Source organism: Ruegeria sp. CDSC081 (assembly GCF_059610485.1).
In genome coordinates, this window is record NZ_JBXWNS010000002.1 from 115343 (window position 1) to 230685 (window position 115343).

General features: G+C 54.8%; 115 protein-coding genes, 4 tRNA genes and 1 pseudogene (2 of these 120 running past the window's edge). 40 read left to right on the top strand and 80 right to left on the bottom strand.

Annotated features, from left to right (window positions below; translation table 11 throughout):
- From AC2FH9_RS03515 to AC2FH9_RS03530, 4 genes are all read right to left on the bottom strand, one after another.
- Nucleotides 1-1090 carry the 5' portion of a hypothetical protein gene (locus tag AC2FH9_RS03515; protein ID WP_496870798.1) on the bottom strand. 257 nt of this gene lie to the left of the window's left edge, so 1090 of the gene's 1347 nt are visible here — the first part of the coding sequence; the start codon lies at nt 1088-1090; its stop codon lies beyond the left edge, outside the window.
- 97 nt (nt 1091-1187) lie between these two features.
- Nucleotides 1188-2600, bottom strand: coding sequence for an FAD-binding oxidoreductase (locus AC2FH9_RS03520; protein ID WP_496870800.1), 1413 nt, complete (start codon nt 2598-2600; stop codon nt 1188-1190).
- Nucleotides 2601-2627: 27 nt separating this feature from the next.
- Nucleotides 2628-4421, bottom strand: a complete 1794-nt coding sequence (gene ggt, locus AC2FH9_RS03525) for a gamma-glutamyltransferase (protein ID WP_496870802.1) — start codon at nt 4419-4421, stop codon at nt 2628-2630.
- A 51-nt stretch (nt 4422-4472) separates the two neighbouring features.
- Nucleotides 4473-5459, bottom strand: a complete 987-nt coding sequence (locus tag AC2FH9_RS03530) for a 2-hydroxyacid dehydrogenase (RefSeq protein WP_281973630.1) — start codon at nt 5457-5459, stop codon at nt 4473-4475.
- Nucleotides 5460-5650: 191 nt separating this feature from the next.
- Here AC2FH9_RS03530 and AC2FH9_RS03535 point away from each other — a divergent pair, with 191 nt between their 5' ends.
- The 3 genes from AC2FH9_RS03535 to AC2FH9_RS03545 all read left to right on the top strand — a co-directional run bounded on the left by AC2FH9_RS03535 (nt 5651) and on the right by AC2FH9_RS03545 (nt 6630).
- Nucleotides 5651-6118, top strand: a complete 468-nt coding sequence (locus AC2FH9_RS03535) for an SH3 domain-containing protein (RefSeq protein WP_282022367.1) — start codon at nt 5651-5653, stop codon at nt 6116-6118.
- 118 nt (nt 6119-6236) lie between these two features.
- Entirely contained in the window at nt 6237-6455 is a 219-nt protein-coding gene (locus AC2FH9_RS03540; protein WP_496749225.1) for a hypothetical protein, read from the top strand.
- Nucleotides 6456-6555: 100 nt separating this feature from the next.
- Nucleotides 6556-6630, top strand: a tRNA-Gln gene (locus AC2FH9_RS03545).
- 374 nt (nt 6631-7004) lie between these two features.
- Here AC2FH9_RS03545 and AC2FH9_RS03550 read toward each other — a convergent pair.
- The 3 genes from AC2FH9_RS03550 to AC2FH9_RS03560 all read right to left on the bottom strand — a co-directional run bounded on the left by AC2FH9_RS03550 (nt 7005) and on the right by AC2FH9_RS03560 (nt 8663).
- A complete protein-coding gene (locus AC2FH9_RS03550; protein ID WP_496679451.1) occupies nt 7005-7196 on the bottom strand; it encodes a DUF1194 domain-containing protein in 192 nt (63 codons plus the stop codon).
- A 107-nt stretch (nt 7197-7303) separates the two neighbouring features.
- Nucleotides 7304-8074, bottom strand: coding sequence for a hypothetical protein (locus tag AC2FH9_RS03555; protein ID WP_496679443.1), 771 nt, complete (start codon nt 8072-8074; stop codon nt 7304-7306).
- A gap of 73 nt (nt 8075-8147) precedes the next feature.
- Entirely contained in the window at nt 8148-8663 is a 516-nt protein-coding gene (locus tag AC2FH9_RS03560; protein WP_142638993.1) for a DUF805 domain-containing protein, read from the bottom strand.
- Between the two features lie 568 nt (nt 8664-9231).
- Between AC2FH9_RS03560 and AC2FH9_RS03565 the strand changes: the two genes are divergently transcribed.
- The gene (locus AC2FH9_RS03565; protein WP_142638995.1) at nt 9232-9531 is read left to right on the top strand and encodes a hypothetical protein; all 300 of its coding nucleotides are present in this window, start codon (nt 9232-9234) and stop codon (nt 9529-9531) included.
- A gap of 124 nt (nt 9532-9655) precedes the next feature.
- The gene (locus AC2FH9_RS03570; protein ID WP_496870806.1) at nt 9656-11200 is read left to right on the top strand and encodes a ShlB/FhaC/HecB family hemolysin secretion/activation protein; all 1545 of its coding nucleotides are present in this window, start codon (nt 9656-9658) and stop codon (nt 11198-11200) included.
- A 1348-nt stretch (nt 11201-12548) separates the two neighbouring features.
- Here AC2FH9_RS03570 and AC2FH9_RS03575 read toward each other — a convergent pair.
- From AC2FH9_RS03575 to AC2FH9_RS03595, 5 genes are all read right to left on the bottom strand, one after another.
- Nucleotides 12549-12686, bottom strand: coding sequence for a hypothetical protein (locus AC2FH9_RS03575; protein WP_496692253.1), 138 nt, complete (start codon nt 12684-12686; stop codon nt 12549-12551).
- A 450-nt stretch (nt 12687-13136) separates the two neighbouring features.
- Nucleotides 13137-13952: a hypothetical protein gene (locus AC2FH9_RS03580; protein WP_496870808.1), complete on the bottom strand. Its 816-nt coding sequence runs from the start codon at nt 13950-13952 to the stop codon at nt 13137-13139.
- Between the two features lie 131 nt (nt 13953-14083).
- A complete protein-coding gene (locus AC2FH9_RS03585; RefSeq protein WP_496870809.1) occupies nt 14084-16984 on the bottom strand; it encodes a UvrD-helicase domain-containing protein in 2901 nt (966 codons plus the stop codon).
- Between the two features lie 63 nt (nt 16985-17047).
- On the bottom strand, nt 17048-18361 hold the full coding sequence (locus AC2FH9_RS03590) for a type II toxin-antitoxin system HipA family toxin (RefSeq protein ID WP_496870811.1): 1314 nt from the start codon (nt 18359-18361) through the stop codon (nt 17048-17050).
- Nucleotides 18361-18666: a helix-turn-helix domain-containing protein gene (locus AC2FH9_RS03595; RefSeq protein ID WP_496870813.1), complete on the bottom strand. Its 306-nt coding sequence runs from the start codon at nt 18664-18666 to the stop codon at nt 18361-18363. The genes AC2FH9_RS03590 and AC2FH9_RS03595 overlap by 1 nt, the downstream gene beginning before the upstream one ends.
- Before the next feature lie 190 nt (nt 18667-18856).
- On the opposite strand from AC2FH9_RS03595, the gene AC2FH9_RS03600 reads away from it, so the two are divergent.
- Both AC2FH9_RS03600 and AC2FH9_RS03605 read left to right on the top strand, forming a co-directional pair.
- Nucleotides 18857-20914 (top strand): hypothetical protein, encoded by a 2058-nt coding sequence (locus tag AC2FH9_RS03600; RefSeq protein WP_496870815.1) that lies wholly within the window; start codon nt 18857-18859, stop codon nt 20912-20914.
- Nucleotides 20915-20939: 25 nt separating this feature from the next.
- Nucleotides 20940-23219: a GmrSD restriction endonuclease domain-containing protein gene (locus tag AC2FH9_RS03605; protein ID WP_496870818.1), complete on the top strand. Its 2280-nt coding sequence runs from the start codon at nt 20940-20942 to the stop codon at nt 23217-23219.
- Nucleotides 23220-23266: 47 nt separating this feature from the next.
- Here the strand turns inward: AC2FH9_RS03605 and AC2FH9_RS03610 are convergent, their stop codons facing one another.
- The 8 genes from AC2FH9_RS03610 to AC2FH9_RS03645 all read right to left on the bottom strand — a co-directional run bounded on the left by AC2FH9_RS03610 (nt 23267) and on the right by AC2FH9_RS03645 (nt 31899).
- Nucleotides 23267-24232 carry a hypothetical protein gene (locus tag AC2FH9_RS03610; RefSeq protein ID WP_496870819.1) on the bottom strand — a complete coding sequence of 322 codons (966 nt, stop codon included), beginning with the start codon at nt 24230-24232 and terminating at the stop codon, nt 23267-23269.
- A gap of 33 nt (nt 24233-24265) precedes the next feature.
- Nucleotides 24266-24835, bottom strand: a complete 570-nt coding sequence (locus AC2FH9_RS03615) for a recombinase family protein (RefSeq protein WP_496870821.1) — start codon at nt 24833-24835, stop codon at nt 24266-24268.
- Between the two features lie 168 nt (nt 24836-25003).
- Entirely contained in the window at nt 25004-25396 is a 393-nt protein-coding gene (locus AC2FH9_RS03620) for a hypothetical protein (protein WP_496870823.1), read from the bottom strand.
- A gap of 361 nt (nt 25397-25757) precedes the next feature.
- Nucleotides 25758-29000 carry a hypothetical protein gene (locus AC2FH9_RS03625; RefSeq protein WP_496870825.1) on the bottom strand — a complete coding sequence of 1081 codons (3243 nt, stop codon included), beginning with the start codon at nt 28998-29000 and terminating at the stop codon, nt 25758-25760.
- Nucleotides 29000-29818, bottom strand: coding sequence for a hypothetical protein (locus tag AC2FH9_RS03630; protein WP_496870827.1), 819 nt, complete (start codon nt 29816-29818; stop codon nt 29000-29002). The genes AC2FH9_RS03625 and AC2FH9_RS03630 overlap by 1 nt, the downstream gene beginning before the upstream one ends.
- Nucleotides 29815-30954 (bottom strand): tyrosine-type recombinase/integrase, encoded by a 1140-nt coding sequence (locus tag AC2FH9_RS03635; protein ID WP_496870829.1) that lies wholly within the window; start codon nt 30952-30954, stop codon nt 29815-29817. The genes AC2FH9_RS03630 and AC2FH9_RS03635 overlap by 4 nt, the downstream gene beginning before the upstream one ends.
- Nucleotides 30935-31264: a helix-turn-helix transcriptional regulator gene (locus AC2FH9_RS03640; RefSeq protein WP_496870831.1), complete on the bottom strand. Its 330-nt coding sequence runs from the start codon at nt 31262-31264 to the stop codon at nt 30935-30937. The genes AC2FH9_RS03635 and AC2FH9_RS03640 overlap by 20 nt, the downstream gene beginning before the upstream one ends.
- Nucleotides 31261-31899 carry a hypothetical protein gene (locus AC2FH9_RS03645; RefSeq protein WP_496870833.1) on the bottom strand — a complete coding sequence of 213 codons (639 nt, stop codon included), beginning with the start codon at nt 31897-31899 and terminating at the stop codon, nt 31261-31263. Before AC2FH9_RS03645 ends, AC2FH9_RS03640 begins: the two co-directional genes overlap by 4 nt.
- A gap of 42 nt (nt 31900-31941) precedes the next feature.
- Here AC2FH9_RS03645 and AC2FH9_RS03650 point away from each other — a divergent pair, with 42 nt between their 5' ends.
- Nucleotides 31942-32883: a hypothetical protein gene (locus AC2FH9_RS03650; RefSeq protein ID WP_496870835.1), complete on the top strand. Its 942-nt coding sequence runs from the start codon at nt 31942-31944 to the stop codon at nt 32881-32883.
- A 91-nt stretch (nt 32884-32974) separates the two neighbouring features.
- On the opposite strand, the gene AC2FH9_RS03655 is transcribed toward AC2FH9_RS03650, so the two are convergent.
- Genes AC2FH9_RS03655 through AC2FH9_RS03670 form a run of 4 tightly spaced genes read right to left on the bottom strand, consistent with a single transcriptional unit; the run spans nt 32975 to nt 40946 of the window.
- Entirely contained in the window at nt 32975-35638 is a 2664-nt protein-coding gene (locus tag AC2FH9_RS03655) for a TnsA endonuclease N-terminal domain-containing protein (protein WP_496870837.1), read from the bottom strand.
- Nucleotides 35631-37565: a site-specific DNA-methyltransferase gene (locus AC2FH9_RS03660; RefSeq protein ID WP_496870839.1), complete on the bottom strand. Its 1935-nt coding sequence runs from the start codon at nt 37563-37565 to the stop codon at nt 35631-35633. Before AC2FH9_RS03660 ends, AC2FH9_RS03655 begins: the two co-directional genes overlap by 8 nt.
- 14 nt (nt 37566-37579) lie before the next feature.
- Nucleotides 37580-40468: an ATP-dependent helicase gene (locus tag AC2FH9_RS03665; protein WP_496870841.1), complete on the bottom strand. Its 2889-nt coding sequence runs from the start codon at nt 40466-40468 to the stop codon at nt 37580-37582.
- Between the two features lie 34 nt (nt 40469-40502).
- Complete coding sequence (locus AC2FH9_RS03670; RefSeq protein ID WP_496870843.1) at nt 40503-40946, bottom strand: helix-turn-helix domain-containing protein; 444 nt, start codon at nt 40944-40946, stop codon at nt 40503-40505.
- A 99-nt stretch (nt 40947-41045) separates the two neighbouring features.
- Between AC2FH9_RS03670 and AC2FH9_RS03675 the strand changes: the two genes are divergently transcribed.
- From AC2FH9_RS03675 to AC2FH9_RS03685, 3 genes are all read left to right on the top strand, one after another.
- Entirely contained in the window at nt 41046-41291 is a 246-nt protein-coding gene (locus AC2FH9_RS03675; protein WP_496870845.1) for a hypothetical protein, read from the top strand.
- A gap of 13 nt (nt 41292-41304) precedes the next feature.
- Nucleotides 41305-41568, top strand: coding sequence for a hypothetical protein (locus tag AC2FH9_RS03680; RefSeq protein ID WP_496870847.1), 264 nt, complete (start codon nt 41305-41307; stop codon nt 41566-41568).
- 96 nt (nt 41569-41664) lie between these two features.
- The gene (locus AC2FH9_RS03685; protein WP_496870849.1) at nt 41665-42006 is read left to right on the top strand and encodes a hypothetical protein; all 342 of its coding nucleotides are present in this window, start codon (nt 41665-41667) and stop codon (nt 42004-42006) included.
- Nucleotides 42007-42403: 397 nt separating this feature from the next.
- On the opposite strand, the gene AC2FH9_RS03690 is transcribed toward AC2FH9_RS03685, so the two are convergent.
- Nucleotides 42404-42583 carry a hypothetical protein gene (locus AC2FH9_RS03690; RefSeq protein WP_496870851.1) on the bottom strand — a complete coding sequence of 60 codons (180 nt, stop codon included), beginning with the start codon at nt 42581-42583 and terminating at the stop codon, nt 42404-42406.
- A 242-nt stretch (nt 42584-42825) separates the two neighbouring features.
- On the opposite strand from AC2FH9_RS03690, the gene AC2FH9_RS03695 reads away from it, so the two are divergent.
- Entirely contained in the window at nt 42826-43248 is a 423-nt protein-coding gene (locus tag AC2FH9_RS03695; RefSeq protein WP_496870854.1) for a hypothetical protein, read from the top strand.
- Nucleotides 43249-43272: 24 nt separating this feature from the next.
- Here AC2FH9_RS03695 and AC2FH9_RS03700 read toward each other — a convergent pair.
- From AC2FH9_RS03700 to AC2FH9_RS03775, 16 genes are all read right to left on the bottom strand, one after another.
- A tRNA-Phe gene (locus tag AC2FH9_RS03700) sits at nt 43273-43347 on the bottom strand.
- 79 nt (nt 43348-43426) lie between these two features.
- Nucleotides 43427-43609: a DNA gyrase inhibitor YacG gene (locus AC2FH9_RS03705; protein WP_281995647.1), complete on the bottom strand. Its 183-nt coding sequence runs from the start codon at nt 43607-43609 to the stop codon at nt 43427-43429.
- On the bottom strand, nt 43606-44628 hold the full coding sequence (locus AC2FH9_RS03710; RefSeq protein WP_496870856.1) for a ribonuclease E/G: 1023 nt from the start codon (nt 44626-44628) through the stop codon (nt 43606-43608). Before AC2FH9_RS03710 ends, AC2FH9_RS03705 begins: the two co-directional genes overlap by 4 nt.
- Nucleotides 44625-45203: a Maf family protein gene (locus tag AC2FH9_RS03715; protein WP_496870858.1), complete on the bottom strand. Its 579-nt coding sequence runs from the start codon at nt 45201-45203 to the stop codon at nt 44625-44627. Before AC2FH9_RS03715 ends, AC2FH9_RS03710 begins: the two co-directional genes overlap by 4 nt.
- 10 nt (nt 45204-45213) lie before the next feature.
- Nucleotides 45214-45432, bottom strand: a complete 219-nt coding sequence (infA, locus tag AC2FH9_RS03720; protein WP_005978431.1) for a translation initiation factor IF-1 — start codon at nt 45430-45432, stop codon at nt 45214-45216.
- Between the two features lie 91 nt (nt 45433-45523).
- Nucleotides 45524-46399: a carbon-nitrogen hydrolase family protein gene (locus AC2FH9_RS03725; RefSeq protein ID WP_496870859.1), complete on the bottom strand. Its 876-nt coding sequence runs from the start codon at nt 46397-46399 to the stop codon at nt 45524-45526.
- A 367-nt stretch (nt 46400-46766) separates the two neighbouring features.
- On the bottom strand, nt 46767-47366 hold the full coding sequence (locus tag AC2FH9_RS03730) for a GNAT family N-acetyltransferase (protein WP_496696808.1): 600 nt from the start codon (nt 47364-47366) through the stop codon (nt 46767-46769).
- Entirely contained in the window at nt 47359-47757 is a 399-nt protein-coding gene (locus AC2FH9_RS03735) for a ketosteroid isomerase-related protein (protein WP_496692238.1), read from the bottom strand. The genes AC2FH9_RS03730 and AC2FH9_RS03735 overlap by 8 nt, the downstream gene beginning before the upstream one ends.
- Nucleotides 47758-47759: 2 nt before the next feature.
- Complete coding sequence (locus tag AC2FH9_RS03740; protein ID WP_142639018.1) at nt 47760-48212, bottom strand: arsenate-mycothiol transferase ArsC; 453 nt, start codon at nt 48210-48212, stop codon at nt 47760-47762.
- A 3-nt stretch (nt 48213-48215) separates the two neighbouring features.
- Nucleotides 48216-48695, bottom strand: a complete 480-nt coding sequence (locus tag AC2FH9_RS03745) for a UPF0262 family protein (RefSeq protein WP_496793044.1) — start codon at nt 48693-48695, stop codon at nt 48216-48218.
- Between the two features lie 86 nt (nt 48696-48781).
- The gene (locus tag AC2FH9_RS03750) at nt 48782-49579 is read right to left on the bottom strand and encodes a hypothetical protein (protein ID WP_496749237.1); all 798 of its coding nucleotides are present in this window, start codon (nt 49577-49579) and stop codon (nt 48782-48784) included.
- Between the two features lie 120 nt (nt 49580-49699).
- Complete coding sequence (hisD, locus tag AC2FH9_RS03755) at nt 49700-51001, bottom strand: histidinol dehydrogenase (RefSeq protein WP_496870862.1); 1302 nt, start codon at nt 50999-51001, stop codon at nt 49700-49702.
- 60 nt (nt 51002-51061) lie between these two features.
- Nucleotides 51062-51583, bottom strand: a complete 522-nt coding sequence (locus AC2FH9_RS03760) for a GNAT family N-acetyltransferase (protein ID WP_496692235.1) — start codon at nt 51581-51583, stop codon at nt 51062-51064.
- Nucleotides 51573-52049 (bottom strand): DUF2948 family protein, encoded by a 477-nt coding sequence (locus AC2FH9_RS03765; protein WP_281973613.1) that lies wholly within the window; start codon nt 52047-52049, stop codon nt 51573-51575. Before AC2FH9_RS03765 ends, AC2FH9_RS03760 begins: the two co-directional genes overlap by 11 nt.
- Nucleotides 52046-53314 carry a UDP-N-acetylglucosamine 1-carboxyvinyltransferase gene (murA, locus tag AC2FH9_RS03770; RefSeq protein ID WP_281973612.1) on the bottom strand — a complete coding sequence of 423 codons (1269 nt, stop codon included), beginning with the start codon at nt 53312-53314 and terminating at the stop codon, nt 52046-52048. The genes AC2FH9_RS03765 and murA overlap by 4 nt, the downstream gene beginning before the upstream one ends.
- 6 nt (nt 53315-53320) lie before the next feature.
- Nucleotides 53321-53476, bottom strand: coding sequence for a hypothetical protein (locus AC2FH9_RS03775; RefSeq protein WP_496696796.1), 156 nt, complete (start codon nt 53474-53476; stop codon nt 53321-53323).
- 83 nt (nt 53477-53559) lie between these two features.
- On the opposite strand from AC2FH9_RS03775, the gene AC2FH9_RS03780 reads away from it, so the two are divergent.
- Together AC2FH9_RS03780 and AC2FH9_RS03785 are read left to right on the top strand one after the other, a co-directional pair.
- Nucleotides 53560-53634, top strand: a tRNA-Thr gene (locus AC2FH9_RS03780).
- A 646-nt stretch (nt 53635-54280) separates the two neighbouring features.
- The gene (locus AC2FH9_RS03785) at nt 54281-55249 is read left to right on the top strand and encodes an NAD(P)-dependent oxidoreductase (protein ID WP_496702225.1); all 969 of its coding nucleotides are present in this window, start codon (nt 54281-54283) and stop codon (nt 55247-55249) included.
- 302 nt (nt 55250-55551) lie between these two features.
- On the opposite strand, the gene AC2FH9_RS03790 is transcribed toward AC2FH9_RS03785, so the two are convergent.
- The 7 genes from AC2FH9_RS03790 to AC2FH9_RS03820 all read right to left on the bottom strand — a co-directional run bounded on the left by AC2FH9_RS03790 (nt 55552) and on the right by AC2FH9_RS03820 (nt 63974).
- A complete protein-coding gene (locus AC2FH9_RS03790) occupies nt 55552-57288 on the bottom strand; it encodes a Mur ligase family protein (RefSeq protein ID WP_496870865.1) in 1737 nt (578 codons plus the stop codon).
- Nucleotides 57289-57302: 14 nt separating this feature from the next.
- Nucleotides 57303-60098, bottom strand: a complete 2796-nt coding sequence (gene cphA / locus AC2FH9_RS03795; protein WP_496749241.1) for a cyanophycin synthetase — start codon at nt 60096-60098, stop codon at nt 57303-57305.
- Between the two features lie 22 nt (nt 60099-60120).
- A complete protein-coding gene (locus tag AC2FH9_RS03800) occupies nt 60121-61008 on the bottom strand; it encodes a cyanophycinase (RefSeq protein WP_142637921.1) in 888 nt (295 codons plus the stop codon).
- Between the two features lie 55 nt (nt 61009-61063).
- Nucleotides 61064-62230, bottom strand: coding sequence for a beta-aspartyl-peptidase (gene iadA, locus AC2FH9_RS03805; protein WP_496749242.1), 1167 nt, complete (start codon nt 62228-62230; stop codon nt 61064-61066).
- A gap of 286 nt (nt 62231-62516) precedes the next feature.
- On the bottom strand, nt 62517-62831 hold the full coding sequence (locus AC2FH9_RS03810) for a DUF1244 domain-containing protein (RefSeq protein WP_142637917.1): 315 nt from the start codon (nt 62829-62831) through the stop codon (nt 62517-62519).
- Nucleotides 62832-62919: 88 nt separating this feature from the next.
- On the bottom strand, nt 62920-63159 hold the full coding sequence (locus tag AC2FH9_RS03815) for a DUF6868 family protein (protein WP_496689976.1): 240 nt from the start codon (nt 63157-63159) through the stop codon (nt 62920-62922).
- A gap of 77 nt (nt 63160-63236) precedes the next feature.
- Entirely contained in the window at nt 63237-63974 is a 738-nt protein-coding gene (locus AC2FH9_RS03820) for an N-formylglutamate amidohydrolase (RefSeq protein WP_496749243.1), read from the bottom strand.
- Nucleotides 63975-64107: 133 nt separating this feature from the next.
- On the opposite strand from AC2FH9_RS03820, the gene pyk reads away from it, so the two are divergent.
- Nucleotides 64108-65553: a pyruvate kinase gene (pyk, locus tag AC2FH9_RS03825; protein ID WP_142637911.1), complete on the top strand. Its 1446-nt coding sequence runs from the start codon at nt 64108-64110 to the stop codon at nt 65551-65553.
- On the opposite strand, the gene AC2FH9_RS03830 is transcribed toward pyk, so the two are convergent.
- Entirely contained in the window at nt 65554-66027 is a 474-nt protein-coding gene (locus AC2FH9_RS03830) for an Lrp/AsnC family transcriptional regulator (RefSeq protein WP_142637909.1), read from the bottom strand. It lies immediately after the preceding gene.
- Nucleotides 66028-66215: 188 nt separating this feature from the next.
- On the opposite strand from AC2FH9_RS03830, the gene AC2FH9_RS03835 reads away from it, so the two are divergent.
- The 4 genes from AC2FH9_RS03835 (at nt 66216) to rplT (ending at nt 68976) form a co-directional block, all read left to right on the top strand.
- Entirely contained in the window at nt 66216-66653 is a 438-nt protein-coding gene (locus AC2FH9_RS03835; protein ID WP_142637907.1) for a universal stress protein, read from the top strand.
- Nucleotides 66654-66666: 13 nt separating this feature from the next.
- Nucleotides 66667-68214, top strand: coding sequence for an alanine/glycine:cation symporter family protein (locus AC2FH9_RS03840; RefSeq protein WP_271950089.1), 1548 nt, complete (start codon nt 66667-66669; stop codon nt 68212-68214).
- A gap of 181 nt (nt 68215-68395) precedes the next feature.
- The gene (rpmI, locus tag AC2FH9_RS03845) at nt 68396-68596 is read left to right on the top strand and encodes a 50S ribosomal protein L35 (RefSeq protein ID WP_010443552.1); all 201 of its coding nucleotides are present in this window, start codon (nt 68396-68398) and stop codon (nt 68594-68596) included.
- A 14-nt stretch (nt 68597-68610) separates the two neighbouring features.
- Nucleotides 68611-68976 (top strand): 50S ribosomal protein L20, encoded by a 366-nt coding sequence (gene rplT / locus AC2FH9_RS03850; RefSeq protein ID WP_142637903.1) that lies wholly within the window; start codon nt 68611-68613, stop codon nt 68974-68976.
- A 131-nt stretch (nt 68977-69107) separates the two neighbouring features.
- Here rplT and AC2FH9_RS03855 read toward each other — a convergent pair whose 3' ends face one another.
- The 4 genes from AC2FH9_RS03855 to dgcN form a co-directional block, all read right to left on the bottom strand.
- Nucleotides 69108-69854 carry a methyltransferase domain-containing protein gene (locus tag AC2FH9_RS03855; RefSeq protein WP_281973127.1) on the bottom strand — a complete coding sequence of 249 codons (747 nt, stop codon included), beginning with the start codon at nt 69852-69854 and terminating at the stop codon, nt 69108-69110.
- 503 nt (nt 69855-70357) lie between these two features.
- Nucleotides 70358-71218: a D-amino-acid transaminase gene (locus tag AC2FH9_RS03860; protein WP_142637899.1), complete on the bottom strand. Its 861-nt coding sequence runs from the start codon at nt 71216-71218 to the stop codon at nt 70358-70360.
- Between the two features lie 10 nt (nt 71219-71228).
- Nucleotides 71229-72194 (bottom strand): N-acetyl-D-Glu racemase DgcA, encoded by a 966-nt coding sequence (dgcA, locus tag AC2FH9_RS03865; RefSeq protein ID WP_496749245.1) that lies wholly within the window; start codon nt 72192-72194, stop codon nt 71229-71231.
- 71 nt (nt 72195-72265) lie between these two features.
- The gene (gene dgcN, locus AC2FH9_RS03870; RefSeq protein ID WP_496749246.1) at nt 72266-73267 is read right to left on the bottom strand and encodes an N-acetyltransferase DgcN; all 1002 of its coding nucleotides are present in this window, start codon (nt 73265-73267) and stop codon (nt 72266-72268) included.
- 295 nt (nt 73268-73562) lie between these two features.
- On the opposite strand from dgcN, the gene AC2FH9_RS03875 reads away from it, so the two are divergent.
- Nucleotides 73563-74525, top strand: coding sequence for an L-malyl-CoA/beta-methylmalyl-CoA lyase (locus AC2FH9_RS03875; protein WP_496749247.1), 963 nt, complete (start codon nt 73563-73565; stop codon nt 74523-74525).
- A gap of 33 nt (nt 74526-74558) precedes the next feature.
- Here AC2FH9_RS03875 and AC2FH9_RS03880 read toward each other — a convergent pair whose 3' ends face one another.
- Together AC2FH9_RS03880 and AC2FH9_RS03885 are read right to left on the bottom strand one after the other, a co-directional pair.
- Nucleotides 74559-75137 (bottom strand): PA14 domain-containing protein, encoded by a 579-nt coding sequence (locus AC2FH9_RS03880; protein WP_271950077.1) that lies wholly within the window; start codon nt 75135-75137, stop codon nt 74559-74561.
- A 117-nt stretch (nt 75138-75254) separates the two neighbouring features.
- Nucleotides 75255-75707: an Lrp/AsnC family transcriptional regulator gene (locus AC2FH9_RS03885; RefSeq protein ID WP_281973130.1), complete on the bottom strand. Its 453-nt coding sequence runs from the start codon at nt 75705-75707 to the stop codon at nt 75255-75257.
- A 73-nt stretch (nt 75708-75780) separates the two neighbouring features.
- On the opposite strand from AC2FH9_RS03885, the gene AC2FH9_RS03890 reads away from it, so the two are divergent.
- Nucleotides 75781-76377 carry a LysE family translocator gene (locus AC2FH9_RS03890; RefSeq protein ID WP_496696771.1) on the top strand — a complete coding sequence of 199 codons (597 nt, stop codon included), beginning with the start codon at nt 75781-75783 and terminating at the stop codon, nt 76375-76377.
- A gap of 146 nt (nt 76378-76523) precedes the next feature.
- Nucleotides 76524-77486 carry an acetyl-CoA carboxylase carboxyltransferase subunit alpha gene (locus tag AC2FH9_RS03895; RefSeq protein WP_142637885.1) on the top strand — a complete coding sequence of 321 codons (963 nt, stop codon included), beginning with the start codon at nt 76524-76526 and terminating at the stop codon, nt 77484-77486.
- Nucleotides 77487-77489: 3 nt separating this feature from the next.
- Here the strand turns inward: AC2FH9_RS03895 and AC2FH9_RS03900 are convergent, their stop codons facing one another.
- From AC2FH9_RS03900 to AC2FH9_RS03910, 3 genes are all read right to left on the bottom strand, one after another.
- A complete protein-coding gene (locus AC2FH9_RS03900) occupies nt 77490-78620 on the bottom strand; it encodes a lytic murein transglycosylase (protein ID WP_496749249.1) in 1131 nt (376 codons plus the stop codon).
- Between the two features lie 111 nt (nt 78621-78731).
- Complete coding sequence (locus AC2FH9_RS03905) at nt 78732-79379, bottom strand: GntR family transcriptional regulator (RefSeq protein ID WP_271950069.1); 648 nt, start codon at nt 79377-79379, stop codon at nt 78732-78734.
- Between the two features lie 30 nt (nt 79380-79409).
- Nucleotides 79410-80105 carry a M48 family metallopeptidase gene (locus tag AC2FH9_RS03910; protein ID WP_496693976.1) on the bottom strand — a complete coding sequence of 232 codons (696 nt, stop codon included), beginning with the start codon at nt 80103-80105 and terminating at the stop codon, nt 79410-79412.
- Between the two features lie 100 nt (nt 80106-80205).
- On the opposite strand from AC2FH9_RS03910, the gene AC2FH9_RS03915 reads away from it, so the two are divergent.
- Together AC2FH9_RS03915 and AC2FH9_RS03920 are read left to right on the top strand one after the other, a co-directional pair.
- Nucleotides 80206-80532 carry a TIGR02300 family protein gene (locus tag AC2FH9_RS03915; protein WP_496693020.1) on the top strand — a complete coding sequence of 109 codons (327 nt, stop codon included), beginning with the start codon at nt 80206-80208 and terminating at the stop codon, nt 80530-80532.
- A 141-nt stretch (nt 80533-80673) separates the two neighbouring features.
- Nucleotides 80674-80749: transfer RNA gene (locus tag AC2FH9_RS03920), tRNA-Ala, on the top strand.
- A 4-nt stretch (nt 80750-80753) separates the two neighbouring features.
- Here the strand turns inward: AC2FH9_RS03920 and AC2FH9_RS03925 are convergent.
- The 14 genes from AC2FH9_RS03925 to ehuR all read right to left on the bottom strand — a co-directional run bounded on the left by AC2FH9_RS03925 (nt 80754) and on the right by ehuR (nt 94729).
- Entirely contained in the window at nt 80754-81131 is a 378-nt protein-coding gene (locus AC2FH9_RS03925) for a hypothetical protein (RefSeq protein WP_496870872.1), read from the bottom strand.
- Between the two features lie 184 nt (nt 81132-81315).
- Nucleotides 81316-82689 (bottom strand): aspartate aminotransferase family protein, encoded by a 1374-nt coding sequence (locus AC2FH9_RS03930; RefSeq protein WP_496749251.1) that lies wholly within the window; start codon nt 82687-82689, stop codon nt 81316-81318.
- Nucleotides 82690-82700: 11 nt separating this feature from the next.
- Nucleotides 82701-84176 carry an NAD-dependent succinate-semialdehyde dehydrogenase gene (locus AC2FH9_RS03935; protein WP_496749252.1) on the bottom strand — a complete coding sequence of 492 codons (1476 nt, stop codon included), beginning with the start codon at nt 84174-84176 and terminating at the stop codon, nt 82701-82703.
- Between the two features lie 112 nt (nt 84177-84288).
- Entirely contained in the window at nt 84289-84771 is a 483-nt protein-coding gene (locus AC2FH9_RS03940; RefSeq protein WP_142637871.1) for an Lrp/AsnC family transcriptional regulator, read from the bottom strand.
- 23 nt (nt 84772-84794) lie between these two features.
- Nucleotides 84795-85787: a N(2)-acetyl-L-2,4-diaminobutanoate deacetylase DoeB gene (gene doeB, locus AC2FH9_RS03945; protein WP_496870875.1), complete on the bottom strand. Its 993-nt coding sequence runs from the start codon at nt 85785-85787 to the stop codon at nt 84795-84797.
- Nucleotides 85788-85790: 3 nt separating this feature from the next.
- On the bottom strand, nt 85791-86978 hold the full coding sequence (doeA, locus tag AC2FH9_RS03950; protein WP_496789215.1) for an ectoine hydrolase DoeA: 1188 nt from the start codon (nt 86976-86978) through the stop codon (nt 85791-85793).
- Between the two features lie 15 nt (nt 86979-86993).
- Entirely contained in the window at nt 86994-87986 is a 993-nt protein-coding gene (gene eutC / locus AC2FH9_RS03955; RefSeq protein WP_496870877.1) for an ectoine utilization protein EutC, read from the bottom strand.
- Between the two features lies 1 nt (nt 87987).
- Entirely contained in the window at nt 87988-88977 is a 990-nt protein-coding gene (gene eutB, locus AC2FH9_RS03960; RefSeq protein ID WP_496870879.1) for a hydroxyectoine utilization dehydratase EutB, read from the bottom strand.
- A gap of 20 nt (nt 88978-88997) precedes the next feature.
- A complete protein-coding gene (eutA, locus tag AC2FH9_RS03965; protein ID WP_496870882.1) occupies nt 88998-89762 on the bottom strand; it encodes an ectoine utilization protein EutA in 765 nt (254 codons plus the stop codon).
- Between the two features lie 8 nt (nt 89763-89770).
- Complete coding sequence (locus AC2FH9_RS03970; protein ID WP_496693013.1) at nt 89771-90208, bottom strand: universal stress protein; 438 nt, start codon at nt 90206-90208, stop codon at nt 89771-89773.
- A 12-nt stretch (nt 90209-90220) separates the two neighbouring features.
- The gene (locus tag AC2FH9_RS03975; protein ID WP_282027707.1) at nt 90221-91507 is read right to left on the bottom strand and encodes a TRAP transporter large permease; all 1287 of its coding nucleotides are present in this window, start codon (nt 91505-91507) and stop codon (nt 90221-90223) included.
- Between the two features lie 2 nt (nt 91508-91509).
- Nucleotides 91510-92082, bottom strand: coding sequence for a TRAP transporter small permease (locus AC2FH9_RS03980; protein ID WP_282022053.1), 573 nt, complete (start codon nt 92080-92082; stop codon nt 91510-91512).
- Between the two features lie 137 nt (nt 92083-92219).
- On the bottom strand, nt 92220-93311 hold the full coding sequence (gene dctP, locus AC2FH9_RS03985) for a TRAP transporter substrate-binding protein DctP (RefSeq protein ID WP_496870884.1): 1092 nt from the start codon (nt 93309-93311) through the stop codon (nt 92220-92222).
- Between the two features lie 23 nt (nt 93312-93334).
- Nucleotides 93335-94729, bottom strand: a complete 1395-nt coding sequence (ehuR, locus tag AC2FH9_RS03990) for a MocR-like ectoine utilization transcription factor EhuR (protein WP_496749258.1) — start codon at nt 94727-94729, stop codon at nt 93335-93337.
- Nucleotides 94730-94872: 143 nt separating this feature from the next.
- On the opposite strand from ehuR, the pseudogene AC2FH9_RS03995 reads away from it, so the two are divergent.
- Nucleotides 94873-95129: pseudogene (locus AC2FH9_RS03995) on the top strand (site-specific integrase); the annotation flags it as partial.
- A gap of 160 nt (nt 95130-95289) precedes the next feature.
- Nucleotides 95290-96237: a DMT family transporter gene (locus AC2FH9_RS04000; protein WP_496870887.1), complete on the top strand. Its 948-nt coding sequence runs from the start codon at nt 95290-95292 to the stop codon at nt 96235-96237.
- Nucleotides 96238-96340: 103 nt separating this feature from the next.
- Here the strand turns inward: AC2FH9_RS04000 and AC2FH9_RS04005 are convergent, their stop codons facing one another.
- Nucleotides 96341-96736: a hypothetical protein gene (locus AC2FH9_RS04005; protein ID WP_496870889.1), complete on the bottom strand. Its 396-nt coding sequence runs from the start codon at nt 96734-96736 to the stop codon at nt 96341-96343.
- Between the two features lie 367 nt (nt 96737-97103).
- Here AC2FH9_RS04005 and AC2FH9_RS04010 point away from each other — a divergent pair, with 367 nt between their 5' ends.
- The 4 genes from AC2FH9_RS04010 to AC2FH9_RS04025 are packed head-to-tail and all read left to right on the top strand — an operon-like array spanning nt 97104 to nt 100296.
- On the top strand, nt 97104-98315 hold the full coding sequence (locus AC2FH9_RS04010) for a caspase family protein (RefSeq protein ID WP_496701222.1): 1212 nt from the start codon (nt 97104-97106) through the stop codon (nt 98313-98315).
- Nucleotides 98309-99151, top strand: coding sequence for a M15 family metallopeptidase (locus AC2FH9_RS04015; protein WP_496702270.1), 843 nt, complete (start codon nt 98309-98311; stop codon nt 99149-99151). The genes AC2FH9_RS04010 and AC2FH9_RS04015 overlap by 7 nt, the downstream gene beginning before the upstream one ends.
- Before the next feature lie 46 nt (nt 99152-99197).
- Nucleotides 99198-99587 (top strand): hypothetical protein, encoded by a 390-nt coding sequence (locus AC2FH9_RS04020; protein ID WP_496693006.1) that lies wholly within the window; start codon nt 99198-99200, stop codon nt 99585-99587.
- The gene (locus tag AC2FH9_RS04025) at nt 99571-100296 is read left to right on the top strand and encodes a hypothetical protein (protein ID WP_496701225.1); all 726 of its coding nucleotides are present in this window, start codon (nt 99571-99573) and stop codon (nt 100294-100296) included. The genes AC2FH9_RS04020 and AC2FH9_RS04025 overlap by 17 nt, the downstream gene beginning before the upstream one ends.
- A gap of 712 nt (nt 100297-101008) precedes the next feature.
- On the opposite strand, the gene AC2FH9_RS04030 is transcribed toward AC2FH9_RS04025, so the two are convergent.
- Complete coding sequence (locus tag AC2FH9_RS04030) at nt 101009-101344, bottom strand: hypothetical protein (protein ID WP_496749264.1); 336 nt, start codon at nt 101342-101344, stop codon at nt 101009-101011.
- A gap of 87 nt (nt 101345-101431) precedes the next feature.
- Between AC2FH9_RS04030 and AC2FH9_RS04035 the strand changes: the two genes are divergently transcribed.
- The 4 genes from AC2FH9_RS04035 (at nt 101432) to AC2FH9_RS04050 (ending at nt 103530) form a co-directional block, all read left to right on the top strand.
- Entirely contained in the window at nt 101432-101863 is a 432-nt protein-coding gene (locus AC2FH9_RS04035) for a c-type cytochrome (protein ID WP_496749265.1), read from the top strand.
- Nucleotides 101864-101873: 10 nt separating this feature from the next.
- A complete protein-coding gene (locus AC2FH9_RS04040) occupies nt 101874-102215 on the top strand; it encodes a copper resistance CopC family protein (RefSeq protein WP_496749266.1) in 342 nt (113 codons plus the stop codon).
- Nucleotides 102212-103084 (top strand): CopD family protein, encoded by an 873-nt coding sequence (locus AC2FH9_RS04045; protein ID WP_496749267.1) that lies wholly within the window; start codon nt 102212-102214, stop codon nt 103082-103084. The genes AC2FH9_RS04040 and AC2FH9_RS04045 overlap by 4 nt, the downstream gene beginning before the upstream one ends.
- 77 nt (nt 103085-103161) lie before the next feature.
- Nucleotides 103162-103530, top strand: coding sequence for a c-type cytochrome (locus AC2FH9_RS04050; protein WP_496749268.1), 369 nt, complete (start codon nt 103162-103164; stop codon nt 103528-103530).
- Between the two features lie 79 nt (nt 103531-103609).
- On the opposite strand, the gene AC2FH9_RS04055 is transcribed toward AC2FH9_RS04050, so the two are convergent.
- Nucleotides 103610-104701: an NAD(P)/FAD-dependent oxidoreductase gene (locus tag AC2FH9_RS04055; RefSeq protein ID WP_496749269.1), complete on the bottom strand. Its 1092-nt coding sequence runs from the start codon at nt 104699-104701 to the stop codon at nt 103610-103612.
- An 87-nt stretch (nt 104702-104788) separates the two neighbouring features.
- On the opposite strand from AC2FH9_RS04055, the gene AC2FH9_RS04060 reads away from it, so the two are divergent.
- Nucleotides 104789-105148 carry a winged helix-turn-helix transcriptional regulator gene (locus AC2FH9_RS04060; protein ID WP_142637835.1) on the top strand — a complete coding sequence of 120 codons (360 nt, stop codon included), beginning with the start codon at nt 104789-104791 and terminating at the stop codon, nt 105146-105148.
- A gap of 53 nt (nt 105149-105201) precedes the next feature.
- Here the strand turns inward: AC2FH9_RS04060 and AC2FH9_RS04065 are convergent, their stop codons facing one another.
- The 5 genes from AC2FH9_RS04065 to AC2FH9_RS04085 form a co-directional block, all read right to left on the bottom strand.
- Nucleotides 105202-106512 (bottom strand): TRAP transporter large permease, encoded by a 1311-nt coding sequence (locus AC2FH9_RS04065; RefSeq protein ID WP_496702282.1) that lies wholly within the window; start codon nt 106510-106512, stop codon nt 105202-105204.
- Nucleotides 106509-107048, bottom strand: a complete 540-nt coding sequence (locus AC2FH9_RS04070; protein WP_142637832.1) for a TRAP transporter small permease subunit — start codon at nt 107046-107048, stop codon at nt 106509-106511. The genes AC2FH9_RS04065 and AC2FH9_RS04070 overlap by 4 nt, the downstream gene beginning before the upstream one ends.
- A 65-nt stretch (nt 107049-107113) precedes the next feature.
- Nucleotides 107114-108178 (bottom strand): TRAP transporter substrate-binding protein DctP, encoded by a 1065-nt coding sequence (gene dctP / locus AC2FH9_RS04075; protein ID WP_496749271.1) that lies wholly within the window; start codon nt 108176-108178, stop codon nt 107114-107116.
- 198 nt (nt 108179-108376) lie between these two features.
- On the bottom strand, nt 108377-109915 hold the full coding sequence (locus tag AC2FH9_RS04080; RefSeq protein ID WP_496870893.1) for an aldehyde dehydrogenase (NADP(+)): 1539 nt from the start codon (nt 109913-109915) through the stop codon (nt 108377-108379).
- Nucleotides 109916-109924: 9 nt separating this feature from the next.
- Nucleotides 109925-110887: a dihydrodipicolinate synthase family protein gene (locus AC2FH9_RS04085; RefSeq protein ID WP_496749273.1), complete on the bottom strand. Its 963-nt coding sequence runs from the start codon at nt 110885-110887 to the stop codon at nt 109925-109927.
- A gap of 258 nt (nt 110888-111145) precedes the next feature.
- Between AC2FH9_RS04085 and AC2FH9_RS04090 the strand changes: the two genes are divergently transcribed.
- The 5 genes from AC2FH9_RS04090 to AC2FH9_RS04110 all read left to right on the top strand — a co-directional run.
- A complete protein-coding gene (locus AC2FH9_RS04090) occupies nt 111146-111847 on the top strand; it encodes a GntR family transcriptional regulator (protein WP_496692997.1) in 702 nt (233 codons plus the stop codon).
- Nucleotides 111848-112006: 159 nt separating this feature from the next.
- Entirely contained in the window at nt 112007-112612 is a 606-nt protein-coding gene (locus tag AC2FH9_RS04095; RefSeq protein WP_496749274.1) for a helix-turn-helix domain-containing protein, read from the top strand.
- 133 nt (nt 112613-112745) lie between these two features.
- Nucleotides 112746-114329 (top strand): ABC transporter substrate-binding protein, encoded by a 1584-nt coding sequence (locus tag AC2FH9_RS04100; protein WP_496749275.1) that lies wholly within the window; start codon nt 112746-112748, stop codon nt 114327-114329.
- A gap of 57 nt (nt 114330-114386) precedes the next feature.
- Complete coding sequence (locus AC2FH9_RS04105; RefSeq protein ID WP_142637818.1) at nt 114387-115328, top strand: ABC transporter permease; 942 nt, start codon at nt 114387-114389, stop codon at nt 115326-115328.
- Nucleotides 115325-115343: the beginning of an ABC transporter permease gene (locus AC2FH9_RS04110; protein WP_496701234.1), read on the top strand. It continues 839 nt past the right edge of the window; the window shows 19 of its 858 coding nt (coding positions 1-19); the start codon lies at nt 115325-115327; the stop codon falls past the right edge of the window. The genes AC2FH9_RS04105 and AC2FH9_RS04110 overlap by 4 nt, the downstream gene beginning before the upstream one ends.

Sequence of the window (115343 nt, forward strand, 5' to 3'; positions counted from 1 at the left end):
CATCCGCATCTGCGTTTTCAATTTCCAGACCAGCCAACCCTTTGCGATACCCGATCTGGATCAAATCATCCGGGGATTGGATATTGTTTGCCGTCAGATCGAAAGCATCAGATGGCAACCCGTGTTGTGCCGCCATTGTATTGGCAAGCAAGGCCAACCCGTTGATGTTTTCGATCCGCAACTGAGCAATCTCGCTGCGCAGCCGGGTGAACTCGGCCCGGACTTCGGCCATTTGCAAGGCGCGCTCAATGCCGCCATCCGGTTCGGTAACCGCCTCGTTTCCTACACCAGGCACCGGCCGGCTAAGCAACGCGTTCATCCCATCATAGTCAAGCTGGCTGAGGAATATGCGCACATCCTGCTCCGGGGCATCCGTGTACATCTCAACACGTATTTCCTCACCCAGACCCAGGGTGCCCGTATAGATCTGGAACCCAACCGGCTCTGTCAGGTCCGTCACTTTGGCAGTGATCATCGACCAGACTTTACGGACATCGAGATGGATCGGGCTGTACTCAGCTTCGACGAACTGAAAATAGGCAACGCCCCCGATCACACCGAACGGAGCATAGTTGCTGGCACCGAAATCCATCGAGTCGATCGATCTTGCGATATTGCCCGCAAGTGAATCCGCGGAAGCCTCCTGCCGCAGTTTGATCTCAATCCAGTAAGTGTGACCAGCCTTTTCATAAACCCAGCTTGCCTTATCCAGTTTTTTGGCCTGTATTTCAGCTTTTTGAACGGCCACCTTACTGGCAAGCGGGCGCGCAGCCTCGCTGACTGATTTCAAGCCCCCCCCTTCACGCGCATCGAGCGTGAAGTCACTGTCCATTATTGCCCGACGCGAAAGCTCTGAATCCGGGACCGGCATATAGGGCTTGCCCCCTGCGCGCCAACGCTTCTGGCGGTCGCGCTCTGCCGCTTCGGCATCCAGTTCTTCATGATAAAGGGCGAACCGCGTTTTGAGCGTTTCCACATAGCCGTTTGCCGACAGCGTACCTTCGTGTTTCTTATCCTGCTGGTAGTAATCCAGCCCGGCGACAACCAATCCAACAATCAGCGCAAACCCGATCAGCCGCAACGCGTCCATCAAATTACCTCAATATTCATTCACTGCTTATTTCGCGCAGAATCTTTGAAAATTGAGGCATCCTTGTGGCCTAGATACGGAATAATCCGCGCGGTTTTTACCCGTCCCGAGCCGGAAATATTTTTCCAGGGTTCATGATATTGTCGGGATCAAGCGCCTTTTTCACCGCCTCCATAAAGGTCAGCGCTGCCCCTAGCTCCTTGGCCAGGTATGACCGCTTTCCTTGCCCGATCCCATGTTCCCCGGTACAGGTTCCCTCCATCTCGATCGCAAGGTCATTCAACCACCCAACAAACCCGTCCGCTTTGGCCACTTCGTCGGCGTTTTCCATGTCGATCAACAGCAAGGTGTGAAAATTACCGTCCCCTACATGCCCGACAATCGGCGCCAAAAGCCCAAGTTCCTTGGTCTTGTTCCGGGTCGCAGTCACGCATTCTGCCAGTCGCGAGATCGGTACGCAAACATCGGTTGATATGCCCCGCGCACCGGTGCGCAACTGCAAGCTGGCCCAATACATATCATGGCGTGCCTGCCAGAGTTTGTTGCGTTCTTCGGTTGTCGAAGTGGCCGCGAAATCTGTGCCGCCGAACTCTTCGGCGATCTGGCCAAATGTCTCAGCCTGCTCGACCGCACCACCAGTTGATCCATGAAACTCCAACAGCAAAAGCGGGGTTTCCGGTAAGGCCAGTCCCGAATAGGCGTTTGCGGCCTTCACCGACACCTCGTCCAACAACTCGATCCGGGCCACGGGAACGCCGTACTGGATCGTCATCATTACAGCCTGACATGCCGCGTCGACAGAAGGAAAAACACAACGCGCCGAGGTGATCGCTTCGGGGATGCCTTGCAGTCGCAGAGTGAGTTCTGTGATGATGCCCAGCGTGCCCTCTGCGCCCACCATCAGGCGGGTCAAGTCATACCCGGCCGACGACTTTCTGGCCCGCTGCCCGGTTCGGATGATTTGACCGTCCGGCATCACGGCCTCAAGGCTAAGGATATTGTCCTTCATCGTGCCATAGCGCACCGCATTGGTTCCCGAAGCACGGGTCGCCGCCATACCGCCCAGCGAGGCGTTCGCACCGGGATCAATCGGAAAGAACAGACCCTGATCACGCAGATGAGTATTCAGCTCCTCTCGCGTTACACCTGGTTGCACGACACAATCCAAATCATCGGAATGAACGGCCAGTACCTTGTTCATCTGAGACAGATCGACCGAAATGCCACCGGCTGGCGCGTTCACATGCCCTTCCAGTGAGGTTCCGGTGCCAAAGGCAATCACAGGGACCTTATGCGTGGCGCAGGCCTTGACGATTTCCGAGACTTCCTGGGTCGAATGCGGAAACACCACCGCATCAGGGGGCTGGTTTTCGATCCATGTGGTCGTATGCCCGTGCTGCTCGCGGATCGCCTGACCCGTTTGCAAACGGTCGCCGAATTGCTGTTTCAGAATGCCGACGACCGTTTCAATCCCCGCCTCGTTTCGCCGAAGCGACTTTGCCTGCACCATGCTTTCCCTTTCTGACTGGCCGCTAGACTATTCGCCCAGCGCAATGCCCTCACGTCGCGGATCGGCACCGCCTGTCAGCATGTCCCCGATCTCGATGGCATGAAGACCTGATGTCAGATCACGCGCGTTGACCTCATAGCCAAGTTCGGTCAACGCATCCGAAAGCCCTTCGGCCCCGGTGCCCTGTTCCACGTCGAACGTGCCGAAACGATTGACCAGATGCGGCAGTGCCAAGGCCTGTTGTACATCCATATCCCAATCTGCCCAGGCGATGATCGACTTGGCAACATAGCCGATAATCCGGCTTCCGCCCGGCGATCCGATGGCCAGAACCGGTGCACCGTCCTGCATCACAATGGTCGGACTCATAGATGAGCGCGGACGCTTGCCCGGTTCCAGACGGTTGGCAATCGGAACGCCATCGCTGTGGGTTTTGAACGAGAAATCGGTCAGCTCATTGTTCAGCAAGAACCCGTTGGTCATCAGCCGCGATCCAAAGCCGTTTTCGATCGTCGTGGTCATGGACAGCACATTGCCATACTGGTCCACGATCGAAATATGCGAGGTCGACGGGAGTTCCAGCGAGATATCATCCGCCCAGTTCGAGGCGTGGTCAAATTCGGGATTCCCCGGACCGGCGTCGATCAATGCGGCCTCACCGCTCAGCAACGCGCCCCGTTCGGACAAATAGGCAGGATCGACCAGCCCCTGTGTCGGCATCGGGACAAAATCATGGTCAGCCATATAGCGCCCACGGTCGGCAAAAGCCAAACGCGAAGCATCCCCGATCAGCCGCCAGGATCTGATATCTTCGGGGCCTGACGCTGCCAGATCATAGGCGTTCAACATGCCCAGAATCTGCCCGACCGTCAGCGCCCCTGAGGATGGCGGGCCCATTCCGCAGACTTCATAAACGCGGTAGGTGGCGCAGACGGGGTCACGTTCGATGACCTGATAAAGCGCCAGATCTGTACCAGACAGCACGCCCGGATTCCCAGGCGCGTTGCGAACCGCGCTGACGATCCCGGCGGCAATCTCTCCTCCGTAGAATCCAGCTGATCCTTCCGCAGCCATGATGCGCAGCGTTTCCGCATAGGCCGGGTTCGTCAACCGCTGCCCCTGTGCAAGCGGCTGTCCATTCGGCAGGAAATACGCGGCTGTCTCGGGAAATCGCGACAGGCGTTCCGCGTCACTCTCAACAAGGCTGGCCAATCGAGGGGAAACCAAAAAACCCTCATCAGCCAAATTAATGCCGTCAGAAAACAGGCCGGGCCACGGGCTGCGGCCCCAGCGGCGATGCGCCTCTTCCAACAAAGCCGGGGTGCCGGGTGTGCCGACGGAAAGTCCCCCGACAACCGCATCAAAGAATTTCAGCGGTTCGCCATTCTCGTCCTGAAACAGACGATGGGTGGCCTCAAGCGGGGCGGATTCACGTCCGTCCAGTGTTGTCAGCTTGCCAGAGGCCGCATCATACCAGACCAGAAATGCACCACCACCAAGGCCTGAGGATTGCGGCTCGACCAAACCAAGTACAACCTGCACGGCAACCATCGCATCAGCCGCCGAACCGCCTGCCCGCAGCACCTTGGCCCCGGCCTCAACCGCCAGAGGGTTGGCCGCGGCCACCATCCAGTTCTGCGACGTCACGGGTTCACCGGCCAATTTCGCTTCGAGTGAGGCTATGACTTCTGCGGTCAGGCCCTGAACCTGCCCGTCAGTACCACCCTCGGGTGCAACCGCATCCGCAGCTTCCTGAGAGGCCAACGGCCCGGCAAAGGTCATGGTTGCCAAAAGCAATCCCGAAATCAGACTTCGTTTCATAGTATCCTCCTGAAAAATTGACTTTGTATCGTCCGGCCACCAAGCCGTGTACTATAACATGGACGGAACAACCTGGTCCGGTGGTCGGTGGCCGTCTTCGAATGTCTTGATATTTATGATAACTTTTTCGCCCATTTCGATCCGCCCCTCAAGCGTGGCAGATCCCATATGCGGCAACAGAACCACGTTCGGCAACTGCCGTAGGCGAGGGTTCACCTTCGTTCCGTGTTCATAAACGTCAAGACCTGCACCTGCGATATCGCCTGACCGGATTTGGCGGGTTAGCGCGTTTTCATCGACCACTTCGCCACGTGACGTATTGACGAGCACTGCACTCGGCTTCATCAGCTTTAGCCGCCGGGCATTCATCAGGTGAAAAGTCGAAGGCGTAGACGGGCAGTTGACCGAGATCACATCCATCCGTGCGACCATCTGATCAAGGCTTTCCCAATAGGTCGCCTCAAGCTCTTGCTCTGTCTCCGGTCTCAACCTACGACGGTTGTGGTAATGTATCTGCATTCCGAAGGCACTGGCACGACGGGCGACCGCCTGACCAATCCGGCCCATCCCCAAAATGCCAAGACGCCGCCCACCGATCCGCCCACCCAGCAACGCGTTGGGTGACCATCCTTGCCAGTCCCCTTTTTGCATGACGGACAGCCCCTCGGGGATGCGGCGGGTCACGGCCAATATCAGCGCCATGGTCATATCCGCAGTATCGTCGGTCAGCACACCGGGCGTATTCGACACAAGGATGCCGCGCTGACGGGCGGTTGCGACATCGATATTGTCAACCCCTGCCCCATAGTTGGCGATCAGTCGCAGCCTTTCACCCGCCCGCCCCAGCAATCCGCCATCAATCGAGTCTGTAACCGTTGGTACAAGTACATCCGCTTCTTGTACGGCCGCTACAAGCTCTTCTCGGGTCATGGGTGCGTCGTCCGCACGCAACCGGACATCGAACAGCTCGCTCAATCGAGTTTCAACAGCCTCGGGCAACCGTCGCGTAACGACAACACTCAGACGTTCTCTAGGCACCTGTGTACTCCCACTGCTTTGCAAACTTTCGCGCGTCATGGCATCGTGGCGCAGGATAAGGCGGGGCACAAGAACCCCTGGGCATTGATCCAACCTTTTTTCGAAGCAAAATTAACAGGCATAAGAGCAGACTGTCAGTGAGTGTTCTCCTACCAGTAAATCGCCGGATTCTGGCGCTTTTTTCAGTAATTATGCTTGTGCTTGGTCCCTTGGTGGCCAGCGCACAGGATAAGCGCGGCCAAGTCACGAATCTGCCTTTGCCACGGTATGTTTCCATGAAAGCGGCCGAGGGAAACGTGCGCAGAGGACCATCCCTTTCGCATCGAATCGACTGGGTGTTCAAACGGCGTGGGATGCCTTTGCAGGTGACGGCGGAATATGGCAACTGGAGAAAGGTTCAGGACCGCGATGGCGCAGGGGGTTGGGTCCATTACGCCTTGTTGTCTGGCGTGCGCACAGTACTGATCGAATCCGACTTGCTGCCGGTCTATTCCAACCCGGACCCAAACTCGCAGGTCAGTGCGCGGTTTGAAACCGGCGTTGTCGCGCGGCTTGGAACCTGCACGATCGAGTGGTGTCGCATCTCTGCAGGTGGCTATCGTGGCTGGGCCCTAAAATCCAACCTTTGGGGCGTCGACCCCTCAGAGATTCGCGAGTAGCGCTGATCTCAGAGCAACCGGCAATGAAGTTCCCGATCCGCCACTCTCGAACTTGCTTATTCTTGTTATCTGCTTCGGCATTGGGCCGCCCTACGTAAGCAGGAGGCGCAACAAAGGGGTGCAGCGCCAGAAAGACCACATTCGCGACTGCCACTCGCCCTCGTTAAACCAATCGAAAACCTGCTTCCTGTCCGCCTGCCAGACGAATCCTCGCCCGGCCCAGCCGTTCAACATCTATCCGCAGAGTCATGCTTCATTGGCGGAAGAGCCAATTCACAGCCGTTGCCGTCAAACCATGTTCAACACCTTCGGGCAGGAAGAGGTGCTGCTAACATGACCCGTGAAAGATGCTCTGAATTTTTTTTATAACTGGCCTAATTTTTTGCCTGAAAGCTCTTGAACCCTACCAACAACAATCGTAGATAGCGCCTCACCGTTGGGGTGTAGCCAAGTGGTAAGGCAGCAGTTTTTGGTACTGTGTATCGTAGGTTCGAATCCTACCACCCCAGCCATGATATTCTCTTATTGCTAATTAACCATAAGCGTGCAAATTTCGCTCGGTTCGTGCAAATCGATGCCAATAAGTTTGTCTACTCACACCGTGTCGAAGATTCACCGTCATCTGTGCGTTTCTATTAGAAGCAGGGAATACTAGTTTTCCTTAGAATGTTGCTGCTGGCTTTTTGTATCGAGCCTCGGGTGGTTGATGCAAAGGCCGCTTCTAGGGTTCGCTCCAGATTTGTTGGTTCCGTTCCCAGATCTTCTCGCCAATCAGGCAGTCATAGTCTGAGGGTGAGGTGTATTGCGCCTTCATAACCTCTCCTGTTGCTGGCGCTGACGCAATTTCCAGTACCAATTTTCGTCGTACGGCCTCCGCAAAGCCCTGCTAGTCAAGCACCGGGATTACGAATGAACCAGGTCCGCCTGTCACACAGTTCTGGTAGTAGACGTCAAGATCGTCGAAGTGCCACTGACTCCCCATACCTTCTTGGGTCATCAGCGGTAACCCATTTATAATAATCGACTTCGACAATACTGCCTCACGGGCCCGCAAAACCGGGCGGAAGTTGCGAAACATCAGCCGCGACAGCTGGTGAGGTCCAAACAAGGCCCGAAGCAAGTACAATCGCGGAAACCAAACCTTTCGACTGGCGCACTATTTGGGAAGCTGGTTGGTGGGTGGCATCAATTGCACTGATCATACCTGTAGTCCCCGTACTCCAGCCAGTTTGCCGAGCCTTCGCTAAAAATCAGAAATTCGGACCTGTCTTCCCCAAGCAGGGCGACGACAAATCCGGCCGGTGGCTCGGAGTTTCCGAAGTAACTGTAGGCCGTCATGGCTCTGATTAACTCGCCGTTGACCGTTACTCGTGCGTCCCACTCCCCCTCCGGGTTTTCCAAAATCATGGGTTCGATCACGCGTTCTATCGCTCCGCCTCCACAATAGACGATGCCTTCGGGTGCTTCGTAGGAGGCTCCCTGGCTGGCATCCGAAGCACATTCAGAACGAAGGGACCGAATTGCCGCGCTGGAACCTTTTAAGTCGAAGATTCCATAGCTGACATCTTGATCAATCATCGACAAATTAACCGATGCATTGGCCGCAAGCTGGTCCAATACAAAACCATAGTCCTGCTGACTATTGAAACTGATCTCGACGGGATAATTGTCAACGATCTGCAACACAGCGTTTTCAGCGCCAACCTGAAATGCCCCAACCTCGGTGGTGCCGTTCTTCAAAAAACGAATGGAAAGCCCTTGCTTCTCCGCAATGTCCTGGCTGTCCTCATATCCAGCTGGAGCAAAGCGAATACTGTTACACTGAAGCTCCAGCGTCATGTTTCCGGTCTGAATAAATGCATTGGGATTAGGCCCGGAACTGAACGACCACTCCGCCGATGCTGTGGTCGCCATTGCCATCATTAGCGTTCCAATGGAAATCGGTCTGAAACTCATTTTCTCTCTCCATGGTGTTGCGGTTTGCACTTTCATTCAGCAGAGATTCCGACCTGTTGCCCCCACAGCGAGGTCAGGAAGCAGGTGCGCCGTATTCGTTTGCGCCTTCTTGGGAAGGTCGTGTCAGCCACCAGATCATCAGAATGGAAAGAACGAATTGCAGAATTGAGACAACGACAATACCGGTCAAGCCCAGGACTGCCGCGGGTCCTCGCAATGCATCGGGGTTTTCGGTCCCTTGCTCCAATACCGAAAAGAACGCCACCCCACCCAGCATAACAAAAAGCGTTGTAATGCTGAGCGCCATCGGCAGCAGCAAGTACCAACCAGGTCGTCCTGTATCATGCAGCCTCCGCCAACCGGCGGCCAGCATAGGTATGAGAACGGCCAGTTGAAAAACAGAGGACAGAACCCGAGATCCTTGGCCTGTTTCGGGGTTTGTCCCGAACAGGATCGAATCCAACCCGGCAAAAACGGCACTTACGAGAACCACAAACAAGAAGAACCACCAGTATTCTGAGCGTATAGCCCGCCCGGAGAACTGGAAGTATTTCGAGAAACACGTTTTAACTGCTTCACCGAATCCCATCTTTCATTCCTTTCTCAGTTTCTGTGCGGCCTCAAAACATTTCGCCGCTCAGGAGAACACACTCTCCCCTCTGGGGACTCCCACTTACCTTTTTGTTTGAAAGCAGAAGCCTATCGTACGAGAGCGTAAAGAAGTTTACGCGCGGAAAAAGTATTGATTTATGAAAAAATATATTCGAACATACGAATTCGACACAACTTTTTTTACCTCCGTTGTTGTCGCTGTCGCCCGATCTACCGGGCCCTTCCGACTGCTGGAGTGAGTGCCGGCGGTCGGAAGGCACTTCACAATAATCCGGCTTGGGAGAACACGATGCTCAGACTTAACGTACTCGCCCTCTCTCCCAAGTTCGCTCTAGCTTTTACCAGTGACGTCATACGGCCATCACACGTTGTTGGCGGCCTCGGTAGTCAACGTAATGTCGTTCTGCCCCACAAGCCCCCCGCGGCAAGTTTTTGGGAAAGGTAGTCAAAGGATCGAGGTGTGTTCTGTTGGCTGCACAGACGCAAAAGCTTCAAACATGCGCATCCAATTTCACAAATTTCAAAGGAACCAGAGGGAGAAGAAAATGACTAACAAGAAGGTGATGATTGCAGGCGCGACATGTTTCGCATTGCTTGCAGCCTGCGACGACACGAGTACGTCCAGCGCGTCCGCCGAGCTCACGCCCGCTCAGCAGGCATGTTTACGGGATGTAGCCAACACGACAAACAATTCGCAAGTCGTGGTGCTCTCATCCGCGTTTAGCGAGGCGGGAACACAGGTCACTGTAGGCGTTGGTGAGGATCGCGCTCCGTGGAATTGCATTGCCTACAGTGATGGCGCGACAGCTGGTATCGAGTTCCTTGGCGACGAAGGCGCATTGTAGTCTGTTCGCTGTGTATCTCGAAAGCACCAGTCGTGATCAAATTTGAATAACGGCAAGCTTAGACATTCAAACCTCGTAATAGGATTGGGTTTTAACATGCTCAATCATGCTAAGGTTGTAGAAAATGCCCGTAACCAACTCGGTTGTAATTGCGATCATTTGCACTTTTGTGGCCATTGTTTCAGTTCCAAAATACAGCATTGCACAAACTTGGGACATAGCATCACAGCACTCTGTCAGCGGCGTAACTGTGTATGATTCAGATGAGCTGTTAACTTTTGCCGGTCAGTTGGCCTTTGATCGGTCAGGGCGCATCACAGCGGTAGAGGTCGCATCAACGATCACGCAGATCTACCGAGAAGACGGCTATTTTTTGGCTGAGGCCTGGCCTGGCCCCGATGGGCAGAGCATTGTTGTTGATGAAGGGCGTATTCAAACCATCGAAATTGAAGGTGTAGATACGCGCACGTTCCAAACCTTGGAAAAGATCTTTCGCCCCCTCACCACCGCATATCCAATAACTCTCAAACAATTTGAGCGGGCGGTTATGTTGGCCGAGGACATACCTGATTTGGAATTGTCGACCGAACTTGATTATCCGGATCAGGCAGGTGCCAGGCTGAGAGTATTGGGAGAGCCTCTGCGCAAACAAGCCGGGAGTGCGACACTCGACAACCCTCCGCGTGAGTTTGGAGAAGCGCTCAGCTTCTATGTCGTACAAGAGTTTTATTCGACGCTGACCGTCGGGGATTTACTGCGCTTTGAGGGATCAGGCAATTACAATTGGGACAAAGACGACGAACACTCTTTGTGGGGCGCTGTTACCTATCGCACGCCGCTGAACAGCAATGGTCTCTACGGTGAGATTTTCTACGGAAACATTAACGCAAAACGTGACCTCTCGGGGGATTTTGCGAGAACAGATATTGACGGCGAGAACTTCACCGTCGCGATGGGTTATCCCGTGATCCGCGATGTGGCCCGTTATGGATATTTTCTGCTGGATTATCGCCTTTCAAAAGCGGACTCAGTCAGTGGCGGCGTTCCATTGTCCAGTGACGCGAGCGTTGTTGGTCTTACGTATCTTTACGGACAAAACTATCCAAAAGGACAAGCTCTGGAAGCGGGGCTAACCTTATCTTTTGGTGACAATGACAATGACACGACAGACGCGAATTTTGACGACGGAGACTCTTCGTTCTGGCATCTGCGGGGCGGCATCGGATACGAAAGCCCACTTACGAGCTTGTCACCCAACACAGCTTGGCGCACCGAGATCTGGGGCCAGTTCACAACCGACCGGTTGCCCTCGGTCGAGGAGTACTTCCTTGGTGATCGCTATGCATTGCGCGGGTATCGGTTCGACGAAGTAGACGGTGATTCCGGGATTTCCGCGATTTTCGAAGTATCTCACTCCTACTTTCCAAGTTCCCAAAGCATTCATCGCTTAACGCCTTTTGTCTTTTTCGACGTGGGTTACATCTCGAACAATGACCCAGCGAGTTTTGAAGTTGATAATGCTACACTGGCATCGACAGGTCTGGGTTTGGACATTGAGTTTAAGCAAAACCTATTCCTGTCCGGATATGTCGGTGTCCCTTTGAGAGACGGCCCTTTGACCGACTCAGGCGATCCTGGCGCGTATCTTGCTCTGACAACAAGTTGGTGAGGATGTTATGAAACGGAACCGCATTGTTTTACTTACCGCAGCTTGTTTGGTCGCAGAGCTGGCCGCTACGCAGGTCGTCGCGCAGGGAAATCATTTCGGGTGGTGCCGTGGCGTAGGGAATCCGCACCAGTCGAGCCAAGGATGTGGGCAGGCCGGTGGGCAAGGGGCAGGCAATCAAATTACAGGCCCAACGCAGCCGGTGGCAAATCAGTTGCCGCCTAAAGGAACGCAGCAAACGCCCACATCAGTTACTGTTCCAGTCCTTGCGCCGGGCGCGGTCCCGAACGCAATTCCCGGTCAGGTTCCTATTGCGACACCAATAGCGGTTCCAGGTCAGGTTCCCACACCGGTCCTAGCGCCGACCCTAGTTCCGCCTTTGACACCAAACGCGACACCAAGCCGGGTTCCGACAGCTGTTCCAAATCAGGTTCCCTCATTGGCTACCGGTCCTACCGCGGTGCCGCCGCAAGTTCCGACTGCAACTCCCAATCAAGTTCCGATAGCTATCCCTGGCCAGGTTCCGCCTCAAGTTACTGGCCCGACGGCTGTGCCGCCCCTTGTGCCAACAGCGACACCCAACCAAATACCAGTCGCAGTGCCAGGCCGTGTTCCGCAACCCAGCGGCACTACAGCGACGCCACCGCTTGTCCCAACCGCAACCCCCAATCAGGTTCCCACCGCGGTTCCTGGCCAGGTTCCACAGTTGACACCAAAACCTACGGCAACTCACGTGGCCGTCCCAGGACATCCGAAGCCACAAGGCGTCGTGACAATCATGCGCCCAAAGCCGAGGCCGACAACCGGTACTGTTCAGCAACCTGGCACAACACAAGTGACCCACCATTTAACCCACCAAAGTAATTCAAAGAAACACGATCACGTCGCAGCAACACCTGGACGGCATGACCCGCACGACCTGCCGAGGTTCCGCAGCGCGGCGGCCAAGGAAAACTGGGAATGCGTTGCCAGCGGATTTGGACAGCGCCGGTATGACGCTGGGCGGGGCGTGTTACTGAACAACGGAGCATTGCGGCACCTCGGGAACGTGGACGCAATGGCTCGTGATGTACCAGCACGGCACCCGAAGCATTCCGGATGCATTATCTCGGTCAAACGAAAGCAGCGCTGAAGCTCGCTGGGTAGGTTTTGCTCGGGTAATGAGATTAATCGACCAATAGTTCGTCAATTGTCATCTGGATAATTGGATTTCGTATTGCCTTTAATCCCTGGCGCTTACGTTGGCTGATGTAGCCCAACAATGCTCCGTACCCAAAATTACTTCAAATAGGCCAACAATCTAAAGTGCCGCACTTCCACGAAAAGCCTCCGACCATCTGGGCCGGTCAAATTAGGCAAGCGAAACTTTGAACGGTAACTTTGCAAAGTCAGCTTTCTGCGTAAAGCCGCCGTTAGCAACGACAGTTGCTGCAATCGCGGCGAATGTCGACTCAGTGGCCACCTGCTCAATGCCCGCTTCGGTTTGCATGAAGATCGCGGCTGGGAATATTTCTACAAATAGCCGCGTCGCGCCATGCTGTGGGCTCAGAAGTCACTTTGATTTTTTCCGGGAAATCGTGCCAAATTGTCCGAAAGCCGCCGCGCTGCTAAATCAGTTCTTTGTATTCGTACTTTTCACCAAGCGGTTGTCTCGGCACACAGCTTCGGGCAATGCAAAACACACTGATGGATGCAATGGTAGATACACAAAGCAGATATCAGATCAAAGCCTTGATATTGAATAATTTATCTTAGCTAAATGGTGCCCGGGGGCGGGGTCCACCTAACCCTTTAGATCAATGGCTTAACGGAAAGTGGGACACTGAAAATGGCAGTATTTTGTCGTTGATTGTCCCACGCAAGTCTCACTTGGAATACAAGCCTACTCTGCTTTGTTTACAGCAACTCCACGCAATTCGAAACGCATGCTGCATTACCCTCACGAACCACCATTCGTCAAATACTCAGCGGCCTCCCGAATGAGGTGACTGTTTGGTTCGGAAGTCATAGTTCCATGCCCCAAGGCTCCGTGGTCACGGTCTAACAGACGTTGATGAATATCATACAACATGTGCCGCCTTAGGTAACGCATCCTTTTTTCATCATATGCGCAGAGGAAGCGATGAAGGGTAGCTTCAGCAACCATATAAGCCTCATCGTCTATTTGCTCATCAACCATCTTACGGACAAACGCGGCTGGATAGACTTCCAGAAACTCGGCGACCTCTGGGTAAAGAGAGAGGTCATCGAAACGGGCGATGTTATCGATTTCGTTAAAGAAATGGAACTGTACCAGCGGTGAGTTATAAGGAACAAATCCGTCCGCTTTGACCTTGAACGAAGTGCAGAAAATCCGACGTGCAACGTACATTATATCGTCTTGGGTATCATAGTCCGCGATTAATTTTTCACGTGTGCCATCGCGATAAAGCTCAGTGAAAAATTGAACCGATTGTATTTCACTTTGTATTTCGTCAACGAACTCATTTCCTTGTGCCAAATCACAACGCAAAGCATTCTGATAGTCGTTCAACGCATCATAGTGGCGCAATCGTTTCACCAGTATGCGCCCCCTGTTAAGATAGGGGACAGGGTTAGGACATGCTTCGATAGATTGGGTGTAGAACTGCTGGGCTTCGATGAAATTATCACGATGTGCAGCAGCTACGCCTAATTCAAACAGGCGTTTACCTTCCTCAAAGTCACCACCCGTTGAGGGAGAAGGCGTATTTTTTCTTAAAAATCTCTTGAACAAAATATTTCCTAAACTGGCAGGTTACGCCACTGGTCTCTGTGTATGCATTTGGCATAGAAACTTTAGAAGTCTACTTTTCCCCCAAAAACTAACGGAGAAAGAAACCTAATCTTGGCGGGAGGTCAACCACGTCAGGGTGCCTTCATCTTTCCCTTGCAACGAGGGTAACTCACACACCCTAAGAACCTGCCAAAGCGCCCCCGCCTTTCGACCAGCCAACCATTATCGCATGTTGGGCAACTCGGATACTCAGCACCACACCCACATGCCTTCAGCCCTGATTTGCCTTGCACCACGGGCATACCGTTGCCGCACCCCGAACAGGCATTCAGTGAAAACCCACACAGGTCTGCGTGTTCGCATTTATACCATGTGCGTCCATCCTTGGTTGGAACTGCAACGAGGTGACCGCCACATTCCCCGCAGGTATGGTTGGCTTGATCTTGCTCAACATCGCCGACGACCCCGTATTCAGGATCGTCCAACAACTCCGTTACAAATTCCGACTGCTTCGACGCGGCGCTCATCAATGTCACTGAATGACGCGCACGGGTGAGTGCGACATACATTACACGGCGTTCCTCGGCGTTCTCGAAAGGTTCGGCTTCAGGTGATACCAAGCTCAGGAGTGGATCGTCCACGATTTCCGACGGAAACCCTGTGCGACCCCGATAGAGATTCACAAGGATCACATGATCCGCCTCTTGCCCTTTGGATGAGTGGATTGTCTTGAACGCGATGTCGAGGCTTGGGAAGCCGCGTCGCAACTGTCGGAGATCGGACGGTTCGTTATACCTGTTACGTCCAAGGAGAAGCACCGATGACCTTTTACCCTCCGTCGCTGCGATATCGTGCAGTGACCGCAGCACCAGCCTCAGTTTCTCATCGGCATTATCACGCAACGTTGAAACCACCCTCAATGCTGGGACCTCAGTCGTGCCAGCGGGAATAACCGTCTTGTTCAACTGTGCAGGGTTCTGAAGAACGAACTTCTTGGCTGCATATGCAATCTGGTCCACCGACCGAAAAGTTCTGCCAAGATCGACGACACGATGGACATCAGACCGCCCATCAAAAACACCACCAAATTCCTGACCGAAACCGCGCATCAGATTGATGTCTGACCCCGCAAAGCGGTAGATGGATTGCCAGTCGTCACCGACCGCGAAAAGCCTTGCATCATCGTGCTGTGCCTTCAAAGCCTTGACCAAGCGCCCACGGCTGCGGGATATGTCCTGAAACTCATCCACCAATATGTGCTTGAATGGACTGTTATAGGTGCCACGTTCCACATAATCGGATGCCCGCAGGATCATGTCTTCGAAATCGATACGGCCATCCAAACGCTTCTGATACTCGGCGTAAAGCGGTGCAAAGATGGACAAGAACGCATTGGCCCGTTTGCCCAGTTTCATCTTCCCTGCTTTGTCAGCACATTCGGCCAACTGGTATCCGCCACCCTTGTAATGGCGTAGGAATGTCCCGATGAGTTGCACAAAGCTGTCAGCTTGCTTCATCTCGATCACGATATCGAACAGCGCCTCACGGGAACGGGGTTTGAGTTCCTCAAATGGTGCGATCTGTTCAGCCAACGATTCCAACAGACGACCCTCTTCCCGATCATAGCTGAAGGTCTCAATCAGTTGGGTATCATGCTTGGAGTGGACGCCGCGTTTCCATTCCATTCCCGTCAGATATTCTTCGCGGTCCACAAAGGGGGCCGTGGTTAGGTGGTATGTGCCATCTGCGGCTTTGGTCCGTCGCACACCAAAATGTTCGATGTAGATGCCGCTCTTCTTGAGGCGGAAGTCAGGGCAATAGTCACGATACCCACCCTCTGAAACTTTGTGTTCGTAGTCGGGTTCATATTCATATTCGACCCCGTTTTCGAACAGCCAGTTTGCGATCATCAACTCTTCGAAACTCTTAACCTGTTCGCCCTGAAGCGTCCGAAGGTCCAGCTTTTCGACATAGGTGTAATAGTTATGCTTTTTCTTGAAATCCCACTCACTCTTGCCTTCAAGACGGGCGTAGGAAAACCAACCGATGATTGACTTTGATACCTCAGCCACGCTGTGAACCAGCGCCCGCAGGATGTCTTTGATGAGTGCGAGAAAGGCTTTGTCATCGGTGGCGTGTGCCGCCAGTGCAGGTTTGCTACCTTCGACAACCCCAATGATGTCGTAGGCCAATGAGTGGAATGTGCGGGCTTCGAGAGGCTCACCACACCGTTCCTCAATCCGTTCTGACATCTCCTTTGCGGCTTCTCTTGCGAATGCCAGCAATAGGATTTCTTCTGGTTGTCGGATGCCCGATTTGATCAGGTAGCCAGCCTTAGCCGTGATGACGCTGGTCTTACCCGATCCTGCGCCTGCCAAAACCAGTGTGGCGTCTTCATCGGCGATGATCGATGTGCGCTGTTCGGGGGTCAGAGGATTGCTTTCGAAGGTATCAAAGAACGTTTGCCATTTGGGCAGTTGTTGATGTTCAAACTTCCTGATGGCGTCGTCGCGCATCGAACCTGCGTTTTGCAAAAACCCTTGGATTGTCCGAATTTGATTGAAAATCTCCTCGCCAACCGCCTCCTCGGAAAGTTTCGAAAGGAGTTGCTTATCCAGAACCCGTGCCTGTACGAGGGTGGGTGACACAATACATGCCGACGGATATCGCGTCGGCTGGAATAGCTCGGTTATGACGCGCAGAACTTCGTGAATGGCCAAACGTTCAGCATTGAACTTCGCAATGTTGTGGGCAGTCCAACCCGTCTTGACGCGGTCGCTGAATGATCGGGCGTCTTTGTGATTGGCACCCCGAAGCAAGACCTGAGTGCCCTTATCAACAGTTATTTTCAACGTGCTTCCGACAAACCCTCTCGTAACCAACGGAGGTGCTGAAAGGTCGGCGACTTGGATGTTTTGCTTACGCCTCGCATGGATGCTCACCACACCGTTTTCGTAATCAATGCTGCGGGCGTGGGTGCCAAACGGGTTCAACAGAAAACCTATCAATGGCTTGGGTTCAATACGCTTCAATCTCAAATCTCGTTTCTTATCATTCGGTTACGAACGTGCCGTGAATTTTGGTCAGGGTCATCCCTATTCCCTTAGACGCCCAGCGATCCGCAGTGCATTTTGTTCGACCAGCACTGCCACATGTTCGACCATGCCCCGCTCTGCACCTTGGTGCGCACAGACAGCCTCTACAGCTTCCACACGCTTTGCTACCATCGCATCGACAAGTTCCTGCACCCGCAATCGAATGCCCCGTGGGCTGAACCCTGCGGCGTCGGCGATCCGTTCCCAGTGCCGCCGTGCCATGTCAGCAGGCTGGCGTTTGCGCCCTCCCAGCTTCTGGGCATGGTATTGATTCACATGATCCCAATGCAGCACGGTCGATACGTCATAGAGCGGTGCCATCGTCGGCCCGCCGCTGAGAAGCATCGAGTAGTTTTTTGCATGTGCATCGGTGTTGGCGACAAGGATGTTAAAAATTACCTGATCTTGCAGCGTGAGCGCGTCCTGTGCAGGCAGATGTTGCGCGGTCATGAGAAGCCGATTGAGGTCTAAACCTGCCACGGTGCCCTGCTCATATTTCTGGCTTGGGAAGATACCGTTGGCCTGCGCGAAATCCTCTTGATGAAGGCGTCGTAGTGACCCGTCTTTACGTGTCGTCCGATCATACCGTGCAATTGTCAGTGCGGCCCTATCTCCAACGTCCATGATGCTGACATCTGCAACCGCCATTCCAATAAGTTTCGCCAATGTCAGGCAGTAGGCTTCGTTCTCAACGATGCCAGGAAGGTTTGGGTTGTCGGGTTTGATGATGATGGTCGATGGTGCACCTGACATCGGGATCGCAAGTTGATCGCCCTTTTCTGGCAACCCCAACTTAGGCGCACCTGCGGCATCCAACACTGCGAGTGCGGTCTTCTTTTGCCCCCCAGCAAGGGATAACCTGACACCATCCTCCCCTGCGAGGAACGGACGCTGGCCAAGGTCTTTGAAGTGCGCTGTCAGGGCGTCCTGTGGGTCCTCTGTGTCATAGTTGTCAGTGATGGGCCGATACGACCAAGCAGCCTTGTCACTGGGGTCACCGATTGAAATGGCACCTGCGGTGTCTCCGCCAATCTCCTTGAGAATTGCGAGTGCATCGGTCGATGACAGACCCAATGCCCTTGAGAGGGTCAGCAGCTGCTGTTCTTCAGGAAGAAGGTTCGCAAGCCATGGCGTTATGACATGATCTGGGTAAATTTCCTCGGTCAACGGAAGTGTCACGGACAGTGGGAAACTGCTCTTGGTGGCCAGCCATCGTTTGTTATAAACGAACGACAGCTTGCCATCGTTGTGAACATCAATTTGTCCAACACTGAAAGCTTCGTAGTATGTGGCCACCTGTTCAACGATAGTCATTAGTCATCATCCAGATCATAACCTTCGGTAGTCTTTGATGGGTTTCCCTCACGGCCTTGAATTGCAATTAGATCAGAAAGTTGCAGCCGCAGTGCCTTGGCTAATCCGACGAGGGTTGAGAGCTTCACATCCCTCGTTCCACGTTCGATGTGCGAAAGAGTAGGAACTGTCGCCCCTGATAGGCGTGACAGATCGTCCAGCGTTAGGTTCTGCGCCCTACGTTGGTGCCTGATCTGTTCGCCAATTTTCTGTGCCCATCGCGTTGTTTCTGGGTTGAGGCTCATAGCATAATCCTTATCATACATGATAAATTACGACAATTTCCGTCAAGAGTCATGCTTTTTTATCATCTGCGGTAAAAACCTACAGATCATCATGGAAAGGATGGATGTTTATCACTAACGATAAACGTGTCAGAATAAATCGAATGGCTTCCACTGCTACCAAAACCAACAGCACGAAGGCCCACAAGAGATTTTCGAAAGGGGCAATTAGATGAAGAGTAGCCTGCGCGGTCGCGTTAAGAACGTCGTCTTGTCCAAAGCAAATGGCCTTCTCCCTCTGTTTGAGGCGGTAGTCAATTCGATCCAAGCAATCGAAGATCGTTTCAAGACTGGGGTCGACATAAGTAATCGTGGCGAAATCAACATCTTCATCCGCCGCGAAGACAGCCAGAAGCAAATGGATTTAAGCCCAGGACGCCGCCCAGAACGCCCGATTACCTCCTTCGAAATCTTAGACAATGGTATTGGATTCAATGATGATAATTGGGGGTCCTTCCAAGAATTAGATTTTACCCGCAAGACAAAGCGTGGATGTAGAGGAGTGGGTCGCCTGACATGGCTGAAAGCGTTCTCTAAAGTTCGAATAGAGAGTTGGTATGATGATGTTGGCACGACCAAAGGACGTTGGTTTCAGTTCACTGCTGAGAACGAAGACGAACTCATCGACTTGCCAGAAGATACTCCCATCGGGCAAATCGGTTCAAAAGTAATCTTATCGAACTTCCAGACGCAATACGCCCAGTCTGTCGAGAAAACCGCAGAGGCTATTGCACCCAAGTTGTTAGAGCATCTGTTGTGGTATTATGTCCGATCAGCAGGAGTGCCCAAAGTTATCGTGCACGACGACGACATTGAAAACCCTCTGGAACTAAACAAAATTTTCGAAATTGAAATGCTCTCTGACTCAAAGGACGACGACCTTGAGATCAATGGCGTGAAATTCAATGTGACCCATGTCAAACTACGAGCAAAGGCATCGCGGAAACATGTCATCGCCTACTGCGCAGCCCAGAGACTTGTGAAAGAAGAACCTCTCGATATCGCAGGGCTTAGCAATAGTATTTCAGACCAGAACGGTCCTTTCCGATACGCAGGATATGTTGTGGGTGAATACTTAGACCAACGGGTCCATCCTGAACGCACAGATATCGAAATGGATGAGGAAAACACAGGGCTGTTCGCTTCGTCAGAAGTGTCTCGATCCGACCTGAGGGACGGTCTAAGGCCATTAATTGAAGCATATCTTGGAGATGCATTGGAGGAAAACCTATCTGAGGGGCGTAAAAGGCTGGACACCTACGTTAGCCAGATTGCCCCTCAGTATCTTCCCATCGTCAAAAACCTACCAAAGGGGTCGATATCGGTCGATCCTGCGGTGACGGACGCACACCTCGACAAGTTACTCCACGGTAAAAAATATGAAGTTGAACAGGCGCTTCTTAAGAAGGGAGAAAAACTGCTCAAGCCTGATCTTTCTGACAATCACGCGGAATACAGTGAACGCGTCAGCGAATACATGACCGAACTGGATCAGGTGAAACAGTCGGACCTCGCCGCCTATGTTGCACATCGACGAGTTGTCATTGACCTGCTTCGCAATGCCATGAAAATACAAGAAGACGGAAAGTATGCTCGTGAAGAGGTTCTACACTCACTCATCATGCCGTTAGGAACGACAAGCGAGGACCTTGAAAGTCTGCGGGGCAGCAATCTTTGGTTGCTTGATGAACGGCTTGCATTTCACCAGCATTATCTTGGATCAGACAAGTCTTTAGCATCGATACCAGTCACGGGTGCAGGCGGTGGTAAAGAACCTGACTTGATGGGTTTGAACGTTTATGAGAACCCGCATGCCTTCTCAGATACAGACGGTGGCAATCATGCCGCGATTACAATCGTTGAGATCAAAAGACCGATGTTGGGTGGACATCGTGATGGTGAAGAATCTGATCCTATTGCTCAAGCCTACGGCTACCTGAGGCGGATCAGAGAGGGTGGCGTCTTGAGTAATACTAATCGCCATGTGCTGAAAGCACACAGTCTCCCAGCACATGTTTACGTAATTGCCGATCTGACCAAATCTTTGAGGCTCCTATGCGAAGACAAAGGTCTACGCGAAACACCTGATGGACTGAGCTACTTTGGGTTTAATCCAAACCCATCAATCCAAGCATATACGGAAGTGATCGATTTTCAGGGGCTGCTTTCACATGCAACAGAACGCAATTCGGCTTTCTTCCACCAACTGGGCCTTCCGTCCTCCCGTTAATTCATTTTTTTAGGTATTTGTATCCATGTCCCAAACGACCCAACGATTTTCCAGTGAAACGCCGCCAATCCATCACCTGATCCAAGAAATCGATATGGGCACTTTGGGCCTTCCAGACCTTCAACGCCCGTTCGTATGGAAACGGTCCCGCATCCGTGACCTGTTCGATTCACTCTACAAAGGCTTCCCCGCTGGATACTTTCTGTTCTGGAACACGCAAAAACAGGTCGATAGTCATTCGATTGGCAGCGGCACTGAAAGTCGTGCAAACCAGAAGATGATCGTTGATGGGCAACAACGCCTGACCAGCCTCTATGCTGTGATGAAAGGCAAGCCGATCCTCAACGAGGCCAACGAAGATCAGTTGATCAAGATTGCCTTCAACCCGCTGACCGAGGAGTTCTCGGTCGCGAACGCTTCATCAGACAACAACCCTGAGTTCATATCGAACATCTCCGATATCTGGGCTTCGGGAAAGGGAACGTTCAGTTTCATCAACGATTTCATAAATCAGCTTGCTGCGACCCAAGACCTAGATGAAGCGCAACGTTCGATGATTGCAGATAACATCCAGCAACTTGAGAACATCCGCAATTACCAGTTCTCGGTTCTCGTTCTTTCTGCTGAACTTGATGTTGATACTGTTGCCGAGATTTTTCAACGGATCAACGCTGGTGGAATCCCACTCAACTCCGCTGACTTCATCCTCACGCTGATGTCCGTTTACTGGGTCGAAGGTCGCCATCAACTTGAAGACTTCTCCCGTCAGGCAAAAATACCGTCAGCGGATCATGGCGCATCAGCCTACAACGTCTTCCACGCCCCTGCACCAGATCAGATGCTACGGGTAGCGGTCGGCTTGGGCCTGAAGCGTGGTGTGTTGCAGAACGCATATCAAGTGCTTCGTGGACGCGATCCTGTTGAGAAGAAGGTAAAAGAAGACCTGCGAGAAGCCCGTTTCACCGACCTACAAAATGCGCAGGCGAAGGTCCTTAACCTTACCGACTGGCATGAATATATCACCTGTATCAAAGCCGCTGGGTTTAGGTCGAAGTCGATGCTCACATCAGCAAACAACTTCCTCTACGGCTACCTCATCTATCTGGTCGGCAAGCATGAGTTTGGTGTTGAACGACGGACGCTACGCAATGTGATGAGCCGATGGTTCTTCATGAGTGCGCTCACAGGGCGATACACGGGTAGTCCAGAAACGGTCTTGGAAGCGGACCTACGACGCTTTCAGCAGGTAGAACAAACACCCGATGCCTTCGTGCAATTACTGGACACAGTGATTTCGAACCAACTGACCGACGACTACTGGCGTGTGACGTTGCCCGAACAACTGGATAGCTCAAGTGCTTACAGTCCATATCTCTTCGGTTACCACGCCGCGTTGAACCTCCTTGGAGCGACCGCGCTGTTTTCGACTGTTAGGATCAGTGACCTGCTCGACCCAGCCGTATCGGGGACAAAATCGCCTGTGGAACGGCACCATCTTTTTCCAAAGGCATACCTGCGCAGCGTCGGCTTCAGCGGCACCTACCGCCTGAATCAGATTGCCAACTACGCCTTTGTTGAATGGGCGGACAACATTGCCATATCGGACAATGCTCCCAACGATTACTTCCCAGACCTGTTCGACGAGTTGACTGACCAAGAGAAGGCCAATGCTTCTTACTGGCATGCCCTTCCAGATAAGTGGCACAACCTCGATTACCTCGACTTCATCGCTCAGAGACGAAAGCTGATCGCTGACGTTATCCGTGATGGGTTCAAGGTTTTGACTGGCGATGTAGTGCCACACACGGGCGCAAAGGCAGCCCCGTCTGTTGCCGAATTGCTGGCCGATATGGAAACCCTACGCATAGAGTTTAAGTCCACCGCACGTGTGCCGTTGTCGTCGGACGTGCCAGAGAAGGTTATTAACGAAAGTGTCATCAAAACAGTGGCCGCGTTTATGAACTCTGAAGGTGGCACACTCGGCGTCGGGATATCTGACGATGGTGATCTGTTGGGCATTCAACCCGATCTCGATTTCAAGAAACAAGACTTGGATGGATACCAGAACTGGTTGTCTACCCTCTTCATGAACGCCATCGGCCAAGCCGTTGTCGCCAAAGGTGTCAACATCCGCTTCGAAACGGTCGAAGACTGCGTGGTTTGTTTGGTCGATGTCAGCAAATCGTCGTCACCCGTTTATGCCGACACGATCAAGGGCAAAGAAACATTCTACATCCGCGTTGGAAATACGACCCGCATTCTGACAGGTGCAGAGATGGTCAAATACACCAAAGAACATTTCTGACGATTGCGCGGCGGCTCGACATGGCCGATCCAAACAACTGATACTCGCTATTCAGCCATCATCTTGTCAAAAGCATACGTGCAACTTCCGCATAGCTCTCCGTCATATTCTTCAATGGGGATATGTTCATGGCATCGACGACAGGTATTATCGACGGTCACACCACAAGCGAAGCAAATACCATTGGTGTCTTCATCGATGAAGGTGTCCAGATAAGCACCCTCACCGCATTCAGGGCAATCGCCAATCGGTGACTCTTGCCCTTCCTTTGCAGCGATGTATGCGTCAACTTCGTAGCTGGTCTGCACGATCATGGTCATTACTGCTCCATGATCGATATCTTCGTTGCATTGAACACACCGCCCCTCAACATCCGAATGATGAGTGTTTGTGGGGTTATCCTGTGCGATCAAAGAAGACTGGCAGTTTGGACACGACATTCGATCCAATGCCGAAACTTCTGCTGGCCACACTACTGGTGTCCAAGTCTCGGCACATTCAAGTTGCAACTTCTCGAATATTGCGCGTTCGGCGACCATCACGTCCCATACGGTGGGCAGATGGTGCTGGGGATCCTCGTCTAGTATTTTGAAGAAATCCACAATCATCGGGAACGACGACGCGATGGCCTCACGTAGGGCTGCCACTGGTTCCGCCAAATGGTAATGTTCAAGGTTATTTCTGTATTGCTGCAACTTGCTAATATCAACTTTGGGCCAAGGCAGATTAAAGTCCTTGAACCGTTTCTTGAGTGTGCCAAGGTCAACAGTCGTGTATCCGTCTACGACATGATCGACTCCACCAGAACTGTTCGGGATCGGCTTGAAACGCGCACCCACGATAGTCATGGCTTCAGCAGCGGGAGCGGTGGATACGAGGCATTCCTTGGCAAGTAACAGCAGTCCTGCGTAATAGTTGCGGGCCGCGCTCATCATTCGATCATCATCATCGGTCTTGAAATCTTCAATCCCCAATCTGATAGATGTTATGGCATTGTCAAAAATCTCAGACATTTACTATTGATCCCAGACGAATAAGGTCAACGTCTATGACGCCGCGCTCATCAATCGATAAACTGATGACCGTGCAATGCCTAGAGACTCGCCAATTTTAGTTGGAGACAAACCTTCGTCATGCAATCGGCGAATATCGTTCGGGTCAATGCTTGGCGGTCGGCCTTTGAATGGACTGTCATCACCCTTTGCCAACGCAGCATCGATCCCTTCGCGCTGGCGTTCCGCACGAATACTGGCCTCGAACTCGCCAAACGCACCCAACATCGTAAAAAATAATTTTCCCGTGGGTGTCGTCGTATCGATGGGCTGCTCCAGAACCTTCAACCCCACGCCCTTCTGGTCCAAGGTCTCGGCGATCTGTAAGAGGTCACGAGTTGAACGTGCTAACCTATCCAGACGAGTACAGACGACGGTATCCCCTTTACGGATGCCACGTGCCAGCAGGTCTTCCAATGCGGCGCGGCCTTCGCGTTTCCGTCCCGATGCTTTTTCAAGATAGAGATGTTCCTTCGCGACACCAGCATTGGTCAAGGCACTGATCTGGATGTCCAGTGACTGTGATCGTGAACTGACTCGTCCGTATCCTATAAGCTCTCCCAAAAGCGTCCTCCCGTCCGATTTGACTATCCGATTAACACCTACCGTCCGATAAGTGATTCGATAAGTCTAAAAGGACATTTTTGGCTCAATATTGGGCGTAGTGTCAGATTATACTCACTTCGGACACACCAGGTTGTAAGGCTCCACCACGCATCCGCCGTTTCCACATCACCAGACCTCAACACGCTCCAGCCCAATGATCTTTTGTGTCCAACCCGTCAGTTCCTGCGCAACAACGATCATCAACGATAACAAGCCGACGCCTTGCCAACGCCCAAACACACGGGACTGAGCAAGTTCGGCCACATCTTCATTCATCACAAAAACTGTTGAGGCCAACCAGTCACGATCATTGTCATCTGACCAGATATCTATCAACAAGGCACCATCGGGGGCATTCTTGAGTGGTGCATCTAAATAGACTGGCACGTGTGCGAGAAGGTCTCGACCATCTTCAACACGGTGGTATCGCGCTGTAACGGCAATACGGTTGCCTTGATCCAACGACAACACTTCGAATAGTTCTGGGTCAGGGTATTGATACGGGGCATATATCTTCATCGGTCTTCTCCATTCATTGACATGGATATTTATCGTCAGACATTGCTGCCCTGATCACGTTTCCAAACAGGAAGGCATTTTATGCGGGGGTGGTGGGTGTCACGTCAAAACTGCCAGATCATGTGATTGCTCTTAAATATACTTAGTAGGGCCACACAAACTGGCAGGAATTTTCCAAAGGCAGTCATCAGCTTGTTCGGCACCCGCAGGGTGTCGAGAAGTGTTTTGATCTGAATAGACCGTTTGGGGCGTCGGCCCAAATGTTTGGTGATGCGATTGAAACGGGTGGTGGCGCAGCCACCATCGTTTCTGAGTGTTACCGTCCATAAAGACATGGCGCGGTGTATGACACCAAATTAGATCAACCAACCTCCTGACGACGCCACGGCCACGTTTGATCATAGGCCCCATCGATCAATGCATCAGAGGGGAACACATCTCGGCCCTCAACATTGACATCATCAAGAATGCCCGCAGCATCGGCCTGTTGATCAATCAGCCTATCGAAGCAAACGTCGACGTTGTGCATCTGGTCATCTTCATGATCGCGTTCGTGAACACGGATACTCTGTCGAACCTGACTCTTACGTTTGTCCCGACGACGTGGGGCGTCCTCAATCTGCTCTATCTGGAATGCAAAATCATGCCACGGCCCGTTCGTCATATGCGTCCACAACGCCGATGGCACGTAAACGATGTGACGTTTGCCAGTGTAGCGATACCCAAGGTTGCGACCCACAGTTTGATTGAATTGATCCACATGATGCAATCGAATGGCCGACCTGATGTTGAAGATCATGTTGATCGCCTGCAACTCCGCATACTCTGTCGGGCTAATCGAATTGATCAGTTGAAGGATGTTCTCTTCGGCCAGATGGTTCACCCCCTTGGCGGACACATGTGGAGTAGATCGGTCAAGATCGGCACATTTATTGGCGATGACGAAAAGGTCCAGATCGGCTTCGTGTTCTCGGACTTGGGTCGCGACCTGACTATTCCCTTTTGCTGATAGATTACCGACAACATGCAATTCGACGACACCATTGGGATGGATGCCATCTGATAAGTCGAGAACAACCGTGCGCGGCTGATCGTGTTCCGAAATCTGGAACACCTCAACAGGCAACGCCTCGGTCGTTAACATTGCAGTGTGGTGTGCAAGTCCCCGCCACCAAGCCCTTTTCTGATACGCAAAGTTCATTCGATGGGTGGGTGCATACATCTCCCAAGTTTGGCCATCGTGGGATTGGCCGTATGCTTCCAACGCACCAACGCCGACGCAGTTTTCAGACGAGAAACCATTGCGTCGGATCGCAAGTGCCTCATCAAAGGCCACTTTGCCAACCGTTCGATTGCAATAGTCTTCCCAATGATCATACGCATCTCCGAGGTGGATGTGCTTGTCGTCCCAAACAGACGCTCGGTCTGCGAACAACGCTTCGCACCACTCAACTTCGCTTCGGTCATGCAGACGGATCAGATGCTTGAGTGCGATTTCGTCTTGCACGGCCACGATCAGCTTTGTCGCTTCTTCCAACTTCCATAGTTGATCAAGATCAGTGTGGAAAAAGTTGGGATGCGACAAGAACCGTGAAAGGCCACCCTCGGTCCACTGATGCAATACGTCATGGACCATAAACAACACGACGACACATCCCGCAGGGGCGGTTCGTAACGGTTCCAACATCTCCTGATGTAGATGCACCATCTGCTGCCACACCTTCGGCTGCTGGACTTGGATCGTGCCAAGGACCGAACTGTAACTGCCCTTCGCAGCGATATCGGCGACGATCTTATGGCCCTGCCAGTCTTCGCCAAAGATGGCTTCCAGCGCAGCACCGTAAAGTCGGTCAAAAGACTTGAACACAAGACCGATAGCGGTATTGGGTCGGTGCATCCGATTGAACTGGGCGCATTTGTCCTCCGCCTGTTCATATCCTGACGTTGCCACAGCAGACACAGCCGCTTTGATCAGATCAATCTCATAGCTGGACGCACTCTCCCGTGCTTTAATAAGGGTATTCTTGGTCTGCGTCACAAGGTCTGGAAGCACCTGCATCATCGCAGTCGTCTTACCAAACCCAGCAGGCCCCTTGACCATGACCACAGCATTGTCAGCGGTTGCACGTCGCAGTTCGCGTTCAAATTCATTCCGCGCTGTCAGAACATCCGACACACTCAAATCCGCACTCAAAATAGGAACAGCAATCACATCATCGGTGTCATCACTGGCAACATCGGGATTGAGCTTACGCCATTCTCGCCGCCATCTTTGGACATGAAACTTCAGTGGCAAACCGATATTCGGAATCTGTGTGAGCTTCCTCCCACCACCAAAGATCGGGACGCTCATGTCCGCAAAGACTACTCCACCAGGGTTCTTGTCATTTGCGTCGCCAAACATTTTCAACACAACGCCGTGTCCCGATGTCTCGAAGTGACTGACGCAGGGATATCCATCAGACCCAACAATCTTTCGGAATTGCTGGTCAGCGCGATCCAAACAAAACGCCTGTTCGTCTTCATTCACCCAAGAAGAAATGAATCCACTGCGTGATTGTTTTGATCGCCTCTCTGCCTCCCTAACATCTTGTGCTTGGCTGACATTTATTTCATCGAACATGAACGTGTTCGCCCCTCTTGGGGCCTGCAACAAAACCTCTTCATACAACACTGACTGATTGATTTGACGACCGTCGGGGACCCCGAACAGATGACTACGCCCGTCTTTGACAAGCCTCATGCCGTTGGGCAGTCGTCTAAATTGCTCAGGTTGACGCATTCCCTTATCAGGTTCCAATTCGCCCAATGGCAGAAGTTCTCCGAATGCCTGAACCAACCTGTCATGGGCCACCGCATATGTAGGGCGAAAATGATCACGAAGTCCTGGATGTGATGCACAGAAGGTCGAGGTATCGAAGGCAAAATGGAAGTGAAGGCTTTTGTCACCAGAGTAGACGACGCACAGCCCCCTGAAATCCGCGAACCGTTTTGCCCACCTGATGATCTCCTGAATCTTTTGACTGTGCCTTTCATTTCCAGAACGCCGCAACCAGTCGAACTGTTCTTCAAGAACCATCACACGCTTGGACTCATCCCAGTCTTTCGGTGGGTCAAATTCGATAGTTAAGACGGTGGTTGCACCGAAGACACATCGTTCAGATGGCATCTGGAAATCATCCTCATCCGCGTTCCAAAAGCGCATCGCGTTGGTGAAATAAGTCTGTCGCCGAGGTGGTTGATACAATCCAGTCAGATCATCTTTGAAGTCTTCCAACATCATCAGTGTTGGCGACTGACTGCGCCGTTCGATATGGATGTTGTCGGAGACGCAGATGTAACTGGGCCGTAGCAGCAACTCAGTTGGGTCCACCGTGACCCCTGATAGCTGGTCTGCGATGGGGGACTGATCTGGGTTAACAGGAGCAAGAAGTGAACGACCGTCCGCATCCATGATCAAGTTGGGTGCAATCAGTTTTGACCAAAACGCATTGCGGGGGGTCGTGACCGCTTTCTTCAACTGCGCCAAAGCCTTCTTTGAAAGCTTCGGGGCATAGAATTGATCCAACAATGCAATCTGATGTTCTTGTTGTTTGGGTGTCATCAACCTGCTTCCACGTTTGACACATCAGTGCATCCAACCTCAGTATTTACCGCAGGTGGCAGACATGGCGGACAGTGGGGGTGATCCAAACGACCAAGGCGCTGTTTGTCAGAGCGTGACGACAACTTATCCATCAGCATTACACGTGTATTTGGGTCAGGACGACGAGCCGCCTCTGGCCATGTCGCTTCTTCCGCAGCATCGGCTTTGACTTGATCGATGTAGTCCTGATGTTCGATCAGTTCTTCCAAACGCGCACCCAATTCCTTGGGCAGACCTGTCAACAAACGGCGGCCCCAATGTGCGTATCCATCCATCAGAATTTTATCGCTGATCGTTTCTTCCCAAGGCCCTTCATAGTCGAGGATATCAACCCATCCGCCATCCTGACGGACTTCAACACTTTCAAATTCCGTGGGGCAAATCGGCCCATTGGCAAAATACCAAGTCCGCGCCTTTGCCATGCCACCGCCCGACGCAATCAGTTCTTTCATTGCGTATGAAGCAATATTCGACTTAGCCCAACGCATCCACTTGGTTACACGGCTGCGGTCGAGATCAATCGTAATTCGGACTTTATACTTATTGGGAAACATCGGCACCTGATCGCGTGGTCCGAGTCGTATTTTGCGGCCTTTCAAAAAGTCTGGTGTCGCAAACTTCGCCTTACATAAGCCGTGACCAACGCCCGTTTTATCCGTTGTCAAATTGACCGCGTTAACAGATCGGGAGACAGTCACAGGCATTTCACCCTTTGTCAGCCCTTCGGACATAATCGCTTTCATATAGCTGATGGATGTAAAGTGATACAATTTCATAGTGTGGTCTCCTTCTGATCGGTGTTGATGTCTCCTTCGCCCTTTGACGCTTTGGATACTTTGTTGAGTGCGCTGGCAGCGCGGGTCTTTTGTTCGGCGCTTTGAGTGTAGCGGGTCACTTCTTTGGAGGTTCTGTGACCAGTGATCGCCATGATCTCCTGCTCGGTGCAGCCATTCTCGGCCAACACAGCAGATGCCGTTTTACGCAGACCATGAACCGACAAACCTTCAAGCCCTGCATCTCTGCACCACTTGCGAAAGCGGTTGCCAAACCCATCGCCAGTAAACGGACGACCAAACTCGGTCAGGATGAACGTGTCCTGCCCCGTTGGTGACGCATCAATGATGCTGCGTAATTCAGGAATGATCGGAACCCAGAGGGAAACCCTCTTGCCAGGACGATTGCGGTTCTTATGCTGAATAAACTCAAGCCCCTCGCGCCCATGATGGGATTTGATATGGGCAGGACCGAGGCGCACAAGATCACCGCGCCGTTGACCCGTGTAGAGCGCCAATGCCATGGTAAGGCGGGCCATGCTGCCAATCGGGTGGTAATCTTCGAACGCCTTCACGTCCTCCGCAGCCCACGCCTTGAAGCCCTCGACTGACCCAGGAAGCAACGATACTTCCTTGATCGGGTTCACATCATGATAGCCATATTCGACCGCATAATTGTAAACTTGGCGCAGGGCCTTCACCATCCCATTGGCGGCTTCTGGTCGGTCTGCCATGGCATCGCGGCGGTGCATGATGTGACGCGGCTCAAGCAAGGCAAAAGGCTTGTCCCCATCGTCTTCATTCTGACAAAACCGATCGAGGATTTGCTGACGAACACGGCGAGTGCGGGGTGCCAAAGCTTGGTAGGCTGAAGACTGATAGTATTTCCCGATCAAATCGCGGATCGACCCAGTTTTCACCGTGCTAAGAACAGGCTTCCCACGTTCTTTGGGATCGTGTCCAGACATGGCCATCTGATAATCGGCAATGAACTCGGCTGAGCCAATTGGACCACGCAGGCGGAATTTTTTCCCGCCATGACGATAATACAGTCGAACATTGCCGCGACGATCACGGTCTTGGGTGACATAAGGCAAACGAATGGTCATCTCGGTCTCCTCAATTCCATGGGTTGTCATCAGGGGTCGCAGCCAGTGTCTCGAACGCAGCATCAAGTGCGTTGAGGTCCCAGATGCGACGCGAGAATGCTTTGAGTGGCTTGGGGATTTTCCCTTGGGCCACCAACCGATCCAACGTTGTGGGGCTGATGCCGATGTAGCTGGCCGCTTCAACCCGTGTCAGGCCACGCTTCGGTGTGGGTGCCTTGTGCGCCCGCTCACGAATGTTCCCCAATTTCTCAAGGGCTTCGGCGGCGGCAACGAGGCTTGTTGCAGCTTTCGTAAGGACCATTTCCGAGGTGGTGTTGTCACTTGGATTTGCCATTTTCATACCAATCCCTCCTGACGCAAAGCTGGCGTGGGAAGAATGTTGACGAGGAACATCATTCGGTCAGAAATGCGTTCCATCGCACGAGGAAATCGTTCCCTGAGGTCCTGAACATTGAGGTCAAAATAGTCGATTTTGCGTCCCGTGTGCCCAATGACCGTGTGGTTGAAGAAGACAGGTGCGTCATCGTCAGGCAAAACGATGTGTGCAAACAAAGGCTCCGCCCCACTCAACGAAAGCTCGGACGCCCAATCAATGGCGTATTCGGCTTTGGTCGCGGACCAAGGCATCACAAGGTTGTGGTGGCTGAGTAGCCGCACAGCGACCAAGCTGAGCCGACTTGATTGCGGCCAAAGCTGAACCAGTAAAATACGCCCGCCGCATTGCAGCTTCTTGGCGGTTTCATCATCTGTGGTGTCGATCTCTTTGTCTGCTGATGCGACGATCATCGCATCAACCTTTGCCATCTGCGGCGATAGAATTGCATCTTTGGCGATGGCTGCTCGGATAACCTCCGTGATTTCAATTGTGTTGCAAGTATCTGTATCCAATGACGTTCTCCTTTGTTGTCTGAACGTCTTGAGGTATAAGGGGGTGAGCAAAACCAGACATCGGGGGATAAATCCCTTGAAACTCACCCAATACTTTCGGAGAACGCAAAAATCGCAGATCAGCCAGATATGTTTGAAGTCAATCGGCTGGGTAATGCCATCGATCAGGACGTGGACCTGTATGAGGAAAAGCATCTTGCACGAAACGTTCCCGAACAGTTTTCGGTAGTTTGCGACCGCATCAGGCTGAAGGAAATTGAGCCGAATATTAGGCATCGGCATCGAGCCGAAAAGCCAGTCAAAGCCTATGGCGATATGCTGCAACACCTGAGTGATGAGCCGATAGGTCGCGACGACGAACTAGCTATTGAGGAAGAAATCGATGAGGTTTTGATCAGGTTCCTAGCACTGCAAAAGACGGTCGATATGAGCGTCCCTGCAAAGAGGGTTTTCTCCACTTTGTCGGGGTTGGAACGGTCACTGCGAAGTGCAGTCAAGAATCTTGATGACCCAGACAGAGACGCGGCTGTTGCTGAAACCTCGGAAGGGCACCCTGAAGATCGTGCGCCAAGTGCGCCAGACATCTGGTTGTCAAAGAGCCTTGCAGCGAAGGTGACCGCAACAAGACAATATCTTATCGAGACACATCGCGAGGTTTTGGAACTGAAGCGGTTCTTTGACTACAAAAGCGGTTTGGTTAAGTCTGGCAGGCCATCAAAATACTCAATGGTCTTTTCGGTCCACGCCCTTGCAGAAATTTTTGAAGCCCGAAATACCAAAGGTTTAGCCGCCCAAGTCAGCCAAGTCGTTGATGGCGGACGACCAGAACAAAGAGGACAGAACCACAACACCTATAGGTATGAGGGTGCTTTCCTCTCGTTCGTTACAAGTTTTTACATGAAAGTCGTTCCTGAACAGATCAACCAAGGCAATGAAGGCTTTCCTGATCAGGTCCGTAAATTTGCACGTCTCAGGTCAGAAGACTCGAATGCATACAAACTCCTGTATGCAGATGACGCAAGCCATGTGCAGGTCCTTGAGTTTATGAAACGCGCTGATGCGTTGAAGTGACTACCGTCGCTTGGATGGAAACTGAATAACCTCAGAGGGCCAAGCTGAACTATATTGTTGGCTTAGGTAAACCAGCGCACACGAGCCAGCACTAAGTGTTCAACTGCGCATCTGGAACATAGGCGTCCCATCCATCTTTACCCAAGAACCCATCAAACTGTTCAGGTGTCACCAGTGCATACTCAAACTGGTTACCCTCAGCCAATTTCTCCGCAGCTTCTTTCTTGGCAAGGACGACTGGATCATCCTTCTTCCAGTTGGATTTCACCTCAATGATGTGGGCCTTCCCATCATCTCGATAGACCAAGAAGTCAGGGTGGTAGTTGCAGACTGTGTGGGATTCAGGGTGGATATAATACACTTGGAATCCTGATTGGCCGTGCACCAACATTCCCGTGAAATAGATGTTGGTCGTTCTGTCATCCCCCAGAACTCTTTGGAAGAAGTCTACCTCAGGATTGCTGTCGAAGCAGTAGGTGTCGAGGTGGAATGACTTCGAACGTTTCCCATCAAACTCAGGATAGTCACGCCGTGCGATCAGATGTTCTTGTGCTTTGAAGGTGAAGGTCGGCAAACGATTGGATTGATCGTTGTAACCACGGATTAGCTCAACTTCCTCTTCTACGGAGTTCTGGAATTTTTCGACTTCGAAGAAGGCATGGAACAGATGGGGGACCAGCACAGCGTAGATGAAATCGTTGGCCTTGTTCACGACCGTCAGGATGTCATCAAACGGCACGTTCGTGCTTGCCAGTGCATCTTCGACATCGAAGGCGCTGATCTGATCGCCTGAGAAGTAGCGGGCAAGCTCACCGACCAGCGTGATCTTCGAGTAAGTCTTGTGTGACTGTCGATCAGTGATGTCTTCCACAGAGGATGGCTTGTCCTTCAGATGGGTCCGCGTCTGAAGCGTGATCTTGAACTGCTCCATAGCGGCATCGGACACATCAAGGGTCAGCGTGTCAGGCTGTTCCTTCTTCACCGTTCGATACAACTCACGGTGACGTTTCATCTTGATAATCACGGGCGGTGGCACGGCGGTGACCTCGACAGTCACGGACGTATCATTCTTCTTCGGCCCTAACTCTTCGGTCGTGACGCGGAAGTTCTGCTGCAACTCATCGTCCAAGATCGCCTGGTTCTCTGCGGAGAGGTAGATGTGGCCCGTCTCTTGGTTTGGACCGATTGATCGCAAACAACGCATCGTGGACTGAAGCACGAAGATGCGGGACTTGGGCTTACGATACAAGGCGACGCCGAACAAAGACCGACAGTTCCAGCCTTCACCACCTTTGCCGACCAGCAAAATGAACTGCTTGTTGGAATCTTCGGTGTCGAGGCGATTGAACTCCCGAATGTCCTCATTGGTCGTCAGGCTGGTATCACCAACATTTCTCAGGATTTTATCCGTGGAAACGCCTAGCTCTGACAGCACCCGTTCAATTGCTGGCTGAAGGTCGTTCTTGAGTTCATCGATGGTAGAAGCGAACAAAGCCAGCTTCGGCAACATCCCTTCGTGACGGGTCTGGCCTTGGTTTTCCCAGAAGTGGGTGATGACTTCCCTGATGAAATCATCCGACTTGATGTTGCCCGTATATGTGCGGAACTCTGGTTGCTTGAGGTATTTGTTGTCGATTGCCGCTTTTAGGCCGTAGGCGTAGACCACTTCAGGCATGATACGGTCTTTGACGTATGGTGTGCCCGTGTAGTTGTAACAGCCCACAACGCTGCTCTTACGGTGTTCCAGTGCCTTCGCAAGTTCGTCAATAGTAGTGCGCAGGGCTGAGGCTTGCTTGGCCTGTCCAAGGTCCTTCTCAAGGGACGGTCCCATGGAGTGGTGCGCCTCGTCCACGTAGATGCCCAGTCGGGGCAACCTGGCTATCCGTTGGAACCTCGCATTCACAGCAAGGTCTGCGTCGGTCTCAGGGGCGTCCTCGCCCAACATGTCGTAGAGTTCGCCATAGACCTCTGACAGGGTTCCCTTCTTCTCTGCAAAAAGCTGCTCAGTTGCGGTCGGCTTGGCCGACTTACGCTTGAGAATGATTTTCTGAGTGTTCGAGATGATGATGTTGAACGACGATCCGTCCTGCGCACCGATGGTCGATGCAGTGTCATCAAGGAAGTGGAACTTCAGGTTGGTCCGTAGGAAGTTCGCGTATTCTGGTGGCACCACTTGGGACAGGTCGAAGGTCTGGATTTCACGCAACGACTGAAGGACCGTCTTGTCAGGTGCGAACACCAAGGCGTTGCGGCAATACTTGTCATCCTTGCCGAACTTGTTGGCCAGCAGGAACTCGTAAAAGATGCAGGTAGCCATCAGGATCGTTTTCCCAAGGCCCATGGTCAGCGCGAAGATGTAATTGGGGTAGTCACGGGACCGTTCGCTCATCTTTGCAAACAACGCCTCGTATTGATCCTCACCGATGATCTCTTCGAAGCCGAGCAGCATACCCTGACCCTGCTTGGACCCATCAGCCTTCACCAAGCCATCAAAAATGCCTTCGCCTTTGGCCCATTCTTTGAACAACTGGTGGACATGACGGTTCTCGCCGAACTCCTTGAGGAACACATACATCTCGAAGGCTTCGAACTGGGGGCGGCGCAGGTAGGCATCGGCCCGCAGGTCGGGATCGTTGAAATCCAACAGGTGCTTGGACAGCTTGCGATACTTAGTCCTGATCTTGCCCTTGTTGGTCTGCACAAAGTGATACAGGGCATTGAAGAACGCGAAGTCCTGATTGATCTTCTTAGCCATGTTCGATTTCGCCTTCCCATGACTCGGACAGAAGATCAGTGATCTTCACACGAATGGTAGAAGCGTCATCGGGGATTTTGTAGCGGCCAGTGACCAATTCGTTCTTGTCAGGTGCATCGATAAGCTCTGGGCTGAGGACTGCACCGTCATAGTTCCAATCCACCTTGATCGTCTCGACCAGTTGCCGCCAATCCTCGACCGCATCGGTGTCCATAGAGAGCTTCTGAAGCAGGTTGAGGGGGTAGAAGCCTGCAATCTCAAGATGACCGTCTTTGATGACAAGCTTGGCGTCTGACTGGCGTTTGAAGTGCAGGTTCGCCTTGTCACGGATCAGGTCCACAACTTCGACTTCGATGTTGAACGGCTTGGCGGCTTTGACGAGTTCTGGGCCGATGTCAGGTTCATGTCCCATGCAGACCAGCATGATCCGTTCCACGATCTTTGAGGGGGCTTCGGCCTGACGCCGCTCATAGGCTTTAAAGTCCATCCCGTTGATGACCTCGTTGAGGTCAGCACGGGTGGCAATTCGGTTCACGGGCATGATCTTGACGAGGTGCTGGTCCCGCTGACCATCGAACACACTGCTGGTGGGCAGCGGTTGGAGTTCAAGAGCCTCCTTTACGAGTTCTTTGGCCTCGATTGGATTGCGGAAGATATCGTAATTGTTGACGTTAAATAGCTCAAAGCCAGTATACCGCTTGCCGATCTTTTCTTGGTTGTCATCAGAAAGAAGGTCATCTGTGCTTGCCTCAATCTGGTGACGCAAGCCGTTCAGCCGCTTTACAGTTGTTTCAATTGCTCCAAGATTGATATCCGCGCCAATGAAGCGACGACCAAGCCTCATTGCTACGGCTTGAGTTGTCCCCGAACCCATAAAACTGTCAAAAACAAGAGTGTCCTGTTTGGTGAACAAAAGCATCAATCTTTCGAGTAGCTCTTCTGGCTTTTGTGTTGGGTAGCCGACACGTTCCGACGATACAGCAGCAAGTCCCGCCATATCAGTCCATAGCGTTTGGATCGGTACTCCTTTTCCGTCATCCAAGTACAATTTCTTTTGAGGAACATTTCCAGGCTTCGTTTGCACAACAAGGCCATCCTCTATCAGCTTTTCCATCTTGTCTTTTGAGTAACGCCAGTACCGCGTGACACCCATGACTTCATATTGCGGGTTCCCTTTTGTGTCCGCTCCAGGTGCAGTCATGCTGACCAATCGATAAACGCGGCCATCGGCTTCCTTGTACTTGTAGAAGTTGGAGATGTAGTCTTCAGAATAATCTGTATACTGCATCTCGAACGGGTATTGGCCGCCGCCGCCGAACAACAAAATCGTATCAACGTTTTCACCGAGGTTTTTACTACCTTGACCAGTGTTTCCCTTCACCGTTCCAGCACGTTTCCATTTTATCTCATTGATGAAATTTTCTGGACCAAATATCTCCTCACAAATGCATCGAAGGTGATGGCTCTGATGGTAGTCGCAATGAAGTGCAACCACGCCATCATTCGATAAAAGCGCCCTGATAAGCGTTAGGCGTTCAAACATAAACTGTAGATATTGGTCACTTTGCCAAATATCACCGTATTGCTTTTCTTCAAATGTGCTTCGACTGTTACTGGCGGTTTTACCACGCAGTTCAACGCTCTTTTTGTAGTCAGCTTTGCTATCAAAAGGAGGGTCAATGTAAACAAACCCTATTCCTCCGCGAAAATCCCTAAGGAGGTGAGACATAACTTGGAGATTGTCACCCCAATAGAGACGATTCCACCAACCATCAGTAGGGTCACCGTAGGTCTCTTTCCTTTGTGCAGGGTAATATTGTGTTGATGAAAACGGACGCTTTCCAGCCCACCTCAACGACGGAAAACCACGGATTGGCTGTTGATCAAGGTCGAATGTTTCAAACGCTTCTTGTTCTTTGCTGGCCATCTAATTCAATTCCTTCAAGCCTTACAAAACGTCATGTCACAGAACGCCTGAAAGTCACAATTCTTGCAGAGCCGTTCTGGCCGCTCTGATATGCCATAATTCTTTTCAACAATGTTGTGGATGACTGCATCGACCTTGGCAATCGTGCCTTCGACATCCGTCGTCTCTCTGGGATAGGTGATTGTCGGCTTTCCGTTCTCTTCACCCGTGTAATACAGCGTCATTCGACTGACCTGAACGCCTCGCTTCTCTTCCAGCAAATGTGCATAGATTTGAAGCTGACGCCGATACCGTGCAAGCCGATCCGCCTCATCAATGATGTCGGGCTTCTTCTCTGACTTAAAGTCGATGATCTCATAGGACCCGTCGTCGGCCTGGACGAGGTCAACTGTGCCAGTCAGGATGTAGTCGTCCTTCAGCAGTGACAACTCGACCTCAGCATCCCGCAGACGGTGGAAGTGTTCCTTCTCACGGTCCACATAGCTTGTAACGTGCCGCTTTGCGATCCTCAGCACGGGTTCGGCCAGATACACCCGTTCCTTCTTCGTCAGGTTGGCGTAGTTCAGATCGAACCAACTGTTGATCTGATCGGTTGTGACCTTGCTCTCCTCGCCCCGCAGAACGGCCTTGTGAACGTCTTCTATAGTTTGGTGGACCAATGTGCCGAAAAGGACCGCGTTGGTCCTGACGGGCGAAAATTCGAGGTCCTTGAACAGGCGGTATTGCTGTGGGCAACCTTCGAACACCAGCACGTCGGATGTGAAGGAGTAGCTTTGCTTGATGTCCACCTCTTTGACATCAGCCAGGTCGATGGTGTTGGCATCGAAAGTCAGGTCACGCCAAGATTTCAGGTCATCGTAGACGGGCCGAAAGTAAGCGGACGGGACATGACGCTGCCCACGTCCCTTGGGTGTGTTCTCCTGGCAGGTCAGCACCAACATGTTTTGCGCACGTGAAAAGGCCGTGTAGAACAGCCGCCAGAAGTCAAAGGTCTTGATCCGATCCAAAGGTTCGAACGGTTCACGGCCACTGAACTCTTGCTCAAGCATGACCTCCATGTCGGAGTATTGTTTGCGTGGCACGGCATCGAGTGACCCGACGATGACAATCGGGAACTCAAGGCCCTTGGACTGATGGATCGTCATGAATGACACGCAGCCTGACGGGGCGTATTCACTGTCGTCTTCGTATTCTTCGATGCCGCCATCCCAAAGGAACCGCATGAAATAGTTGAACAGCATCAACAGGTCACGTTCCAGACGATCTGGGCGGATGACGATGACGTTGTAGAGGTATTCGAACTTGTTGAGCAGGCGTGAGAACTTGGACAGGTTCCGTGCGGGGCGACTATCCCGAACGCCAGCATGGGCGATGCCTTCATCCAAAAACCCACTGAAGGTGGGGAACTGCATAAGGTCGTAGAACAACCCAGAAAAGGCGTAGTTGGTGTTGTCTGTGAGGCCGAGGTGGCTTTTGGCCATACCCGCCGCCCAAGCCGTGATCTGTGGGTCTGTGCCGCTCTTCAGGTGGGCGATGAAGTCACCAAGGCATTCATCGTAGTAGGTCCATACCTGAAGCGTCATTCCCTCACGTGTTTGCCGAACTGATCCGTATTGTGGGAACATGAACAGGATGGCACCAATCATCAGTTTGATCTCGGCCCGCTCAAAGAACATGTTGGATCGGGGTGCGTAGATCGGGATGCCTGCGGCTTCCAGATCATTGGCAAATGCAACGACCTTATGGTTGCGCACTGATCGAAACAGAAAGGCGACTTGGTTCCAGTCCTTAATGATGCCACTGGCACGTTGTTTCTTCAGGAATGCAATGGTGTCGTCGGCCCAGTTTTCCCCACCATCATCGCCTGACACCTTGAAAACCGTCGGATGCGCAGATGGCTTTGGATTTGCGGCTTCAATCGTTTTGTCAAAGCGGAACGATGTCCCGTCTGCATCCCATTCCGTCGTCTCCATCCACCGATTGTAGAAGTCGATGATGGGTGGTTCAGATCGGTAGTTCTGGGTGAGCTTCACCTGTTGGCATTCGCCATTGTTGAAGCGGCTGGGGAACTCAAGGATGTTGCGGATTGACGCCCCACGGAAGCGATACAACGCTTGGTCATCATCGCCGACGACGCAGATGTTGCGATGCTTCTCTGCCAGCTTCAGGATGATCTTTTCTTGGATTGTGTTGGTGTCTTGGTATTCATCGATCATCAGATAATCGAAGCGACCTTGGATTTCTTCGGCAACTTCGGGGTTGTTCAGTAGGCCCAGCATTTCAACTTGGATGGTAGAGAAGTCGAGATAGTTGAACTCACCCAACAGCCTTTGATAGGTGAGGTAGGCTTCTCCCGATGCAGACATTTCAGGGAGTGAACTGGCTGCCAAGTCTTGCCCAGAAATACCCTCTTCGCTGATCTTGTTCAGCCAAGCAGTCAAAGTTCCCGCAAATCGCCAGGACGACTGTGGTCCCTTCAGCCCAAGTGCGTCCTCGATGCCTTCAATATCCCGAAACTCACCGATCTGCTGGAAGACGAAATACTGCTGATCAAATTGATCCAGAACCGTGTAATTCTTCTGAATGCGTGTATAGGCTCTGAACTCTTCCAACATTTTCAGAAAGATGGAGTGCAGCGTCCCCACTGTAAGGTCCAAGGGATTGCCGATGTTTTGGATGCCACCAAGCTTCGCGGTGATCCTCGTCACAAGTTCTTTGGCCGCTTTCTCAGTAAACGTCGATATCAGAACACGTTCGGGTGCCACATTTCCTGAACGCAGGATGTTGGCGACCCGTTCTACAAGGCAAAATGTCTTGCCTGAGCCAGGACCTGCAACGACAAGCAGTGGTCCATCAGTAGTTTCAATGACTTTAGATTGCTGAGTATTCGGAGCGACCTTCATGAAGCCCACCTAACTGAAGGATTGCACCGCAAACTCATGAAGATTGACCCAAGATACCACCGACCATGGCATCGTAGCGTGAGGGATCGAACGCACTGCCAGTAGTTTCAAGCACCCGCGTCGTCTCAAGCCGTAGGACCTCCACCACCGCCGTGCGCACGGCTTCAGGCTTAGGCCGATGCCCGATGTGCTGGATCATCCGTTCGATGTGTTCGACGACGATGCCAAGACGGTCGAAGTCCGTTTGGGTCGGTGCTACCACGATGCGGCCCTCGAACATCGCGGAGATCGAAAGGCCATAGGCCGCAGCGATGTCCACCAGCCGTTGCGCATCAACCTTGGTTTCGTTGTTCTCCCAACGCCAAAGGCTGGTCTTGGGAACGCCAAGCAGCTTTGCACCTTCACCGAGGGAAAGGTCCTTGGATTCACGGGCGTCTTGCAGGATTTCACCGAATGATTTCGCAGAAGCATTTTTCATCCTTTTGGTATTCCACAACGTGGAACGGGAGGGAAGTAAAACGATCTAATGACACTCTTAATAATTGCGAATCGTTCCATTTAATGGAATATGGTATGCATGACATTGACACAATATCTTCAAACCAATCGCCTGAGCCTGAGTGACCTCGCAAAACAATGCGGAACGAGTGCCAGCACGATTCTTCGCGTTAAGGACGGAACGGTAGCACCATCAAAGCGCGTCGCACGTGCGCTGTGGGACGCCACAGGTGGTCAGGTGTCGCCCAACGACCTCTATGGCCTTCATCACGCCGACGGGCACTGCACCTGCCATGGCTTGCTGCGCCCACAATCCATTGAATAAGGAGAACACCGATATGAGTAATTTGGTGACAGTCGGTATCGTCATCGCAGCAGGTGTTGCGGGCATCATTCTCCTCAGCGGTGAAGGATTGGAACGCAACCTACGTTCCTGCCTTGAAGATCACAGCCTTCGCATCTCAAGCCAAGATCACGTCTACATGACGGAAGCCCTTGGTGAGGAGATTTGGCGAAGCTACCCAGATGGAACGGCCACACGGTTTGTGCGGTATCGGGTCCAAGGATCGTCAGAAGTGAAAACCGCGACATGCAGGTGGTGACACAATGTTGATGAGCAGTTGGCGTGAATGCCATTGCTTGGTTCACGCAGAACCACCGCCCCATGACAACAATATTTCCAATCGAAAGGACCCAATATGAAAAGAACTATTCCGACTCTCGCTTCCTTGATAGCAATCACCGCCTGTGCCGAGGTTACCACAACACCAGACCCCATCACCCAAGCAGTATCGGGGCGGGCACTTGTCTCAGGGGATACACGACTGACAGCGGGTGCCAACGGCGCACTGATCGGCGTGTTGGCTGGTGGTGATACATTGTCTGGCTCATGGCGTATCAACAACGGAAAATGGTGCCGCACATTGACGCTTCCCGCACGGTTCAGCGGCTCCGAAGTGTGTCAGGATGCTGCGCTGACAGACGGGCAACTGGTGATCGTGGGGTCCAACGGTAACCCGACCGTCTATACCATCGAATAACGGTGACTGTTGCCCACATTTTTGCAACACTTTCACCCAGACTCTCCGCTGATTTCAGCATCTGAAAAACAGGACATCTTCGAACGGCTCTGCCTTCGCAACGCTAAAAGGCGTGAACGGGGCATCCGTTTGGTGAATGTTCCAGAGGTCTACACCAACAAGGTCAGGGAAATGGCCACACGGCGCTACGTTGCGTTGCTGGACCCGATCATGGCCGTAGCCTTCGTAGAGGCCACATGGCCACATCATGCTACTGCAAGACGTGAACTGGCAGCGCGGTTACATCAACGTGCCGTTAGCAGGCTTGGCATACCTGACCCGCGAATGAAAAAACCGCACCCCAATGAACTGTTGAAGCGGTTTGCATCCAGCACAAGCATCGTTCACATGACCGCGTTCAATGCGCAGGTTGCACGTCAGACTGATCCACATCCAGAAATTCGCCCTCATTGATGAAGAACGCCAGACAATGGCTAATGAACTCTCCAGTCGGCATATCATTCTCGACCGCCATGACTCTGGCCTGATGATACAAATCATCGTCAATGTTCCTGATGGTTTTGCGTGTGCCGCTCATGCTGCATCCTCCCATCGTATTTAGGCGAACTGGCAGACAATGGGGCTAGGAAACGTATCCTCAATGACCACCTTTCTTGATGACATCAATTCAAACTTCGGCGTCGATGTCGGTTGGCCGAATTAATACCAGAGCAACTGGCTGGTTTTTCCCCCGAAGCGTCATTTCGACCGTCCACCTAGAACAAGGGTGTGCTCCCGCAATGAGAGCAAAACCTAATCCAGATGGAAGGAACGATAATTATGAACGCACATGCATCCACTTTCGGCAAACAACAGGACACCCCAGAAGTTCCAGCCGTGATCTTTCAAATACTCGGCAATATGTATGATACGAAAAATCAACTAACCCTTGAGCCGAAGGAGACTTATGAATCCCTGCTTGGCTCTGAATTTCATCAAAAGCTAAGCGATGCCGCTGATCGCAAAGACCATTTTGCTATGATGGAAATGCGGATGATCATCGAGACAGCCTTGGCCAACGCGGGCTACGGGTTCTGTCCTTTCGAAACAGATGCTGCTGTTAGCGTCTTGTTTGAACCCGATAAGTTCGTTGCCCTTTACAATGTGCTTGCGGCTGACGAAGCCGTGGAAGGTGACGAGGGGCTGTCCCACTTTGGAACGTCACGATGTGAAGTGGGACAATCGCAATTCTTAAGCGACTGATTTTACAGTATATTTTCAGATAAATGGTGCCCGGGGGCGGAATCGAACCACCGACACGAGGATTTTCAATCCACTGCTCTACCCCTGAGCTACCCGGGCACGGATACGGCTTTTGCCGTTGGGTGGAGGCGTTCTATGACTTGCTACTGGCAGTGTCCAGAGGCTTTTTTACATTTTTTCAATGTGGGCGCGGCATCTCAGTTTCAGTTGAAGAAACATCCTGTTCAACGTCTTCTTCACGCTGCGAAGGAACCGCGTAAGACCCGTTCAGCCACTTGGCCAAATCAATGTCTGCACAGCGTTTCGAACAAAAAGGACGGAATTGAGACACCGTTGGTTCGTGACAGATCGGACAGCTCATTTCAGCACCTCCGCAAGGGAAATCCGGCCGCGTTTGCGTTGCAACTCATAGTGACCCAACGGGGTCCATCCTGCCAGAATCGTCTCGATCGGATCAGACTTGAATGCAGATCGCAAAGCGGCTTCGAAACCGCGCCGGTCTTTCTTGGGCATTGGAGCGAGGTCGAGCGTGATCTGCCCCCCCAACCCACGGACACGCAATGCACGTGGCAGTGCTTTTGCGCAGGCGAAATTGGCCTTGGTTCCGGCGGCCATCGAGGTGTCTGAACCCGTGTTTACATCTACGGCCACCAGGGCGCGGGTGGGCTGGATAAAGATGTGTCCGCCCCCGGCCAATGGTTCTGATATTCCGCCCGCCTGATCCAATGCATCCAGGACACCATGCGCCTCAAAGGCGCCGGGCTCGGTGACGACCTCGGCCGGGTCGGTCCAGTCGCGCCAGGCCAAAACATGCGGCCCATCACCTGCGAGCAGAACCTCAGGCTCGGTACCAGGATCGTTCATCACAGCATCGGCATGAGCCAGCATGACGCCGATATCTTCAGCAATCTCTTCGGCGTTCTCGCCCTGACAGCAGGACCGCAGGATCAACCCGTGTTCGCTGCCCGCCATCGCCTCATGTGCAATTTCCAGCAAGCGGTCGCGTTCATCCTCATCCCGGATACTGCGCGAGATATTCAGGCCAGGCGCATCCGGTGTGACAATCGCAAAGCGGCTTTTAAACAGCACGCGATCCGTCACCGGCAGCGCCTTTCCGGGTTCGACAAAACCGGTCACCTGGACCAGCTTGAGCTCTCCGGGGGCCAATCCTCTGACCTGTCGCAAAAAGGCCTGGCCGTCCGGCGTGGCCAGAAACATCCCACCCTGCCCCTTGACCGGGCGATCCGCCCGCGCCCGGTAGATGGTACCGGGTGCCGGGGCTTCGGAAGCAATCAGGAAATCGTCAAGCTTTCCGTCCACCATCAACGCCGCTGCCTCGCGGTTGTTGATGTGGTCTAAAACGATGGTACGCCCCTTCATAGTGCCTCGCGATACAAAGGATAGCCGATGCCCTGCAGCAAAGCGGCAGTCTCGGATAATGGTAGTCCCACGATGCCGGTAAATGAGCCGGAAATCCATGGGATGAACGCCCCTGCAGGCCCCTGGATTGCATATGCACCGGCTTTGCCTTGCCAGTCACCGGTTGCCAGATAGGCATTGATCTCAACATCCGACAGGCGCTTGACCTTGACCTGAGACACCACATCGCGTTGCGATATGCGGTCGCCGCGCCGAACCGCAACCGAGGTAATCACCCGGTGCCGCCGTCCAGACAGAGCGTGCAGAAACTCGGCCGCCTGACCTGCATCTTCAGGCTTTCCCAAGATGCGCCGACCCAGCGCGACCGTGGTGTCCGCACAAAGTGTGAAATCATCGCTTTCGGCGGGAACAGCTTGCACTTTGGCGCGTGTGATCCGGTGGCAATAAGGCACCGGCAACTCACCCTTCAAAGGCGTTTCGTCAATGTCAGGGGCACGGATCGCGTCGGGCTGTACGCCAAGCTGCGCCAGCAGGTCCAGCCGCCTTGGGCTGCCCGATCCAAGAATAAACGCCATGTGTCGGGCGTTACTTAAAGCGATAGTTGATCCGACCTTTGGTCAGATCGTAGGGGGTCATCTCGACTTGAACTTTGTCGCCAGCCAGAACACGGATGCGGTTCTTGCGCATCTTGCCTGCCGTATGTGCGATGATCTCATGGCCGTTTTCCAGCTCGACCCGAAACGTCGCATTAGGCAGGAGTTCCTTCACGACACCGGGAAATTCGAGCGTATCTTCCTTGGCCATGTTGTCTCCATAATTACGTTGCACCCGCAGAATCTACGGGGATGTGCGCCTAAATGAGCCTATTTGGGGCTTATTTCAAGGGCGTATTCACCTAAAGAGAGGATATTGTGACTGTTTCGACTCGACCGCACTGCTCGTCCCAATGGGCGCGGTTCAACACATGGCCATCCCGGCGCACATTGGCGATCGTTGTCAGGTCGACGTCGGCATAGGTCCAGCCAGGTTGGTTCAGCGCACCCTCTGCTAACACTCCGGTCGCGGGAAAACCCTTGTCAGGTGGACCAAAAATACCACCCGTTCCTGTATTCATATCCACCGCATCGGACCATTCGTTTTTGCCCACCAGAGACGCCATGACCGTAACACATTGGTTTTCCAGCGCACGCGACATAGCCCCGATGCGGACACGCCAGTACCCTGCCAACGCCTCGGTGCATGAGGGAACCAGGATTATATCCGCCTCACTTAGGGCTCTGCCCAGCAAGGGGAATTCACTGTCATAGCAGATCAGGATTCCGATTTTTCCAAGTGGGGTATCAAACAATTTTAGTGGTCCGCCCGGCGCGATATCCCAGTCTTCGCGTTCAAAGCGGGTCATGATCTGTTTGTCCTGATGGTCAAACGTCCCGTTCGGAGCGTAGAGCACAGCCCGGTTTACCGGACGGCCTGACCCGTCAATCACCGGAGCGGATGCGCCCAGGATGTAGATCTCATGCTCTTGAGCCAAACGCGAATGCAGGGCCTGCACGTCCCCCATCCGATCTGAAACAGCACGGATCGAACGCTCTAGATCACCCGCCACTTCGGCCCCGTCCAAAGTCGACAATTCCATCGCGCCATACTCGGGGAAAACGAGAAGATCTGCCCCCTGCCCTGCCGCATCCGAGACCCAGCGGGCCAGCTTATCTTCATACTGCGCCCAGTTTTCGAGCCAGTCGAGGTTATAGGCGGCGGTGGCAGCTTTCATGGAGTAACTTTCATTGCGCTGGTTTGGCGAACACTAGTTGAGGGCGCCCTGAAAAGTACAGGAACATATGCGCATATACCGGCCCTGCAAGGGATTGTGAGTTGGCATCTCAAGCCTGAAATGGCTAAATAAGATTAGGAGAGTTGCGATGCAAAACCGGGAAAGTTTCGAAAAGTTCTATTACACAAAGGTTGGCATGGGAGAAGCCTGCGGTTGCGCCGAACGGATTATCGACGTGTACGAATTCAACCGAACGGGTGGAGCGCTATCAAAATCAACTCCGAGACAGCAAAGGCGGAAACGCCGGTCAATCAGGGCTTGGGCCGTAAAATACGGCCTTCTTGGGCGCAAACGTCAGCCATAAAATCTAAGCCGTGATATCCCTGATCCAAAACTGCAACGGCTTCAGCGTCTCGCCTTCTTCACCGATATCCCTCCACGAAAACTGCGCAACAGCGCCGGGCAACGGCTCATACTTCCGCGCGCTCCAAAAAGCATCCAGCGGGCGGTAGGTATCAGGCCGCATCGGGTGATCGGTCGTGCGTTGCACACCGCAAAAGGCGCATTTGGTGAAGCCAAAGTTGCGCGCATGGGCTTCGCGCAGGTCAAAGAACCTATGCCCCACGCTCTGCCCGCGATAGTTGGGCAGCAAGACGGATTCGGCGCAGTAGAAGATCTGGGACAAGTCCAGCCCAGAGCCATCGAAGGCCGCCGCGAAATCGGCGGCATGGTCGACTAGCGGGGCGCCGGTCGATGCGCCGATCAGACGATCCCCGTCAAAGGCACCAACAACGATGGATCTGTCGCTGTCACGGTAGGATTGCAGGTATTTCCGCTCGTATTCCAGATCGCCGTCATAAAGATACGGCCATGCCCGAAACACCTCGATCCGCAAGCGAGCGACGTCATCCAGAGCCGCCTCAAGCGCCGCCCCGGTCAAGGCGCGAACGCCTGTAACCTCAGCCATTCGAGACCTGCTTGGTCCAGTCGGCCAGGTTGTAAAAGGTGGTGACCCGCGTGATCTTGCCATCCTTCAGGTCAAAGAACGATCCGGCTGGTAGGCGGTAGGTCTGCCCGTGTGCTTTGGGCAGGCCTTCATCCGTCTCAAGATAGGTGCCGTTCACGATGAATTCAGCGGCGGCACGGGTACCGCCCTCGGCCGCGAACACAACGATATCGGTGAGGTTCTCGCGATAGCAGCGGTTCATGTGGTCACAAAAAGCTGCGAATTTCTCTTTGCCCACTCGTATCTGCCCTTCGTTCACATGATGGGCCACGTCGTCGGACAAACAGGCCAGCATGCCGGTTACGTCCCCGGCGTTGAAGGCTTCGAAATAGGTTTTGACGGTTTCGTTCATGGTCACTCCGTTGGTTCACCCCAGCGGTCCTTCAGATGCTGAATGATCTGATCGCGGGTCTGTCGGTAGTGATGTAACTTTTCCTCGCGGCTTTCGCCCAGCCCGGTAGGGTCCATTATTGGCCAATAATCGACATCCAGATGAAAAACCCGCGTCAAATCCAGCGCACGGCGCTGGCTGGCCGGCGACAGCGCTACAATCAGATCGAACGAGCTGAGGTCGTCGCCCCATTCCTGCATTTCATCAAACGACCGGGACCGGTGACGTGAAAGCTCGACGTCGATTTCATGACAGACCGAAATGCAAAAGCCATCGATCTCAAGATCGTTGTGCACCCCGGCGGATTGCACATAGGTGCCGGTGCCATAAAACTTCTTCATGATGCCTTCGGCCATCGGAGATCGGACCGAATTGTGGTCGCAACAGAACAAGATGGACTGCGGCAGAGACGTCACCCGTCACCCCCCGAAATGCAATACGCAGATCAACGTAAACAGGCGACGGGCTGTGTCTGAATCAACTTCGGCCTTGCCTTCCAGACGTTCCTGCAACACCCGACTGCCTTCGTTGTGGATACCGCGCCGGGCCATGTCGATGGTTTCTATCTGGCTGGGCGGCAAAGTCTTTACGGCGTCGAAATAGCTTTCACAGATCTGGAAGTAGTCCTTGACCACCTGCCTGAATGGTCCAAGGGACAGATGGAACTCGGCCGCTTTTTCTTCGGCTTCGGTGGCAATGTCGAAGACCAAACGCTTGTCACGGATCGAGAGTTGCACATGATACGGCCCTTCCGGAACCACACGATCATCGCGTTTGGGCAGCGCGAAAGCGTTTTCCTCAAGCAGATCATAGATTGCCACTTTGCGCTCCTGCTCGATCTCGGGTGTCGGCGGGGGCAAGTTTCTATCATCCAGTTCGATGTGCGAAATTCGGGTCATGGTCGTTTGGTCCGTTCAGGTCGGGACAGACTTATCCCAATGGAAATAAATGGGCAACGCAGTGACGGGCCGTCCGACGAAAATCGTCAAAGCGGGTGTTCGGACGGATCTATTCCGTGTTTGCGCAACAGCGTATCGACCAGTGAACCAGAGTTGATTTGGCGGCCAAGAAAGATCTTTCGGAACCAGGATCCAAAAAAATGGACAGACATCTGTTGGTCCCACTTCAGAAAATCCAATTTGGAAAGGTCAGGATCATTCCAAAGGCCGCGATATCGCAATGGGATAGGATAGAGGACCGACCTGTGCACAGCCATCTTATGCTCTGGTGTGCCATAAAGAAAATGAAACAGCATGGGCGGACCAAAGCTGAAAATTGGCAGGCTCCAATAGGTCGACCCGTTGAACATCTGGCGGTAGGTTTCCTTTTGCTCTTGTGTCCACCATGGTGGCACCAGATCGCTGTCAAAAGCATATTTGCACATGGCCTGCAGCCCCGGACTGTCGCAGGGCAACGCAAGTACACCGTTCATGATCCGTTGTTTCTTGAGGTTCGCATTCGGAAAAAGATACCCGTTCTTTGTCTCGAGTGGCCGGACCGCATAAGCATCCGCATCGGCCCAGATATAGTCGGTTTTTTGCATCAACTGCAGACGGAAAAGATCTGCATGAACGGCTACGGATCGGGTTATCGGATCGCGGTAGATCTCGGGAGTATCATAAATTTCGCGGGCATCGCGCGGCTCGATATAATCCGGAATGTCTTCAAGATCGCCATAGTGATAGACGATTGGCTTTTGGTCGACATCGGCGAAGGACTTCAGGCACAGATGTTCCAAAAAGCTAAAGCGCTTACCGATCCAGAGGGTCGCCACACGTTCCAAATCAACCTCCTTTAGATCCGGTCGCACATAAAGAGCGCCGCAATTTGCCCCTTGACTTCAAGCCCTATCGGAGAAAATCGGATGAGGTAATTGCAGGTGTGACCCTCTGACCATAGGTGATCAACCGTTCAATCGCTTCAACCGTGCGGTCACGGACAGGCCGTGCGCCTCGAGGCTTTCCGACTGCGCAAGTTGCTCTGCCGCTGGCCCGATTGCCCGCAGGGCTTCGGGTGTCATCTGGCTGAGAGTCGTGCGTTTCAGGAAATCCATCACACTCAGACCGGAAGAAAAACGCGCCGACCGAGAAGTGGGTAGGACGTGATTAGGCCCACCAACATAATCCCCGATTGCCTCGGGTGTGTATTGACCAAGAAAGATTGCACCTGCGTGAATTGTCTTTTCGCTCAGAGCGACGGGATCTGCGACGCATAGCTCAAGGTGTTCCGGGGCAATTCGGTTCGACAGAGAGGCTGCCTCATCCAGACTGCCCACAGTGATCACCGCACCAAAATCGCGCCAACTGGCCCCGGCTATGGCCCGGCGTTGCAGGGTTTCAAGACGTTTTTCCACGGCTTGCGCCACGGCCCGTCCAAAATCGGCGCTATCCGTGATCAGAATGGATTGAGCACTTTCGTCATGTTCTGCCTGGCTGAGCAGGTCCAGCGCGATCCAATCCGGATCGTTATCCTTGTCGGCAATGACCAGAATCTCGGACGGGCCCGCAATCATGTCGATGCCGACCTTGCCAAAGACACGGCGCTTGGCCGCGGCGACAAAGGCGTTTCCGGGGCCTGTGATCTTGTCCACCGCTGCAATGGTATCTGTTCCATAGGCCAGTGCCGCAATCGCCTGCGCCCCGCCGATGCGATAGACCGTAGTCACGCCTGACAGGCGCGCGGCCAAAAGGACCAGAGGGTTCGCCTGACCGTCTGGGGTGGGCACGGCGATTGCCAGACGCTCGACCCCTGCAACATTGGCCGGGATCGCGTTCATCAGAACCGACGACGGATACGAGGCCAGCCCTCCCGGCACATACAGCCCCGCCGCAGACACTGCGGACCAGCGCCAGCCAAGGGTCGCCCCGGCCTCATCCGTCCATTGGTGATCGGCGGGCATCTGTTTCTCGTGATAGGCCCGGATGCGTTCGGCTGCCAGTTCGAGCGCCTGACGATCCGCGTCCGAGACCTGCGCAATGGCGGCGTCGATTTCCTCTGCCGAAAAGGCCAGCGTATCCGGTGTCAGCTCTAACCGGTCGAATTTGGCCGTCAGTTCGATTACCGCCTCATCCCCACGGACCCGCACATCGTCAATGATCTGCGCGACGATGGCATCCACATCCGGGCTGTCTTCGCGCTTGGCCGACAGCAGGGTCTGAAAAGCCGCGTCAAATTCGGGCGACGTGGTGTCTAGAAAAACGGGCATGATCTGGCACTCCGTGGCGTTTCACCGGGTCATATCGCCGGGATGGGCTGTCCTCAACCCTCAGTCCACCGGGTGCAGCGATTTGCGCATCTCAAAACAGGATATGCTTTTGCGCGCCGCGCAGCCGCCAGTCGGTTTCCAGCCATGCCGGATATAAAACGCCTGGGCCGTCCGTGTCCCCTCAAGCTGTGCCTCGGTGCAACCGGCAGCGGCCAGTTCCTGTTCCAGCCGGGCCAACAACGCGCTTCCCACCCCAAGACCGGTATGAGCCGGGTCGATATAGAGCAGCGTGATCTCGCCGCCCTCACGCAATCCGCCGACAGCCGCAACCTGACCTGCGCGCTCGGCCAGCCAAATCTGCGCTCCGGCCTTGATCCAACCCCGAATGGTCTCCGGGTCTTTATTGGCGGTCCATTCCGCAACGGCCTGCGGATCATCGCCATGATCCGCCTCGCACAGCTGCGTGATCGAACGGATCAGAACCCGGCTTAGATCAAAGACATCAAACACGGTCGCGCGGCGCAACATCAGACCAGCGGGTGGTTCTGAGAAGGCCTGCGCGATACCGCGCTTATTCTGCATGATGCGGCGCTTGCCCCGAAGGCGCCTGATAGGGGCGGGTTACATCCTTGAGCGTGACGTCTATTGCCTCGACCGATAGACGGATCGCGCCATCTCCGGCCAATGTAAGCAAAATCTGACCCGCGCCGTCTTCGCCGGGTTCAAAATCGACCGAAAGCAAGGACATCACCAAATCCTTCTCGCTACGGTCGATACCCTGGCTGGCCACGGTTAGAACGGAAGCGAACACCAGCACAGACTGCACCCTTTCGAATGGACGGCCCCGGCGCGTGGCCGCATCCTTGTCCTCCCAGCGGAAACGGTTCAGCAACAGGCCAAAGCGGCGCTGCGACGGATGCCAGGTCATTTCGGATACGGGGAACACCGCATCCTGTGTCAAAGTCGAGATCACCTGAAGGTCATCCCCATCCTCTGCACCCAGATTCAGTGGAGCCTCACGCCCATCGTGGAAACTTGCGTCTGTCATTGGTCTTTGATCCGTTCAATTTTGGCGCCCACGCCTTCCAACTTGCGCACAACATGCTCATACCCACGATCCAGATGATAGACCCTGCTGACAGTTGTTTCACCTTCAGCAGCCAGCCCCGCCAGTATCAGCGAGACCGAAGCGCGCAGATCTGTCGCCATAACCGGTGCGCCCTTCAGACGTTCGACACCAGTCACGGTTGCCGTGCCACCGTGCACTTCGATATTCGCGCCCATCCGCACCAATTCGGGGGCGTGCATGAAACGGTTCTCGAAAATGCGTTCTTCGAGCACCGAGGTACCTTCGGCCGTGCACATCAGCGCCATCATCTGGGCCTGCAGGTCGGTCGGAAAACCCGGGAACGGCTCGGTCACGACATCCACGGCTTTGACGCGCCCGTTCTTGCGGGCGACCAAAAGACCGTTTGCTGTTTCCGAGACATTCACGCCCGCCGCATCCAGTTTCCCGGCAAATGATTCCACCAGAGACATCCGCCCGCCCAACAGTTCGACTTCTCCACCACAGATCGCCGGCGCCAGCATATAGGTGCCCAGCTCGATCCGGTCAGTCACAACCTGATGGGTGGCACCATGTAACCGGTCTACGCCCTGAATTTCGATGGTCGGCGTGCCTTCACCAGAAATCTGGGCACCCATCTTCCGCAGACACTCGACCAAATCGACGATTTCAGGTTCGCGCGCCGCGTTCTTCAGAACCGTTGTGCCTTTGGCCAGCGTGGCCGCCATGACAATGTTCTCGGTCGCGCCCACGGATGCAAATCGCATCTCATGCACGGCACCTTTCAACCCGCCCACAGCTTTGGCATGCAGATACCCGTCCTTAAGCTCAATCTCAGCCCCTAGCGCCTCGAGCCCTTCGACGTGCAGATCCATCGGACGCGCGCCGATTGCACAGCCTCCGGGCAGCGAGACGACCGCCTGCCCAAACCGCGCCAGCAAAGGACCCAGCACAAGGTTTGACGCGCGCATCTTTCGCACGATGTCATAGTCCGCCGTCTGACTGGTTAGGTCGTGGCTGGACATTGCGATCACCTGACCATCCTGCAATGACGACACCTCGGCCCCCAAGGACTGCAGCAAAGCCGTCATCGTCTTGATGTCGCTCAGCCGAGGCGCATTGGTCAGCGTCAGCGGTTCTTCGCTGAGCAAGGTCGCCGGCATCAGCGTCAGACACGCGTTTTTTGCCCCTGCAATCGGTATCTGACCTTTAAGCGGCCCGTTGCCTGTCACCAGAATCGAATCCATCTGCTCTTATCCCTCGTCTTTGTCGGCTTTGCCGTTCTGGGTTGCCCGCGCCTTAGCCTGCGCCTTACGCCGCGCCATATTCGCTTTGAGCGCCGCTTTCAGCCGCTCTTCGCGCACATCGCCGGATCTGCCGTGTTTTTTAGGTGTATTTTTATCTGCCATAACCTTTCTCTACAGGAGGCGAAAAAAACCGTCCAGACACCCTTGCGCCGCGTTTCGTTTGAGTCTAATCACCCGCCCACAGCGCTGCTGTAGCTCAGAGGTAGAGCACTCCCTTGGTAAGGGAGAGGTCGAGAGTTCAATTCTCTCCAGCAGCACCATCTCATCTTTGCACCTCTGGTTTTCTTTGAAGCTCCGAAACGGGCGGGCAAATGACGTTGAGATATGCCTTGTTTCGACAATATCGCACTGGCTCCGCCGAAGCTGACCTACGTAGCCGACCATGTACAGCTAGGCTGCCGCAAGTTTTGTCCTGACCATCTCTCGCATATCCCTAATCCGGGGCAAACTGTCCACGCAGCCAAGCTTTGAACAGGTCGACATCGATATGCGAAACGTTCAAATGCCGGGCCGCTGCCTCGAAGTTGCTTAACCAACTAAGGGTATTGGATTTGATCTAATCTAGCGACAAATAATTTTTGTGGTAGATAGCCTGTTTTATCATTTTCACTTGCGGCTCAGGTCGCGATACAAGTTTTTGAATTGTCTCAAATCCGAACAGGAAATCTGGACTTGGTCAAACCAGACGTCTCATCGACGAAAGTCAGGATTGCCGCATTCGTGGCCAATCCGGCGCTTGGCTTCGACTTCGTGGCAAACGCGGCCGGTCCTGGCGTTATTGCAGGTTCCAACGTCGTTCATCAGACAAAGGGGTCGGTGGCACCTTGTTCTCGGGAATCGCTTATCAGCTGCTCATCTAGCGGAACTGTTTGTTTGGATTTTTCGTACACTCGGAAGGAATAGAAGATGAAAGTAGGGTTCATTGGACTTGGTAATGTCGGCGGAAAGCTTTCAGGCAGCCTGTTGCGGAACGGAATCGACCTGACGGTTCTTGATCTAAACCGCGACCTGATGGAAGCGGCGGCGGCCAAGGGTGCCAAGTTGGCAGAAAATGCCGCAGCATTGATGCGTGATTGCGATGTCGTCATCACCTGCCTACCCTCGCCTGCCGCATCGGACGCTGTCATGCAGGAGATGCTGCCAGAGGTGAAAGAAGGCAAGATCTGGCTGGAGATGTCTACCACTGACCAAGCCGAAGCCGAACGCCTTGGCGGTATCGTCATCGCCGCCGGTGGTGCCGCAGTCGATTGCCCGGTATCTGGCGGTTGCCACCGCGCCGACACTGGAAATATCTCGATCTTTGCGGGCTGTGACCGCTCAACGTTCGAGCGAGTTCTGCCGTTACTGAAGACAATGGGACGCCGTATCCTGCATACCGGTGAGCTTGGCAGCGCCTCGATGCTCAAGGTACTTACCAATTATCTGGCCACCGTCCATCTGGTCGCCAATGCCGAAGCGTTGGTGACGGCGAAGGCTGCAGGTATGGACCTGAACACAGCCTACGAGGCGATCAAAATTTCGTCCGGTAACAGCTTTTCCCATGTTACCGAAAGCCAGGTAATCCTGAACGGTTCGCGCGATATCTCATTCACCATGGATCTGGTGAAAAAAGATGTGGGCCTGTTCCAGAGTATTGCCGAACGAAACAATGTGCCGCTGGAAGTCTCTCCCTTGATTTGCCAGATTTTTGACGACGGCATTGCACGCTATGGCGATCGCGAGCTATCGCCCAACATTATCCGTCGGTTAGAGGACGCCACCGGTCTTTCCATCCTTGCCCCCGGCTTCCCTGCGGAAATGGCGGATGACGAACCAGAAGAGCCTGGATACGAGGTGATCCCGCAGGGTTCGTCGCACGTCTCAGCCGGCAGCTAGAGCCCGTTTCGGCAGCCACGAGCAAGTTGAGGGCAGGTATCATACCTGCCCCAACGGCCAATGATCAGGGGCTCAATGCCCTTTGAACGGCGTCGCACCAGCTAACTCGGCCTCGAATTGCGGGACTGTATGATGCAATGCGCAGAGCAAAAAATCCGAGGATGAGGCGGATATACGATAGGGACGAAGGTCCGACAGGGCCGTATTGACACTGGGTGAGTGCGTCGGATGTGGACTGCCGACCGCCCAAAAACTCATTTCCTAACACGCCCTCTCTGTGATCCCGACACGCGCCTCTGTTCTTACCCGTCGAGCATAGCGAGAACAGCGTCACGATCGGACAGAACCAGCAACAAAGCGATATCATCCGGTTGTAGCTTTTCGAGTATCATTGATGCGGCTTGTTTGGGCGAAGCGGCTCTGAGTATTTGTTCTGCACCATACCCATGTTCCAACGCTGTCCTTTCGATCAGATCAGAAACTTCCCCCGACTCGCGGCCTCTTAGATACCCTACCAGCTCGGTTGCGACGACCACGTCGGGTTGGAAATTCAGCGCTGTCGCGGTTACGTCCCGGATATCCTGATCCGATCTGTCCCCCGCATGGCTGAGCATGATGAAACGCCGTTTTGCTGGCAAGCTCGACAGCGCATCGCAAACGGCGGAAATCGAATGCGGGTTATGTGCAAAATCCACAAAGACCCGTGCGCCGTTGTATCGGAACTCGTTGCAACGGCCTGGATTATCCTTAGCGTCTGGTTTGAACCCGGCCAACCCATCCCGAGCCGCCTGAACGGGCAAGTCCAGCGCCAAAGCCAGGCACAAGGCCGCCAGCGCGTTCAGGATATTGTATTTCGCAGCGCCGCCCATGGTCAGGGGGACATCGGAAACTGCGATCACCACCTGTTCCGCTGTGCCGTCGAAAAACACGATATCACCCTGCCGCACATAGGCGCAGCACCTGTCTGCATCGCGCGCCCGGCGGATCAGGTCGTTCTGCGCGTCCAGCGAAAACCACCAGATATTCGCCGAGGTATTCTCCGCCTCGGCACGGACAAAGCCGTCATCGGCATTCAGGGCCAGCACGCCCCCCTCGGCCAATGTTCGATGTACGGCGAATTTGGCCTGGGCCAGTTCCGGCACCGTGTTGACCCCATATTGGCCCAGATGGTCGTTGGCTACATTGGTGACAGCCGCCGCCGTGGCGGCGCGGGTCGGCAGACCCCGGCGCAGGATGCCCCCACGGGCGACTTCAAGACAAGCAACCTCCAGCCTTTTATCACGCAGCAACATCCGCCCGCCGCCGGGACCCGAGTAATCGCCACGGTCCAGTATATCATCGCCCACGCGGACAAACTCGGTCGAGGTTAGCCCAGCGACCTTGCCCGAAGCGCGTGCGATAGCCTCAAGCAGCCGGGTCGTGGTGGTCTTGCCGTTGGTTCCGGTGATGAACGCGACCGGGACATCATGCAGCGCAGACCAGTCCACCTCACCCGGGGTGGGCAGCCCATCAACAGGCCAAGTCTGACTGCCTGTACCATGCCCGATCGACACCTCGTCATCATCGCAAAGGATATCCACGCCATGCGCCTCAGCCGCGGCGATCAAGGCGATCAGAGCAGGATTGGCTTCCATTTCCATGACGCCTTTGACATCCGCAACCATCTGATCGAAATCTCCGGGCTCGGATGCCAGCAGTTCTGCAGCACAGAAATGCCAGGCGGTTTGCGCTGCGAATATCCCGGAATAGAGCTGATCCATCGGTGCCGAGATCGCCAGATTGACGCCGCCCGTAAAGGTACGGTGGATCAGACCCTGCCCCTGCCAGCCCAGTGCGTCCAGAACCCGGCGCGCATGCTTCTCCCACAAGTCGGTGATCTGCGTCGCGTCGATATCAGTGAAGAAAACATCCATCACCGCGCCGGGTCGGTTCCATAGCAGGCCCGGCCCGGTCAGACGCCGGGCGTCATCCACCTGAATATGGTCAACGGTCGCGCTTTCTATTGTCAGCGCGGTCTCAAGCTCTTCGATCCGGTCCATTCCGGTGCCTCCGCTCAATCCGCGTCTTCGCTGATTTCACGGGCCAGACGCACGCCACGCTCATCCCGGATCAGGTTCTGGTCGCCTTCGAACATATCTTCGAACGAGGTTTCGGTGGGGGCTGCCACAGGTGCGACCTCGGGTTCTTCGCCATCAGAATTGAAATAGATGATCTGTTTCCAGCAGCGCGTTGTGTCATCACCAAAGATCACCAACAGATCGCCCTGTCCGGCCTGTTCCAACGCGGCACTGACCGCTTCGACCTCGTCGGGGATGACCGTGATGGCTGCGGCATCCACGCCGTTGTCGATCAGGGCTTGACGCATCATCTGCGGCACCTCGTCATGCCCGCGTCCGCGACGGCGGTCATCTGCCTTGCAGATGAAATGATCAAAATGTCCGGCCAGGGCGGCGGCCCCATCGACAATATCTTCGTCGCGCCGGTCGCCAGGCATCGCTACCACGCACAGCCTGCGGCCCTTGATCTCTAACTGATCGGCCAGTGCCGCCATCGCTTTCAGCGCGGCGGGGTTATGGCCATAATCGAGGATCACCTTGAAGGGATGTTCGTCATAGACATTCATCCGTCCAGGTGCCTGAAAATAGCTGGTGTCGAAGGTGCGCAGCCCATGACGGATATTATCCAGATCCACGCCGAAACTATAGGCCATCGCGGCGGCGAACATCGCATTCTGGACGTTGAAAATCGCCTTGCCTTCCAACGTCGCCGGGATCAGATGCGACCACAGAACCGGGATATGAAGCCCGTTGTCATAGATGGTCAGCATGTCACCATTCATGCCTTTTTCAAGCACGATAGCCTTGCCGCCGGCCTTGATATGTTCCTTGACCAGACTGTGCGCTGGATTGGTCGTGACATAGAAAATCTGATCCGCTTGAGCGTAGTCGGCCATTTTCAGACAGTTGATGTCATCGGCATTCAGCACCGCAGTCTCCACAGCGCTTTCAACCACCACGCGCTTGACAACGGCCAGCTCCTCGACCGTGTTTATGCCGCCGAGACCTAGATGATCGGCCGAGACATTCAGACACGCCGCCACGTTCGACCGCTGATAGCCCAGACCGGACCGCACAAGCCCGCCGCGTGCGGTTTCCATCACTGCAAAATCGACCGCCGGATCACGCAGGACGATCTGCGCGGATTTCGGTCCCGTCATGTCGCCCTTAACGCTTAGTTTACCGTCCACATAAACGCCATCGGTCGAGGTCATGCCAACGGTCTTGCTGCTGGTTTTCATAATATGCCCCAGCATCCGCGAGGTCGTCGTCTTGCCGTTGGTGCCTGTGATCGCCGCAATCGGGATGCGGGTTTCTTCGGTGGCTGGGAACAACATGTCGATCACTCTGCCCGCCACGTCGCGAGGCTGACCTTCGGACGGCGCCACGTGCATCCGAAAGCCCGGGGCGGCGTTCACCTCGACTATAGCTCCGCCAATATCCTTGTAGGATTTGGTGATGTCGTCGATCAGAAAATCCACACCTCCCACATCCAATCCAACCGCCATTATGGCGCGTTCGGCCATGTCACGATTGTCAGGATGCACCACATCCGTCAGATCAATCGCTGTCCCCCCCGTCGACAGATTTGCCGTTGAACGGAGATAGAAGATCTCGCCTTCCGACAGCACGGTTTCTTCGGTCACGCCCGCATTCTCCATCAGGCGTTTGGCCTGATTGTCGATTTCCAGCATGGTCAGCACTTTCTCGTGTCCGATGCCACGGCGCGGGTCCTGGTTCACGATGTCAACCAGCTCGGCAATCGTGTGTGTGCCGTCGCCAACGACATGTCCGGGGACACGCTTGGCCACCGCAACCAGTTTGTTGTTCACAACCAGCATTCGGTGGTCAAAACCGGTGATGAAGCTTTCCACCAGAATGGCCCTGCTGCGAGAATGTTCCTTGGCTTCGGCAAAACCGGCCTCGACCTCGGACTCTGAATTCAGATTGATCGAAACACCGCGCCCATGATTGGCGTCGAGCGGCTTGACGACAACAGGAAACCCGATACGCCCCGCTGCTTTTGCCGCCTCGCGTGCCGAATAGACCATGCGCTGCTGTGGTACCGGCAGGCCCAGATCGTTCAGCAGATTGTGGGTATCTTCCTTGTCGCAGGAAATCTCGACCGAGATATGTTTGGTCTCAGAAGTGATGGTAGCCTGGATGCGTTTCTGATACTTCCCGTGTCCGAACTGCACCAGCGAGCCAGAGTTCAGCCTGATCCACGGAATGTCCCGCTCTTGTGCCGCCTTGACCAACGAGCCGGTCGAGGGGCCAAATTCTTTGCGCTGCGCCCGCAGCACAAAGCTGCGTAACTCATCATCCCAGTTGAAATCTGGATCAAAGTCGTAATCCACCTGGTCCTTGAGGGAGTGTGGCAACAGATGCATTAGCAGACGCATCGCCAGCTTGCCCGCATCCAGTCCGACATCGCGCTGGCGGTATTCATAGACCATGTTGTACTGGCCGGGTTCGCCAGTGCCGCGCGTTCGGCCAAAAGTCACATCCGTACCAGCTACGTTCTGAACCTCGATAGCGCAATGTTCCAGCACATGACCCAGCCAGGTGCCCTCATCTTCGCGCAGGCGGCGGATGAACCCGCCGGGTTCGCGATAGGAACAGCCATGTTCTGTCAAACCGGGAAGTGCCGCGACCAGAGCGTCGATAAATTCCGAACCAATCTTTGCCGAAGGCCATTCTTCCAGAATACCCAGATCGATAACGTGGCGAATAACCGGAAAACTTGCCCAAACATTCGGGCCGACAAAGACGTTGGTCGAAATTATTTTCATGAGGCACCCTGTTGGTTAGTTTTTATTTTCCCCCGCCGGCGCCCTCGTCCCCGGACAGGTCCGGCAATGTACAGAACGCCATATGCTCATCCGGCGGAAACGCCTGGCGAGCCGTCAGATCATAACGGCACCCTTCGCCCAGAACGTCAAGCCGAAGTCCCAGAAGGCTCAACGCCTCTCCGCGGCGGGCATCCCACATCGATGAATGCGTCAGATGGCTGGCATCCACCACAGTGACCGTTCCGCTACCCACTACCTCAAGGACGTTATCGGGCCCAATGAAGGCCGCCGTGTCTTCGTCAACGCCCAACCCGATCAGGAAAGGGTTGAAAGATGAGGCGGTTAACAGGCGCCCCAGGCGGTTACGTTGCGTGAAATGCTGGTCAATGATGACCGCATTGGTCAAACCCATGCCCGGGGCCAGAGTGATATTGCCTTCGGCTGGGGCCGAATTGCTGCTGCCGCCTGCAACCATATGCTCGGACATGACCGACGCCCCGGCTGAGGTTCCCGCAATCGGTATCCCCGCCGCATTCCGGCGCCGGATTTTTTGAGCAACAAGCGTGCCACCCAGAATCGCCGACAAGCGCAGCTGGTTCCCGCCGGTCATGAATATCCCGGTGGCGCGGTCCAACATCTCGGCATAGTCGGGATTGTCGCAATCGGCGCGACGCGAGATGGGCAGGAACTCAACCTGACCCGCTCCAAGCTCAGAGAATATGCGGTTATAATCCGGCCCTGTTTCTTCCAGCATCGAGGCTGTCGGGATCACGACAATATCGGCATCGCCGCCGCCGGACAGCTCCACGAATTTGCGGTGAATCTGCATTTCCTTGACGCGGTCTTCGCCACCACCGATCGGGATGATGAACCCGCGCGGGGTCTCTGCATCAATGGGTGCAGGGCACATATCTTAACTACCTTCCGGAGCTATAGCGGGCAGCCACCGGGGACCGCGCGGACGTTCAAATCTGTTCATACATGCCGCGCCGGGCTATCTGGCCATCGCGGACATGCCATTCCCCCCGGGCCATCACATGCCGCACGGCGGTGTTTTCGTCAAGAACCACCAGATCGGCCTCCATACCCACTTTCAAACGGCCCTTTCGATGTAGCTTGAGCAGATCAGCGACATTAGAGGTCATCGGAGCAAGCGCATCAGACAGGGACATTCCTTTATCGGTCAAGTCGCGCAGTGTTTCGGGCAGAGTGTCCGACAATCCCACACCGAACCGTGTCAGATTGCCTTCACGGTCAAAGGCCGGCAAGCAGCCACCGCCGTCAGAGCTGATGGTGAAACGGTCCGCACGACCACCCAGATCGCGAAATTGGATATAGGCCTCGGCGGCTGATATGCCCGGCTCGATATGTTCGCAGGGGAATGCGGTCGCGTCGATGTAACATCCGTGCCGCGCCAACGCGACGGCCTGTTCAAAGAGGGGTTTGTTGCGATTGACATGAGTTGGATTGAAGACGCGTGCGGGGATTTCGCAGGTTGCGATCGCCTGTTCCAACATCGACAGGCCCCTGTCGCCGTCACCCATATGGCAATGCACGATCCCTGCCTTGCCGGTCATCAGGCCCGCGACATGCGCCTCACTTGCGATCCGCAGAAACTCGTCCATTGTCGGTTGGCTTGACCGGTGATCACTGATCGCCAGTTCCCCAACGCCGATAACCGGGTCAAGAAACACGATATCACCCCGGGCCGAACCGGTGAGCGTGGTCAGTGGGACGTGATAGCCACCAGTGTGACACCAAGCCGAAAGCCCCTCCTCCCGCAGCCCATAGGCCTGCTGCACCAACGTCTGCGTGTTGCGGGTCAGATCGTCCGTCCCCAATACCCCCACAACCGACGTGACCCCGGCACGGGTGAACGAGGACAGGACCATCGGCGGCACCCGGCTGGCTGGCCCGGTTTCACCGCCACCACCCGTGATATGCGCATGTCCGTCGATCAAACCCGGAACAACCGATGCACCTTCGACGTCAACGACTTCAGCCTGAAGCGGATCCGGCAGTTCGGGTTGAGTGCTACCGAGGTAAATAATGCGTTCACCTGCGGTGAGAATATGGCCTAAACCAACAGGCTCAGGCGTATAGAGCCGCGCATTCTTGATCAGTTTCAACACGTTTCATACCCGTCAGTAAGAGCAAAGACATCCTTTCTTGCACTGAAAGTCAGCAGAAGAACCATCCCTTAATTCGGAGAAAGCGTAAATGTCGGGCGCAGGCCTTAAAGGCAAAATCTTAGGAGCGCTGAGGTAAAGTTGGGCATTTGCGCAATTCGCCGCGCCAGACGCTTTCGGATCGGAACAACCGTAAGAAGCGAATGTAGCGGAGGCAGTGAAACCTTTGTTGACAGCCGCCTCACTGAGAAAAGGCCCGCCGGAATGGTGGGCCTTTCTATTTTCACGTTCAGCTCTTTTTGCCGACATTTTCTTCGAATGAGACTTCAAAAGCCGCCTGCTTTTCAGGACTGGCTTCGGTCTGATACTTGGCTTTCCATTCGCTCATGGTCATCCCGTAAAAGATCTGACGGGCTTCGTCCTTGTCCATCTCAATGCCCTGTTCATTGGCCGCTTCCTGATACCAGCGCGACAGGCAGTTGCGGCAAAATCCGGCCAGGTTCATCATGTCGATGTTCTGAACATCGGTCCGGTCTTCCATCAGGTGCTGCTGCAACCTGCGGAATGCGGCGGCCTGAAGTTCGGTTTCGGTTTTCTGGTCCATGTTCTCGTTCCGGATGCTTGCCCAATATGTTCAAGAAGACCTAACAACCCAAGCGGGCCGTTTCAATCATCAGCAACACCTCAGTGCGCTAGGCCAGTTTCAACGCCAGCCAGGGCACGATGAAAAAGATAAGCACCAGAATTTTGTAATTGGCCAGATACCTGAAATACGCACGTTTCACATCCGCGCGGTCCATTTGGAACATCCGACTATGGATGCCAGCCGCCCAATCCTGCATCAGCACGACCATCAGGGTCGAAAACAGTAACACAGCAAGGTTGATCACCGCCATCCAGCCGAAAACAGATGTCAAAAGCTCTTGCGTCATGATCGCCTCCTTTCGCCTGATATATGGGGTTTCGGGCGTGGTCGCTCAATGGTGCGCGGGCTCTCAGCTGCCGAAAGTCACAATTCGCTATGCGAAAGGGCGTCTTCCAGGACAATTCCCAGACGTTCGGCCCATGCGCGCTGCCCCGCGTGGTCGGCGATCAAGTCATTGCGCAGTTCGATCAACGCATTAGGGCGGCCAAAGGCAGTGCAATGCTTGTCGATCGCATCGCCCGGCAGAACGCCAGTATAGGGTTCATTGACGCCAACACATAGGTCCTTTTCAGCCTGCAACCGGTGGATCAGTGGGCGCGAAAAACGCTCATCCGGAGTGTGCAGCACACCGACATGCCAGGGACGCGGTTCGCGTCCACGCAACTGCCGGGTGAAGGAATGCATCGACACGATCACTGCATGGGGGAGTGCGGCCAGCTCAGCCAATGCCCTATGGTAAGGGCGGTAACACATGTTCAGACGCCGCTCGCGCTCATCCGCATCGGCGTGACGGTTGCCGGGAATGATTGACCCATCATACAATTTCATCACAAGAGTCGGGTCGTCCTCGCCTCGGTTCGGATCGATCACAAGGCGCGAGAAATTCGCCGCGATCACAGGGGCGTTCAGAATTTCACCCAGATGTTTCGATACTTCATAGGCGCCCACGTCATAGGCGATGTGGCGCTCCATATCCTCACGCGGCAAGCCAAGATCCCCACCATTGATTCCCGGTGGAACAGTATTGGTCGCGTGGTCACATGTGATCAGCCAGCGGGAAGGGCGATCCGCGCCATGGATAAAAAACGGAGAATACGTCATAAGCCTGTCATGTTGTTTCCGGCAGGTTTAGGACAGTTGCTTCGGAAAGGGAATTGCGCAATAAGCGGGCAGAGTCGATGTTTGCGGTAACATTCGCGCAAATTCAGGACATGATTTGAGGAGAACAAGGTCAATGCGACGCCTGAGAAATGTGAAAATCGTGGCGACGCTGGGGCCGGCGTCCAATGACTATGACACCATTCGCGCGTTGCACGAAGCCGGAGCCGACGTATTTCGCCTGAACATGAGCCATGGGAGCCATGACGAAATCCGCGAGCGGCACCGGATCATCCGTCAGGTCGAAAAGGATCTGGACAGCCCTATCGCCATTCTTGCAGATCTGCAGGGGCCAAAGCTGCGTGTCGGCGTATTTGCCAATGATGCGGAAGAGCTGATCGAGGGTGCCGTGTTTCGGTTGGATCTGGATCCGGCCCCGGGCGACGCAGGCCGCGTATGCCTGCCCCATCCCGAGATTTTTGCTGCGCTGGAACCCGGTGCGCGCCTCTTGGTCAATGATGGCAAAATTCGCCTGATCGTACAGGATTGCGGCCAGGATCATGCGAATTGTACCGTCGAGGTCGGCGGGACAATTTCGAACCGAAAAGGCGTGAACGTGCCGGATGTCGTGCTGCCCTTGGCCGCGTTGTCCGCCAAGGATCGTGGTGATCTGGAATTCGTCTGCCAGCTGGGTGTGGATTGGTTGGCGCTGAGTTTCGTTCAGCGGGCCAAGGATGTTTTTGAGGCTCGGGCACTGGCCGATGGGCGCGCCTCGATCCTGTCCAAGATTGAAAAGCCTGCCGCGGTTGAGGCGTTTGACGACATCCTCGATGCCTCTGACGGCATTATGGTTGCGCGCGGAGATCTGGGCGTGGAGCTACCGGTTTCCGCGGTGCCCCCGATCCAGAAACGTCTGGTCCGCCGGTGCCGTAGCGCCGCCAAGCCGGTGATTGTGGCCACACAGATGCTGGAAAGCATGATCGAAAGCCCGATGCCCACGCGGGCCGAGGTTTCAGATGTGGCAACCGCTATCTATGAGGGCACAGACGCCATCATGCTAAGCGCGGAATCCGCCGCAGGTTCCTATCCGATCGAGGCCGTGCAGACCATGAACAAGGTCGCCATCGAGGTCGAAGCCGACCCCACCTATGATCAGATCATCGCGGCATCGCGCACGGCAAAGGGAACAACCGTGGCCGATGGTATCGTCGCCGCCGCTCGCGAAATTGCCGAGAAAACGGATATCAAGGCAATCTGTTGTTTCACTCAAAGCGGCACAACTGCGCTGTTGACCGCGCGCGAACGCCCCGGAGTTCCGATCATTGCAATGACCCCTGCAAAGGGAACAGCCCGTCGGTTATGCCTGAGCTGGGGCTGCCATTGCGTAATGACGCCCGAGCTTGAGCGTTTCAAAGGGGCGGTCGTCAGCGCCGCCCGTGCTGCTCGTTCTGGTGGATTTGCAACTGACACGGATCAGATCGTTGTCACCGCCGGTGTTCCGTTCAACGTGCCCGGCACGACCAATATCCTGCGGATCGCGCCTTGCGACGAAAGGCTGATCTATAACACGGATCCTGGCTGATCAGGCGGGTATGACATTCTGCCCGACCGGTTCCTTGACGATCTCCATCACGGTAAAGGAACTGGTCTGGTGAATGCCCGGAAGCTTATTGATCTTTTCCCCCAGGGTCTGGCGGAAATGGGCGATGTCGCGTGTGCGAACGGTTAACAGATAGTCAAACGACCCCGCCACCATCAGGCAGCTTTCGATTTCGGTGACATCGCGCACGGCATCGTTGAATTTATCCAATGAGTTCTCAGACGTTGCAGCCAGGGAAACCTGCACAACCGTCATATGCCCGAGACCCAACCGCTCCTTGTCCAGAACGGCGCTGTATCCGGTGATATAGCCGGTTCTTTCCAGTCGTTTTACACGCTCTGAGCACGGGGTGTTGGTCAGGTTTACCCGCATGGCAAGCTCGACGATCGGCAGGCGGCCATTGGCTTCCAATTCCCGCAGGATGCGTTGATCGATCTTGTCCAATTCTCTGTCCATTAGGAAAATTCCCTGTAATTTTGGCGCATAATGGGGTAATTTACTGAAAATAGACCAAAAATAACACCATTTCCTAGTGATTTTTCCTGATACTGGCTTGAGGGCAGTCTACAATAAATGCTCCAAGTTCCGGCTGCCCTGCCGGGGGCACGGGCCCCGGTCAAATGAACAATAAATGGAGGAACGAGATGACAACAAAAATTGTCATAGGACTGGACGGGACAGAATCCGGAGAACGTGCCATCGCTTTCGCCAAAGATTTGGCTGAAAGGATTGGTTCATGCGAGCTTCTGGTTGCATATGTCATTGAATGGTCGCCCTACACTTTTCAGACACCTGAAGAAAACGCAAAGCGGCACATGCGGCGTGAGGAGGAGATTGAACTAGCAACGACACGGGTGGTGGCACCCGCCGTCGACGCCCTGAAGGCCGCGGGCTTCGCCGCGACCGGAGTGGTGCGCCACGGAGATGTGGCTGAAACGCTGAATGCCATCACGGTAGACAGCAAGGCCGTACAGATTGTCGTTGGACGCTCGTCCGCGGATGGCCTCAAAAAGCGTATCTTCGGCAGCTCAACACAAAACCTTGTGATGCATGCCGATGTACCGGTCACGGTCGTGAATTGAGGGAGGCACAGGAATGAAAACACTATCTCAACTGGGATTGGCAGCCGCCACCCTGATGGCCAGCCCCGTCGCCGCGCAAGAGGCGCCCGGGTTGGACGAAAAGATCAATCAGGCTTTTGCTGATATCACTGGGCCATTCGTTAGCTTCATATTCGCACCAATTCCCGGGACAGGATTTCCCTGGATCGTGATGTGGTTGGTTATCGCGGCGTCGGTCTTTACTCTGTACTTTGCTTTTGTGCAGATGCGCTTTTTCGGCCACGCGATAAGTCTGGTCAAAGGCGACTATTCCGATCCCAACGATGCGGGTGAGGTTAGCCACTTTCAGGCATTGGCCACTGCCCTGTCGGGCACGGTCGGGCTTGGCAATATCGCAGGCGTTGCCGTTGCTGTTGGCATTGGTGGCCCCGGGGCGACCTTCTGGATGATCCTGGCTGGTCTTCTGGGCATGGCGTCAAAATTCACCGAATGTACACTTGGCGTAAAGTATCGCAACGAATACGAAGACGGCAGCGTCTCGGGCGGCCCGATGTACTATATGTCCAAGGGTTTTGACGAGCTTGGCCTACCCGGAGGTAAGATCCTGGCGGTTGTGTTCTCGATCTTCTGTATTCTTGGAGCGCTGGGCGGGGGCAACATGTTCCAGGCCAATCAGGCGCATCAGCAGATTGCAGGCATCGTCGGGAATTACCCGGGTTGGATCACCGGTGTGGTCTTTGCGGTTGTCGTGTTCATGGTGATCGTCGGTGGACTTAAATCCATCGCGCGAGTGACTGAAAAAGTTGTGCCCTTTATGGGCGTGATGTATGTCGCGGCGGCTCTGGTCATCATCGTCATGAATGCGGATATGATCGGTTGGGCCTTTGGTCAGATCTTTGCCGGTGCGTTTACCGGTCTTGGTGTGGCCGGCGGTATGGTCGGTGCTCTGATCCAGGGCTTCAAACGGGCCGCGTTCTCGAACGAAGCGGGCGTTGGGTCTGCTGCGATTGCCCACTCGGCGGTGCGCACAAAGGAGCCGATCACAGAAGGCTTTGTTTCGCTGCTTGAGCCGTTCATCGATACGGTCGTGATCTGTACCATGACCGCGCTGGTAATCATCATCACTCAGCAGTTGATCATCGACCCCGAGACCGGCAACTATATGTTGAACGAAGCAGGAAGCGCTATTGCGACCGTTGACGGCAACTCAGGCGTCAGCCTGACCTCTGCCGCCTTTGGCAGCGCGTTCAGCTGGTTCCCCTATGTTCTGGCGATTGCGGTGATCCTGTTTGCTTTCTCGACTATGATCAGCTGGTCCTACTATGGCCTCAAGGCCTGGACCTATCTGTTCGGTGAGGGGCACACCAAAGAGCTGGTGTTCAAGATCATCTTCTGCGTCTTCGTGGTGATCGGTGCTGCGGCCAACCTCGGCCCGGTTATCGACTTCTCGGATGCGGCGATCTTTGCGATGGCGGTTGTGAACGTCTTTGCGCTCTACTTCCTGATGAAGATCGTTCGTCAGGAACTGGCATCGTATAGTGAAAGACTGAAAAGCGGTGAGATCCGCAAATACGGTCACTAAATAGACCACCGGGGCGGCCTGCGTCGCCCCGGTGCCTGACTGGGCTGCTAAAATTGCAGATTCCATCCAAAACCCCCTTGCCAGTATGGTCGAACTTGCGTAAACGGCGCTTCTGATCGCGTGACCGGCCGAGATGGCATGCCGAGTCGCGTTTCGAACCGAACCCCGAAAGGAGACGGAAATGCCTAAGATGAAGACAAAGTCGAGCGCCAAAAAGCGCTTTAAGGTGACTGCGACCGGTAAGGTCCTTGCTGGCCAGGCCGGCAAACGTCACGGCATGATCAAGCGGACCAAAAAATTCATCCGCGATGCCCGTGGCAACACCACCCTGTCCGCCCCCGACGCCAAAATCGTCAAGGGCTATATGCCCTACGACCGATAAGAGGAGATTAAGACATGTCCCGCGTTAAAGGTGGAACCGTAACTCACGCCCGTCACAAGAAGGTCATCAAGGCCGCCAAAGGTTACTATGGCCGCCGCAAAAGCACCTTCAAGGTTGCCCGTCAGGCCGTAGACAAGGCCAACCAATATGCAACCCGTGACCGTAAGAACCGCAAGCGTAACTTCCGCGCGCTGTGGATCCAGCGGATCAACGCTGCTGTACGTTCGCATGACGAAGCCCTGACATATTCCCGCTTCATCAACGGCCTGAACTTGGCCGGTATTGAAGTGGACCGTAAAGTTCTGGCCGATCTGGCCGTGCACGAACCGGAAGCGTTCGGCGCGATCGTCGCCCAGGCTCAGGCTGCTCTGACCGCCTGATCCTCTGTAAAGAGACAGTGAATAAAGGGCCGTTCCGTTTGGGGCGGCCTTTTTTGTTACTGGTAGGGTCCGCTTTGAACCAAGAAGGCCGGATGCTGTGCAATGTCTGTCTGCCCGATTACTGAGAACGGTCAAACGATCTTGGGTTTATTTGCGATTTGGCTCACATAGGACATAAAACCAAAAAACATCTTGGCAGATACTCTGCGTTTCGCTTCTGATTTCAAAGCCTCTGCAGTTTCGGAAAATAACAGACCCTCTTCCACCATGCGGTCTGCTCCGCGTTCAATTACGGTGAGAAAATAGGTCGCTTCCCCTTCTGCCACATATCCATGACCTTTCCGGGCCCCAAGTTGAAATCCGGCATCGACCAGGATGCCTGAAATCTGACGCATTATCCAAAGATTAGTGACATTTTGATTGATCATGAATTTGATGAGTTGATCGAGCGGATCAAAGTCCGCGATCTGCGCAGTTGCGGTACTGTAGTCGCCATCACAAATTGCCAGCACACCTCCGGGCTTCAAAAGGCGGAAGGCCTCTTGAACAACGTCTTCAGGTCCAGGGACGTGGCACAACAACGTGTGCATTAACACAAGGTCAAAGGTCTCGCTTTCAAAACCTGTGTTTTTGGCATCCCCGATATCGAAGCTAAGTCGATCATCATCCCCAAAGCTCTTCTGGGCCCGTGCGACCATGACGGGCGAGGGTTCAATTCCATGAGCCGTTGCGGCTCCTGCAAGCTCCAACAAATCTCGGGTAACGTGTCCTGTTCCTGAACCAAGCTCCAGCGCCCGTGCACCTTTGGGGAGCCTCAGGTTTTCCATGTAGGCTTTGCGAATTGCAATCTGCGCAGGCTCTAAACAGCGCACTTCCATTGCTGATGCGATCCGCTCTTGAAGGGCGGTGTCTTGCGTACCGAGGTCAGAGTATGGATCGGCCATAAGTTAACTCATTTGAAATGGACCACAGGAGGACATGATAGACCAACATTTTCATCGGCACCAATAACGGCCATTGAGGCCCATTGGTCGTGTTACGGGGCATCTCCGGCCCTCTGTCCCCTAGCTACACCAGCAACACGTAGGGGCTTCGCCATCATCATGTGTGAAGTTGGCTCCTGAAAACCGCAACTCAGCGCGTAATATGCCGCCTGGTTTCGGCCAAACCAATACCCTTTGTCAGGCTGAGTATGACTATTCTCAAAGCGGCCTGTCAGGATGCAGGATCACCAACTATCGTGTTCAGATCGCGCTCAGAGATTTTGGTGCCGCACCCTCTTTGCGCCGTTCATCCCGACCAAGACCTGCACGCGGCACCAAATGTTGTCAAATTCGTTGCGACCACCCCATGCCACACAAACGCCCAGCATGAGATTCCTTTAGAGCGCTGCCTTGCGGCTTTCGTCCAGATAAATCTCGCGCAGACGTTTGGCTATGGGTCCCGGCGTGCCGTCGCCCAGCGCTGTGCCGTCAATTTCAACCACAGGCATGACAAAAGCACTGGCAGAGGTGGTGAACGCCTCATCAGCCTCCTTGGCCTCGTCGATGGTGAACAGGCGTTCTTCGACAACCATCTGCGCTTCGGCTGCCATTCGCAGAACGGCCTTGCGGGTGATGCCGTGCAGGATGTCGCTCGACAACGGTCGGGTGACAATTTTGTTGCCTTTGACAAAATACGCGTTGTTGCTGGTGCCCTCGGTCACATAACCGCCTTCGACCATCCAGGCATCATCACAGCCCGCGGCCTTGGCCATCATCTTGCCCAGCGAGGGATAGAGCAGCTGTGTCGTCTTGATGTCGCGCCGGCCCCAGCGGATATCCTCGATCGAGATGACCTTGGCACCTTTCCGGGCAGCAGGGCTGTCTGCCAGACCCGGCTTGTTTTGGGTGAACAAAACCAGTGTGGGTTTGGTATCAGCCGCAGGAAATGCAAAATCTCGGTCGCCGTCGCTGCCGCGCGTGACCTGAAGATAGACCAGCCCCTCTTCAATGCCGTTCAACTCAACCAGCTTGCGGTGGATCTCCAGCAGCTCGTCCTTCGCGCAGGGTTCAGCCATCTGTAATTCGTCCAGCGAGCGCTTGAGGCGGACCGCATGGCCTTCGAAGTCGATCAGCTTGCCGTCCAGAACGCTGGTCACCTCATACACGGCATCGGCCATCAGGAAGCCACGATCAAAGATCGACACTGTGGCTTCGGTTTCGGGCAGGTAGTCGCCATTCACATAAACGGTGCGGGTCATGTCAATCTCCTTAGCCCCAGAGCGCTGCCAATGGCGGGTACACTCCGGCATCATCAAAAGTCAGCGGGTTGTCGCGGTCTTCGGCCAACAAAAGTGGTCCGTCAAGGTCCGTTACCATCGCACCCTGCGCCAGCAATGTCGCAGGGGCCATCGCCAAAGAGCTGCCGACCATACAGCCGACCATGATGTCATAGCCTTCAGCAATCGCCGCTTTGCGCAGCTCCAGCGCTTCGGTCAGACCTCCGGTCTTGTCGAGCTTGATGTTGATCACATCATATTTGCCCTTCAGTTTGGGCAGGCTGGCACGATCATGGCAGGATTCGTCGGCACATACGGGTACCGGGCGCTCCATCCCGATCAGCGCGTCATCGTCACCGGCGGGCAGAGGTTGCTCGACCAAGGCCACACCCAGGCGCACAAGATGTGGCGCAAGATCGGTGTAAACGGCGGCGGACCAACCTTCATTTGCGTCCACGATGATCGTCGCATCCGGTGCGCCTGCGCGAACGGCTTCAAGTCGGGGCATGTCATCCGGCGTGCCCAGTTTGATCTTTAAAAGCGGGCGATGTGCATTCGCAGCCGCCTGCGCCTGCATCGCCTCGGCGGTGTCCAACGACAATGTATAGGCCGTGATTTCGGGGCTCGGCTGAGGCAGCCCAGCCAGATTCCAGACGCGTTTACCGGCACGCTTGGCCTCAAGATCCCACAGCGCACAATCTACGGCATTCCGTGCAGCGCCCGCAGGCAACAGATCCATCAGTTGCGCCCGGTCAAAACTGTCCGGCAATCTGGCAATTTCAGCCTCAACCGAGTCCAGAGTTTCATCATAGCGCGCATAGGGTACACATTCGCCCCAGCCCTGATGCTGACCGTCAGAAATGCGTACGGTCAGAACCTTGGCCTCGGTCCGTGACCCGCGTGAAATCGTAAAGACCTGAGCCAGCCTGAACACATCGCGAGAGACGTCAATTTGCATCACATACCTTTTCCTGGCTGAACCGCCCGGCTTTTCCAAATTTCGATCCGGGCCGGCGGGACCAGACCGCTTTATACTGCTGCCAGCGCGTCGACCAGCTTGCCTGCACCAAAACGGAACGGGTCCGTTGCGGGCAGTCCCATGTCGGCCTCAACCTGCGCCAGATAGGCAGAGGCATCCGCTTCGCTCATGTGCTGCGTATTGACCGAGACGCCGACGACCTGACAGTCAGGGTTGGCAACCTTGGCCAGCCCCAGCGCCGTATCGCGCAAGGTTTGCAAAGACGGCAAGCTATATGTCGGCAGACCGCGCATATGTTCGCGTGTCGGTTCATGAGACAGGATCAACGCATCGGGCTGACCGCCATGAATCAGCGCCATTGTCACGCCGGAATAGGACACGTGAAACAGTGACCCTTGCCCTTCGATCAAATCCCAGTGGTCGTCATCATTGTCGGGTGTCAGCCATTCGACCGATCCCGCCATGAAATCTGCGATCACCGCGTCCAGCGGTACACCGTCACCGGTGATCAGAATGCCAGTCTGGCCAGTAGCTCGGAAGGTCGACTTCATGCCACGCTTGCGCATCTCGGCATCCATGGCCATCGCGGTGTACATCTTGCCAACCGAACAATCGGTGCCCACGGCAAGACAGCGCTTACCTTTACGTTTGATGCCGTTGGCGATTGGATAGTCGACCGACGGAACCCGCACATCATGCAGCTTGCGGCCTGTTGCTTCGGCGACTGCGACTAGATCGGGCTCATCACACAAAAGGTTGTGCAGGCCCGAGGCCAGGTCGAAACCTTCCTCCAGCGCCATGACCAGCACCTTTTTCCATTCCTGACTGATCACACCACCACGATTGGCCACGCCGATGACCAAAGTCTTGGCCCCGGCCTCTTTGGCCTTAGCCAAGGACATGTCGGTCAGGCCCAGATCGGCTTTACAACCCTCCATCCGGTATTGACCCACGGCGTTTTCCGGACGCCAGTCCTTGATTCCAACGGCAACCTTGGCCGCCAGCTGGTCGGGCGCATCGCCCAAAAACAACAGATACGGTGTCTCGATCATTGCGGTGCACTCCTTTGATTCTGGCGCAGGCTATGGGACGGGCAAGGCGAGTGTTTCTCGATTTCGCCCAGCATCGCTGGATCCCGCAGGAAAATTTCGCGCAAATATCGTAGCTTGCGCAAAATTCTTTCAAGTTTTTAAAGCGATTAAACTTTAATCACCAGAGACACGGCGCATTGCGGCGAATGCTGCGACTGCATTGCCGCAGATGCACAAACATGCTTGCGGAGACCTGCGCAATTTAATACCTCATAAGACAACAAAATCGCAATTTCCTTTCCTGCACGAGGTCCAGATGAGCTTTCGCATTCAACCCGCCGCCCCCGCGCGCCCTAACCGTTGTCAGTTGTTCGGCCCCGGGTCGAACACCAAGCTCTTCCCCAAGATGGCGGCCTCTGCGGCGGATGTGATCAATCTTGATCTTGAGGATTCGGTTGCACCATCTGACAAGGACACAGCGCGTGCCAATGTCATCGAGGCGCTGAACACCCTTGATTGGGGCACCAAATACATGTCCGTACGAATCAACGGACTGGATACGCCTTACTGGTACCGCGATGTCGTGGATGTGATGGAGCAGGCCGGAGATCGACTGGACCAGATCATGATCCCCAAGGTCGGTTGTGCGGCGGATGTCTATGCGGTGGACGCGCTGGTCACCGCCATCGAACGCGCAAAAGGCCGTACCAAACCGATCAGCTTTGAGGTCATCATCGAATCCGCAGCTGGCCTCGCCCATGTCGAAGAAATCGCTGCCTCGTCCCCCCGGATGCAAGCCATGAGCCTTGGGGCCGCCGACTTTGCGGCCTCGATGGGCATGCAGACAACTGGCATCGGCGGCACGCAGGAAAATTATTACATGCTGCGCGAAGGTGAAAAACACTGGTCCGACCCGTGGCACTGGGCGCAGGCCGCCATCGTTGCCGCCTGCCGCACCCATGGCGTGCTGCCGGTGGATGGACCGTTCGGCGATTTCAGCGATGACGAAGGCTATATCGCGCAGGCCAAACGTTCTGCCACTTTGGGCATGGTCGGCAAATGGGCAATCCACCCCAAACAGATCGCGCTGGCCAACCAGGTCTTCACCCCCTCGGACGAGGCGGTGTCAGAGGCCCGCGAAATCTTGGCCGCCATGGAGCAAGCCAAGGCCAATGGCGAAGGTGCGACGGTCTACAAAGGGCGTCTGGTCGATATCGCCTCGATCAAACAAGCCGAGGTGATCGTGGCCCAGGCCGAATTGATCGCTGCCAATAGCTAAAAGTAGAAAGGCGCCTCACCGGGCGCCTTTTTCTTACCGTCCGAAGACATCATTGGGTGTCCAGGTGAACCTTTCGCCCTTTTTCCCAGATTTCATCATCAGACAGGATGTCCCGAGCTTCTGGAAATAGATGATCTTGAGCGCGTACCACCCGGCTTTGGGCACATCGACTTCGGTCCGCTGATTGGCCTCGCAGCCCTGAATGCCCGAGACTTGTCCAATGTTCTGGCCTCCGACGAATGCCTCTATCCCGTCATTTGACCACGTTTCCAACTCGTAGATTCCAGCAGAGTCGAACCGCATGTACCCCGTAATTTCGGCGGCGACATTGTAAGCGCCGTCAAACGTCATGACGTCCTGACCCTTACTGGTGTCCCTGTAATCCAAGCCCCGCAACGGTTGTCCGGGCTGCGCTTTAGACAGCATGCTTTTTGCATGGCTCAGATCTCGGATCTTCTTGTGTTGATTGCCAGTGCCAAAGTAGTTCACATTCAATCCCGCCTTGGGGCTGGGCTGTGGGTTGGCAGGTTGCAGCTTTAACGGAGCTGCCAAAGATGCTCCCGCAATCATCACCAAAGTTGCGACCAGTGCTCCGGTCCGAACAAGTTTCATCGTCTTCTCCCTGAATACGACCGGTTGGGGTTGTCCCCATTTTTGGTCAAATCTTTGGCAAGACAGTAAAACGTGAATCCAACTCCGGCAAGCCGGTACAGAATCATCTTTCCAATGTCAGGCCCGCATATCCTTGGGCGAGCCCATGACGACATAGGACGTGATCGACGTGACATGGGGCAAAGTCCCCAGAACTTCGGTGTGAAAAGTTTTGTAAGACGACAGATCGGCACATTCCACGCGCAACAGGTATTCGATCGTGCCGGTGATGTTATGGCACTCCACCACCTCAGGCGCGCGCTGCAATGCACGCTCGAACCCTTCCTGAGCGGCCTTTGTATGTTCGCCCAGCCCCACGCCAATATAGGCGACAAAGCCGATGCCCAGCGCAGGTGGGTTCAATACAGCACGATAGCCCGAGATCACGCCCGCACGCTCTAATTCCTGAACACGGCGCAAACAGGCCGAGGCTGACAGCCCGACCCGATCGGCCAATTCAAGGTTGCTTATCCGCCCATCACGTGTCAGCTCACGCAATATATGGCGATTTATATCATCCAACTTGATCATTAATTGCAGAATTACCGCAATAACCAGCGCAAACGCAATTTCATTTGGGCGGATTCCATCAATTATCTGCGCTATGAACCCTGAATTGCTTTTTGCCCTCGTCACCTTTGCCTTCGTCTCGTCGATCACGCCGGGACCCAATAACCTGATGCTGATGGCCTCGGGCGCGAATTTCGGGTTTCGACGCACAATCCCACATATGTTCGGAATCGGGTTGGGCTTTACAGTCATGGTCCTTCTGGTCGGAACGGGGCTGGTGCAGGTGTTTGATGCCTATCCAATCAGCTATACCGTGTTGAAAGCGGCGTCGGTGGCCTATCTGCTGTATCTGGCATGGAAAATCGCGCATTCGGCCCCAGCCGAAGCGGGCGCGCCCGCGGGAAAACCGATGACGTTTTTACAGGCTGCAGCATTCCAATGGGTCAATCCAAAAGCCTGGGCCATGGCCCTGACAGCAACAACTGTATACACACCCGACCGGACGCTGAACGCCATCGTCATTGTCGCGATTGTTTTCGGCGCAATCAATTTGCCCTCGGTCAGCACATGGACGGTACTCGGGCAGCAGATGGCGCGGATTCTCACGAACCCACACCGACTGATGCTGTTCAACTGGGTGATGGCGGGGCTGCTGGTCGCGTCGCTCTACCCTGTGCTTTGGCCCGTTTGAGAACGTTCGAAGGCTAGCAATGACCGGTCATCAAGGTCCTTTTGAGGGTGAATACGGGCACCCCTACCAACCCTTTAAATCTTGCTGAGTTGCATCCGGGGCAACGTCAGGCCATATAGCAGGGAACTTCCGCGTTGAGAGGCGTCATGACCCAGTATCTGGAATTCGAAAAACCTTTGGCCGAGATCGAAGGAAAGGCCGAGGAACTGCGTGCACTGGCGCGCGCCAATGAAGAGATGGATGTGGCCGCAGAGGCCGCCGCTTTGGACGCCAAGGCTGAAAAGCTGTTGGACGAACTCTATGCCGATCTGACGCCATGGAGAAAATGTCAGGTCGCTCGTCACCCTGGACGTCCCCATTGCAAAGACTACGTGGAAGATCTGTTCACCGAATTCACACCTCTGGCAGGCGATCGGAATTTTGCTGACGACCTGGCCGTGATCGGCGGTCTGGCGCGGTTCAACGATCAACCTGTTATGGTGATCGGCCACGAAAAGGGCAGCGACACCAAATCGCGCATCGAACGCAATTTCGGCATGGCTCGCCCCGAAGGGTATCGCAAGGCTGTCCGACTGATGGAAATGGCAGGACGCTTTGGACTGCCGGTTATCACCTTGATCGACACGGCTGGCGCCTATCCCGGCAAAGGCGCCGAAGAGCGCGGCCAGTCCGAGGCTATTGCCCGCTCGACCGAGATGTGCCTGAAGATCGGCGTGCCGTTGGTCTCGGTCATCATCGGCGAAGGTGGATCAGGCGGTGCGGTGGCTTTTGCAACGGCAAACCGTGTCGCGATGCTGGAACATTCGGTCTATTCGGTCATTTCACCCGAAGGCTGCGCCTCGATCCTGTGGAAGGACTCCGAGAAAATGCGCGAAGCAGCCGAGGCGTTGCGGCTGACCGCGCAAGACCTGCACAAGCTGGGCGTTTGCGACCGGATCATTTCGGAACCCAAGGGCGGCGCACATCGCGATCGCGCTGCGACCGTGGACTCCGTGCGGGACGCGATTACGGCGATGCTCAAGGATCTGGACGGCAAGGATTCCGCCGCCCTGATCAGAGATCGTCGTCAAAAATTCCTCGACATCGGCTCAAAAGGGCTGGCTGCGTAACCCTCAGCCCCCCAACTGCCTCAGCAGCGCAACTGAGGGTTCTCCGGTCGCGGGCAGCCCATTGGCCCGCTGGTACGCAGAAATCGCGGATGTCGTGTTTTTACCGACTACACCATCTGCGCCTTCGGTGTCGTACCCGGCGGATGTCAGGCGGCGCTGCAGCTCTTTGCGATCTTCAAGCGTCAGACCAGTCGCATCCGGTCCGAAAGAGGCCTGGAACGGCGCACCTCCGGCAATCCGGTCTGATAGATGCCCTACCCCGATCGCGTAGCTGTCCGAGTTATTGTACCGTTTGATCACCTGAAAATTGCGGAACACGGCGATGCGGGGCCCTGGCACCTGGGGTTGCAGCACAGCAACCGGCGTACCGGATACCGTCCCGGCCTCACCGCCCCAGGGCTGCCCACGCACCCAACCGGAACGCGCCAGATAAGCCGCCGTTGATGCCAGCGAATCCGTTGGATCGTCGGACCAGATATCGCGCCGTCCATCGCCGGTGAAATCCACCGCATAGGCCAGATAAGAGGTCGGAATGAACTGCGTGTGCCCCATGGCACCGGCCCAGCTACCTGTCATGTTGGCAGATGTCGTGTCACCGTTCTGCAGGATCTTCATCGCCGCTATCAGCTGGCTTTCAAAGAACTGCCCGCGCCGACCGTCATAGGCCAGCGTCGACAGGGCCGATACAACAGGCACATCACCGCGCCGCGCACCATAGCGGCTTTCCAGCCCCCAAATCGCCACGACAACTTCTTTGTCGACGCCGTACTGCGCTTCGATCTGAGACAGCGTTCCGGCATGGCGCACCAGCATTTGCTTGCCGGTCGCGATCCGTTCATCCGAGGTTGCAATCGCTAGGTAGTCTTCAAGCGACCTCTTGAACTCGACCTGATTTCGGTCCCGCTCGATCACTCCGGGCAGATATCCGGCGCCCTGGAAGGCGCGGGTAATTGTGCTTTGCGAAATCCCCTGTGCGGCCGCGCGGCTTTTGAAGCCCGCCACCCAGGCGTCCCAGCCCGCGTTCCGAACCGGTTGCATGCGCGCAGCCGGCGCCGAAGAAGAAGGCACGCTGTCCGTACAGGCAACCAACAAGCCGGAGCCCAGCCCAAGGGAAAATAACCGTCGATCAATCATGGTTGAAAACTGCTCTTATTGTGATTTCTCACAGCCTAGCGCAGAGAAATCGTCGGGGCCAGAACAGCGATACTGAACACGGCAATTTCGGCAGCTTCGGCAACAAGCCGCTTAGCTGACCAGCATCCGCAGGCCCTGTGTAACATCCGAGCGAACCGCAAGGCGCAAACCCGGCTCATCCCCGGCCTTTAGTGCCGCAATTATCAGCTTGTGGTGATGCGGTGGTTCCGTTCGCCGCAGCCGCCCATAAAGCGCGCGCATCGTTGGCCCAAGCTGCAACCATACGGTTTCGGCAATCGCCAGCATCGCCGGGGCCTGCGCCCGCAGATACAGAGTTCGGTGAAACTCCAGATTGGTGCGAATATATCCAACGGCATCACGTTTGGTGACCATCTCGGCCACCGTCATGTTGATGCTCTGCAATCGGTCAATCAGGGCAATATGCGCACGCGGCAATGCCCGGCTGGCCAGCTCGACCTCAAGCAAAGCCCGCAGCGCAGCCAACTCCTCGATCCGGTCATTGGTCAACTCAGGCGTAGAAACGCGGCCCGAGGAAGACAGAAACAACGCCCCTTCAGCCGCAAGCCGACGCACCGCCTCTCGGGCCGGTGTCATCGAGACACCAAACTCTTTCCCAATTCCCCTTAAGGTCAGTGCCTGACCGGGGGCGATATCACCATGCATGATGCGGGATCGCAGGGCCCGGTACACCCGGTCATGCGTTGCGGTCTGCGTTTCTGAAGGGCGTGTGTTCAGCATTTCTCTATGTGATCACAAACACCGCACAGGTCAACTCGCAGGCGCGTCAAATCTGTACTGATGCAACTGCGCCCCGTTGTCGCGCAGCCAGCGCCGCTGTTCTTTGTAATCTCCGAATAACCGTTCGACCTGGGCCCAAAAGGCTGGGGAATGGTTCATCTCGGCCAGATGCGCCACCTCATGTGCGGCAACATAATGCAGGACGTCTGGTGGAGCGAGAATCAGCCGCCAGGAAAACATCAACCCACCCTCAGAACTGCATGATCCCCAGCGCGATCGGGTATCCCGAATAGAGATGCTGGCATAAGCCCTACCCAACATCGCTGCGTAGTCATCACATGCGCCGGTCAGCCGGTCGCGTGCCAGTTCTTTCAAGAAGCGCGCCAAACGTCGCGCTTCAGCGCCTTCAGGTACTGAAATCTGGTCCGCCTGCAACAGAACGCGTCGGCCCGTTGCCCGGACAATGCGCCGTTGGGTGCCCTCAACAGGAATATGCTGCCCAAATTGAACCACCGAGGGGTCTGGCCGATCACTCAGGTGCTGCCGAATCCAGCTTTCTTTTTGGCGGGCAAAGTTCAACGCATCGGATTCAGCAACGCCATTTGGATAGGTCAGTGTAACACGCCCGTCCAACTGGGATATACGCAGACTGATCCGCCGTGCCCGCGCCGATTTGCGCAATGTCAGCGGCACCGGAGGCGATCCTGGCAGTGCGTGATCTCCCATAGGTCTGTTTCTCCTGCTCAAAGGCTTTGACAGTGCCCGCTGCTTGTGGCACCTGACCTGAATCGTCGATACGACTCACCTGATATCAAGGGGATTGGACATGCCCAAGGAAGAATGGGGTGTAAAGCGCGTTTGCCCGACCACCGGTAAACGGTTTTATGACCTGAACAAAGACCCGATCGTTAGCCCTTATACCGGCGAGATCGTGGAACTCGAAACCGGCAAAAGCCGGATGATCGCAGCAGATGCAGAAGATGCCGCATCGGCCAAGGCGCGCGAAAACGCGCCCGAGGAAGAACTGGTTCTGGATGACGACGACGAAGTCGAAGTCGATCTGGATGATGATTTGCTGGATGACGATGATGACAGCAGTGATGAAGTTCCGCTGGACGACATCACTGACATTCCAGCAGAGGACGATAGCTGATCACGGTTAGAGGCGGCCTCGCGCCGCCTCGTGCCATTTGCAATCTGGTTGCAAAATTTTAACGGCGACGCCTGTTTTTGGACTTGCGCTTAGCGCCACTGTCTCATAAACGTCCGCCCACTGCTTCTGCAGTACCTGTATGGGGCCTTAGCTCAGTTGGGAGAGCGCTTGCATGGCATGCAAGAGGTCAGGGGTTCGACTCCCCTAGGCTCCACCAAAACCTAATTCAGATAATTTGCGTCACTTAAGAATCTGAATGGAAAAGATAATTCACCGGTTCGAAGATCCGATTTGGAAGAGTAACTTCCCTTCTGAACAAATAGCATTCTAAGCAGCGCTCTCTTGCCCCTATATTCGCTTTTTTTCCATACTTTCCAAGATTTTGACAGAATTTCGGCGACCGGTTCGAACATCTCTTCAAAATTCCTTTGCGGAACTTCGAAATCTTCCAACTTCCGCTTGAGCTCTTCCTGCTTCATCGTCTGTCTGGCTACGGGAATGGCAACCCACACGTTGCGGACTTTTCCGCCGCTCCACCCATGATTGATAATATCTGATCTGTAGCACATTGCGACAATAGTGACGTGTGCTTGTTTCAAGTTTCAATCCTGGCCACTTTGACCGGATTGGGCCTTGTAGTAAGGAATCTTGGAATTGCGGCCTGATCCAGGCAATATTGCCAAATCAAAGCGGTCTCAATCGAGTGCTGCGCCCACCCCAGAGTTTGATGCGGTAATGTTTACCGCTGTCAACTCAGCCAAGGATGGGCGAGACAGACATCCCCTAGCCCAATACTGCTGTAACCGCGCGCAGAGTTGCGGCGACGACGGTATCAGCTTCTTCACGACTCAGGCAAAACGGTGGCGCGAAGCCCAAGATGTCGCCTTGCGGCATAGCGCGTGCGATGACCTTATCCTGTGCCAAAAGAGCGGCTGAGACTTGCGGGCCGATCTTGTCCGCGGAGTCAAAGAAGGTGCGGCTATCTTTATCCTTCACGAACTCGACCGCGCACAACATTCCTTCGCCGCGCACATCGCCGACATTGGCGTGTGCTGACAGTGCATCCTTCATCGACTGCTTCAGATAAGCGCCGACTTTGCCTGCGTTTTCGATCAGGTTCAGATCATCAATCAGTTTGAGGTTTGCCACACCGGCCGCGGCCCCGATCGGGTGTGCCGAATAGGTCCAACCGTGGCCGATGGCGCCGTTTTCATCCGTGCCCTGTTCCAGCACCTTCCACACTTTTTCAGAAACAATCGAACCTGACAGCGGCGCGTAAGCCGAGGTGAGGCCTTTGGCGATGGTGATGATATCGGATTCCATGCCGTAATGCTCCGACCCGAACATGCTGCCCAGGCGGCCAAACCCGGTCACAACCTCATCGGCAACCAACAGGATGTCATGCTTACGCAATACGGTCTGGATAGCGGCCCAGTAGCCTTCGGGCGGGGGCACGATACCACCGGTTCCCAACACCGGCTCGCCAATAAACGCGGCGATTGTATCAGCGCCTTCACGTTCAATCAGCGCCTCCAGTTCAGTAACGCAATGCGCGACGAATTCGGCTTCGCTTTGGTCCAGATTATCGCGGCGGAAATAATAGGGCGCTTCGGTATGAACCACCTGCGTGAGCGGCAGATCGAACTTTTTGTGGAATAGTTCCAGCCCAGTCAGCGACCCGGTGACAAGGCCCGAGCCATGATACCCTCGCCAGCGCGAGATGATCTTTTTCTTTTCGGGGCGGCCCAGGATATTGTTGTAATACCATATTAATTTGACGTTGGTCTCATTTGCATCTGAACCGCCCAGGCCGAAATAGACCTTGGACATGTTCGAAGGCGCGCGATCAAGGATCATCTTGGACAGGGTGATGGAGGCTTCTGTGCCGTGGCCCACGTAGGAATGATAATAGGCCAACTCGCGGGCTTGATCCGCAATCGCTTCGGCAATTTCCTGACGGCCATAGCCCACATTCACGCAATAAAGTCCTGCAAAGGCGTCCAGCAATTTGGTACCATCACGGTCTTCGATATGGACCCCGCTTGCGGTTTTGATCACTCGGGTCGCTGTTTCGCCCCGCGCGTGCTGGGCCAGATGAGTGGAGGGATGGAAAAAGTTCTCGCGGTCCCATTGGTCAAGTTGATCGTTCTTCAGCATCTTTTCACTCCTCATGCCCAGTCGCGGCAGACATATTTGATTTCGGTAAACTCTTCCATTCCCCGTCTTGCCCCTTCACGGCCCAGACCGGATTGTTTGGTGCCGCCAAAGGGGATCGGCGCGCCGGTGACCTTGGTGCGATTCACCGCCACCATGCCAAATTGCAATGCACGAGATACGCGGTAAATACGGCGTGGGTCATGGCTGTGCAGATACGCAACCAGACCGTATTCGGTGTCATTGGCCCGGGCGATCACCTCTTCTTCGGTATCAAAGGGCGCAATGGCCGCCACAGGGCCAAATGTTTCCTCTGACATAAGCACGGCATCGGCGGGCACGTCGGTCAGAACCGTGGGCTGATAAAACAGCGGGCCGAGAGGATCCCTTGCACCTCCGCACGCCAGTTTGGCCCCCTTGGCCAGCGCATCGGCGACATGTTCTTCCTGCTTTTGAACCGCCTTTTCATTCATCAGAGGGCCGATATCGGGGTCGTCCATACCGATGCCAAGGGACAGCCTGCGGGTCGCTTCGGCGAACTGCGAGCAGAATGCGTCGTAAATTGAGCGCTCCACAAATATCCGATTGGCGCCAAGACAGTCCTGCCCGGATGTGGCGAATTTGGCCTTGATCGTTTCAGAAACCGCAATTTCAAGATCGGCCCCTTTGAACACAATCACCGGTGCATGCCCGCCTAGTTCCATTACAAGTTTTTTCACTGTGTCGGCGGACTGACGGTAAAGTAACCGTCCGATTTCGGTGGAGCCTGTGAACGAGAGTGCCCGAACGCGGGTGTCTTTCGTCCAAGGTTCGACCACGGTCGAGGCCTGGCCGGTGACCACGTTGAATACGCCCGCCGGAATACCCGCCTTTTCCGCCAGTTCAGCCAACGCGAGGGCCGAAAACGGGGTTTCACCTGAGGGGTGAGCCACAACCGTACATCCCACTGCCATGGCTGCTGCTGCTTTGCGGGTCAGCATGGCAGCAGGGAAATTCCACGGTGTGATCATTGCCACCACCCCGACCGGCTCTAGCCAAACCTCGACCTCGGCATCGGGCAGATGGCTAGTGACGCCTTCAATATTGGGTCGCTTGGCCTCTTCGGCGTAGAATTCTACAAAAGACGCAGCATAATCAATTTCACCGCGCGCCTCGGACAGGGGCTTGCCCTGTTCCAGTACCATGATCCGTGCCAGATCTTCTTTGTGGTGCAGCATCAGGTCGAACCAACGGCGCAGAATGGCGGATCGGTCTTGTGGCAAGAGGCCCGACCAGGTCGGAAAGGCGGCCTGTGCCGCATCCACGGCGGCAGAGGATTCCTCTGCCGAAAGGCTGGCGGCCTCACCGATAACATCGCCAGTTGCCGGATCGGTGACGCGGATGGTGTAACCCGACGAAGCTGCACACCATTTACCATTCACATAGGAAAAACTGCGCGCCAAAGATTTGTCAGCAATATCATCGCGCGCAGAAAGTGCAGTTTCTTTCATGGATACCTCTCCCTCGATGCCCGACAATGTCGGGCATTACAGGCAAAGGATGAGACCAAATTTCGGGTCCAAAGCAGAGTATTCTGCTGTCAACCATCTCTCAGGCAGAGGGTTACTCCTGCCATCCAGCAATGAGGGAAATCGGCGGAACGCCCTGCCCCTTCACTGGTTTGGTGACAATATAGGTAAAATATTTTTCCAGACCTATGTCAGCATTGAGCATTTCATCAATCAGGCGTTGATAGGCATCGATATCGCGCGTCACGATTTGCAGGATGTAATCAAATCCTCCGCCAAGCGCCCAGCAGGCCAACACTTCTTCATAGCGTTGCATTGCGGCCTCAAAAGCCTGAAAGCTGGCAGCGGTATGATCGGACAGTTCGGCCGCAACAAAAACAGTTACATGTGGCCCAAGTTTGCGCAGGTTGATCTCGGCTCTATATCGCTTGATCAACCCGGCTTTTTCCAACTTTTTCAGCCGCTCCCAGCAGGGGGTGGGCGACAGGCCAACGCGGTCGGCCAAAGCCGTTTTTGTGATGCGCCCGTCGGTTGAAAGCACCCGTAGAATATCCAGATCGCGGGCGTCGAGCCGCATGGTCTCACCTCCGGGGAATAAAGTTATCCAACGTTCAACCCGATCACCGCCGCGCAATCGCCCGCTTTGATGAGACCGGGAAAGTGGCGACTGATCAAAAGGCCCGTAACTTTGGCACGGTATTCAATCGGGGCAATCCCGGTGCGATCAACGGGCCAAACGCGGGCCACAACATCGCCTTGGTTGACCTGTTCACCAAGATCAACCATCGGCTCGTAGAGGCCATCGTTTTCCGAGAACACGAAGCAGTTACCATCGGGCATATCCAGGCGCACGGTTGGATCAATCTGCATCTCGCCCTTCAGAATTCCTGCATGGATTAGCACATTGCGCAGGCCCTTTTTTGCAACAGCAATCGACTTGGCTGTGGCAGAGCCACCACCGCCCAATTCTGTTGAAACCAGAACCTTACCCATATCTTCGACCGCGGTGTCGTACATTCCGACATTGTCGATCTCCAGTAGCTGCACCGAATAGGGGGCGTTAAAGGCGGCCATCGCGGAGAAACAGGCCGCTTCATTGGCTTTATCTTCAAGGATATGGGCCGCCGCGAAGGGCACGAAATCCAGCGTTTTTCCGCCCGAGTGAAAATCCACCGCAATATCGGCCATTGGCAAAAGTACGCGCTGGAAATAGTCGGCAATCTTTTCGGTTGGGGTGCCATCTGGCCGGCCCGGAAAGGCACGGTTCATATTGCCTTTGTCGATGGGCGAGGTGCGTAACCCGGCGCGAAAAGCGGGATAATTGAAGGCAGGCACGATGATCACGCGTCCGGTGATGTCCTCGGGCTTTAGCGTAACCGTCAGTTCTTGCAACGCCACGGGCCCTTCATATTCATCGCCATGGTTGGCGCCGGTCAGCAAAGCCGTAGGCCCATCTCCGTTTTTGATAACCGTTAGCGGGATCATAATTGACCCCCAAGCACTGTCATCCCGGCTGTAAGGCAGCCGTAGGAAACCGTGGTGGATACCATCGCTATCCAGCGGGATCGTCGGGGAAATTGGGTTGGGTGTCATTACTCAGTCCTTCACAACCATTTTGCGGGGCACGTTGGCCAGGCACTCATGGCCGGATCTGGTGATGCGGATGCTTTCAGTAATCTCAAAACCCCAATCCTCCATCCAGAGGCCGGTCATGAAGTGCAGGGTCATGTTCTCCTGCAGAACCGTCTTGTCGCCAGGGCGAAGCGAGAAGGTCCGCTCGCCCCAGTCAGGCGGGTAGCTGACACCGATCGGGTAACCGGTGCGGTTATCTTTGGTGATCCCGTGTTTCTTTAGCACGCTGAAGAAGGCAATTGCGACATCCTCGCAGAGGTTGCCCTCTTTTGCAGCCTCCAGCCCGGCCTCCATGCCCTCAAGCACAGCCTTTTCAGCGTCGAGGAATGTTTGCGTGGGCTTTCCAAGGAAGACCGTGCGCGACAGCGGGCAGTGGTAGCGTTTGACGACACCTGCGATCTCGAAAAACGTGCCTTCGCCGGATTTCATTGGCTGATCGTCCCATGTCAAATGCGGGGCTGAGGCATCCGCGCCTGAGGGCAAAAGTGGCACCAGCGCGGGATAGTCTCCGCCCGCACCGATCTGTGCGTCATAGCGTAAGGCCGCATCATAGATTTCCGCCACCAGATCGCATTTGCGGATGCCCGGCTCGACCTTTTCAAAGATACGTTCATGCATACGGCCCACAATGCGGCCTGCTTGGCGCATGTATTCCAGCTCGGTTTCAGATTTTACCGCGCGCTGCCAGTTGACCAACGCAGTCGCATCGGAAAATTTGGCATTTGGCATGTGGTGCTGTAGCGCGGCAAAGGCCGCAGCTGTGAACCAGTAGTTGTCCATCTCAACGCCGATATGGCCCTTATCCAGCTTACGATCGGCCAGCTGTGCCGACAGGTAGTCCATCGGGTGACGTTCGGTGGATTGTACATAATGGTCCGGGTAACCGATGATATTGGCGGGATCCATAAAGCAGGTGCGAAGCGCGCCATTGGCATCTTGTCCACGGCCGTACCAGACCGGCTCGCCAGTGAGACTCAGCACTACGCATTGATGCACGTAAAAAGACCAACCGTCATAGCCGGTCAACCAGTTCATGTTCGAAGGGTCCGTCACGATCAGAAGGTCAAGCCCACGTTCGGCCATGGCGGCGCGGGTTTTTGCAATGCGCTGGCTGAACTCATCGCGTGAGAAGTGGAGTTTTGGTTCTGGCATAGAATTAATCCGTTGTTAGCTTGAAAACGTGGTGCCTTTGCCTGAGTTTTCCGCGCGCTGGCGAGCAAGCGTGGCAATGGCGGTGTCTTGGACACCCGTACCTGTCAGGTCAGCAATAATGATGTCACTGTCGGATTGTCGCCCCGGCGCCTTGTCGGAGGTGATATCACCCAGTTCAGCAAACCTGCCATCAGCCGGGAAAATGCCTACCGCAATGGCGCTGCGCAGCTCGCCTTTGAGGGCGCATTGGGCTTGGCTGTCGGGCACATAGAGCGTTGCCTTGGCAAGACAACCCGGGTCAAGCTCGACCTTGTGTTCCTGATCCGAACCCATCGCAATGACAAGCTGCCCCGGTTGCAGCCAGTCCGCTTTGATCAGCGGGGTCGCCGAAGGGGTTGTCGTGACGATGATATCTGCCGAGGACACGGCACCCGCCCTATCAGTGCTGGCCGTGACGTCGACCCCAAGTTCTTCGCGAAGGCTGGAAGCCAAGGTTTCGGCCTTGGCCGCATCCCGCGCCCAGATCACAGCGCTTTCGATGCCGCGCACAAGGGTCAGCGCCTTGAGTTGTAGCTTCGCCTGCACACCAGCACCGATGATACACGCGCGTGTCGCGTCCTCGCGCGCAAGGTGGCGCGCAGATACCGCTCCCGCAGCGGCGGTGCGCACATCCGTGAGATAACCATTATCCAGAAGCAAAGCTTCCAGAACGCCAGTGGTGCTTGAGAATAGCACCATCAAGCCTGATGTGCTGGGCAGGCCCAGCTTGGGATTATCGAAAAAGCCGGGACTCATCTTCATGGCAAAGCTGTCGATGCCCGGGACATAGGCTGACTTTACACATACCTCGCCATTATGATCGGGGACCATCAGTGTCATGATCGGCGGCATGATAACCTTGCCCCCGGCGAGCGTCGTAAAGCCCTGTTCGATGCAGTCCACCGCGTCCATATCCAGTGGCACCAGATCTCGCAGTTCGGCCTCGGTCAGTATTTTGATCTCCGGCATCCTACCCCTCCGCCGTCACATCTACATCTTCGCCGGAAATGATCCGGTGATGCAGCTGCATGTCGATGTTTTGCCCCGAGATCAGCGCGACGCACCGACCTGGGTCTTTGATTTTTCCCGCCAGAAGCGCGGCAATGCCGACGCTGCCGGACCCTTCAATGATCTGACGTTCCTGCCAATAGGCGTGACGGATGGCAGCAGCAATCTCGGTCTCGGTCACAAGAATCAGATCATCAACAAAGGCACGAGTCATGGCAAAAGTGTGCTGGTTGTCCAATCCAACCCCACCGCCCAGCGAGTCGGCCAGTGTCGACAGTTCTTCGACCAGAACCGGTTTCCCCGCCTTCTGGCTTTCATACATAGCCGCCCCGCGCTCCATCGAAATTCCGATAACGCGGACCTGCGGATTAACCGCCTTCATCACCATCCCGACGCCGGAAATCAGCCCGCCGCCCGACAGCGGCACCAGAACCGTTTCAAGATCCGGGGATTGTTCCAGCATTTCCAGTGCAACGGTGCTTTGCCCGGCAATGATATCGCGATGATCAAACGGGGGAAGCATGACCATCCCATCGGCGACCAGCCTGTCAACTTCTACCTGTGCGTCATCCTGAGAACGCCCGACAATGCGCACCTCTGCGCCTTGCGCCTTGATGCCGTCCACCTTGTTTTGCGGCACCAGTTCCGACATGCAGATGATACACCGCACCCCGGCCTGTTTCGCCGCATAGGCCAGCCCACGCCCGTGATTGCCGGTCGAGACGCCGACCACGCCCTTGGCGCGCTGCGCATCACTGAGCGACAACACAGCATTGGTTGCCCCCCGCAGCTTGAAACTGCCTGTGATCTGGCCTTGTTCTAATTTCAGGTGAATATCGCCCCCCGTGGCTTTGCTGAGCGTGTCTGACGACACCGTCGGCGTGACCCGGATCGACTGTGCGATCCGCGCGCGCGCAGCAAAACTATCCTGAAGTGTGATTTCAGAGCTCATCTCTTGTCCTGACTTTTTTCCTATTTACTGAACAACATACCGCCCGCGGGATAATCCGAAGTAATCCCAAGATGCCTCATGCAGCGCCAAACCATCGCCTGATTGGAGGTAACAACCGGTTTGCCAAGCCGGGCCTCCAATTGTGCGACACATGGGGCGGCACGCACCGCCGTACAGGAAATAAAAAGCGCATCAGCATCGGGATCGCACGCAGCAACACCACCTTCGATAATGCTGTCCAGTGAGACGCGCGCCATGTCGCGATCATCGGACAATCCAAAGCAAACAGCGTTCACCACGTCGAGGCCGTGTTGCGAGAAATAGGTGACCAGAGAATCCGTCACATCCTGCGTATAGGGCGTAAGAACGCTTACTTTTTTTACCCCCAAAGCCTCAAATGCATCAAAGGCAGCCGAGCTGGGTGTGACGCAAGGCGTGCCTGGCTTTGCGCTGTTCATGTGCTCGGCCACTTTGTCGTTCCCCAACACTACCGAAGCTGCAGTGCATCCATAGACCAATACATCTAGCGCCTCGCCAGGCAGGATCTCTGCTGCGGCATCGGTCAGCAGCGGCCCTGTCTTCAAAAGGCTTTCATGTGTGGTTGGGTTTTCAAACCCGATCCGGTTTACATATACGCCCACATCATGCCCTTGCAGAATGCGTGCGAAGTCAGTTTCCGTCGTATGATCCGTTGCCAGCGTGACCAACCCGATACGATGTGTGACAGGGCGGGCATCCAGCGCGAGAGCCACAGACGAAGTCGAAGATTGTATATCCAAAGCCATTGCCATCCTCACACCACCAGAACCGGGCATTGCGCAAGGCTGGTCACCTTGTGAGAGACGCTGCCCAGCAAATAGCCCTCAATCGATCCCAATCCCCGGCTGCCCATGACGATCAGGTCATTCTCATGTTCTTTGGAAAAGCTGACGATAGTCCGCGCCGTTGGCCCGCCTTTGACAAAGGCCCGGATGTTCTCGCACCCCGCCTCGCGCGCAATGGACGCGCCGCGTTCAGCAGTTATCTTTGCGTGATCGCGCATGATCCCGTCAATATCATCGGGCTTTTCTGCATCAATGACATACATCGATCCTTCCAGTATCGAATGATGACGGTAGAGCGTCAGTACCAACATTTCCGCATCACACAACCTAGCCAATTCAGCGGCTTTGCGAAGGGCGGCCTCTGATCCTTCAGACCCGTCAAAAGCAGCGAGTATTGATTTGAACATTTGTCGCTCCTTTTATTTGTTAAATGCGATGTCGCGCAAAAACAGTGCCACCTGCGGGAAGAAGATCATCAAGACCGAGACACTCAAAAGCATGATCACGAAAGGCGGCGTTCCTCTGATTACTTCCAGATAGGGACGTTTGAACACCGCTACCGCCGTGAAGATATCGCATCCGAACGGCGGGGTGGCCGAGCCGATGGCGGCCTGCAATGTGATCAAAGTGCCGACCAGAATTGGGTCCAGCCCGGTTTTCTCGACCACGGGCGCAAAGATCGGAACAAAGATCAAGATGACCACGATGGGATCCACGAACATACAACCGATGAAGAACGCAATCGCAATTGTGAATAGGACGCCGATCTGCCCCATTTCATCAATGCCAAGAGCGCCCAATATCTGTTGCGGTATCTGCGCGAATGACAGAACCCAGGCAAAGGCAGCACCTGCACCCACCAAAATAAAAACCACCGCCGTTACCATGCCCGTTGACAGGGCAACCTGGTATAGACCGGTGATTTTCATTGTTTTGAAAATGAAGACTTCCAGCAACACCGCATAGGCCACGCTGATTGCTGCGGCTTCGGTCGGGCTGAAAACGCCGAAGAAGATGCCGCCGATGATCAGAACCGGGAAACCCAGCGGCCACAAGGCCCGTTTCACCGCTGCCGCGCGTTCGCACCATGTGGCGGCCGGTTCAGTGGGGACGTCATTTATTTTGGCGTAGATCATACTGTAGACCGAGAACATGAACAGGATTAACAATCCGGGCCCGATGCCCGCGATGAACAGTTCAGGGATGGAGGCCTTGGCAACTACACCGTAGATGATCATCCCAATACTGGGTGGGATCAGGAACGCGATGTCACTTGAGTTGACGATCAGGGCCAAAATGAAAGAATCCTTGTAGCCACCTTTCAGCATTCGGGGCCTGAGTGGCGTTCCCACCGCAACGACCGTGGCTTGGGTGGACCCGGACACGGCACCGAACAATGCGCAAGCCGCAGCTGTACTGACGGCCAACCCCCCTCGAACATGGCGAACAAAGGCCATGACCATATCAATCAGCCGCCCTGCGGACTGGCCACGTGTCATGATATCCGCTGCCAGAATGAACATAGGCACGGCGATCAATGAAGAGGGCCGGATACCACCCAACATTTGCTGAATCATAAACTCAGTTTTGTCGATTGTGCCAAACAACTCGATCACGCCGATGAACGCGCCGGCAATGAGGGGTACCATCATCGGGAAACCCATAAGCAGCAGGACAACCATTGCGGAAAACATCAAGAGTGCCATGGTTAAAGCTCCACTTCCAGTTCCCGCGCATCTGCTTCTCGCAGATCAGTTGACAGATAGATTTCAGGTTCCTGAAGGTTTTTGATGAAAGTGAGCGCGTATTGAACCCCGGTGACAAACAGCCCAATCGGCACCCAGAGGTAGCTGAGATAAACAGGGAATCCGAGGGCAGGATAGACCCGCCCCTTGGCGTACATGCTGATGATGTATTGCACAGCGTACCACGCCAAGAGCAGCAACAGCACAGCGGTGACTCCCGTGACTACAACCATCAAGATTTTTCTGACCCGTTCGGGTAACGCGTCTGAGATGGCGGACATGCGGATATGCCGACCATGGCGCGCAGCGTAGCCGATACCAGCAAATGTCACCAACAATATGAATATACTGTTCAACTCTTCGGCGAATATAATGGAGTGGTTGAAAACAAACCGGCTGATGACATTTGCGATGGTGTTGACTGCCATCAGAATGACGCCTGTGGCCATGATCACCCGCTCAAGCGCAGCGATCCCCTTGTCAATGCCATCAACAATTCCGGCAAGGCCCGACTTTTTCTGCGTCGTTTCGCTCATATTCCCCCCGAACATTCGCAATATAGGCTGATCGCCGGTTACTATTTCCAAATTGCAGGCCCGAACTATGGTTCTGGGCCTGCACCGATTTTTCAGATGAACACATCGCAAACGTGATGGATGCCTGTGGCAAAGCGCTACTGCTGCGCAGCCGCTAGATCCTTCTTCATTTGCTCGAGGATGGCAGCGCCACGTTCGCCCGCTCTTTCGACAAAGGCTGCTTCGACCGCTTTTGCACGTTCTTTAAAGGGTGCACGCTCTTCCTCGGTTAGCCGGTTTATTGTGTAGCCCGGATTGCTCTCCTGAATTTTTGCCAGACCGGTTGCATCCAGTTCGACGGCAACATCAAGAATATAATCGAGTGCGACTTGCGACGCATTCTGAACAAGTTCTTTGTCCGCATCGCTTAGCGCGTCGTAAAACTCAGCATTTGCCATCACAGCAGTCGTGTACTGACCATGTCCGGTATAGGTCATCACATTAGTCAGGTTATCCAGATCATAGGCCTCGATCCAAATTGCCGGGTTTTCTTGCCCGTCAACCATTTTAGTTTTCAGTCCGCCGATCAGCTCGCCCCAAGGCATTGCAATCGGGGAAGCGCCAAAGGCCGTGTAAGTCTCCAAAAGCAATGGTGAGGTCATGGTCCGAATTTTCATACCTTCCAAATCGGCAGGTGTCCGAAATTCCTCCATTGTGGTGACCACCATTTCACCTTCCGGGAACACCGACAACAATTCCAGTCCCTGTTCGCGATAGATGTCGTGGAACATCTCATTCACAGCGACGCCTTCTTTGAAAAACTTGCGCACGACTTGAGGGTCCGTCGGCTGGATATATGGCACCAGAAAGGCTTCGGCCTCTGGGATCAACGCACCGGTGAAACCTGGAGATTGATCAATGAACTGCAGCAATCCAGCCTGGGCCTGCTCCATGGCGTCGGCCGATTCACCAAGCGTACCCACAGGATAAATCTGGACTGTGTGATCCGAGTTGGCTTCGATTTCCTCTTTGAACTTGGTGGCGTACAGGCCTTGCGGATCTGTCAGCCCCTCTTCCATCGCATAGCGCCAATTGTCCGCATAAGCGGCAGTTGAGGTTAGCAATGCAGCAGCAAGGGGTGCGCAGACGCGCAGGGCAAAACGTGCAGTCTTGGTCATCATATCCTCCCAGATATCACCTTCTTTGTTAGTGATGTTCCACCACATCCCGAAGATTGTACTGCGAGTCAATTATTATATTGTTGCGCTACATTCTAATAAGCGAATTGCGGCAAAGGCTCGCGTGGGCGCAAAAGTAAACCGGCCAGAAGCTTCAGAGCTTGGCGAAAACGTTCGATTTCGCGAATGCTTCCCACCGAAATGCGCACTGCATTTGTTGCGGTAGCCTTGGGAGAAAGGAATGGGCTTTCAGGGGACACCGCAACATTTAGTTCGCGGGCATGGGCGACAAAACTGTTGGAATCCCAATCTGGAGGGAGCTGCAACCAAAGATGCAAACTGGCCGGATGGCCCGTCCATTTAAAACCAGCAAGCTCTTGCGTTGCTATATGATACCGCTTGGCAATTTCCGCGCGCTGCCAATCCGCCAGCGCTTGTGCTGTGCCATCTTCCACCCAGCGTGAGGCAAGTTCGCAGATCAGCGGCGTTGCCATCCAACCAAATACAATCAGTCTCGCTGTCAATGCAGGAAGCAAATGGTCCGGAGCAACGGCATAACCCGCACGCAACCCGCTGACCGTGCATTTGGTGAACGTTGTCAGGTAGACCGACAGTTCTGATGCGAACATCGAAACAGGCGGCTGGCGATCCGCTGCGACCGGACCAAACGCATCGTTTTCAATAATATGCAGCCTATGTTTGCGGGCGATTGCAGCAATTTGGCGCCGACGTTCCTCTGGCATCATATGTACATTAGGGTTGGCAAGAGATGGCAATAAATACAATGCTTTAGGGGACTTATCAACGCACGCTTTTTCCAATGCATCGGGCAGGATTCCGTGCTCATCAGTTTCAAGGCCAACATGTCGGTATCCGAAATATGCGACACTCGAAACCAAGAGGTGATGCGTGACCATATCTGACAGAATGACGTCGCCAGGACGCAATATCGCAGACATTGCTGCCGACATTCCATGCGTTACCCCGTTCGTCATGAGGACTGAATCTGCATTTGTCTCAAGGCCGCAATGTGAAAGCCATTTGACTCCCGTTTTTCGGTGAGTTTCGTGGCCTACATTCGGGCGTGTAGAAAGATATATGGCCGGGTCGAGCCCGGCATGCAAAGTCCTCAGCGTTGATTGCATCGCCTCAACATGCAGGCCATTAAACAAGGGGCGCGAAATCGACATGTCGAACAAGTTTCGAGGTTCTGACTCCAACTTGAATGGCTGTCCGTCGGTTTTGTCAGTGTCGACAACATAGCTGCCACGCCCAATCTGACCATCGATCAGGTTTTGGCGACGCAGAATGTCGTAAGCTTTGCTGACGGTATTAACGCTCAACCTCAGGTCATCGGCCAGTTTCCGGTGTGTTGGTAATTTCTGTCCCGGTGACAAACTGCCGTCTTCGATCGCGCCTGCAATCATCGTGGCAAGGCTCGTATGCAGCGGTGAACTCAGCGTATCTCGGGATGGTTTCCAATTTGTCATGCGACAATAGTAACCAATTCGAATTCGCGAACAAGCAGATCAATCACAAAGAGCTTCACAGGGGTCGGAATTACAGCTTTTTCTATGTGTCTCCCTTGAAAAGAAAGTAATTGCTGTGACCGTGGATCTATCACTTAGTTTTCCTGAAGATCTCAACACGTCAGTATGCGCGGATTGTTCGGGACTGGATGAAGCCCATTGGCTTCGAGGCCAGCGCCTAAGGAACTCCATCAATGCGCCGGACCAAAGTCACGCAGTTCTACAAGAAAAGACAGGAAGTCTTCGGGCGATTCAGTTGCTCTTGGGTCATGCAAAGATGGTAAGCACGGTTCGGCATCTGAGCGTCGAGCTTGAAGACGCCTTTGCCATCGCAGCAGCAATCGAGATCAAGAGCTTGTAGACCAATTTTGAACCGGCCATCTGCTGCTGCGCATCTCATCGAACCTGCTGTTCGTTGCTAGCGCAAATTCTAACCCACCCCCAACTCGCAAGTTGAGGGATTTTTGCTCCGCGTCGCATAGAGAACAGACACGCGTTTAGCGACGTTTCTACAAGATGAGATGTCCTCGGCTGATTCCATACCTCAATCTACGGATCGCATCCTTGCAGGAGTTGCACTGATGCTTGGATTTTGCCTCACCGCTCCTTTGCTGGACGTAGCTGCAAAACTCGCGTCGGCTAGCGTACCAATTGGGCAGATTACGGCTGCTCGCTTTGTAGTGCAGTGCGTGTTGATGGCCCCGTTCGTCTGGATAATGGGGCTGTCGTTGCATGTAGCGCGAGGCAAATTGATCGTACTCGCATTCCGCTCATTACTTTTGCTGTTCGCAACATTTTGCTTCATTGCTGCCATCCGTGTGATGCCACTCGCCGATGCGTTGGCAATCGTGTTTGTGGCCCCGTTCATTGTCTTGTTGGTTGGTAAGTTTTACCTTGGTGAAGACGTAGGTCCGCGTCGTGTCGGGGCAGCTCTTGTCGGGTTTGTTGGGGTAATGTTCGTCATCCAGCCCAGTTTCGCGGCCTTCGGCGCGGTTGCAATAATTCCGCTTGGTACGGCAGTTGCTTTCGCTTTCTACATTCTTGTGACGCGAGGATTGTCGCGTCGGATGCATCCCGTAGCTCTGCAATTCCACACTGGCCTGATTGCCAGCCTGTTTTCCATTCCAATCTTAATATTTGCGCAAGGCTCTGGTTCGGAGCTGTTCGATCCTGTTTGGCCGACAGACATCGCTTTGTTGTGGCTTTTGGGAGCTGGTTTTTTTGCAACGGTGAGCCACATGATGATGACCTATGCGCTTTCGTTCGCGCCTTCGGCCACATTGGCGCCTTTGCAGTACTTTGAGCTGCCGGTAGCGACCCTGTTCGGCTATCTTGTCTTCAATGACTTCCCGAACACGCTTAGCCTACTTGGTATTGCAATCATCATCAGTGCAGGGCTGTACATGATTCATCGCGAAAGAGTCGTAGCCAGACAATTGGTCACAGAACGTGCAGCACCCCCAATCTAAAACTACTCTCTCTCGCGGCCCATTTCAGACATTTGAGCAAAGCAGAATTTGGGATGACCGCTTCCGCCGAGTTAGCCCCGGTACATTGCACAACATCGGACGGCTACGGCCCTTCGCAAACCAGCGGGAAGGCACCGATTTCCGGAATCGTGAGCGTGCCTACAGTGACGGATTTGTCTCCTTCGACAGCGCTTATCAATCGAACAGAGGCAACGATCCGACTGTATTCGGGATCGGCGAAGTCGATTACAGTACGCATATCGACATCGGCCCCCTGTGCCACGATGATTGGTATCGCACCATCGACTTCTGTAAGGCTCCAGTGTTTGCCGTCTGCGTGAATGGTCGCGCTTACGACTGCGAGACCAGGGACAGTTCCCAATCCGATATCAAATACAGCGCCTGATCCATCAGGGGCCTCGCAATACAGCCCGACAGTTGCGAATGCCGAGGTTGCCGAGAGGAGCGCTAAGAGCGCCAGTGCAGTAGTTCTGATCATGAACTTTCCTTTTCGTTCGCAATCCGGTCAAAATATATCTTTGGTTCAAAGTTCTCAATAAGCGCGCCTGAACGCGGGTCAAAGAAGCAGAAACACCAGCACCCTCAGACCGCTACGTTGCCCCAAATTATTGGCACCGCCCGGCTGGAACTTGGCTGGTTCCAGTGAGATTCTGCGCGTCGGAGCGGACATACAACTTCAGCGCAGCAGCGAAAGCAAAGATTTGCATCATCCATTTCTCTGGATGTCGACATTGTCAAAAATGTGGAAAACGCTCGGCCCGGCTTTCTAGGTGAAGTTGGACACGACCTCACGCACACGTTAGCCTTAAATTCAGAGCGGTACGACAAACGTTAAGGAGACCGTTTTGCGTTTATTTATGTGGATCGCCGCCACACTGCTATGCGGTTCGCTCGCCACTGCCGAGGAACGGCTGGCGATGGTTATTGGGATCGACAGCTATGAAAACATTAACGACCTGCAAAAGGCAGGCAATGACGCTCGAGCCGTCTCTGCCACGCTGAGCGAACTCGGATTTGTGGTCACCGAACTGATCGACCCCGAGCGGCTGGACCTGCGGCGCGGCCTTGTAGATTTCTCTCGCCAGATCAGTCCTGGCGACGAGGTAGTGTTCTACTTTGCAGGACACGGCATCGAAGTAGAAGGTCGCAATTACCTGCTGCCCACCGACGTACCCCAAGTGCGTCCGGGCGAAGAAGATTTTGTGACCGGCGAAAGCATCGCTGCTGACCAGATCCTTGATGTAATCCAGTCCCGCGGTGCGCGCGTGGCACTGATGATACTCGATGCCTGCCGCGACAACCCATTCCCCACCCAAGGTACCCGGTCCGTGGGCCGCTCGAGCGGGCTATCGCGAATGGAACCGGCCGAAGGGGCCTTCGTCCTCTTTTCTGCCGGTACAGGCCAGACTGCGCTGGACCGACTGTCGGACAATGACCCAAACCCCAACTCGGTCTTCACTCGCTCCCTGCTGGAGCGGATGACCACACCCGGCCTACCTCTGAACGAGCTAGTGCGCCTTGTGCGGACCGACGTGCGTAAACTGGCTGCCAGTGTGAACCACAACCAGTTCCCAGCTTACTACGACCAGCTACAGGGCACATTTACCTTTGAGCGCGGCGGCCCCGCCCCGCTCCCAGTAACTGTTCCAACGCCCCAACCCTCTGCCCCTCAGATCAGCCCATGCGACGCGGCACGCGCTGACTGGGAGGTGCTACAAACCACGTCTAGCACCTCCGCGCTGGAAGCGTTCATGACCATGCACGCGGGCTGCCCCATCTATGCCGCCGCTGCTCAGGATCGGATCGACACGCTCAGTGCCGCTACCCAACCCGCCGAAAGGGCCGTGGCACCAGTGCCTTCGCCGCCCAGCACCTGCGAACAGCTTTGGTACTCGCGCAACCTCATCTTTCATAACAACGGCTTCTGCTTTCAGTCCACGCGTGCGCGGGCTGCCTTTGACACAAGCCAATGCACCACTCGAAACCCGCGCCTGACAGCAGCCGAACAAGGCGAGGTGCAGCGTCTGCAAGCGCTCGAAAGGGCCAATGGATGCTAATATCGCGGCTAGTCGCTGTCTCTCTTGCGCTTGGACTCTTGCCGAGTTTTGCGCGTGCAGATGGCTGCGTCCCCCGCGATTTTCTGGCGATGCCATTACCGCAGGGTCGGTCCGCAATCGCCACAGCACTTGAGACCGCATATCCCGGCCTGACCGTCGACGAAGCAGCGAAAACGCTAACAACGGGCGGCCAGACGCTGCCACTTGGCGCGGCTCATAACGGTCCGCCGAAGGAACGGCTGGCGAACGCCTCCATCACCGACCAGTTCGCACAGATTTATCCGCTGGCCTTTGACCTCGCGGCGCGTGACACACCCTGGTTCGATCCAGGCCGCGCCCGCAACGACGCCTTCTTCCGCGCACTTTATGGGCAAACAGAAACTCAGGTTGCCGCCCGGCTCTGGCGCGCAGAATACCAGGGGCCGAAGCGCCGCGCCCGCTTTGCCTTGAACAGCCACCACTGCGCTGCACATCAATTACAAGCGGCGTTCGATGCAATGGCTGCCAGTGGTGAGGATTTTGACCCATATTTCACCCAAGTCGGCGGAAGCTTTAACTGGCGCCGTATCGCTGGCACGCCACGGCTAAGCGCGCACAGTTTTGGTATCGCGGTCGACTTCAACACGCAGCTTGGCGGCTATTGGCGCTGGTCAGGCGCTCCTGAAGGCAACGCCGGGGCCTACGAAAATCAATACCCAGTTGCGCTCGTTCAGCAGATGGAACGCTTTGGGTTTATCTGGGGAGGCAAATGGCACCACTTCGATGGAATGCATTTTGAGTACCGACCCGAACTCATCTTATACGCACGCCTCAAAACGGGTTCACAAAACAACTGAGTCGCGCTTATCCTTGTCTGTCAAGACTCCTGGGTGGACACACACAATGAAGAACCTGACATCAGCGGCCTCCATTTGCATCGCGTGTGCCCTCGTCGCACCGCCGGTTTTTGCGGATTGCGGGTTTTGCGCCGAAAAGGTCACTTTGAACGAACTGCTCGCGAAATGCTATCTCAAGCGGCTGAACGACGAACGCTTGGCGGCATCACAGAACAACTCAGAGGTGCACCTTGTTGATTTGTCCGCATGTGGTTTAGATCGCAGTGCGACTGCGCTTCCGGACGTGCAAACCGATGGAGGGGGGCCGGTGCAGCTGGACCAGGCGTTTCTAATACCCGAACCGGCGCTTGATTGTCTTGCGCGCGAGGTCGAAACCGCGCAATTCGAAAAGGACAAAACACTGACATTTGAGGTCCGCGTTGACTGCTCCAACTGACAAACGGTCGATTAGGCGTACGCGTTCCAATGATCTGGACCCGGGCGCAGCCGAACTTTCTGGTGTTCTTGAACCTGTACAGGCGGACGAGGATGTCGAACCAGGAGACGACGGCCCGCTTGGCCGCCGCATTGCCACCGCCGACACGGCCCCCGCGCCTAAAACCGCATGGGAACGAATTGAAAGCACCTTTCGCCTTTTGTCACTGATCGCTATTGCCGCCTCTGCCGGGGTCTCGGCGTTGAACTTCTATCAGGGCTACCTCGACACAAAAAAGGAGCGCTCCATCGAGTTGATGTCGGACTGGCAGAAAACCGGTGCACGCGAAACATACACCCAACTAGGCAACGTTCTGATCCCCGCAATCAAAGCTGCGGGCGAAGTACCCGCGGACTTGCCCGAGCGAGCCCGGCAACTGGCCCGTAAGCAGATCGGGGCGAACCTATTGGAAAATCTCAAAACAGGCGATGCAGATACACTCAAAGAAATCGAAGCGCAGATCGACACAGTAGTTGTGTTTTTCAGCGAGGTTGAATTTTGTTTACGTGCCGACCTTTGCAATACTCCTTTGCTCAAAGACTATTTTGGAACAGAAGTGACCTTATTTTGGGACTATTTTCAGGCCTACGCCTTTGAACAACGCGCCGGTCTATACCCAACCTACGGGGACGCGGTAGAAGCGCTGGCAATCAGCTTTGCAAGCCCATGAACGACGTCACGAAACGGCGCATATACTGAGGACCAACTTTTCCCAATAAAGATAAGGTCGGCCCAAAAGAGACATTCCCCACCCGCGCGCGATGCTACGTTCGCAACCAGCGCTGCCCACCCCAGCCAGACACCGCAGCGCGTCAGACATGAGTTTCGCCAGAATATCGCCGGTAGCTGGCCAGACCGATGCTCTCGCCAGCAAGGGCAGTTACAACAACTGGATCAATACACAAACTCACGCGTCGATGAGAAGGTCTTGGGAAACCATATTTCCGACTTGGAGTATTTGCTGCGAGAGTGGCGAGAAGACCTCGACTATTCGACGGATTGAAATGCAGCAAATCGAACAAAGGCCAATGCACAATGCAAATACGATGTGACTAACCTTCCAGAAGATTGATGCGACCACTGAATCCCAGAGTAAGTTCCTCTACTATCCGATCGTCGGCGTTGACACTGTTGCGACCTGTGTTGCCGTTTGGCCGCTAATCAGTTGCTAGGCCCGACTGATAGAAATCAAAATAGACCCGGACTCTCTGCATTTGATGAGAATCGCGCGCCGGACAAGAGCGGGGAATGCCCCATTACGAAAATCAGCGTTGTAATTTCCTTTAGAACGGCGTGGCGCATAATGAAGCTGCAGGCGTTGTCTTGTGTGTTCCGCTGCATTAGCGTCCGGAATCATGGTCATCCGACGATACACATTTGCGCTATTGACGAGTCTTCTGGTCATTCTGGCCGGATTTGGTGGCGAGTCTCATGCCTGCGTCGGGCTTCACTGCGGGGACCATATGCAATCGGCGGAACACTCCGCCGCGGTGAAAAGCATCCCTGAAATCTCGGCCCAAAGCAGCCATCACGACACGGATAATGCCGATACCGGAGAGTGTAACCCCTTGCTTTGCCAAGCCGTCGTACTGATCTCGCAGAACAGCCAAGTCGTGTGGAATCAATATCAGCTTGACCGAGAGTTCCAGATTGGATCCCAATCCAAGTTGACTGAACCAGATAGCCCCTACAGACCCCCTGACCTTTGAATCTGCCAAGATCCGCGCGCGCCTAAGTGACCGGCCCTTGCGGCTGTTTGCGATGTGCCGCAGCACTTCCAGCTTCTACAAAGTCAGGTTCAACCCATGAAGAAAAGTCACTTGTTAATCGGCGCTTGCGTCGTCTCGGCTGTTGCCGCTTTCATAGTTTTTCGTTCAGACCCAATCGAAGAAGCCAGCCCCCAGGCGACAGTTTCAAGAGACGGCCCTGTCGCAATTCAGATGCCACCTATTGAGGGCAAAGCAGCAATCGGCCAGCGGGTCTTTGATGCCTCCTGTGCCACTTGCCACGGTGTCAATGCGGTCGGAATTGACGGCGCAGGACCGCCACTGATCCACAAGATATACGAACCTAGTCACCACGCTGATGAAGCGTTTCAGAGGGCGGTTTCACAGGGTGTAAGAAGTCACCATTGGCAGTTTGGAGACATGCCACCCGTCGACGGCTTGACGCGAGGTGACGTCGCTATGGTGATCGCCTACATTCGTGAAATACAGCGCGCCAACGGAATAAATTGAGGATAGCCCCATGAAGAAGATTGTAATGCTTATACTCTTGGCTGCGCTCCCCAATTTTGCGCTGGCGCATTCCAAGGTCACAGAAACAACACCTGCAGACGGAACCACAGTAACGACTGTGCCTGCTGAAGTTGGCCTCAATTTCTCGAAAGACATCCGGCTGACCCGGATAGAGATGGCACACGAAGAACACGGGGCAGTACGACTGGATTTGGGCGACCAGGCAAGATTTGCTCAGAAGTTCAAAATTCCACTGCCAGGCAATGGCGCGGGCACCTATGTCATCGAGTGGCGCGGTTTAGGTGAGGACGGTCATGCGATGCAGGGCGCGTTTACCTTTACTGTGGAATGAGCATGCCAGACATCTGGGGAATTGCTGCAATCCTCGCAAAGCTAGCACTCTATATCGGCTTTGCGGGGGCCACTGGCCTTGTGGTCGTTAAGTGTCTCTATTCCAGCTTGGTCACACCGATAAGCCTGGCGATGAAACGCCAATCCATGGCCTTGGCATGGCTTGCTCTCATTGCAACGGCACTGGGATTCATGCTTCGTGGAGCCCTCTTGACGGGCGGAGCGGATGGGCTGGTCGACCCCGAAATGCTTGGATTACTCTGGCAGACATCCGTAGGCGATGTATTTGTTTTTCGAGTGATGGGCGCAGCAATGATCCTTGTCGGATTGTCTGTTCCGCGCTTTGGTTTAGGGATCGCACTTGTGGGTGGCACGATGGCTCTGTGGTCCTTTGCACAGATCGGGCACCTATCGGATCTGGAGAATTTTGGTACCAAACTCTTGTTACTAGCACACCTGCTCTGTGTAGCCTTCTGGGTAGGCATCTTCAGCCCGCTGCGGAGTATGGCTCTTCAACCTGAGCAAATTGCAGACGCCGCTGCACTTGGGCATAGGTTTGGCCAAGCTGCGACACTGATGGTACCCGCATTGATTGCCGCAGGTTTCTGGATGGCTTGGTTGCTTGTTGGTGATCTCCGAGCGCTCATCTCCACTGGTTATGGGCAGGCCCTGTTGCTCAAAGTACTATTTGTAGGGCTGCTATTGATCCTAGCCGCCGCGAACAAGCTTCGATTTGTTCCGGCAATGCTGGACGGAGATACCAAGGCAGCGCAGCACCTCGCCCGATCCATCGAAGTTGAGGCGCTGATCGTTCTGGCGGTGCTGACAACTACGGCGACACTAACAACCGTTCTGACGCTTCCGAATTGAGGTGGGTGGAGATGACCAGGCACTTATTTATATTGGTCCTATGCAGCATTTATTCCAGCGTTGCCGCGGATCATACGTTGACAGACAGAGACGTGGCGAATGGACAGAGGCTCTACGTAGATCAATGCGCCGCGTGCCACGGCGTTAACCTGGAAGGCCAACCCAACTGGCAAACACCGGGTGAAGACGGTGTGATGCCTGCGCCACCACATGACGTGACCGGGCACACATGGCACCATGATAGCCTGCTTTTGTTTGACTACACCAAATTCGGCGGTGCAAAGACACTGGCCGCACGCGGCGTCAAGAATTTCAACGGTGGCATGCCGGGTTTCGACGGCACTTTGACTGATGACGGCATATGGGATGTTCTAGCTTATATCCGTTCCACATGGCCGAAAGATATTCAGCAGGTACAAGCCAGTCGCAACCTCGCACACGACTAGAGGCAGGCCAACACGAATGTCACAGATATCATCCGAGTGGGATGCCTGAACGTTGGCAAATCGCAATGCTCAGTAGGAACTATTTTCCCGAGCTCGAAATCCCAAAAGCCTTTCGATATTTGGGAATGAAAATATCTTTCCCCTTTATCTTGCGTGTGATCCAGTCACCCACTGTCACAAAAAGCCAGCTGCTGCCGATGACCGGCCCAAGGGGCACCAGAATGGGTGCTTTTTTCCAGGGCGCGTAGGGTTTCTGACTTTCGACGGGTGCGCCCTCGATTACTTTCTTAAGCGTTTTGATCAGCCACGGATTCTGCCGTGCCGTTGCTACGATTGTCATTCCGTCGCCAATGTCGGCAATGTCACCGCCGACGAAGACATTCGGATAGCTTGACGGTCGCAACCATTTGTCGGTTTTGACCCTACCCAATGCATCAGTCGACACGCCCGGAAGGCTTTGAACCAAAGACGATTGGGGTTTCGATCCAACCACCGGAAATATAAGATCTGCCGCAATCACCCTACCGTCGGTCAAGCTCACGGATCCTTCGTAGGGCCGATCCAAATGGCGTAAATCCTGCGCCCTCTGGCCGAGAATGACAGTGACGCCCAGCCGTTCCAATTTACCTTTGAGCTGCGCGCCTAGCTTGGCCGGGTATTTGGGAAACAAGGTATCATCCGACGAAACCAGGGTGATGGATTTACCCGGATGTGCCGAGGCGGTTTCGCCCGCAAGCTCTGTCCCGACAGCGCCTGCCCCTACGATCACAACTGAATTCGCCTTGGCCAGTTGCGCGCTGACGTCTTTGCTCGCTTGCTGAAAATCCGCAATGCTGCCACCCGACGGCTTGAACGGCGCTGCATAGGATGATCCGGTGGCGATCAGGATATAGTCCGCCGGAAAGACAGCTCCAGATTCTAAAGTGACCTCGGTTTCAGAAACCGAAACGGCGCGCCCGCGCACGACCTTACCCGATTGCAGCAGATTGTCGTATGGCAGGATGATCTGGTCCAGCAAGGCGGGTTCAACCAGCGCGCGGATCGCTGCAGGCGGATGCACGAACGCTTCGCGTTGCTCGATCAGGGTGACGTCCGCGCAAGCGTCCAGTTCCCGGGCAACTTCAAACCCGACATAGCCCCCGCCAATGATCACAATTTTCTTCTTCGCCATTGGGTCCCCCCGTTGCGGCATAACGTTCTGACCCCTATCTAAAATTGCACGTTCACACGAACAAGTACGGTCATCTAGGATACTGCCTTGAAACATGATGAGTTAGAGGATCATTGTCAGATCGAAGCATTGATCTCGGCAATCTCAGGTCGATGGAAGCTGTTGATCATCTACTGGCTTTCGCAGGGGGACTGCCGGTTCAACCAGCTTCAGCGAAACCTCGGACGCATCACGCATCGAACGTTGACGCGCCAGCTGACCGAGTTGCAGACGACGGGCTTTGTCTCTCGCAAAGACTTCAAGACCATACCGCCGCATGTCGAATACAGCCTCACACCTCTGGGTCAAAGCCTGCTTCCACTGCTGTATGAGATGCATCAATGGGCGGCGCAGAATGCGGACAAGTTACCGGAACCGAAAGATCTTTCGAAACAACTAGGGCGATGACCTAGCCCATTGAACAGGGCCAGGCATCTGAAGGGGCAAGACCAAGATCTATGTCAAAGCCCGACCAATATCTCTGGCAACCATGTCGCCACTTCGGGGATCAGGATGATGACCACAAGAACCAGCATTTGCGCCCCTACAAAGGGCAACACGCCGCGATACATCTGCCCATAGCTCATGTCACGCGGAGCAATTGATCGAAGATAGAAAATCGACGGTGCCATTGGCGGTGTCAGATACGAAGTCTGAATCACCACTAGAACCATCATGGCAAACCAGATCGGATCAATTCCGGCGGATTTCACGATCGGGGCAAAGATCGGAATGAAAATCAGAACGATCGACACCCAGTCCAGTACAAAGCCCGCGAAAAAGACCACCAACAAAAAGAATGCGATGATACCGGCATTGCCATACCCGATCCCGGCAACGGTATCGCGCACCAGCTGTCCGCCACCGGTGACCGCAAAGATGCTGGTGAACATCGTGCCTCCGGCCACGATCAACATGATCATAGCGGTGATGCGCAGGGTCACATTCAGTGCCTCGGACATCAGTTTCAGGTTTAGTTCCCGAAACATCAAAGCCAACAGGATCGTACCGGCGGCCCCGACTGCGGCAGCTTCGGTGGCCGAGGCAACACCGGCCAGAAGCGAGCCCAGCACCAGGACAATCAATGCCAGCGGGGGCAACAATGCCGTCAACGTCACCTTCATCTTACGACCGGTTGGCATCGCGCGCTCTGCCTGTGGCAACGGAGGAGCGTCAGCAGGTCGGACCATGCTGCGCACCAAAATATAAAGCACGAAGAATACCACCATCAGCAAGCCGGGCAGGATAGATGCGGCAAACAGCTTGCCAATCGACAGCTGCGCAATCGACGCATAGACGACCACAATGACCGAGGGTGGAATTATTGTCCCCAGTGAGCCCCCTGCACAGATTGTTCCCGCGATGAGGTCATTACGATAACCCGCTTTGGTCATGGCTGGGATGGCCATCAACCCCACAACTATCTCGACCGCGCCTACAACGCCGGATGCGGCGGCGAAAACCGCGCACATTGCAATCGTCGACAGCGCCAATCCACCGGGCAAGCCGCCCAGCCACAACTGCAGTGCAAAGAACAGGCGTTTCGCGATCCCCGAACGCTCAAGTATCGCCCCCATGAAAATGAACAGAGGGATTGCTGCCAGTACGAAATTCGAAGCCGTATGAAGCAGCGGACCATAAAGCTGCAAAAAGATCAGCTCACCGAACACCATGTAGCCAAAGGCGACGGAGATGATGATGAGCGAAAAGGCCACCGGCACTCCAGCAAAGACCAGCACAAAAAGGGCTGCAAACATCAGTAATGGTGTCATTGGTTTTCTTCCATGCCGTCCAGTTCGCCCGGTGCCTCACCAGGGTTCTTGCGCCCCGAAAGCAACTTGATCGCCTCAGCCAGGAATTGCAGCGCCAAGGCCGCCAGACCAACGGCGATGACCGTGTAAAACGGCCAGACAACCGGCGCCCAGGGGCTGACGCTTTCGACCTCTCCGGTGATCAGTGCTTTCCAGGCCTTTTTGCTTGCAACCCAGGCAAAGATGGTCGTGATCGGTGTCATGACCAACAGAAAGACAGCACCATTCAACAGCTGCTGCGCCCGCATCGGCATACGCTGAGACAGAAAGTCGATCCTGACATGCACGTCACAGCGCAGGGCATAAGCCGCCCCAAGCAGAAAAACCGAACCGTTCAGCATGTACGAGATATCAAACGCCCAAAGCGTCGGCGCACCAAACGCATAGCGAGCAACAACCTCGTACAGCATTGCCACGATCAGGGCAAAAATTACGCATCGACCCAGCAGGGCCAGCGCCCCAGCAATCGCGTCGATGACTCTGAGAATAGTGGTCATGTATGTCCCCGGAAACGGATGACCGGCACGAGTATCCGGTCATCCAACCAATGTCAGGGCAGAGCCTATTCGGCGCTGTCGCGAACCAAATAACCCGAATTCTCGGCCCAGTTCGCTTGATAGGCGAGGTAGCTGTCCAGAACCTCTTGCATCCGGGCGCTTCCGTCTTCGGCTTTTTTGGCAGCCTGGTTACGGGCCCAATCGCGCCCGGCGGCACGGATCTTTTCGGATTCCGCTGGTACCATGTTGATGATTTCAACTTTGGTGTCGCGGAAGGCAGCCATGGCCTGAATGTCCGCGTGACCGAAATGTGTGAAGCTTTCGTATGTTGTCAGCTTGGCCGCTGCGGTAACCTGAAGCTTGATATCCTCGGGCAGAGCATCCCAGGTTTCCTGTTTGACGAAGACTTCCCACAGAAAGGACGGCTGATGCACGCCGGGCATGATCATATAGGGCGCAACCTCGTGGAAACCTTCAGAGATATTGCCTCCTGGTGTCGACCATTCGACCGCGTCCACACCCTTACGCTGCAGCAAAGTGTAGATTTCATTTCCCGGGACAACCGTCGGAACGCCGCCAAAGCTTTCCTGTAGAACAGCGGCCCATGCGCCCGAGGTCCGGTATTTGACGCCCTTCAGATCGCTGGTTGTTTCGATCTTGACGTTCGAATGCGCCATCACTTCGGACGTACCGACCCCAACGACCAGCGTGTGCAGACCCATTTCTTCGCGGCGGAAATCCTGCAGCATCTGCTCACCGCCGCCTTCATAGATCCAGTGCAGGGTCGCCTCGCCGGACATGCCACCGGGGAAGCTGGCGAAAACGGCATTGGTCGGGTCCTGGTTTACCAGATAAGACGGCGTGGAATGACCAGCTTCGACGATGCCGTCCTGAACTACTTCATACGCCTTGAAGGCCGGGGCCAGAACGCCCGCGCCAAAAGGTTGGACATGCATGCGCCCCGCGGTCAGTGTGTCTACATTGGCCGCAAATCGTTCCATGAAGTTCTGGTAAAAGAATGAACCTTCACCAATCGCTGCGGTCATCTTCCATTCAATTTCTGCGGCGCTTGCGGGCATTGCAAGCGTGGCTGTTACCGCCAGGGCGGCAAAGTTCGAGAAGAGTTTCATCTTGTCCTCCTGTTATGGGCCAAAGCCCGATTTTGCACGTCGAATGACGCGGAATTTCCGGTGATCTGCTTCTATGGCAGAGTGTTGCGGATGATACGGAACAGCCGATCTGGGTGTCCCTGCCCGGCCCCGTTCACCGGGGCCAAAGCCTTTGATATGGCCGAGGCAATTTCTAGCCTCAGCCCTGTGGTTCACCGCTTATTGCGTCGAGCCTTCCAGATCTTCGGGGCTGAGTGCGGCGGGCATGTTCTGATATGCTACGGGTCGCAGCCAACGGCGGATGGCCATTGTGCCGACGCTTGTCGCGCCGAAATTCGTGCTGGCAGGATAAGGCCCCCCGTGGACCATGGACCCCACCACCTCGACCCCGGTTGGGAAGCCGTTGAACAGCAACCGCCCGGCCTTGCGCTCCAGAATCGGGAAGAGTTGCTGCGCCAGCGCGGTGTCACTGTCATCCATCTGGATCGTGGCCGTAAGTTGCCCGTCCAGCTGGGCAGACAAGGCAACCATCTCTTTTTCCGAGCCGACGCGCACAATCAGCGATGCGGGCCCAAACACTTCTTCGCTGAGGCTGGGATCAGCCAGAAACGCTTCGGCATCGGTTTCGAAGAGCGCCGGTTCAGCTGAACGGCCTGCCGTGGAACCTTGATGGATCGTGCGCACGGCGGGATGTTCGGCCAAATGCGATTGGCCGGATCGAAATGCCTCGGCAATCCCATCGGTCAGCATGGTCTGTGACGGCACTGTACTCAGGGCACTCGCAGCAGCATCGATAAATTGGTCAGCATCATCGCCTGTGATCATCACGGCAACGCCCGGATTGGTGCAAAACTGCCCTGCCCCCATGGTCATTGACCCCGCCCAGGCTTTGCCGATCTCTTCACCTCTGGCGGCCATAGCGTTTGGAAGAACAAACATCGGATTGACCGAGCCCAATTCACCAAAGAACGGGATCGGGTCTGTGCGCGTTGTGCAGAGGTCAAACAGCGCCCTGCCTCCGGCCAGCCCACCGGTAAAGCCCACGGCACGGATTGCTGGATGCATTACCAATGCTTCTCCGATGCTGCGGTCCCCACCTTGCACCAATGAGAATACGCCGTCGGGCATACCGGTCGCCTTGGCCGCCGCTTGAATGGCATCAGCGACGATTTCGCCGGTGCCTGGATGGGCGGGGTGGCCTTTGACCACGACCGGGCAACCTGCGGCCAGTGCCGATGCGGTGTCACCTCCGGCAACCGAAAATGCCAAGGGGAAGTTCGAAGCGCCAAAAACAGCCACCGGGCCAACCGGGCGCTGCATCATCTTGATGTCAGGACGTGGGGCGGGTTGGCGATCCGGCATCGCCAGATCATGGCGGCGCTCTAGATACGCACCATCCTGGACGAATTCGGCAAACATGCGCAACTGACCAACCGTGCGTCCCCGCTCGCCCTGAAGACGCATCTCAGGCAGACCGGTTTCTGCACTGCCAATGCTGGTGATGGCCTCGGCACGGGCCTCGATCTCATCCGCGATAGCATTCAGGAATCTGGCCCGATCCCCTCGGCTGCGATTGGCGTAATCTCCAAAGGCGGCCTCGGCCAGGGTACAGGCCTGATCAACCAACTCAGGCGTTCCCGCAGCAAAGTTGCTCCCCTCACCCGAGACGGGGCTGGAGGCAAAGCTTTCATCAGCTCCAACCCACTGACCGCCAATCAAGTGCTGACCGCGAAAAACATATCCATTATTCAACGACATACCAAATCCTCACGCTGCATTTTGCGCCGAAGAACCGGCCTGACTGCTCCAGTTCTCGTACCAGGTACGGAACAGTCTGAACTGTTGTTCAACATAGCCGCGCTGGCTGTCAGTAAGGGCATCTGTTTCGTTGAAATGATGCGTGTATTCGGGATGACCCGTCATAACCATTAAGTGTTTGTAGTAGAGCACAAGATCGGTGCCTTCGTCGAAGGACGACAAAACGCCCAAAGCCGCCTCAAGCTCCAACGCCCGGGCACGCGCGTTGGCATCGCCCTTGGCCGCCGCCTGACACAAATCCACCAGATGCAGAATCTCATCGGGCAGCACATTCCCGATCCCAGTGATGGCGCCGGTAGCGCCACAATTCACGATCCCGTGGAACACCGCGGTATCCACGCCGACCATCAGGGAAACATTGCCATCACCGCTGGTGATGTTTTCGGACGCATAGCGCAGATCTTCGGCGCCGCCGAATTCCTTGTATCCGATCAGGTTCGGGTGATCCTTGCGCAGATCAAAGAACAGGTCCGCACGGGTGGTAAATCCGTAATAAGGGCTGTTGTAGATCACTGCGGGAAGATCCGGTGCCGCGGCCAGAATGCCTTTGAAGTGGTGCCGCTGCGCAGTCATGGACGCGCCGCGTGACAGTACACGGGGAATGACCATCAAGCCGCTGGCGCCCACTTTCTGCGCGTGTGCGGCATGCTGGATTGCCAAGGCCGAATTGATCGCGCCTGTTCCCACGATCACCGGGATACCAGCCCCGACCAACGCCTCGACGCCCTGCATACGCTGCGCATCGGTCAAAAGGGGCCAATCACCCATCGAGCCACAATAGACAACCGCGGACATGCCCGTCTCGATCAGCTCATGACCTTTACGCACAAGCGCCTCAAAGTCAGGACTGCGATCCGCGCGACAGGGCGTCATCAGGGCCGGGATGCATCCGGAAAAGACATTCGGGTTCACGATTTGGGTCTCCGTATTTTATTGCCGGGCCGGGGGAATGCCCCACCGGGTTAGGGATTCGTGTAATCTTGCCGTCAGTCTACTTTAAATATTTTATTTGTCGACAAATTTTCGACAAGAAGGAATAAGGCCCTAAAATACGTGAAAAACAACTGGTTTTTGGCTGGGATTAACACTCGACTTAGCACCGGTACGTGTGGCAAAATTGATGTGCGAACGCAGATGGACCGCGATCCAGCGGCTAAGGAATGCTCTGACATGGAAAAACGAAAGCCGGTCGAAGCCGGCCGCAAACGTGGATCAGGCGTTCAGTTCGTCTATGAAACCCTGCGGGACGAAATCATCGACCTCGCCCTTGCGCCCGGCAGCGCCATAGACGAGGCCAAGCTGAGCGAGCGGTTCTCGATGTCGCGCACCCCGATCCGCGAAGCCCTTGTCAGGCTGACATCGGAAGGGTTGGTGGCGACACTGCCGAACCGCGCGAGCATAGTGGCGCCCATAGACTTTTTGAATCTTCACACATTCTTTGATGCGATGACCCTGATGTATCGCGTTACAACCCGGCTGGCCGCCGAATACCGAACGGACCAGGATCTGAGCGACATTCGCATACGGCAACAGGAATTTTCGGATGCGGCTGCCAGAAATGACGTTCTGACCATGATCGCAAAAAACGCAGAGCTTCATAATGCAATCGCCAAAGCAGGGCGCAACCCATATTACGAAAGCCTGACGCGCAGATTGCTGAACGAAGGGCAACGGATCATGCGGCCCTATTATTCGTCCTTTGGGGATCGGTTACCGGATCGGTATTCCCTGGAACATGACGACATAATCGCAGCTATAGCGGCCCAGGACATCACCGAGGCCGACCGATTGGCGAGCGCCCATGCGGAACAAATCGTCCAGAACATCCGCGACATGATCTCGGCGGATCGGCGTCACTCAATCAAACTCTGATTCTGTTTCGCTAGATACTAAGCCGTTGGAAAAATTGAGGGGTTTGAAGGTTTACACCCGGATCTTCCCAAAAATATTTACCTCTGCTAAAAAAAATTTTGATATTTCCTCTGCGATCCGGTTGAATGCGCGGCAACCCACGATTCCGGGAGACAGGGAATGAACGCAGCAAACGCGCGCGACAAATCAAAGCCGAAGGGCACGCCGACCGAGCTGGGGCAGGCAATTCGCAGGCGGCGCAAGGCGATGGGCCTGACTTTGGACAAGGTCGCACAGACCTCTGATCTGACAACGGGCTTTCTGTCTCAGGTCGAGCGCGGCCTGAGCTCACCCTCGCTGACCTCGCTGATGGCGATTGCCGCGGCACTTCAAACCAGCATCGAAAAGCTGCTCAGCGTACCCGAGGTGTTCAGCGAATATGTGGCAAAGGACAACCGCCAGACATATTCCCTGGGTATGCGGGGCAGGTTTTATGAGAAGCTGGGCCCTGGTTTTGCCGGTGCATTGTTCAACCCACAGATCGTTCATCGCCCCCCGGGGCACGTTTCCGAAAAGATGCGGCATGAGGGCGAGGCGTTTTGCTATCTGATCTCGGGACGGCTTGAATATCACCTTGGTGACAAGGTTTTCATTTTGTCGCCAGGTGACGTCGTTCACCACGACACATCTACCCGTCATTTCTCGGTCGTATTGGGGGACGTAGAAGCCGTAGAGCTTTGGGTAACAACCTCTCCGATCAATGATTCCGGCTTTGTGACAAGTTAAATTGACCAACCGAACAGAGGTCAGCCTAAATACATTTGGCCATTTTTCACCCACTACTAAAAAAAGCTTTAGTATTGTTAAGAATCGGGTATGGTCGCCCCGAGCATGAATTCATTCTGCGGGAGGACTAATTATGAAATTGAAGACGGTTTTGGGACTAACCGTTGCCGCCACCCTGGCCATGCCTGCTTTGGCACAGGAAAGAGGCGGCACACTCAACTTTGCACGCTATGACGGGTCGCGCCTGATTGATCCGATCTATGCGGATCGCAACCCTGATATCTGGATGGTCGGCAGCCTGTTCGACACCCTGCTGCGCAGCAGTGCCGACGGCAATTCCGTCGAACCCGGCCTTGCTGAGACCTATACAGTCTCTGACGATGGTAAAACGGTTTCGCTGACCCTGCGCGAGGGGATCAAATTCGCAAACGGTACGCCCATGTCAGGTGACGATGTAGTCTTTTCCCTCGACCGAGCGCGCAATCCCGACCTGAGCCCCTGGGCTGGCTTGCTGGGTTCGATCGACGCGGTTACCGCAGATGGAAACGCGATCACGGTTGCCCTTGGCAGCCCGGATCCAACCATCCTGTCCATGCTGGCCACATTCAACACGGCAATCGTGTCCAAAGCGGCCTTTGAGGCCGCAGAAGGTGCAACAGATCAGGAAAAATCCGCTGCGATATTTGCCGCCACAGCCGCCGGAGTAGGCTCTGGCCCCTTCTATCTGTGTGGCTTTGAACAAGGTGCATCGATGGATTTCTGCGCCAATGAAAACTATTGGCGCATGGGCGCAGACGACAAAGCTCTGCCGTATCTGGATGCCGTACATTTTGAGATCATCCCGGATGACGCAACCCGCATCCTGAGTTTGCAGGCCGGAGAAGTTGATGCCGCAGAATTCATCCCGTTCAGCCGTGTGGCCGAGCTGGAGCAGGATTCCAACATCAACATGAACCTCTATCCGTCGACGCGGATCATCTATTCGCCAATCAATACGCGCGATAACCGAGCCGATGGTTCTGCAAACCCACTGGCCGACGCCCGCGTCCGGCAGGCGCTGAACTATGGCACCAACAAAGAAGCGTTGATCGGGCTGGTACTGCATGGCGCGGGTCAACCGATGAGCTCGCCTTTGATGGCCAAGGCTACCCAATATGCCGCCGACATGACCCCGCTCTATGGCTATGACGTGGACAAGGCCAAGGCATTGTTGGCTGAGGCCGGGTTTGCCGATGGAACCGAAATCACCTTTACCACGCTGGCAGGTTCTGCGGACGATGCAACCATCTTTGCGGCGCTTCAGCAGATGTGGGCTCCTCTGGGCGTCGATCTTGTGGTCGAGCAAGTGGACGGCGCAACACGCGGCGCAAAGAACCGATCAGGTGAGTTTGACATTCACACCTATGGCTGGGTCAACGATGTAAATGATCCCAGCCAGGTGGTGGGCTGGCTGGGCCACACACCCACGGCCAAGGCGGTAGGAACCGGCTGGGAAAACGCCGAGTTTAACACCCTGTTCGACGAAGCCGCCGGTGAAATGGACGCCGAGGCGCGCAAAGCGAAATTCGCCCGAATGCAAGAGCTCTATGCCGAGGCAGCCCCCCTGCTGTTCATGTATGAGACCCCCTTTGCCGTTGCAGTTGGCTCGGCTGTCGAAGGCTATGTCCAGACCCCTCTGGGCAACAATATCTTCGATCAAGCAACCGTCAGCCGCTAAGGTAAGACCCCTGGTCCCGCCGCTTTCAGGCGGCGGGACAAATTTGCGGAGCTCGCTTTGTCCAGCCTGTCCTATATCTTCAAACGACTCCTGATGATGATCCCGACCTTTTTTCTGGTCATGATCATTATTTTTCTTCTTGTTCGATTGCTACCGGGGGACCCTGCCATTGCGATGGCCGGTGATCGTGCCTCGGACGCCGACATCCAGGCCATCCGTGAACGGCTTGGGTTGACCGAACCTATGCTGGTGCAATTCTGGCTGTTCCTTACCAATACCGTGCAGGGCGATCTGGGTCGGTCTATCCTGATGCGCTCGGATGTGATCAATGTGATTTCTGACCGTCTTCCTATCACTGTCTTCCTGACCGTGTATTCGGTGGTTTTGTCGCTGCTGATTGCCGGTCCGCTGGCCTTTGTTGCTGCGCTCAACCGGGGCCGCTGGCCTGATGCGGTGATCCGCACCGTCTTTCAGATCGGGCTGTCGATGCCGGTGTTCTATATTGGCCTCGTTCTGTTGACCTTTCTGGCAGCACAGCTGCGCCTGTTTCCGGTCGGAGGATATGGCGACACCTTTACCGAGCGGCTCTATCACCTGTTCCTGCCTTCAGTGACCGTAGCGCTTTACACCTCGGCCATCATCATGCGGAACCTGCGCAGCGCGATTATCGAGGTTCTGGACGCCGAATATGTCCAGTTCGCGCGTGCCAAAGGCCTGCCGCCTCGTTTGGTTCTGGGTCGCCACGTCCTGCGCAATGCGCTGATTTCCACGGTAACCCTGCTGGGCCTGTCCATCGGCAATCTGATGAGCGGGACATTGGTCACCGAAACCGTATTCGCCGTGCCCGGAATGGGGCGCCTGATGCTCGAGGCTATCTTTGCCCGCGACTACCCCCTGATTCAGGGGCTGACCCTGACATTTGCTGTTCTAGTTTCCGTGGTTTTCCTAATGACCGACCTGTTTCAGAGTCGCCTTGACCCAAGGATGCGCCTGCAATGAGTGACGCGACATTCA

Coding starts and splice junctions, on each gene's coding strand:
- AC2FH9_RS03655 (WP_496870837.1), bottom strand. CDS start 35,638: ATGGCTAAGAAGATCAATCAGGACTTCGCGTTCTTCAATGCCCTGTAT.
- AC2FH9_RS03840 (WP_271950089.1), top strand. CDS start 66,667: ATGAAAACACTATCTCAACTGGGATTGGCAGCCGCCACCCTGATGGCC.
- AC2FH9_RS03570 (WP_496870806.1), top strand. CDS start 9,656: ATGCCCGTAACCAACTCGGTTGTAATTGCGATCATTTGCACTTTTGTG.
- AC2FH9_RS03595 (WP_496870813.1), bottom strand. CDS start 18,666: ATGTATGATAAGGATTATGCTATGAGCCTCAACCCAGAAACAACGCGA.
- AC2FH9_RS03885 (WP_281973130.1), bottom strand. CDS start 75,707: ATGATCAAGTTGGATGATATAAATCGCCATATATTGCGTGAGCTGACA.
- AC2FH9_RS03800 (WP_142637921.1), bottom strand. CDS start 61,008: ATGTGCCCTGCACCCATTGATGCAGAGACCCCGCGCGGGTTCATCATC.
- AC2FH9_RS03535 (WP_282022367.1), top strand. CDS start 5,651: ATGCTTGTGCTTGGTCCCTTGGTGGCCAGCGCACAGGATAAGCGCGGC.
- AC2FH9_RS04080 (WP_496870893.1), bottom strand. CDS start 109,915: ATGTCGTTGAATAATGGATATGTTTTTCGCGGTCAGCACTTGATTGGC.
- rpmI (WP_010443552.1), top strand. CDS start 68,396: ATGCCTAAGATGAAGACAAAGTCGAGCGCCAAAAAGCGCTTTAAGGTG.
- AC2FH9_RS03830 (WP_142637909.1), bottom strand. CDS start 66,027: ATGGACAGAGAATTGGACAAGATCGATCAACGCATCCTGCGGGAATTG.
- AC2FH9_RS04100 (WP_496749275.1), top strand. CDS start 112,746: ATGAAATTGAAGACGGTTTTGGGACTAACCGTTGCCGCCACCCTGGCC.
- AC2FH9_RS03875 (WP_496749247.1), top strand. CDS start 73,563: ATGAGCTTTCGCATTCAACCCGCCGCCCCCGCGCGCCCTAACCGTTGT.
- AC2FH9_RS03520 (WP_496870800.1), bottom strand. CDS start 2,600: ATGGTGCAGGCAAAGTCGCTTCGGCGAAACGAGGCGGGGATTGAAACG.
- AC2FH9_RS03695 (WP_496870854.1), top strand. CDS start 42,826: ATGAACGCACATGCATCCACTTTCGGCAAACAACAGGACACCCCAGAA.
- AC2FH9_RS03915 (WP_496693020.1), top strand. CDS start 80,206: ATGCCCAAGGAAGAATGGGGTGTAAAGCGCGTTTGCCCGACCACCGGT.
- AC2FH9_RS03685 (WP_496870849.1), top strand. CDS start 41,665: ATGAAAAGAACTATTCCGACTCTCGCTTCCTTGATAGCAATCACCGCC.
- AC2FH9_RS03590 (WP_496870811.1), bottom strand. CDS start 18,361: ATGACTATCGTTGAACAGGTGGCCACATACTACGAAGCTTTCAGTGTT.
- AC2FH9_RS03760 (WP_496692235.1), bottom strand. CDS start 51,583: ATGCAGAATAAGCGCGGTATCGCGCAGGCCTTCTCAGAACCACCCGCT.
- AC2FH9_RS03810 (WP_142637917.1), bottom strand. CDS start 62,831: ATGGACCAGAAAACCGAAACCGAACTTCAGGCCGCCGCATTCCGCAGG.
- AC2FH9_RS03660 (WP_496870839.1), bottom strand. CDS start 37,565: ATGGCCAGCAAAGAACAAGAAGCGTTTGAAACATTCGACCTTGATCAA.
- AC2FH9_RS03675 (WP_496870845.1), top strand. CDS start 41,046: ATGACATTGACACAATATCTTCAAACCAATCGCCTGAGCCTGAGTGAC.
- AC2FH9_RS03640 (WP_496870831.1), bottom strand. CDS start 31,264: ATGAAAATGGCAAATCCAAGTGACAACACCACCTCGGAAATGGTCCTT.
- AC2FH9_RS03765 (WP_281973613.1), bottom strand. CDS start 52,049: ATGACAGACGCAAGTTTCCACGATGGGCGTGAGGCTCCACTGAATCTG.
- eutC (WP_496870877.1), bottom strand. CDS start 87,986: ATGCCGGAGATCAAAATACTGACCGAGGCCGAACTGCGAGATCTGGTG.
- AC2FH9_RS03560 (WP_142638993.1), bottom strand. CDS start 8,663: ATGGGATTCGGTGAAGCAGTTAAAACGTGTTTCTCGAAATACTTCCAG.
- AC2FH9_RS04020 (WP_496693006.1), top strand. CDS start 99,198: ATGAAGAACCTGACATCAGCGGCCTCCATTTGCATCGCGTGTGCCCTC.
- AC2FH9_RS03935 (WP_496749252.1), bottom strand. CDS start 84,176: ATGAAAGAAACTGCACTTTCTGCGCGCGATGATATTGCTGACAAATCT.
- eutB (WP_496870879.1), bottom strand. CDS start 88,977: ATGAGCTCTGAAATCACACTTCAGGATAGTTTTGCTGCGCGCGCGCGG.
- AC2FH9_RS03600 (WP_496870815.1), top strand. CDS start 18,857: ATGAAGAGTAGCCTGCGCGGTCGCGTTAAGAACGTCGTCTTGTCCAAA.
- ggt (WP_496870802.1), bottom strand. CDS start 4,421: ATGAAACGAAGTCTGATTTCGGGATTGCTTTTGGCAACCATGACCTTT.
- AC2FH9_RS04005 (WP_496870889.1), bottom strand. CDS start 96,736: ATGATCAGAACTACTGCACTGGCGCTCTTAGCGCTCCTCTCGGCAACC.
- AC2FH9_RS03690 (WP_496870851.1), bottom strand. CDS start 42,583: ATGAGCGGCACACGCAAAACCATCAGGAACATTGACGATGATTTGTAT.
- AC2FH9_RS03775 (WP_496696796.1), bottom strand. CDS start 53,476: ATGGCAGATAAAAATACACCTAAAAAACACGGCAGATCCGGCGATGTG.
- AC2FH9_RS04035 (WP_496749265.1), top strand. CDS start 101,432: ATGAAGAAAAGTCACTTGTTAATCGGCGCTTGCGTCGTCTCGGCTGTT.
- AC2FH9_RS03650 (WP_496870835.1), top strand. CDS start 31,942: ATGTTTGAAGTCAATCGGCTGGGTAATGCCATCGATCAGGACGTGGAC.
- AC2FH9_RS03550 (WP_496679451.1), bottom strand. CDS start 7,196: ATGTTTCGCAACTTCCGCCCGGTTTTGCGGGCCCGTGAGGCAGTATTG.
- AC2FH9_RS04095 (WP_496749274.1), top strand. CDS start 112,007: ATGAACGCAGCAAACGCGCGCGACAAATCAAAGCCGAAGGGCACGCCG.
- AC2FH9_RS03930 (WP_496749251.1), bottom strand. CDS start 82,689: ATGCTGAAGAACGATCAACTTGACCAATGGGACCGCGAGAACTTTTTC.
- ehuR (WP_496749258.1), bottom strand. CDS start 94,729: ATGACAAATTGGAAACCATCCCGAGATACGCTGAGTTCACCGCTGCAT.
- AC2FH9_RS03890 (WP_496696771.1), top strand. CDS start 75,781: ATGAACCCTGAATTGCTTTTTGCCCTCGTCACCTTTGCCTTCGTCTCG.
- AC2FH9_RS03575 (WP_496692253.1), bottom strand. CDS start 12,686: ATGCAAACCGAAGCGGGCATTGAGCAGGTGGCCACTGAGTCGACATTC.
- AC2FH9_RS03785 (WP_496702225.1), top strand. CDS start 54,281: ATGAAAGTAGGGTTCATTGGACTTGGTAATGTCGGCGGAAAGCTTTCA.
- AC2FH9_RS03565 (WP_142638995.1), top strand. CDS start 9,232: ATGACTAACAAGAAGGTGATGATTGCAGGCGCGACATGTTTCGCATTG.
- AC2FH9_RS03610 (WP_496870819.1), bottom strand. CDS start 24,232: ATGTCTGAGATTTTTGACAATGCCATAACATCTATCAGATTGGGGATT.
- eutA (WP_496870882.1), bottom strand. CDS start 89,762: ATGGCTTTGGATATACAATCTTCGACTTCGTCTGTGGCTCTCGCGCTG.
- AC2FH9_RS03905 (WP_271950069.1), bottom strand. CDS start 79,379: ATGCTGAACACACGCCCTTCAGAAACGCAGACCGCAACGCATGACCGG.
- AC2FH9_RS03910 (WP_496693976.1), bottom strand. CDS start 80,105: ATGGGAGATCACGCACTGCCAGGATCGCCTCCGGTGCCGCTGACATTG.
- AC2FH9_RS03625 (WP_496870825.1), bottom strand. CDS start 29,000: ATGACACCCAAACAACAAGAACATCAGATTGCATTGTTGGATCAATTC.
- AC2FH9_RS03605 (WP_496870818.1), top strand. CDS start 20,940: ATGTCCCAAACGACCCAACGATTTTCCAGTGAAACGCCGCCAATCCAT.
- doeA (WP_496789215.1), bottom strand. CDS start 86,978: ATGCCAGAACCAAAACTCCACTTCTCACGCGATGAGTTCAGCCAGCGC.
- AC2FH9_RS03790 (WP_496870865.1), bottom strand. CDS start 57,288: ATGGACCGGATCGAAGAGCTTGAGACCGCGCTGACAATAGAAAGCGCG.
- AC2FH9_RS03745 (WP_496793044.1), bottom strand. CDS start 48,695: ATGACCCGAATTTCGCACATCGAACTGGATGATAGAAACTTGCCCCCG.
- AC2FH9_RS04000 (WP_496870887.1), top strand. CDS start 95,290: ATGTCCTCGGCTGATTCCATACCTCAATCTACGGATCGCATCCTTGCA.
- AC2FH9_RS03620 (WP_496870823.1), bottom strand. CDS start 25,396: ATGAAGATATATGCCCCGTATCAATACCCTGACCCAGAACTATTCGAA.
- AC2FH9_RS04040 (WP_496749266.1), top strand. CDS start 101,874: ATGAAGAAGATTGTAATGCTTATACTCTTGGCTGCGCTCCCCAATTTT.
- AC2FH9_RS03635 (WP_496870829.1), bottom strand. CDS start 30,954: ATGACAACCCATGGAATTGAGGAGACCGAGATGACCATTCGTTTGCCT.
- infA (WP_005978431.1), bottom strand. CDS start 45,432: ATGGCCAAGGAAGATACGCTCGAATTTCCCGGTGTCGTGAAGGAACTC.
- AC2FH9_RS03665 (WP_496870841.1), bottom strand. CDS start 40,468: ATGAAGGTCGCTCCGAATACTCAGCAATCTAAAGTCATTGAAACTACT.
- AC2FH9_RS03900 (WP_496749249.1), bottom strand. CDS start 78,620: ATGATTGATCGACGGTTATTTTCCCTTGGGCTGGGCTCCGGCTTGTTG.
- dgcA (WP_496749245.1), bottom strand. CDS start 72,194: ATGCAAATTGACGTCTCTCGCGATGTGTTCAGGCTGGCTCAGGTCTTT.
- AC2FH9_RS04055 (WP_496749269.1), bottom strand. CDS start 104,701: ATGGCGAAGAAGAAAATTGTGATCATTGGCGGGGGCTATGTCGGGTTT.
- AC2FH9_RS03670 (WP_496870843.1), bottom strand. CDS start 40,946: ATGAAAAATGCTTCTGCGAAATCATTCGGTGAAATCCTGCAAGACGCC.
- murA (WP_281973612.1), bottom strand. CDS start 53,314: ATGGATTCGATTCTGGTGACAGGCAACGGGCCGCTTAAAGGTCAGATA.
- AC2FH9_RS04015 (WP_496702270.1), top strand. CDS start 98,309: ATGCTAATATCGCGGCTAGTCGCTGTCTCTCTTGCGCTTGGACTCTTG.
- AC2FH9_RS03730 (WP_496696808.1), bottom strand. CDS start 47,366: ATGGCTGAGGTTACAGGCGTTCGCGCCTTGACCGGGGCGGCGCTTGAG.
- AC2FH9_RS03680 (WP_496870847.1), top strand. CDS start 41,305: ATGAGTAATTTGGTGACAGTCGGTATCGTCATCGCAGCAGGTGTTGCG.
- AC2FH9_RS03705 (WP_281995647.1), bottom strand. CDS start 43,609: ATGAGCTGTCCGATCTGTCACGAACCAACGGTGTCTCAATTCCGTCCT.
- AC2FH9_RS03940 (WP_142637871.1), bottom strand. CDS start 84,771: ATGCGGCTCGACGCCCGCGATCTGGATATTCTACGGGTGCTTTCAACC.
- AC2FH9_RS03860 (WP_142637899.1), bottom strand. CDS start 71,218: ATGACCCGCACCGTTTATGTGAATGGCGACTACCTGCCCGAAACCGAA.
- AC2FH9_RS03710 (WP_496870856.1), bottom strand. CDS start 44,628: ATGAAGGGGCGTACCATCGTTTTAGACCACATCAACAACCGCGAGGCA.
- dctP (WP_496749271.1), bottom strand. CDS start 108,178: ATGAAACTCTTCTCGAACTTTGCCGCCCTGGCGGTAACAGCCACGCTT.
- AC2FH9_RS03895 (WP_142637885.1), top strand. CDS start 76,524: ATGACCCAGTATCTGGAATTCGAAAAACCTTTGGCCGAGATCGAAGGA.
- cphA (WP_496749241.1), bottom strand. CDS start 60,098: ATGAAAATAATTTCGACCAACGTCTTTGTCGGCCCGAATGTTTGGGCA.
- AC2FH9_RS04090 (WP_496692997.1), top strand. CDS start 111,146: ATGGAAAAACGAAAGCCGGTCGAAGCCGGCCGCAAACGTGGATCAGGC.
- AC2FH9_RS03630 (WP_496870827.1), bottom strand. CDS start 29,818: ATGAAATTGTATCACTTTACATCCATCAGCTATATGAAAGCGATTATG.
- AC2FH9_RS03555 (WP_496679443.1), bottom strand. CDS start 8,074: ATGAGTTTCAGACCGATTTCCATTGGAACGCTAATGATGGCAATGGCG.
- AC2FH9_RS03725 (WP_496870859.1), bottom strand. CDS start 46,399: ATGAAAGCTGCCACCGCCGCCTATAACCTCGACTGGCTCGAAAACTGG.
- rplT (WP_142637903.1), top strand. CDS start 68,611: ATGTCCCGCGTTAAAGGTGGAACCGTAACTCACGCCCGTCACAAGAAG.
- AC2FH9_RS03980 (WP_282022053.1), bottom strand. CDS start 92,082: ATGAGCGAAACGACGCAGAAAAAGTCGGGCCTTGCCGGAATTGTTGAT.
- AC2FH9_RS03880 (WP_271950077.1), bottom strand. CDS start 75,137: ATGAAACTTGTTCGGACCGGAGCACTGGTCGCAACTTTGGTGATGATT.
- AC2FH9_RS03835 (WP_142637907.1), top strand. CDS start 66,216: ATGACAACAAAAATTGTCATAGGACTGGACGGGACAGAATCCGGAGAA.
- pyk (WP_142637911.1), top strand. CDS start 64,108: ATGCGACGCCTGAGAAATGTGAAAATCGTGGCGACGCTGGGGCCGGCG.
- AC2FH9_RS03975 (WP_282027707.1), bottom strand. CDS start 91,507: ATGGCACTCTTGATGTTTTCCGCAATGGTTGTCCTGCTGCTTATGGGT.
- AC2FH9_RS03820 (WP_496749243.1), bottom strand. CDS start 63,974: ATGACGTATTCTCCGTTTTTTATCCATGGCGCGGATCGCCCTTCCCGC.
- AC2FH9_RS03855 (WP_281973127.1), bottom strand. CDS start 69,854: ATGGAAGTGCGCTGTTTAGAGCCTGCGCAGATTGCAATTCGCAAAGCC.
- AC2FH9_RS03715 (WP_496870858.1), bottom strand. CDS start 45,203: ATGGCGTTTATTCTTGGATCGGGCAGCCCAAGGCGGCTGGACCTGCTG.
- AC2FH9_RS03735 (WP_496692238.1), bottom strand. CDS start 47,757: ATGAACGAAACCGTCAAAACCTATTTCGAAGCCTTCAACGCCGGGGAC.
- doeB (WP_496870875.1), bottom strand. CDS start 85,787: ATGACACCCAACCCAATTTCCCCGACGATCCCGCTGGATAGCGATGGT.
- hisD (WP_496870862.1), bottom strand. CDS start 51,001: ATGCCCGTTTTTCTAGACACCACGTCGCCCGAATTTGACGCGGCTTTT.
- AC2FH9_RS04045 (WP_496749267.1), top strand. CDS start 102,212: ATGAGCATGCCAGACATCTGGGGAATTGCTGCAATCCTCGCAAAGCTA.
- AC2FH9_RS04070 (WP_142637832.1), bottom strand. CDS start 107,048: ATGACCACTATTCTCAGAGTCATCGACGCGATTGCTGGGGCGCTGGCC.
- AC2FH9_RS03815 (WP_496689976.1), bottom strand. CDS start 63,159: ATGACGCAAGAGCTTTTGACATCTGTTTTCGGCTGGATGGCGGTGATC.
- AC2FH9_RS04065 (WP_496702282.1), bottom strand. CDS start 106,512: ATGACACCATTACTGATGTTTGCAGCCCTTTTTGTGCTGGTCTTTGCT.
- dgcN (WP_496749246.1), bottom strand. CDS start 73,267: ATGATCGAGACACCGTATCTGTTGTTTTTGGGCGATGCGCCCGACCAG.
- AC2FH9_RS03970 (WP_496693013.1), bottom strand. CDS start 90,208: ATGTTCAAATCAATACTCGCTGCTTTTGACGGGTCTGAAGGATCAGAG.